Origin of the sequence: Anaerofustis stercorihominis DSM 17244, from assembly GCF_000154825.1 — a bacterium.
In the GTDB taxonomy this organism is placed as follows: domain Bacteria; phylum Bacillota; class Clostridia; order Eubacteriales; family Anaerofustaceae; genus Anaerofustis; species Anaerofustis stercorihominis.
In genome coordinates this window covers 864,473-970,000 of sequence record NZ_DS560019.1, presented here as the reverse complement: position 1 = coordinate 970,000, position 105,528 = coordinate 864,473, and the positions used below count along the sequence as shown (strand labels likewise).

Below are 105,528 nucleotides of genomic sequence, written 5' to 3'. Positions count from 1 at the left end.
TCATAAAAACTTGCAGTTTTTTTCAAAAAAATTATTTTATATTTTTTTATATTTTATCGTGTATTTAATAGTTCACTAATAATCATTACCCTTAATTTAGTTTTTTATACATAGTTTCAATATAAAAAAATAAAAAAAGGATCTATTAAAGATCCTTTTATAATTAAATTTATTCTACCGGTTTCATTGTCGGGAATAAAATCACGTCCCTTATAGAACTTTGATTGGTAAGAAGCATAACCAACCTGTCTACCCCAAAACCAACTCCTCCCGTAGGCGGAAGTCCAACTTCAAGTGCATTAATAAAATCGGTATCGTAAGGATGAGCTTCATCATCCCCTGTTGCTTTCTTTTCCATTTGAGCCGCAAATCTTTCTCTTTGATCAAATGGGTCGTTAAGCTCACTAAATCCGTTACAGTATTCGTGACCTGCTATAAAAAGTTCAAACCTTTGAGTGTATCTGTCGTCATCCATACACTTCTTAGCAAGCGGAGAAATTTCCACAGGATGATGTGTAACAAAAGTAGGCTGTATCAACTTTGCTTCACAATGCTCTTCAAACACTTCTTCTATTATTTTACCAATACCCCATTCTTCTTCAGGTACTACATTTAATTTTTTAGCTTCTTCTCTTGCTACTTCTATATCTGTTATTTTATCAAAATCCACACCGGTTTCTTCGGTGATAAGGTCAACCATTTTTACTCTTCTGAACGGTGCTTTAAGTGATATTTCGTTATCACCAAACTCAACACTGGTTGTACCCAAAGTTTTACTTGCAATATATTCATACATTTTTTCGCTCATATTCATTACATCATTAAAATCCGCATATGCCTGGTATGACTCCATTGTTGTAAACTCAGGATTATGTGTTGCATCCATTCCTTCATTTCTGAATATCCTGCCGATTTCATATACTTTATCAAAACCACCTACTACCAATCTCTTTAAAGGCAGTTCGGTAGCTATTCTCATATACATAGGGATATCCAATGTGTTGTGATGTGTAATAAAAGGTCTAGCATTAGCCCCTCCCGCCAAAGTGCCTAAAACAGGAGTTTCAACTTCAACAAATCCTTCTCCGTCCATAAAATCTCTCATACATTTAACGATTTTTGAACGCATTAAAAATACATCTTTTACTTCAGGGTTCATTATCAAATCAACATATCTTTGCCTGTATCGGAGTTCAGGATCTTTTAATCCATGAAATTTTTCAGGTAAAACTTGTATTGATTTGCTAAGTAATATGACTTTTTCTACTCTAACGGAGATCTGACCTCTTTGAGTCTTGAATACTTCACCGTCAACGCCCAGAATATCTCCAATATCATATGCTTTTATCAAAGCATATTCATCTTCGCCTACCACATCTTTCTTTATGAACAGCTGAATTCTGCCGCTTGAATCCATAAGGTCATAAAAACCTACTTTTCCCTGACCTCTTTTGGACATAAGTCTTCCGGCAAGCTTTACTTTCTTACCTTCATATTCTTCAAACTTTTCATTAATATCTTTACAGTAAGCATTATATTCAAATCTGCTTTCTTTATATGGATATTTGCCGTCATTGGTTAATTCATTAAATTTATCAATTCTTACTTTAACTACTTCAGGTGCGTTATCATAGAAATCACTCATACTTTTCCCCTACCTTATTATTTAACTTCCAATATTTTTAAATCCACTATACCGTCAGGAACTTGAACTTTTGCAATTTCACCGACTTTTTTACCGAGAAGAGCACTTCCGATAGGTGATTCATTGGATATTTTGTTATTGTCCAAATCAACTTCTTCACTGCCTACAATAGTATAAACAACTTCCTCATCAAAGTCAGTATCATATACTTTAACATCGCTTCCGAGAGAAACTACACCGCTTGCTTTATTGGCATCATCAAATATAACCGCATTTTTAAGTTTATATTCGATTTCTCTTATTTCCCCTTCTATAAAACCTTGTTCCTGTTTTGCTTCATCGTATTCGGCATTTTCACTTAAATCCCCGAATTCTCTGGCAGCTTTTATCTTAGATGCTACTTCGTGTCTTTTTACATCTTTTAGATAATTCAGTTTTTCTTCTAATTCTTTATATCCTTTTTTTGATAAAATTACTTCTTTATCAGCCATTTTGATACCTCTTAATTTTTATTTCTAATTCTCAATCAATCTGTATATTATAAATACTAAGGACATTCCTGTCAAGTATTACTCTTCATTAAAAAAAATCATTTTAAAACATTTTTCATATAAATATTTATCCATATCTACATTTATTATGTCATTCTTACTTTTTACTACTTTATCCTCATACATAAGAGCTTCCACGAAAGATAATTCTAAATTTTTAACATTGCTTCTTTCAATAATAATATTTGGGCATCTAACTTTTACATTATTGATTTTTCGTTTTGCCTCTACTATCTCTTTATTTTTATACAGTGAAATATAATTATCAGTTTTTATAATGTTTATTTTATCACTGAATGTTTCACTGCTTAAATCAAATATCAACTCGCAGCTTTTAGAAGAATTTATATCTTTACTTACATATATACTGCTTCCAATATCATTTAAAATATTACCTGAGATATTATCTCCTAAATAAGGATTATTAACAAAGAAAATAACAAGTGGAAAATATTCACAAATCATTTTGATGTATTCATAATTTGACTTGCCGTCTATCATTAAACCAATTTGAGTTTTATCGGGATACTCAATGATCTTTTTTGCCTTTTCAAATAAGACTTTAAAACGAAGTTCCATTCCGTTTAATATCATCAAACTGATATCTTTAAATATTTCCGAGTCAACATCACTTTCCAAACAAAGGAATTTTATATCTTCTTCTTCGATTAATTTATTAATTCTATCCAGATTACGTCCTTTTATTATTTCGTCATTACTGACGAACAAACTCTTTCCAATCAATTTAAAGCTATTATCTTTAATATCCGAAGGATCTATCATTTTAGAATATCCAAAAAATAGTTTATATAACTTGTTTATAAATAACTCTTTTTTAGTCAAAACAAAATCCTTTTTATATATATCATAATTAAAAACATAAAAAAATTTCATATTCACTCCCTGTAACTACTATAAATCATATTATTTATATCTGTTTTAATGTTATGTTTTTTGTGATAGAATAATCACTGAGAATATTTAAAAATTTTACATAAAGAGGTCATATTTTAATGAATAAAAATCAACCTATAGGTATACTGGACAGCGGAGTGGGTGGACTTACAGTCTTCAAACAAACCGAAAGACTTTTGCCTAATGAAAATATAATATATTTGGGCGATACAAAAAGAATGCCATACGGAAACAAAAGCGAAGAAGAAATAATAATACTTGCAAATAAAATGATAAGTTATTTGGAAGAACAAGATGTAAAGGCGGTCCTGCTCGCCTGCAACACGATTTCTTCTCATATCGAAAAACTTACTTCAAAAGTCCCTATATTTAGTATAGTAAAAGCGGGAAGTGAATTAGCAACAAAAAAATCAAGTGAAACAAATGTTGATTTAATAGGACTTATAGCAACAAAAGCAACGGTAAACAGCGGCTCATACAATAAAGAGATACATAAATTAAATAAAGATATAAATATAATATCAAATGATTCTACGAGACTGCCAAAAGTAATAGATAGTCAAATAGAAAACAAACCTCTTTTAAATCAGCTTATCAAAGAATGTATAGAACCTATTATTGATAAAGAGAAAAATGTCAAAAATTTGATATTGGGCTGTTCCCATTTTCCTATAATAGAAAAGGAAATAAATGATATATATAATGATTTGACCTTACTTGACCCTGCAGAGCAAATGGTGGAAAACGTAAGGAAATATTTAAAAGATAAAGATTTACTAAAAGATAACGGAACAAGTCATAAGACCCTTTATACTACAGCTGATATACTGGAATTTGTCTCTTATATTAAAAGACTTAAAATCAACATCGACAAACTTGAAAAAATAAAACTCTTTGAAAATGATTAAGGATAACGATAATGATAAAAATCATACTAAGTTATATTGAAGAAAAAGCTTTTTTTAAAGCAAGCAAAGATATCAGAAATGAACTTGAAAATCAAAATGTGAATAAAATATTTTTCTTAGTCCCCGAACAATTTACCGTAGAAGCAGAAAGAATGCTTACGGATAAACTAAGTGCAAAGGGACTTATTGATATTGAAGTACTTAGTATAAAAAGGCTTACAAACAGAATACTGTCAAAGACAAGAAGCGAAATGCCTCCCGTGCTTGATGACAGCGGGAAAAGTATGATAATCAAAGTTATCTTAAATAAATTAAAAAACGAACTCACATGCTTTAAATCTTTAACAAACAAAGCATCTTTCAACGAAAACTTAAGTGAATTATTCAGCGAGCTAAAAAAGAGTAATGTGGCAAGCGAAGATTTAAACCCGGATAATTTTAATAATAAAAACGAAGAAGATTACTTTTATAAAAAGTCTTTGGATATACATAAAATATATAAAGCTTATAATGATTTCCTATCTGATGATTTTATTGATTTTGACGATATAACTTTATATGCAAGTTCCGTACTTGATAATGTAAGATTTTTAGATAATACCGGTATTTATTATTTTGGATTTGAAGGGTTTGACAGAAACGTGTATAGCCTTATTGAGGCTATTTCAAAGAAGAACATAAATCAAACTTTTCTTTTTACAACCAACACGAAAGAAGATACCAATAATGAATCATATAGAATAATTGATGATACATTATACAAATTAAAAAAACTTGCAGAAAATAACGATGAAGAAGTTGTCACCGAAATAGATAAAGAAGACGAGAAAGAAAAAGATATTAAATTCCTAGCAGACAATATATTTTCATACGACACAAAAACCTTTGATGACGAAATCAATAATATAGAAATTTTTAAAGCTTCCACGATATATGAAGAAGTTGAGATGACAGCTCTTAATATACTTAAATTGATAAAAGAAGAAAATGCGGACTTTAAAGACATTCAAGTACTGCCTTCTGATTATGATACTTATAAAGAAATAATAAGCGAGACATTCAAGAAGCATAATATCAGCTTTTTTCTGGATAATACGACCAGTATAATGGATACCAATATACTTAGAGGCATTTTAAAAATATTAAATATAGTAGAAGGAAACTTCAAAACACACGACATTATATCCTTTTTAAAGACAGGCTTGACAGACTTATCCAAAACCGATATAGAAACTTTTGAAAATTACGCTCTCGAATTCGGTATCAAAGGAACTATGTGGACAGCTGATTTTAAAAGAAATAATCCGGATAATGAATATGACTTGGCTTATTTGAATGAAAAAAAAGATGAATTGATGTTGCCTTTAATTACTCTGAGAAATGATTTAAAAGATAAAACATCGGTCAAAGAAATAACAAATATCTTTTATGATTTCCTGGAAGAATTCGGGTTATATGAAAAAATCATTACTCTCGTAAACAAATTTAAATATAAAGAGGACTTTGAAAATGCGAATAAATATGCTCAAATTCACAACAGTATAATTACCGCACTGGAACAAATTTATGATTTCCTGGGAAATGAAGAACTCTCATTAAGCGAGTACACCAAAGTATTGGAAAGCGGATTTAACGCACTTAAAATAGGTATCATCCCCTCGACCATCGACAGCGTAAATATAGCAAGCCTATCGAGGAGCAGGAGCAGTGAAATCAAATATTTATTTATTTTGGGAGTAAATGATGGAGTGCTTCCAAGCAACTTCTCAAATTCAGGAGGTATCTTCTCAAACAAAGAAAAACTTAAGGCTATCAATGAAGGTATTAATTTAAGGACTACGGAACAGTACAAAATAGATGAGGAAAGATATTTTTTGACAAGCGTAATATTAAAAACCGAAAAGAAGATTTTTCTTTCATATCCTATTACCGGTTCTAACGGAGACGAACTCCTTCCAAGTTCCATTATCTTTAAAATTCAGGATACAATGCCTAAACTTAAAGTTAAAACTCTCGATAAAAACAACTTTGAAGATAACTTAAGTTTAATATCCAATTATGAAGCAACATTTAAATATTTACTAAACAATAAACTGCATAAAAACAGCAGTTATAAAGTAAATACTCTATGGGATACATTGTATGACTTATATAAAGAAGATGATAAAGGCAAGTACTTGATAGATATTATGAACAGTGCATTATCCTTTAACAACAAAGCCGTAATAAAAAATAAAAAATTAATAGATGAAATATATAAAGGTGAAATAGTAACAAGTATAAGCAGACTGGAAACCTATGCAAAATGTCCTTTCAGTTACTTTGTTTCTTATGCACTTAAACCTAAAGAAAGAAAGAAAAATGAAATAAATAAACCGGATATAGGAAATATCCTCCATGAAATCATATCGGAATTTTCGAGAAAGATAATAGATAAAGAAATAAAGCCGGAAAATATAGAAAAAGCAGAAGTTGAAAAAATCTCTTTTGATATAACAAGTGAGATAATAGATAAGTATTCTTCCGGAAAGTTTAAAAATATAATTAACAGTGCTTACTTTAAAAATAAGCTTCTTCGTAATGCTTCTTACTCTTTAAATACTATTATATCGGAGCTTAATAGGAGTAACTTTAAAATAACATCTACGGAAAGCAAATTCAGCGAAGAAAATGAAGGAGCAATAAAAATCGTTACAAATAAAAATCACCTAATGACTATTCACGGAATAATAGACAGAGTAGATACTTACGAAGACGATAAGGGAAGATATGTTAAGGTAATAGACTATAAAACAGGAAATGCCACTTTTGATTTTATAAAAAGTTACTATGGCATAAGTATGCAGCTGCCCATATATTTGACTGCCTCAACAAATAATGATGACAAAAAACCTGCAGGGGCTTTCTATTTTAAAATCACACCTCCTATAGAAAATATAAAAAACTCATCTTCATTTGAAGAAATAAAAGAAGCGGTAAAAGAGAATAAACTTGACGGAGTAGTTTTGGATGATAAAGAATTAATGGATAAAATCGATAATAATAAGAACTCCATCAAGGTCAACAGAGATAAAACAAACATGCTTTCAAGCGAGGACTTTTCAAATTTAATCATTCATACAAAGAACAAAGCAAAGGGAATAATAGACGACATAGCAGAGGGTAAAATAGAAATTCATCCTTATATGGATAAAAACAACTCTACACCTTGTGAATGGTGCAAGTATAATAATATTTGCAAATTTGATACATGCTTTAAAGATAATAACTATAATAAACTTAGCAATTTATCTAATAAAGAAATAAAGGAATTATTATCAAAGGAGGCAGAAAATGAACTGGACTAAAAGCCAAAGTGATGCTATCAACACAGATAATAAAAACCTCCTTATAAGTGCAGGAGCGGGATGCGGAAAAACAGCGATCCTTACTAACAGGATAATAAGGTTGATGTTAGAAGAAAAAACAGATATAGATAAATTTCTTGTAGTTACCTTTACAAATGCAGCGGCAAGCGGAATGAAAGAAAAAATAAGAAAACTTCTTTATTCCAAAATAAAAGAAAAAAACAATGATAAAAGATATCTGTTTGACCAAATTTCAAATCTTGAAAAAGCCAATATATCTACTCTCCACTCATTTTGCATAAGCGTAATAAGGGAGTATTATCACCTTGTGGATGTAGATCCGGCATTCAAAATAATAGATTCAACCAATGCAAATATACTCATGGATGAAGCATTTGACATGCTTTTTGAAGATAGATACAAAAAAGAAGATAAGGATTTTATAAATACTTCCATATCTTATTCCTTTAATGCCGATGAAGAAGAATTTAAAAACATTTTAAAAGAAATATATTTCTTTATATACAACAGACCAAATCCATTTAAATGGCTGAGAGAAAAAGTGGATTTATTTAACGATGATTTCAATGATATAGAAAATAGTATGTTTATAGACATAATCAAAGATAAGATAAACGGATATTTATCTTTGGCACTCAATTATTCATCTAAGGCTAAAGATAAAGCAATTAGATATGAAGCAAATGACGATTTACTGGAAATTTTAAATATGGATCTGGACGGGCTTAAAAACACACAAAATCTTTTGATAAATAATTTAGAAAAATTTATCACCTTAAAACCCGCCGATATATTTAAAAGGTTTAAAGCGGGAGGATTAAAAGGAGAAGAAAAGGCAGAAGTTCAAAATCTTAGAAACGAAAGTAAGGATATACTAAAAAAAGCATTAAATATTTTAACTTTTAATTATAAAGATATTATAGATGTAGTTCATGAGCTTTATCCTCATATGAAAACCATTGAGCAGGCAATCATTGATTTTGATGCATATTACTCCCATTTAAAATCCGAAAAAGGAGTCCTTGAATTCAAAGATACCGAGCATTTATGTCTTAAAATACTTGAAGACGAAAAAGCCAGAGAAGAAATATTATCAAAGTTTGACTATGTTTTCGTCGATGAATATCAGGATACAAACCTCGTTCAGGAAGCTATAATCAATAAGGTAATAAAAGAAAACAATCTATTTACCGTCGGAGACGTGAAACAAAGTATATATCGTTTCAGGCAGGCAGAACCGGAAATATTTTTAGATAGAATAAAAAATTATAAGAAAGATGAAAAAATAAACAAAACCGTTTATATGAATACCAACTTCAGGACAAATAAAAATATAATAACCGGTATAAATACTTTATTTGAAAAGATAATGTCTAAAAAAACAGGAAAAATAAACTATGATGAAAATGAACGGTTAATAGCCGGCAGAGATGAAGAAATAGAAAGTAAAATCGAAGTTCATCTTATCAATAAGGATACAGCCGGTGTTGACTCCTTTGACTCAGAGTTAAGTGAACTCAGCACAGAAGAAAACGAAATAACCTATATCGCATTGATGATAAATAACCTTATCGGTACCGATATCTACGATCCCGAATTAAAAGAATACAGAAAAGTTAAGTTCAGCGATATATGTATTCTTCACAGAAGTGCAAACACACGAATTAAAAACGTTAAAGAAATATTCAATAAATACTCCATTCCGGTAACGAGCGAAAAAGAAATAGAATATTTTAAGACCCTTGAAATTGAAACTATCAAAGACTTCCTGAGCATAATAAACAACTTTAAAGATGACATTACCCTTCTTTCAGTAATGAGAAGTCCGATATTTAATTTCACAGTAGACGAATTGTTGGAAATAAAAATTTCCACTAGAGAAAGTCATTACTACAAAAGCATAATGTCTTTTATAAATAAAGAAAATGTAAATATAACTTTAAAAGATAAAGTAAAAAATATGCTTAAAGTAATAAATGATTACAGTGATAGAAGTCTATATACATCAGTCCCGGATTTAATATCAAACATCTATGAAGAAACAAATATAATGGATTATATGAGCGCTCTTCCCTTCGGAAATATAAGAGTCAATAATATGAAGACACTGCTCATAAAAGCTAATGAATATGAAAGTTTTTCAAATGAAGGATTATATGGATTTATCAACTTCATGGACTACGCCAAAATTCAAAGCGAAAGCGGATATGCTTTCAGCGAAGACAGCGAGAACAGCGTAAACTTTATGTCCATACACAAAAGCAAAGGTCTTGAGTTCCCGATAGTCATTTTAATGGGATGTCACAAAATGTTTAATATGCTTGACACAAAAAAACCTATAATGTTAAACAAGGATTTGGGAATATGCCCTTCGTTAATTGATTTGGATAACAAGTATAAAGTAGACAGTATATTTAAGATTTGTGCAAAAATAGTTGAAAACAATGAAATATTAAGCGAAGAAATGAGACTTTTATATGTTGCTTTAACAAGAGCTAAAGAAAAACTGATACTTACCGCATATTCAAAAGACACAAAGAAACTCATTGATAACCTGCCGAGCAATATAACACCATACTCCGTAGAATTTTCCAATTCGTATTTAGAATGGATAATGCAGGGGATCTTACCAAATAAAATATACGAAGAAGAGAATAATATCATTTACGAAGATAATAATTTCATAGTATATAATAACAAAATAGAAGACTTATTAACAGAGTTATCAACAAGCTATATTAATCAAAAAGATGATGATTTTTATTTAGATGATAAAATTATAAATAAAATCAAAGATGATTTAAACTTCAAGTATAAAAATATAGTAAATACCACTATCCCAAGAAAAGCAGGAGTGAGCAGTCTTAAAAACGTAGATTTGCTGGAAGTGGGAAACAATGTGATAAACTTAAGTGAAGCACCGAAATTTAAACAAGAAAAATCGGTCCTTTCAAGTGCAGAAAAAGGAAACATCATCCATTTTATATTCGAAATAATTGACATAGATAAACTAAAAAAAACTGAAAATATAAAAGCAGAAATAGATACTCAAATCAGAGAATTTATAAATAAAAAAATGATTAAACAAGAAGAAGTCGATAATATAGACATCAATTATATTTATAATTTCTTTGATAGCAATATAGGAAAAGAATTGATACACTCTAAAAAAATATACAGGGAACTTCCGTTTAACTTAGCCTTAAAAGCAAAGGATATATCTGAAAAGTGGAAGGATAGCGAAGAAGAAATTCTTGTTCAGGGAATTATAGATTTAACGTTTGAAACAAAAGACGGAGCTATGATACTCGTAGACTATAAAACAAATCATTACAATAATGAAAGTGAGAAGAAAGAACTTCTAAAAGGATTTGAAATACAGCTAAACTATTATAAAAGAGCTATATCTACTTTGATGAATAAAAATGTAAAGCACAGCTACATATACTTTTTAAGTAAAAATGAAATAGAAGAGGTTTAACATGAAGACTGTCGGAATAGTCAGTGAATATAACCCTTTTCATAACGGTCATAAATATCAGATTGAAAAGGTAAAAAAAGAACTGAATGCGGATAATGTAGTTTGCATAATGAGCGGCAACTATACTCAAAGAGGAGAGTTATCGATAATCGATAAATATAAAAAATCGGAAATCACCGTTAATAACGGCGCCGATTTAGTTATTGAGCTCCCTTTTGTTTATGCATGCTCCACAGCAGAAATCTTTTCTTCTTCCGCAGTCAGGATTTTAAATAGTTTAGGTATAATAGACCATTTATGCTTTGGAATGGAAGACAGTGAAAAATTAAAAGAAATAATATCGGTCTGCAATTTTCTTTTAAAAGAAAGTGAAGAATATAAAGTTAAACTTAAAGAGTATTTAAACAAAGGATATTCTTATATATTATCCAGAGAAAATGCGGTTAAAGATATATTGGATATTGACACTTCTTTTATGAGTTCTCCCAACAATATTTTGGCAATGGAGTATATTAAAGAACTTATAAAGCTAAAATCAAATATAAAACCTTATCCAATAAAAAGAACTGCTTCATACAAGAGTACAGACAGTAATAATCAGTTTCTGAGCGCATTTGGGATCAGAGAAAAAATACTATCGGGAGAGGATATAAATAGTTATGTTCCCGGTAACTCTATCAAATATTATTTAAATCTGAATAAATCTAATTCTAAAATCATAGATGATTGTTTTATCACTATAAAAAACATTATTTTATCAATGGACAGTGAAGACCTATATAAATACGCGGATATGGAAATAGGTCTTAATAACAGAATTTATAAGAATATTTTTGATAGTAAAAATGTAAAAGACTTACTCGACAAAGTATCTACCAAAAGATATACAAAGAACAGGATAAGAAGGATTTTAATCCATATACTTACAAACTACACCAAGGATGAACTTAATAAATATAAAACCCATACTCCTAAGTTTATTAAAGTATTGGGGTTTAATGATAACGGAAGAGAATTATTAAAACAGATAAAGAATAATGATATAAAAATATTTAATAATTATAATAAAGATATAAACAAATTAAATGATGTGGATATTGAAATAATCAAGAAAAATATTAAAGCGGATAATATATATAATGTAAACCACGATAAATTTAATCTTGACTTTTATAAAATGGCATTTTATAAGGACAAGTAACATATATTTAAAATATGAAAAAGAAAAATTTTTTATATTTTATAATTTTAATGACGATTTTAATATATTTATTTATAGAAACAAAAACAGCTATGGCTGCGGTCAAAGAAGGCGGTCTGCTGTTTTTTAACAGTGTACTCCCCTCTTTATTTCCCTTTCTTGTACTTTCCAATATGTTTTTCAAATTAGACTACGCAAAATATATGGCAACGATATTCTCTCCGTTCATGTCTAAATATTTTAAATTAAGCGGTAAAGGTGCATATCCTCTTATTACAAGCATGATTTCGGGTTATCCTATAGGGAGCAAAACAGTTAGTGAAATGTACTTAAATAATCAGCTTTCATATAACGAAGCAAATAAACTTATTTCAATTTGCTCGACACCGGGACCTATATTTGTCATTGGAACGGTAGCAACCGCATTTTTAAATCTTCCAAAAGCCGGTCTCATAATACTTCCAAGCATTTATATGGCACTGTTTATATATGCTCGATTATTTTTTAAAAGAGAAAATCATACCCTTTTAAGTTCAAATAAACAAACATATAAAAAGCATTATAACATCGGAAAGATATTTGCAGAAAGCGTAAGCAACAGCATGGATACCCTAATAAACGTACTGGGATACATAATGTTTTTTTCTCTTGTTATAAATCTAATGGATACTACTCTACTTACTAATCTGGATATCCTTCCTTTTAAACTCAATATGTTTTTATCTAATTTTATTAAAGGCATTATGGAAATGACAATAGGTATCAAAGGACTGAGCGAACTTAATTTTATCTCTGCTCCTATTATGATAGGTGTAATAACTTTCCTTTTGTCATTTGGAGGCTTATGTGCGAATATGCAGTGTATTTCATTCATTTCAAACACTGATTTAAGCATAGGCAAATATCTATTATCAAAGCTATCCCTTGGTTTGATATCGGGAGGAATATCATATTTATTGAGCTTTATTTTCATTAGAGATACAACACTTACATTTAATATAGGAATGAAAATACCATTTATGTTTAACTTAACATCTTCGTTGATATTTGTAACGGTATATACTTTTACTTTAATAACCCTTATAACTTTAATAAAAAAAGAGATATGATTTCATATCTCTTTTAAAGTCTAATTATTTTTCTTCTCTTACTTCCGGCGGTCTCGAATTTGTAGCAGATTTTCTAAGTTCTTTAAGCTCTACTTTATTATCTTCCACTACATTGATCATATCCCTTAATTTATCTTGAAGATCCTTAAGCATTGCGGCAGAATACTCTATGGAACCTATCCTCATGTTAAGCGATTCCGTATTAGCCTTTTTAAGCATATCTTCTGCTTTATTGTATGCACTTCTGGTAATTTCATCAGAATCGATAAGCTCTTTAACTTTTCTTTCTGCGGCATTCATGATTTTGTTTGCTTCTCTTTCCGCATTGCCTATAATCATTTTTTCTTGTTCATTTATTCTTATTGCGTCTTTTAAATCTCCCGGCATTTCAGCTCTGATTTCATCCAATAAATCAAGGACCTCATCTGGATCCACAATAATCTTTGTAGAAAAAGGAACAGTAGCACCATTTTCAACTAAATCTTGAAGTTTATCCAATAATTCCAATACTTTCATATTTACTCTCCCTTATATTTTTCTATAAGTGCTTTATTAACACATTCAGGAACCATAGTAGAAACATCTCCTCCAAATTCCGCAATCTGTTTAATATTACTTGAAGAAACATATGTATATTCATTACTTGCAACAAAAAATACACTTTCTACTTCCTTGTTGAGTTTCCTGTTTATGGTCGCCATTTGAAACTCATATTCAAAATCCGTTAAAGCCCTAAGACCTCTTATTAAAATATAAGTATCTTTTATATTGCAGTAATCAGCAATAAGACCGGTATAAACATCGACCTCAACTCTATCTCCCAAGTCTTTTATACTCTCTTTAAGAAATCTGACTCTTTCGTCAAGCGAAAACAAATGAGATTTTGTGGTATTTTCCATAAGTACCACATATATTTTATCAAAAACTTTTGCCCCTCTTTTTATTATATCAACGTGACCGCTGGTAATAGGGTCAAAGCTTCCTGCATATATTGCTTTCTTCATTTAATCCTCCGTAACAAAAAAGTCAATACTTGTAAGAGAATAAGACTTTGTTTTTATATTAACCAATTTTTCAACCGGCTCAAGAGGTATATTTTTATCATGTTCGACAATCAATATCCCATCTTTACATAGTATATCACATTTAACGATATTTTCTATCAAATTTTTTAGTTTTTCATAATTATATGGCGGATCCAAAAATATGACATCAAACTTATCCTTTGTGGTATTTACAAAGCTTATGGCATCTTTTTTTATTACGGTGCTCTGATCTATGCACTTAGTCTTTTTTATATTTTTCTTAATCAGACGAAAGCTGTCCATATTATTATCTACAAAAATACTTTTTTTACACCCTCTGCTTATAGCTTCTATTCCTATTGCTCCGCTTCCGGCAAATAAATCCAAAAATAAGCTATCAGGTATATAAGGCATGATTATATTGAATAAATCTTCTTTTATCCTGTCTGTGGTTGGTCTTACTCTTCTGTCCTTGGGATTTTCTAAATTGGTCCCTCTCATTTTTCCTGCTATTACTCTCATATTTACCTCTAATTCCACGTAATATCTTTTGTAACATTATTATACTTATTTTTTATATATTTCAAATAATTTCGGTTCACTTCATTATCATCATTCAATATTTTATCCATTGCCATTTTGGATTTATTGAATAATTCGCTGTTTTCGATTAATTTATATATATTATATCCGCCCTTACCGCTTTGTCGGTAACCGAGGATATCTCCGCTTCCTCTCGTTTTTAAATCAAACAAGGCGATTTCAAACCCGTCATTATTTTTTGATAGGAAATTAAGACGTTCAATACTTTTTTTACTTGGATTTTCGCTTAAAAGTATGCAGTAAGAATCTTTATCATTTCTTCCCACTCTCCCTCTCAGCTGATGAAGTGACGCAAGCCCGAACCTGTCAGCACCTTCTATTATTATAAGTGTTGCGTCTTTACTGTCGATCCCTACTTCTATTACGCTTGTAGCGATAAGAGCACTTATTTCACCTTTATAGAAATCTTCCATTATTTTTTCTTTTTCTTCTTCATCCATTTTCCCATGTATCAAAGCAGCATTTACATTTTTAAAGTATGTTTTTTTTAATTTTTTATAAGTTTTTTCCGCTGCCTCCAAATCATCACTGTCTATTGAAGGGCATACAACATATACTTGATTTTTTTTAGCTATTTCCTTAAGTGCAAATCTATATATCCTGTCATAATATGAATAATCTTTAAAATACGTTTTTATTTCTTTTCTGTTTCCCGGTTTTTTATCAATGATACTTACATCCAAATCCTTATATATACTTAGCGTAAGAGTTCTAGGGATTGGAGTTGCACTCATAACAAGAGTATGCACACTCTCTCCTTTTTTATCTAAAAATCCTCTCTGTGCCACACCGAACCTATGCTGTTCGTCTATGACCGCCAACCCCAGATTATTATATTTTACTTTAGTTGAGAATACCGCATGAGTCCCCACTATTATTTTACTTTCTCCACTCTCTATTCTCTCATAAGCTTCCCGCTTTTCCTTAGCCGTCATTTTGGAATGTAATAATTCAACATTAACATCAAGTTTATCAAATATCTCTTTTATACTTTCAAAATGCTGCATTGCAAGTATTTTGGTTGGAGCACAAAAAGCTGCCTGATAACCATTTGTGATAGCCAAGTATATTGAATATAGAGCAACTATTGTCTTTCCGCTCCCAACATCCCCTTGAACCAGCCTATTCATTTTAACTCCTGACATTAAATCCTCTTCGATTTCGGAAATTACTTTATTTTGCGAAGGAGTCAGTTTAAAAGGAAGCAAATTCATAAATTTATCTTTATTTATTACCTCAAATATTTCTCCCTTTTTACCAAGGTTTAAATTTTTATTTAAAATAATAGATAAATTAAATCCGCAGAATTCATCGAAAGTCATTCTCTCATTGGCTTTTAAAGTATCTTCCAGTGTTTTGGGTTCATGAATATTTTTATATGCTTCATCAAGCGAAATAAGACCATATTCCTTTTTTATATCATAAGGAATATAATCTATGATATCTATTTTAGTCAGGGCGGATAATATGAACTTTTTAAAATCTTTATTCGTAAGTTTATTTTTTGCAGATAGTGGGTAAATCGGATTAAGTCCGTTTTTGATCGAAACATTATCTTCTAATTTCGAATACTTTGGAGATACTATTTCAAGGTAATTTCCGTTCCTCTCTACTTTTCCATATAGTTTATACTCAACATCTTTTTTAAAATAAGAATATATATATGGATTATTAAAGAAGGTAGCATAAAAAATACTACCTTCGCTTAAGAATTTAATCTTTGTTATTTTTAAATTTTTTCTAACTATCCTGGTTTTAAGAGCTTCCAAAAAAGTACATTTTACCAAAGCTTTTGTTCCGGGTCTTACTTTACTTATAGAAGTTATATCACCTACAACTTCATAAGTCCTGGGATAATAGTCGAGTAAATCTTCTAAGGTATAAATCCCCATACTATTTAAAGCTTGTTCTTTTTTCTCTCCAACACCCTTTAAATCGCTTAATTTATAACTCATTTTTATTCTACGCTAACAATATAATAATATAAAGGCTGTCCTCCGTATGTTATTTCAACATCTAAGTCGGAATATTTTTCTTCAACCAATTTACCTATTTTTTCGGCATCTGCCTCTTTTACATCTTCTCCGTAATAAATACTTATAAGTTCGCTGTCATCATCTACCATTTCATCGATCAAACTTAATGTCGCTTCACTTATATCTTTTGTATCGGCAACTATATCTGAACCTAATATACCTAAAATATCACCTTCGGATATTTTCTTTTCGCCTATGCTCGTATCTCTTACAGCAAAAGTTACTTGTCCCGTTTTTACTTCTTCCATAGCCTCACTCATATTTTCTGCATTATCTTCAATACTTGAGTCAGGTTCAAATACCATGAGAGCTGCTATACACTCCGGAATGGTCCTTGTTTTAACAACTTCGATATTCTTTTCGCTTATTTCTTTTGCCTGAGTTGCCGCCATAATGATATTCTTATTATTAGGCATTAAGATATAATTTTTACCGTTGGTGTTATCTATTATATCAAGGAAATCCTGAGTTGAAGGGTTCATTGTCTGACCTCCTTCGATAACATAATCCATACCAAGGTCTTTCAAAATTTTACTCATACCGCTTCCCGCAGCGACACCTATAAAGATATAGTCTTTTTCTTCCGATGAATATTTTTCTTCTTCTTTTTTATTCTCTTCTTCGCTCTTAACGATTATTTCATTATGCTGTTCACGCATATTTTCTATCTTTATCTTGGAAAGGTCTCCGCATGTTGCTGCCATTTTCATCGCATTCCAAGGAACATTTGTATGAACATGGATTTTTATGATACCATTATCGTGAACTGCAACCAGCGAATCGCCGATAGGAGTCAATTTATCTTTTAAAGCTGCTGTCAAAGCACTTTCATATTTTAAGTTTTCTTTATGAACTTTAATTAAAAATTCAGTGCAGTATCCGTATTTTATATCGGAAGAATCGATTTCAAAACCCTTTACTCCGCTTTCTTCCTTTTCTACTTCTTCAACGTCAATGAATATAACTTCCTCGCCTCTAAGTACCTTTAATGCACCTTCAAATAAACAAAGAAGCCCTCTTCCTCCGGCATCCACAACTCCCGCTTCTTTTAAAACAGGTAGTAAGTTTGGAGTATTTTGAAGAGATTTTTCTCCCGCATCGAGTACATGAGAAACAAATTCTTCCACATTGGAATAACTCTTTCCATGTTCTTTTGCAAATTCATTCATTTCTCTTGCAACGGTAAGTATCGTTCCTTCGGTAGGCTTCATAACAGCTCTGTAAGCCATTTTAGTAGAAAGTTCAAATGCACCTATCAAAGAATCGATATCTATCTCTTTAACGTCTTTTAAACCTTTGGCAAAACCTCTGAAAAGCTGAGATAAAATAACTCCCGAGTTTCCTCTGGCACCCATAAGAGCACCGCTTGACATACTTGCGGCAACATCTCCTATTTTATCGCTCGTTACTTTACTCATCTCTTCTACCGCTGTCTTAACGGTAAGAGACATATTCGTTCCGGTATCTCCGTCCGGAACAGGGAAAACATTTAGGTTATTGACCATTTGTTTATTGTTTTCCAAATTGGCATAAGCGCCTTTTAACACTTTTTTAAACATACTTGCATCTATCATATCCTAAAACCTCGTAGTTATTTTATTGATTAGCTCTTACGCTTTGAACGTGAACATTGATTTTCTTGATTTTTAGTCCCGTTTGTTTTTCTATATTATATTTTACAGTATCTATCAAATTTTCAGCAACAGTAACAATTTTCACGCCAAATTCAACAATAACATAAATATCAACAACAAGTCTTCCGTCTTCATCTACTACCTTGACACCTTTTCTAAGGTTTTCCTTTTTTAACAGTTCTATGATCCCGTTGGTAACGCTTCTGCTTGCCATCCCGACAATACCGAAACATTCCATGGCACAAAGCCCAACCATTTGTTCAATGATTTCTGTAGAGATATTTACATCTCCTATATTATCCGTCATTTTAGCGTACATTAAAATTATCTCCTTAATTAACTATATTTACCTTTATTATATCATAATAAGATTTTAAAAAAATTAAACTTTTGTTATTTTTTTATTTATTTCAAAGGTAATATATCATAACATAGACAATTAAACAATAAAAAAGAAGAGGAAATCTCTTCTTTTGATAAAATATACTTTATTTTGCAAAATTCAATAAAGATAATAGATATGTTATTAAAACGATGGTAGATATAACCGAAGGTACATGCTGAATAAACATCATTAGAAATTCTGATACTTTAAGTTTAACCAGCTTAACGCTTCTTCGTCTGCTCGGAAGATCCGATTCGGATACCTTCCCACCTATTATGGCATATATGAAACATAAAATATAAATAAACAAACCGAGCACCGTAAAGCTTAAATTACTCTCACCCGTTAAAACACCTATAAACCCTACGCCCATAATACTGCATAACTTAGGAACTTCAAATATACATCCTATAGCTAAAATCAAGAAGCCCAATAACATTACCACATTTACTATATTATTTATTCTTGTAAATCTGTTATCGGCAATGCTTTTAATAGAACCATATTTAACTTTGGAATGAAGATAACTCATAATTATCAAACTTACAAGAAGCAATGCGGAAGATACCGCAAAGTATCCGTAAATACCTCCGATTGAATCTAATTGCTGTGCAGTAAGAGTACCAAAGGTTGAAGGTCTTGAAAATAATATCAAAGATAATAATGCCACTACTCCGTAAAATAAACTTGATTCTTTAAGAAATTTCTTCATAAATTCGACTCCGTTTTCGTAAATTATCTTAACTATTATATAATAAAATATAATTTAATCAAATATTATATTTAAAATAAGTGATTTATTTTTTGTTGATTATAAGATATTTGAGATTAAATTAAAAACATCATAGAAAATAATAAAATTATCTAATTAAAATATGATTTTGAAAATCCTTGTTTCAGTTTTTATTATCTATTTTTATAAATATTTCGACTCTTTTTCACAGGCTTTTTAAGAAAAAAAATACATATACCCAAATGTCCTTCTTGAAACTATTAAAAAAGTTTAAAATACGGGCTTTTATGAGCTAAAATACTAGCAAAAAAAAGCAATATATGCTATAATATTTTTATAAAACCTAAAGGGGTTTTTTTATATGTATATAGAAAATATTGAGATCACGAATTTTAGGAATATAGAAAAAATAAATACTTCCTTCAATAAAAAGTATAATATTTTTTATGGGAAAAACGCACAGGGCAAAACTAATTTTTTAGAAGCCCTTTCTTTAACTTTAAACGGAATGTCTCACAGAGAGAAAAACACCTCCAATTTTATAAAAAACGGAGAAGACTTTTCCCTTATTTCTGCTAAAGTCATAAAAGAAGACGATATAGATACTTTTATCAAATGTGTAATAAAAGATAAAAGAAAATATGAAATAAATTCTTCGCCCATAAAAAGCAGGACAGAACTTTTACGAGAATACAACCTGGTAATGTTTACTCCCGAGGATCTTAAGATCATAAAAGGGTATCCTGCGGACAGAAGAAAGTTTTTAAATGAAAGCATAAGCCATATATTCCCAAGTTATCACAGTGCTTTAAGAAAATACAATAAAGCACTCAAACAGAGGAATGCCATCCTTAGGGATTATTCAAAAAGGAACATAGCGTCCAGCTTACTTGAAGTTTATGATGAGACTTTATATACAATCGGAAGCGATATAATAAAAATCAGAATAAACGTATTAAAAAAAATAGAAAAAATCACCAATGAATTAAATAAGGAAGTAAGCAAAGATGAAGAAGTAAGATTTTTTTATTCTTCAAATGTACTTGAAAATGCAAAGGATTTAAAGGATATAAAAAGCTTATATAAAAAAGCATTAAAGAATTCCAGAAATGATGACTTGATGAAAGGCTCAACAACCATCGGCGTTCATCATGATGATATAAATATATTTCTAAACGACCTTGATACAAAAAAATTTGCTTCTCAAGGTCAGCAGCGAAGTATTTCACTCTGCATGAAATTATCTTTAATCAAATTATTACATGATAAATTTGATGACTATCCTATCGTCTTACTGGACGATGTGATGAGTGATTTAGACAAATTCAGACAAAAACAAATCTTAAACTTAATTAAGGACACACAATCATTTATAACTTGTGTCAATTACTCTTTTTTAGAAGATATAGATGATTATAAAATATATAAAATAGAAAAAGGGAATTTAATGGGAGGTAAATAGTGGCTAAACAAAACAGCAATTATGATGCTAGTAAAATCAAAGTATTAGAAGGCTTGGAAGCCGTTAGAAAAAGACCCGGAATGTATATCGGCAGCACCGGGGAAAAAGGACTTCATCACTTAGTTTACGAAATAGTAGATAACAGTGTAGACGAAGCTTTAGCCGGATTTTGTAAAAATATAGTTGTTACCATCGGAGAAGGTGACACGATAACAGTAGAGGATGACGGTAGAGGTATCCCTACGGGAATGAATGAAAAGTATAAAAAATCTGCCGTGGAAATAGCGCTTACGATGCTTCATGCCGGAGGTAAATTCGACTCGGGTACATATAAAGTATCAGGCGGTCTTCATGGTGTTGGGGTATCTGTAGTTAATGCTCTTTCAGAACATTTAACCGTAAATGTTTATCAAAACGGACAAGTTTACGAGCAGAAATACGAAAGAGGAAAGCCTATTACAGGACTTGAAGTGGTAGGGAAAACAAAAAGAACAGGTACGACTGTATTCTTCAAGCCGGACGGAGAAATATTCAGCGAACTTGTTTTCAATTATGACACTTTAAAACATAGGATAAGAGAACTTGCATTCTTGAATAAAGGTCTTAATATTACCTTAAAAGATACAAGAGAAGGTAAAGATCAGGAAGAATCTTTCCACTACGAAGGCGGTATCATCGAATTTGTAGATTATGCAAACAGAGGCAAAGAAAAATTAACCCCTGAAGTGATTTACTTCGAAAAAGAAAGCGATGTATGTATGCTGGAAGTTGCCATGCAGTTTTCCACAAGCTACTCCGAAAGTATTTATTCATTTGCAAACAATATAAATACTGTTGAAGGCGGTATGCATGTAAACGGATTTAAAACAGCTTTGACGAGAAGTATAAACGCTTATGCAAGAAAATATAACATCCTTAAAGACAATGAGGAAAACCTATCCGGAGATGATATCAGAGAGGGGCTTTGCGTAGTAATAAGCGTAAAACTTGCTGACCCTGAATTCGAAGGACAAACAAAAACAAAACTCGGTAATCCGGAAGTAAGAGGATATGTTGATACTACAGTAGGAGATAATATTTCATCTTATCTCGAAGAACATCCACCGGTAGCAAAGATTATCGTTGAAAAAGCGTTGACGGCTCAAAGAGCAAGAAAAGCAGCAAGAAAAGCAAAAGACTTGGTAAGAAGAAAAAGTGTACTTGAAAGTACCGCTCTTCCGGGTAAACTAGCAGACTGCAGAGAAAAAGACCCTTCCAAATGTGAAATCTATATAGTCGAAGGGGATTCAGCGGGAGGTAGTGCAAAGCTTGGCAGGAACTCAAAAACTCAAGCTATCTTACCTCTTAGAGGTAAGATCCTTAACGTTGAAAAAGCAAGACTGGATAGGATTTTAAATACAGACACGATTCGTTCCATGATCACTGCTTTCGGTACTGGAATATCCGAAGAATTTAATATCGAAAAAGCAAGATATCATAAAATCGTAATAATGACCGATGCCGATGTCGACGGTGCTCATATCAGAACATTATTACTTACTTTCTTCTATCGTTATATGAGAGGACTTATCGATGCGGGATATGTATACATCGCTCAGCCGCCTCTATATAAACTTGAAAAACAAAAGAAAGTATGGTACTTATACTCCGATGAACAGCTTGAAGAAAAGCTTCAGGAAATCGGAAGAGATAAGATAGGTCTTCAAAGGTACAAAGGTCTTGGAGAAATGAACGGCGAACAGCTTTGGGATACAACTATGAACCCTGAAAACAGGACTCTTCTTCAAGTAAGTATCGATGACGCCGCATATGCGGATGAAATATTCTCTATTTTAATGGGAGACCAAGTACAGCCAAGAAAAGACTTCATAACCGAAAATGCAAGAAAGGTTCAAAACCTAGATATATAGGAGGTATAAATAATGGCAAAAAAAGAAGAAATTCAAGATATACATGGAAGAATAGAAGACCGTGACATAGTCGAAGAAATGCAAACCTCCTATATAGATTATGCCATGAGCGTAATCGTAGGAAGAGCCCTTCCCGATGTCAGAGACGGTTTAAAGCCGGTACATAGAAGAATATTATATTCTATGTCCGAACTTAATCTATCATATGATAAACCTTACAGAAAAAGCGCCAGAATCGTTGGGGACACAATGGGTAAGTATCACCCTCACGGCGACAGTTCGATATATGATGCAATGGTTAGACTTGCACAGGATTTCTCAACGCGATATCCACTTGTAGACGGACACGGTAACTTCGGTTCCATTGACGGTGACAGCCAGGCTGCCATGCGTTACACCGAAGCTAAAATGACCAAAATGACAGGTGAAATGCTTAGAGATATAAGCAAAGAAACCGTAGATTATGCTCCTAACTTCGATGAAACATTAAAAGAACCGGTTGTTCTGCCAAGCAGATTTCCTAACTTACTGGTTAACGGTTCAAACGGTATCGCAGTAGGTATGGCAACAAACATACCTCCTCATAACTTACGAGAAGTTGTCGATGCGATAATTGCTTTAATAGAAAATCCAAATATTGAGATAAATGATTTGATTAAATATGTCAAAGGTCCGGACTTCCCCACAGGCGGTATCATAATGGGTAAAACAGGCATATATAATGCCTACACTACGGGAAGAGGAAGAATTAAACTTAGAAGTAAAACTCATATAGAGGAAATAAGCAAAAAAAGACAAAGAATAGTAGTAACAGAAATACCTTATATGGTAAATAAAGCCAAAATGGTTGAAAAAATCGCTGATTTGGTAAGAGATAAGAAAGTAGTCGGTATTTCAGATATCAGAGACGAATCCGACAGAAACGGTATAAGAGTTGCTATAGACTTAAGAAAAGATGTAAATGCTTCTATTATCTTAAATCAGCTATATAAGTATACTCAGCTTCAAGATACGTTCAGCGTAATAAACCTTGCACTGGTAGACAACCAACCTAAAGTACTAAACTTAAAAGAAATATTAGTACATTATTTAAATCATCAAAAAGATATAATCGTAAGAAGAACAGAATATGATTTAAAGAAGGCAAAAGCCAGAGCACATATAGTTGAAGGTCTTCTCATCGCTCTTGATAACATTGATGAAATAATCAAAATTATAAGAGCAAGTTATAACGACGCAGAAGAAAAATTAATGGAAAGATTTGATCTTTCCGAAGTACAGGCAAAAGCTATCGTCGACATGAGACTTAGAAGACTGCAGGGCTTAGAGAGAGAAAAACTTGAAAATGAATATGCAGAACTTCTTAAAACAATCGAATACTTGGAAAGCGTTCTTGCAAGTGACGAACTTGTAATGAGCATCATCAAAGAAGAACTTAGCGAAATAAAAGATAAGTACGGAGATGAAAGAAGAACGGCATTTGAAGTAGACGATGAAGACTTCGATATGGAAGATTTGATAGAAGAAGAAGACATAGTAGTTACAATAACTCATGTCGGATATGTAAAAAGACTTCCTGCAAGCACTTATAAGACTCAAAAGAGAGGCGGAAAAGGTGTTACGGCACTCTCTACTAGAGAAAACGACTTCGTTAAACATCTATTCTTTACAACTACACATCACTATATAATGTTCTTTACGAACAAAGGTAAAGTATACAGGCTCAAAGGTTATGAAATACCTGACGCATCAAGGATAGCAAAAGGTACGGCAATAGTAAATCTGCTTGCGTTGGATCCGGGAGAAAAGATAACCGCAGTTATACCTATTAAAGAATTCAAAGATGACGAATACCTTGTAATGGCAACCAGAAACGGGGTATTTAAAAAGACAAGCTTAACAGAATATGATTCTTCAAGGAAAAACGGTATCGTAGCAATAAACCTTGCAGAGGACGATGAGCTTATTGGAGTATCTTTAACAGACGGCAATCAAAACATAATCCTCGGAACACATAAAGGTCTTGCCATCAAGTTCAATGAAGCAGATGTAAGAGCTATCGGAAGAGTATCCAAAGGAGTTAAAGGTATAAGTTTAAAAGACGATGATTATTTAATAGGAATGGATATAGCCACCGATAATGCTTATGTACTGTCTGTTACAGAAAAAGGTTACGGAAAAATAACAAAAACCAACTTATATCCTACACAAGGAAGAGCGGGAAAAGGTGTTCTTAATTATAAACTCACAAAGAAAACCGGAGCACTTTCAGGAATGTGTGTAATAGAAAAAGAAAAAGACGATATAATGGTTATAAGTATAGACGGAACTGTAATAAGAATAGATACAAGCGGGATTTCCCAAATGGGTCGAAGTACATCCGGAGTAAAAGTTATGACTCTTGATGAAGACGTAAATATTTCAACTATTGCTAAAGTTCCTTCTCAGGATGAAGAAATAGATGATCCTGATGAAGAATAATTAGGAGATGAATAAAATGGATTATAATGAAAGTATTAAAAAAATAAATAAACAAAAAATACTTACGACTATTGACGCTCTTAAAAGAAACAACATGGACGCAAGATACTTTGAAAGTAAAGAAGAATTATTGAATGCAGTAAAAGAAATGGTTCCCGAAGGTTCCACTACTGCCCTCGGCGGTAGTTACACGATCAAACAGATCGATGGATTGACAGAACTGATCAAAAGCTACGACTTTAAAGACAGAAAAAAAGAAGGCTCTACCAAAGAAGAAAAAAGACAGATAGCAATGGAAGCAAACTTTGTTGATTACTATTTCATGAGCTCTAACGCCATAACAGTAAAAGGAGAGCTGTATAATGTTGACGGTACGGGAAACAGAGTATCAGCACTTATATATGGTCCCGACAATGTGGTGGTTATAGCGAGCCCAAACAAAATAGTATCGGATGTCGACGCAGCTATAGACAGAGTTAAAGAACAAACCGCTCCGATGAACTGTGAAAGACTGAATATGGATACACCATGCAGGAAATTAGGCAGATGTGCTAACTGCAGGAGTATGGATAAGATTTGTATATTCTATACACTTACAGGTTTCCAAAGAAACAAAGACAGAATAAAAGTATTCTTCGTAAACGATGATAGTTTGGGACTATAAAAATAAAAAGACCTTTTAAAAGGTCTTTTTTATTTATAATTTATTTTGGACTCCCACTGCATTAATATATTGTCATTATTTTGTATCAAATTAAAAAATCGTTTATAATTAATATAAAACTTTTTAATCTTAAATATTATATTGTTACCTATATACATTTTCATTTCATCCTTACAAACCACTACTTTGGTAAAATCAGATATTTTATATATTTCATCCTTTAGAGCTGAAGAGTAATATATAGTATATTTTTTTTCATTTATTTCCCATTTTTTACTTATATACATAAGTCCGAAAATGAATGAAGCAAGTGCTAAATTAAAAGATAACATCATAATCAAAGTTTTATTAAGCACTACAAAAACAAGACCTATAAGGATACATGTAAATGATATCGCATAAAATAATTGCATTTCGGTTTTTGGAACTTGAACATAGAAAATATCTTTGGATATTATATTTTTACTTTTCTTTTTTATTTTCGATTTCTTGACTTTAACTTTCAACAATATCTCCTTAATTTAAGAAAGTGCCTACAATTGTAAACACTTCTCATAATATAACTGATATTTTTTATTCTTCTTCATTAGTACTTTCATCTTCATAGGATTCATCTGCAATAAACTGCTCCAAATCCGTAAATTCCTCTTCCATTTCAAATAAATCAGAACTTAAAATTGCATCCCTAATGATTTCTATTTTACCCTTTATCATTGCCCCTTTATCGATTTTAATATTGGAAGCTTTTAGATTACCGAGTAAAATTGCATTGCTTTCAAGATTTATAGAGTCTTCTGCTTCTATATCTCCCTTTATAACCCCGCCGACTTCTACATTTTTAGTAGAATTGATGGAGCCTTTTACGCCTCCCAAGACGGTTATATCATCTTTAGTATTTATCGATCCTTGAACGATTGTATTTTTTGTAATCAAGTTTCCCTTAATAAGACCTAAAAAACTCTTAGCCTTGCCGCTGTCATTATTACTGAGTTCTTCTTGATTTTTCCCTGAGAAAATACCCATAGTTTACTCCCCTTATGTTATTTATTATTACCTAAAAGTTTACTTTTTGTGACAATCATGATATGATGATTTCATAATCAAAAAGTGTATAAAATGACATTAAAATACTTAAATATATAGATTTATACTTAATTTTTTACCTGTTACCAAAAAGTAAACAATTTTTACCAAAATATTTATAAATTTTTATTTGCATATTTTATTAATAAAAAAATACATGGATCTAAAATTTATAAAACAAATAAAAAAAGACCCTTAGGTCTTTAATTTATATTAAAACTATTTTTTACATCATTCCAGCTTTTCCCGGCATATGATAAATCAATATTCTTATAATCCAAAAAACGTTGAAGTCTTAAATCATTACCGGTTCTATATAATTTCATTTCAGCAAATTCATAATCCGGCTTTTCTCCGTTTTGCCAATCCGAAGTATCATAACTTACAAGTAATGTAATTTCATTACCCTTTTTTTGCATACTGCTTACATGCCCGCTGTAATTTAGACTATCTCCGGTCTCACCAAAAGAATAGCTTGCTCTTCCGTAGTTGTCATAAAAACTCAATACCAGATTTTTACTCTTGTTGATATACTTTCCTTCAAGTCCTTTTATTTTTTCAATTGCAATATAAGGCCTTATTACCTTTATTTCCATATCCTTTATTGCTTTATTCCCGCTGGAATCTTCGGCAGTAACTTTAATATTATACTTACCTATTTTAGTCGTATCAACATTTCCCTCTACTTTTATTTTATCCTCGGATAACTTCCCGTCTATATTATCTTCAGCTTCGATGAATTTAGTGATATTAAATTTGCTTTTAAAAGGAATACTGAGTATATCTAATTCTTTTATTACGGGAGGAGTCGTGTCGACTACATTAAAATCAACTTTTACCTCTTCTTTGTCTGTACTTCCTTTTTCTCTTAATATATAACTTATCGTTTTTTTACCGACTTCCAAACAGTTTACTTTTTTATTCAAAGGTTCTATTACATATGTATCTTTGTATTTATCTTTTAATTTTACAAACTCGGAGACATCTATGTTTTTTCCTGCTTCAATATCCTTACTTACAATTGATATTTTTTCTTTTCCATCTTTTTTAAAGCCGATGAATATTAATAAGACAAAACAAATTATAACTATACCTATAATAAGTTTTTTATTATTATTCATAAAATCTTTTATGTCCATATTCTATTTTCACCTATTATTAAATATTAAATTTCTAATTCCGTCTATTAATTATATAAAATTACAGAACTCAAAATTTATTTTAATTATAATCAATAAATATATCATATATTGTCAAATTACTAAATACAAACCGTAAAATTGAATTTTTACTCACCTAATTCTTTTAAAACATTTTTCAAGTCCTTTGGTAGGTCACTATAAAAAGTTTTATCTTCCGTAACGATCTCTTTATATTTTTCACTATATTTTAATGTCAGTTTGTAACAATGAAGAAATTGTCTGTTTATTTTAAAATCATCTTTATTCCCGCATTGTTTGGATTTATTATATTTCCTATCCCCTACTACCGGAAAACCCATTTTATCCAGCTGGGAACGTATTTGATGCGTCTTTCCGGTAATAAGCCTTACCTCAAGCAAAGTATGATATTTATATCTCTTTTTTATTATAAATTCTGCACTTACTTCAAAAGAACCATCAACCTTTTTATTTCCAAGGATCAATTTATTTTCTTTATTATCCTTAATCCCATAATGCGTAACTTTACCTTCTCTGTCAAAGTCACCCCGTACTAAGGTTAAATATCTTTTATCGATCAATTTATTTTTAGACATCTCATTTAAAAGCATTAAAGCTCTTCTATTCTTTCCCGCCAGTACTATACCGCTTGTATTTAAATCAAGCCTTGTAACAATACCCGTAGATTTTGAGTTTAAATAGCTAATAAGATTACTCACAATATCTTCTTTACTGCTTCCGTCTGCTTGTGAAAGTATACCTGATGGTTTATCGATAAGTATAATGTTTTTATCTTCATATATGATATTTAAATTATTAGTATTTAATTTACTATGTAAATTATCTTGTTTAAATACTTCATCAGATAAAAAGAACTGGACTTTATCCAGTTTCTCGGTTCTATAGCTGCCTTCTTGCTTTTTACCATTAACTTTAATATATTTTTTTCTTAACAGTTTTTGAATCTCGCCCTTTGAAAGGGTCGTTACTTTGGATATAAACCTATCTAATCTCATATCCATAAATTCTTCGGTTATGATTATTTCTCTCATTTTATTCTTCCGTTACACCTTTAAACCCTTCTCCAAGAACCTCACTGACTTCAGCCAATATTACGAAGGCATCAGGGTCAATATCGGAAATAAGCTCTCTTAAGACCGCAACTTCCATCCTGCTTACAACACATAATAATATATCTTTATCTTCATTACTGTATCCACCTTTTGCTTTAATAAAGGTAACCCCTCTGTCAAGGGTTTCAAATATGGCATTTCTTATGCCTTTAGGGTCTGAAGTAAAAATATAGAAAGCCTTTGTATAACTTGTACCTTCTTGAATAAAGTCGATAACTTTCGTTGCAATAAATATATTTATTCCCGAATATACCATTATCTCGAAATTCCTAAAAGCAATCCCGGCAATTAAGACAACCATTCCATCTAATATTAAAATCAAATTACCCATAGTAAAATGCGGAAATCGCTTTTGAATCAAAAGAGCTAATAATTCTGTCCCACCGGTCGTACCTTTAAACTTAAATAGAAGTCCGACACCGACGCCGAAAACTATACCTCCAAAAACTGAAGCTAAAAATAAATCATTTGTAATATCGAACTTACCTGTCATTATATCTATGAAAAATGAAAATGCGAAAGTCCCGTAGAGAGTTTTAAGAAAATTAATTGCACCCATATCTTTGTAAAGTATTACAAAAAGAGGAATACACATAATAAAAGAAACGGCTCCTACCGGAGCCCCTGTAAATGAATAAATGACAGTGGCAAGCCCTGAAAATCCGCCGGGAGCAATATCAAGTGGAATACAGAATGCAGCAAATGCAAATGCCATTATCATACATGCAAGTGTCACAAAAAACATATCCACTAAAAATTTCAATATATTGCCCTTCTTCAAACCTTTTTCCATATCAAGCCTCTGTCATTTCTGTTATATTTTAATATTTTATATTAGTTGATTTTATACAAAATACCTCTTGAAGCATCTAAAGTAACTTTTTCTTTATCTTCATATCCTTCAAAAGACTCAACACCAACCAATGTAGGGATATCAAGTCCCTTTAATTTCATTTCAACTTCATTAGGGAAAGCCTTTTCGCTGTAAACTACACCGCCGGCTTTTTCTATTAAATCCATAGCTTTTGAATCAAAAGAAGTTAATGCTAATATCTCTCCTTCTTTGAAGTCAGATAATCCTTTATTATAAATCCTTAAGCCGCTTCTTACTCTGCCTCTGATCAGTCCTGCACCTTTAAGTACATGTTCGCCGACAGTTTCGATCCTTATAGAGTTTGTTGTTCCTTTTACCCCCAAAGGAATACCCGCAGTAATAACTACCATATCTCCGTTTTGAACGTGGAAATGATCTTTTGCACTCTTGATAATAGTTTTATAAAGTAATTCCACATCCGAGAACACATCTATCTTATAAGCTTCAACACCCCAAACAAGAGATAATCTTCTTTGTACATATTCTTTATCCGTATAAGCCACTATATCACAGTTAGGTCTGTATTTTGAGATCCTTCTTGCAGTATAACCTGAGCTTGTAGGTGTAAGTATTGCTTTTGCATTTAGAGAATCAGCGATTTGTACTGTTGATAGACTTACTGCACTGGTCATACTTTGGTCATTTATATATTTACTTCTGGTTCTGAAATCACTAGCTAACTTACCTTCTGCCGATTCAGCTATTATACCCATAGTCTGAACAGCTTCAATAGGATATTTACCTGCCGCGGTTTCTCCCGATAACATAATTGCATCCGTACCGTCAAAAATAGCATTGAAAACATCCGTTACTTCAGCTCTTGTTGCTCTAGGGTTGTTTATCATACTGTCAAGCATTTGAGTAGCGGTAATAACAGGTTTGCCTACGTAGTTACATTTCTTGATAATATCCTTTTGAACTATAGGCACTTCTTCAGCAGGGATTTCAACGCCAAGGTCACCTCTAGCAACCATTATTCCGTCACTGGCTTCAATGATCTCATCTATATTGTCTACACCTTGCCTGTTTTCGATCTTAGAAATTATATGGATATCTTCTCCGCCGTTATTATTAAGGACCTCTCTTATAGCGAAAACATCTTCTTTACTTCTAATGAAAGAAGCAGCTACAAAATCAACATCATTTTTTATACCAAATAATAAGTCATTCGTATCTTTTTCGGTAAGAGCGGGAAGCTTGATATTAACTCCCGGAATGTTGATACTCTTATGATTTTTAACGGGACCGCCGTTATCTACTCTAAGGATTACGTCTTTACCTTTTATTTCTCTAACAGTTAGTTTAATTAAACCATCATCAATAAGTACTACATCGCCTTTTTTAAGCTCTTCAGCTAAATGATCATAAGTCGTGGAACATTTATTTTCATCTCCGAGTTCATCTCCGACTGTAAGAGTAAACATGCTGCCTTCTTTTAAAAATACTCCGCCGTCTTTAAATTTTTTAGTCCTGATTTCAGGACCTTTTGTATCAAGCAAAATAGCTATAGGCTGATTTAATTTTTGTCTGATTTCTTTGATAGTATCAATTCTTCCTTGATGTTCTTCATAATCTCCGTGAGAGAAATTAAGTCTTGCAACATTCATTCCCGAAGCGATCAAATGTGTCAATACCTTTTTATCTTCGCTTGCGGGACCGATTGTACAAACAATTTTTGTTTTTTTCATAATTTATGATTATCTCCTATTTCAAATCTATATTATATTGCAATCATTTCTGCAATTCTTTTAGCTTCTTCGTCAATACTGTATGGCATAGATAAGGCTTCTTCGATTTCCATATCTAAAAATCTTCCGTGCTGATAACACATACATCTATTCGTCTTACCGTCTTTCAAGCACTCAACCGCCATAGCTCCCATTTTGCTGGCAAGCATTCTGTCAAATGCAGAAGGAGAACCACCTCTTTGTATATATCCAAGGTTTGTTCCTCTTGTTGTTACACCAGAGTATTTTTCTATAACATCACAAAATTCTTCATAATGTCCCACACCTTCAGCCAATATTACCAATCCGTAATATTTACCGAGAGCAAAACCTTTTTTGATCCTGTCACAAACAACATCTAAATTAAGTTCTTTTTCTGGGATCAAAATAGCTTCGGCACCCGCAGCAATACCAGCATATAATGCAATAAACCCACTGTTACGGCCCATAACTTCCACAACATTTACTCTGTTATGAGAAGAGGATGTGTCTCTGATTTTATTTATCGCGTCTACTGCCGTATTAACTGCAGTATCAAAACCTATAGAATACTCCGTGCAGGATATATCGTTATCAATCGTTCCGGGAATACCTATAACATTAATCCCGGCTCTGCTCAACTTTTGTGCCCCTCTGTAAGAACCGTCTCCTCCGATAACTACCAAGCCTTCAATACCGTGTTTATGTAATGTATTGACTGCTTTATTTAAACCTTCATCTGTTTTCATCTCCAAACATCTTGCTGAACGAAGGAATGTACCGCCTCTTTGGATTTTATCCGATACAGAATATTCGTCTAATTTTTCTAAGTCATCTTCAATTAATCCTTTATACCCTTGGTAAACTCCATAAACTTCAAAACCATAGTATATCCCGGCACGAACAACGGCCCTTATAGCCGCATTCATTCCGGGAGCATCGCCGCCGCTAGTTAAAACTGCTATTTTTTTCACTTCTATAATCTCCTTTTATATAAATTATTTAAAATATTATTCTAAGTTTTCACTAAACTTCATTATACTATATTCTGAAAAAAAACATTATAGTTTTTTAGTAAAAATATGAAAAAATTTTCATATTTTTCATTACATTTGTAATATTAATGTACCTGCTGTTACTTTAAGTACATCCCCTTTTATCTTCTTTATTTCACCGTCTTCTAAAAATTCATAATTCAATATTTGCACTTCGTCATTTTCTTTTAAATTCAGCACCTTTTTCTCTGATAAATTAAGTTCGCCTCTGGACATGATGACACCTTCTATATTGATCTTACCAGTTGCAAGTTCTTGTTCAAAACGCAAACTTGCTTCTTTACCATTATATATTATAGGAGCAGTATAGACATTTAATTTTCCTTTTGAATATATTTTTTTTACGCTTAATATATCTTTATTTAAATAAAAAGGTTTATTTTTCTTTTCATTATTTAATTTTATTTCATATATGATATTCTTGCCATTTACAGCTTTTATATCATATAAATGACTTACTTTTTTTATATTTTCGTTATCAATATAATTTTTTAAAAATTTATAATATTCATTATCTAAACTTAAATAATGATACAACTTAAGCTCATAAATAGCTTTATTATTATAATTGAGCGGAAAATATACTGACAGCCCGCAGGCATCTTTATTTATATATCCATTTTTATTATATAAAACCACATCATTTATATTTTCAGCTAATTCTTTATTATCACTTTTATTAAAAATATTTTCAGCCAAGGAACTTAAATCGACCATATTACTAAACCCTTCTTCTTTTGTTCTTCCCCCAAAAGCAATTGAATTCAGCATTTTATTATTTAAATTTGAAGTATTTTTATAAATATCATTTTCTTTTAATTTTTCATTAAAGTTATTATATAATTTCCTAACCTTACCTAAATCTAAAAAAGACATAGTTACGATATTATCTTTTTTCTTATTTTTACTTTCATTATAATAAGTATCAACAAATACTTTACCTATATTTTCCATATTACTATTATTAAAATTCCCAACTATTTTTTTATAGTCAAATCCGTATCCCAAAACAAGCTCTTCACTTGCAACCATATACTTGGAATAGTCTTTAATAGAATTTGCGGTTTCCAAGGAAGACATCAAACAAGCATCAAAAACTACAAGGTCCAGTTTCTTTTTTGTCTTTTCGTATGCAGTTTTAAATCCCTTTTTTAGTTCATCCAAAAGCAGTGTATCGCTTTTAAAGTTCTCATCTTTGCCAAATCCGACGATTGCCCCTCCTCCATGGTTCCATAAAACCAAAATATTTTCTTTGCTGTTTTTATAATTTAAAGAAAAATCAATAAAACTGCTTAAAGTTCTGCTGTCTCCCATACTTTGTTTTGGCATTGTTTTTAGAAGATTTAACTTCCCATTTTTTATTTCAAAAATTTGATTGTGATTTTCGCTTATATTTTTATTATGCCATTTTTTTGTCCCTCCGGTTTCTACCAATATTGTCATCCCCTTCGGTATCTTTGCTGACATTAATTCTTGTAAATCCTCACTTGCTATTTTATTCTCGCTTTCCAAGTCGGAGCCATTCATATAAATCATCAATGTTCTTGTTGTTATTTCGGATTTATAATTACAACTGAATAAACTAATAAATAAAATAAAAATAATACTAAATAAAATTCCTTTTTTCATACTATTATTATTAGGATAATTTTGACTTTTATGTAAATATAAAATATGATAAAATAAAATACTTGCTTATATATTTATTATTTAATATAAAATCGGTTTAAGCTAGGAGTAAATCATATGAAAAAGAAATTTAAAATCATTTTATCATTTATAATAACATCAATATTTATCATATTTTTAGGTATGTCGTATTATATAGGAAATCAAGTATTCTTACAATCTACACAATTGACTACTTGTGAAAGCACAAAGGAAATAATAAATAATTCCAGAAGACATGCTAAATATTATAACAAAATTTCATCAAAATATATTATCGAACCTATAAATATCATTTCATCATTAGATAAACATAAAATTCCGGCTGATTATATTTATGCAACAAAATTAAAAAATAAAAATAATAAAACGATTATATTAGTTCATGGACTAGGCGGCAATAGATACTCAATGTACTCGATAGCAGAATATTTTCTGCAAAAAGGATATAATGTTATAAGTTATGATCAAAGAAGTTCTAATGAAAATATAGCTAAATACACTACTTTTGGATATTTAGAAAAGTTTGATTTAATTGATTATATAGACTATGTAAAAAAAGAAGCACCTAATAAAACTCTTGGAGTTTTTGGAACATCATGTGGTGGTGCAACCTCAGGATTGGCTATAGGTTACAAAGACACAGATGATAAAGTAGATTTTTTAATTTTAGATTGTCCAGTCAGCAGTATGGAATGGATGATAGAAAACGAAATAAAAAAAATGAACATTGGAATTCCAACATCGTACATTATGTCTTGCGGAAATGTTGTAAATAAAATCAAGTTAGGATTTTATTATAAAGATGCAGAAGTTCCAAAGTCAATTTCAAATATAAAAACGTCTACTTTAATAATAAACAGTAAAAAAGACACTACAACACCTTATTTTATGGGAAAAAATATTTATGATTCAATTAAATCTAAAAACAAGAAAATTTGGACAGTAGACAACAGTGAACATACTAAAATATGGTTTGAACATAATAAAGAATATAAAAATAAAATTAATAAATTTTTAAAATAAAAATAAAGAAAAAGCCTCTGATTACGTATATCAGAGGCTTTTCAGGCTTTTTTACTAATTTTTCAAACTCATATCTTTAATTTCACTTGCAGCTTCTTTTGCAGCTTTCTCAACCGCATTTTTCATTTTCTTAACAGGTTTTCTCATTTTCTTATTTGTAGCCATATATGAAGTCATACCAACTCCTGCGATCAAGCCTGCTGTAATACCAGTTAACATAGACATAGTTGTTCTTCTCATTTTTTTACTTCCTTTCTAAATTTTATTCTTAATTATTGTTCCAATTTTGCTTAGCTATGATACAATAATTAATAAATAAATCAAGGTAAAAAAAGTTAAGGTAAAAATTATGAAAACAAAAAAAGAAACATTGGAAATAATAGATATTTTAAGTAAATATTACGGGGAATATAAATGCGGTCTTCATTTTAAAAGTCCGTTTGAGTTACTGATTGCAACTATCCTTTCTGCACAATGTACCGATGAAAGAGTTAATATTGTTACCGAAAAATTATTTAAAGAAGCAAATACTCCTTCGGAAATATTGGAAATGGGTGAAAAAGAACTTTTAAAATACATAAAAAGCTGCGGACTTTCCAATACTAAATCAAAGAATATCATAAAAACTTGTTTTACACTATGTAATGAATATAATGAGGAAGTTCCCAAAACTATGGAAGAGCTTATTAAATTAAACGGAGTGGGAAGGAAAACAGCAAACGTTGTATTATCAAATGCTTTCGGAGTTCCCGCTATAGCAGTTGATACACATGTCCAAAGAGTATCAAACAGGATAGGACTTGCAAACAGTGATGATGTTTTAAAAACCGAACAATCTTTAATGAAAAAAATCCCTAAAGAATATTGGTCCAATGCACATCACTGGATTATATGGCATGGAAGAAAAATCTGTACGGCAAGAAACCCTAAATGCGAAGAATGTCCTCTTAATAGTCTTTGTAATTTTTATAAAAAAAATTCAAAAAAGAATAAAAAGAAAGAAGCTGTTATTTAACAGCTTCTTTTAAAAATTTTTATATTTTACACTTCCGTCAGAATAAGTTATCACATAATACCCATGCCCAGAACCATCACAATCATATACTTTTTGCCTGGAAACTTCTCTCGGCCCGGTGGTATTATTTCCGGTATTACCTTTATTTTTGGGAGGATTATATTTTTTCTTCGTACCTATTATAACTATTTCACTTTTAGGATTTTTTAAAACTTTTTACCTATAACTTTTTTTTCTTTTAAATATTCCGTTTATGTACTTATAATAATATGTTATTACATATTTACCGTTTTGTACCTTTTTGCTCTGTTTTACTTTCTCCTTCATAAAGTTCTGATGAATATTTAGTTTTCTTTTTTGAATTTTTATTTTTTTCGTTCTTTTGATGTTTCTTGTCTTTATTCTGGTTATAACAATCTTATCTCCGTCACTTATAGGACTATCAAGAGATAAGGATACTTCATCATCTTTACCTATTTCTATATCATTATCTTCAAAGAAATCTCTTACTGTCATTTTATTTGTAGTATAATCCGTTATCTTACCATTATCCTTTAATTTTATATTTATTTTTGTACATGAAGTTAAAAATAAACAAATAAATATAATAAATAAACAATTGATTAATATTTTAATTTTTTTTCCCATATCTACCTCTAAAATTTATCAAATCCTATAGCATCTTCATATAAAATGTTTAAATATTTTTTTTGTTTACCCATTACTTCTATAAAAGCATTTTCATAATTTACCTTTGATTTATCTAAATAAAGTGTAAAACCGTAATCATTATTATTTACAGTAGACAGAAAAGTTTTATATACATTTAATTTTTGATTATCTTCATTGGTTATTCTGATATATATTTCGGAATTACTGTCTATCCAGTCTTTATCGATAATTCCGCTAATTTTAATATAATTTCTGTTTTCTTCGGATAATGAACATTCTAAAGTTGTATTGGTATAGACTTCTCTTTCTTTTCCTCTTATATTAAACTTTAGACCCTCTATAATCGGAGGCATATTGCTAAATTCATCAATATTTCTTTCTACTTTTTCGATAATAACAACATCCGCTTTACTCGATTTTAAATCTTCCGTTATATTATAAGGAACCAGCTTTGAGTAAGTAGCATTTTTAAAAGCACCTGACATAAAAGGAATTAAAGTATTCCCAAAAGAATCCCTGTACATAAGCAAATTATTTTTTCCATAAGATGACTTTGTTTTAATAATTGGTTCCTCAACACTTTTTGTATCGGTCACATATTTATATTGCTTATAATCATAATAATAATTTTCTTCCGGAACACTAAATTTAGGATATACCATTAAATTTAAATCCCCGATGTAATCATTTTGTTTATTAGGTTCGTTTCCGTCATAATAATAATGCTTTATATTTTTTTTATTTAAAATGCTATTGTATGCCAATAATGCACCCTTGTTATTCCAATGTGAATCCCGTTTTAAATATAAAATATTTTTATTTTTTTCAAATATCGATTTTAAATCAACATAATTTATATTTTGACGTTTTATTTCTTTATTTAAGTTTGATAAGTTATTATCATTACTTACTTTTTTATAATAGTATGGCATATTTTCATAATATAAAGAATTTTTATTTGGCACAATAGTAAATATAAATTCTTTATTTTTATTCTGAACATATTGCTGCATAATGGCTATATTATTAATAACATTGAATATAGCTCGGTCTGACATTATGTCTTTACCAATATAATCATTTAATGAATCTTTATAATAAAGCCAATTATTCCTGCCTGCAATAACATTGTCTGTATTTGAAACGTTGAACAGATTTGTATATAAACTGGAATTTAAAGATACCAATTCCTGTCTGTATGCAAAATGCTCAGTAAAATAATCTCCCAGTTCAGGCAAATATCGTATGTTAATACTTTCTTCTTTTTTAATTGAAGGGAATTTAGATAGTTCTTTCTTTTCAGTCGTAACATCCGTCTTATTATTTATCATTCCAATTAATGGTATGCTGCATATAAAAAAAGCAGATAATTATATAAACTAATGATTTATTTTTATTCATTTCTTTCTCCATTCCATTAATATCTAAAATCTAAAATAAATAAAAGGATTATATGTACTTCCTGATAGATTAATAATACAAATTAATAATAAAACAATACTTAAAATATAATAAACCGTCTCGATTTGTTTATATTTATTTAAGTCAACTTTATTTTTAATATACTTCTTAACAGGCAAAGAACCTATAATTGCAATAATAAGTACTATTATAAACAATGGATTCAACTGTTCATAAGCTAGACTAATTGATAGTGGAGAAAAAGAATATCCGGTAAACATTTGCTTTATAAAATATATACCTTGATAAAGCGTATTCGCTCTAAACATTACAAAACCGACTGCTACAACAATTATCACATATATATGTCTTATTACTTTTGGCATCTTTTTTATAAAATTCAAATATTCTTCCAACAGTAAAAACAAACCATGATATAGTCCCCAAACAACAAACGTCCAATTGGCGCCATGCCACAATCCGGTAAAGAAAAATACTATTATTTTATTTATACAAGTACGCACCTTTCCTTTTCGATTTCCACCTAGTGGAATATATAAATAGTCTCTAAACCATGAAGATAAAGAAATATGCCATCTTCTCCAAAAATCTTTTATGCTATCAGCATAATAAGGATAATTAAAGTTCTCTTTTATATTAAATCCAAACATTTTACCTAGCCCTATAGCCATATCGCTGTATCCGCTGAAATCAAAATATATTTGAAGCATATAAGAAATGGCACCGATCCAAGAAAGAACTATATTGATATCAGTTAGGTTATATGAATAAATATTATCCGCAGCTAAAGCCATAACATTTGAAATAAGTACTTTTTTGGACAGTCCAACTATAAATCGTCTTATCCCTTTTGCCACTTCTTCCGGGATTTGTTTTCTATTATCTATTTGTTCATTGATATCATGATATTTAACAATAGGTCCCGCTATTAACTGAGGGAAAAAAGATATATATAAAAGTAACTTAAAATAATTATTTTGAACTTTTACCCTATTATAATATACGTCTATTACATATGATAAAATTTGAAAAGTATAAAATGATATACCTATCGGAAGAAGTATATTAGGTACAGTAAAGTTTAAATTTAGAATATTATTTAAGCTGATAACGACCATTGAAGAATATTTAAATATCCCTAGCATTCCTAAGTTAATAATAACATCTAAAATTAAAAACACTTTTTTTATACGAACTTTATTGCAGCCGATTATTTTAGCAAAAATAAAATTAACCAGTGAACTAAACAGCATTAACAAAATATAAATAGGTTCCCCATATGCATAAAAAATCAAACTCGCAACGATTAATAAACCATTCTTAAATTTTAAGGACGGAATAATTGTATATAAGATAAATGTGATAGGTAAAAACGCACATAAAAACACAATAGAACTAAAAACCATAAAACTCCCTTTTCTCTTTGTATATAAAAACTATAGTATAAATTTAATACTACTCTAAATAATATCCTATAAATTTATAGGATATACTTTTTGTTTTTTTATGCCAAAAGGAGGCTTTTTATATGTTCTCTGATAAGAATTTATGTTTTTATAATTTTTTTGCATATTTGGATCGTACAAATATAATTTACCATTGGAATGTTTTATTTCAACCCATCCATGAGGAGTCATTCCGCCGCCCAATGCTACTATTTTACCGGTTACAACTCTTGCATCATATCCTAATACTTTTGCACAATATGCGAATGAACTTGCATAATTATAACAATTCCCTTTTTTCTTTTTATACATTTGGTAAGCATAATAACTTGTCCAGTTTTTCCCTTTTGAAGTAGGTTTTGCGTAACTTCTTTTATATTTATAAGTTTTATAAATATAATTATAGCAAGCTTTTAATTTTTTTGCTTTTGTATTATTCTTTTTATTTTTTGATATTTTATTTACTAACTTAACGGCTTCCATAGATGTTTTTGTTGTAATTCTCTTACCGCTTTTATTTACATAATATTTACCAACAATCGTATTAACGTTTAATATGCCTGTTGATGAAAAATAATAATAATATTTACCTATTTTTGCCCAACCTATTTTTGCACCGCTGGTAGTAAAATAGTGATTTTTGTTATTTATTTTTTTCCATCCACCGACAAAAACCGTACCATTGGAATAAATATAATAATATTTATTCCCAATTTTTTTCTTACCGGAAGTACTGCTCTTATAGATAGAATTATTACTATAAATATAATAATATTTATTATCAATTTTATATATTCCGCTTTTTGATACTTCTTTAACTATACCATCAGCCGAAAAATAATAAAACTTACCAGCTTTTAAATATATCCCGCTTTTTGAAGGAATAAATTTTAATCCTTCAATATCATTTTCATCTTTTAAATTAGGATCAAAATAATACATCTTTCCATCAATTTTTATAAATCCGGTCTGCAATATATCGTCCTTATAGTAATGACCATCTTTTTCACCTGTAAAAGGCTCTTCGGGTACAGATGGATTCTCGTTGTCTTCTGTTTCATTGTTAAATCCTGTTTCATCTATATTTTTCTTACTATCTTCAATATTCTTAACTTTACTGTCTAATATATAGATATTATTTTCTTTTTCATTTTTATTCCCCCCCTATTTTTAATTTTAGTAATTTATAGTAGCATAATATGATATATAATATTATATCATATTTCTATCATATTGTATTAATAATATTTTCATTATTTATCACATATTATTCAAATAACTACGTCATTATTACCATAAATTTATGTTTATTGACATTTTTTTATTTAAATATAAATGGTTATATTAAAGGGGTTTTACATAATGAAAAAAAGAAATTTGTCACTAAATATAATATTTATATTAACTTTTATTTTTACATGCAGCTTTAGCTTGAAAACCATAAATGCACAAAGCTACAGATATCCGCTGGAGGATACGAAAGCCCATGTAACAAGTCCTTACGGCTGGAGGATACATCCCATATACGGAACTAAAAAATTTCATGCAGGAGTTGACCTGGTATGTGACAGCAAATATATACTCGCTGCAAAAACAGGAACTGTCATAGAAACAGGATATGACAGCGGAAGAGGAAATTATGTTATTTTGCAGCACAGTGACAATAAAGACAGGTCGACATATATGCACATGAGTTCTATATATGTAAAAAAGAATCAAAGCATTAAACAAGGACAAATAATAGGATATATGGGTGCGACTGGTGCGGCTACAGGAGTTCACCTTCATTTCCAAGTAAATAAAGCACCGAACTACTCTTCAACTGCAGAAGTAAATCCGAATAAGTTAAAATATACTTATAACAAAAATCATACTCATGTTTATAATAAATACGGAGTACAAGACACTAAAAAACATCCCCATGTTTTGATAGGAAAATGTATCTGCGGAAAACTAGCAAAAACTACTGCAAGCACAGAAAAAAAATACGGACTTGCAAAAGGATGTAAAAAATGCCTTCCTGTAATAACAAGCAAATACAAAGCCAAAACAACATCAAAATCAATGAAAGTAAAATGGAGCAAAGTAAAAAATGCAAACAGCTATAAATATTATTTATACTCTGTACCAAAAGAATATGCAACTTTTTTCCCAACATTAAGCGGAAGCACAACAAAAAATGAAGTTACGTTTACCAATTTATTACCCGGGGAATATAAAGTATTTATACAAGCGATAGACAGCAAATACGGGACAAAGAGCAGTGCAAGTGCACAAACAGTATTTTATGTAGATTTACCTAAATATACACCAAAGAAATCAATCATTGCAGATAATAAAATTTATTCTTTATTTGAGGTATCTTCATCTTGGAAATATTCAGAAAACATATGTAAGAGGCTTGGAGGTCATCTGGCAATATTGAGTAACAGCACCAGAAACAAATCAGTAATAAACATGATAAAAAAATACGGCAAAAAGGATTATTATTTCATAGGTGCAACCGATGAAAAGAAACAAGGGACATTTAAATGGGTAGACGGAACTAAATTCTCTTACAAGGCATTTGCAAAGGGACAGCCTTCAGATGAATATAAAGACAGACCATATATAAGAGAAGATTATTTAGCGATAGATACCAATAAAAATTACGGTTGGAACGACTTATCAAATTTCAGCACAGCAGAAAAAAAAGCCTCGACGGCAAATAAAGGGTTTATATTACAAACAGATATACCCAAAGCTCCGGCTGCACCTAATATACGATTAGAGCAGCAAGGTGCCGATAATATAATAATCAGCTGGAATAAAGTAAATGCTAATAAATATCTGGTTTATTATTCAGCTTCTGAAAATGGGAAATATACTAAACTCGGAGAAACGACTTCAACAAATATGACTGCAAAAAAATTAAAATTTGGTCAAACGTACTACTTTAAAGTTATCGGATATGCGACCAAGTTTGAATTCTCTGCAAAGGGCAAATACTCTGGGGTAAAAAACATACAAATAAAACCAAGTAATATTACAGCTCTAAGCATAAAAGATTCACCCGGAAGCAACGTTAATATTAAATACAATAAATCATACAATGCTACGGCATACGAAGTATACAGATCTACGGTTAAAGATAGAAATTATAAGAAAATAGGAGTAACGAACAAAGACAATTTTACGGATAAAGTAAAAAAGGATAAATTTTATTATTATAAAATAAGACCTTATTATAAGAACCAAAATACTATTATATATGGTAACTACAGCTATGCAGTATGTATTAAATACATAAAAAAACCTTCTACCGTAAAAGGTATAAAAATCACTAAGGGTAAAAATTATGCTGTGAAAATAAAATACTCAAAATCATCTTATGCTAAAGGATACCAAATTTATCGTTCCAATTATAAAGATAAAAAATTTAAAAGAATTGCAACCACAAGCAAATTGTCCTACATAGATAAATCGAAAAAGAAGAAAAATAAACCTTATTATTATAAAGTAAGAGCCTATAATAAAATAGAAAATGTAACTTCATATGGTAATTACAGTAAAGTTAAAGGAGCTAAATTTAAATAAGAGGTGAACAATGAGAAGAAAAAATATAATATTAATCACATCAATAATCATTAGTATATTTATACTTGGAGGATGTTCTAAAGGTCCTAAAATATCACTGAAAAATGAAAGCATAGAAGCCAATAAAAACGCAAAATTGATGGATTTGATAAGTATAGAAAACGGAGAAGGCTATACGGTAGAAGCTTTAGAAAATGATATTGACCTTGGGAAATGCGGAGAATATACGATTCACTACATAATAAAAAAAGATAATAAACAAACAGATGAACAGGAATTGACTTTTAAAGTTATTGATACTACAAATCCCGGCATAAACTGTGATGAAACCATAAAAGTTGCAGCAAGTAATAAAACATTCGACATAAATAAATATGCTACCATTACAGACAACTCAAGTGACAAATTAACAATTACTTTAGACGGAAATTATGATACAACAAAAACAGGCTCATATGACGTTACAATTACAGCAAAGGACTCCTCAGATAATCAGGCAATGAAAAGTATCACTTTAGAAGTAATAGGCGAAGATGAAGAAGAAATTTATCACACAAGTTATTTGGAAAAAGAAAAAGCGGTAATGGGATACTGGGTAAACAAAAAGGATAATAAATTAATAGTTGTAAAGGATGACGGAAATGGCTCAAGTGTTCAGCTAAAACTGGTTGTATCTTTATTAAATAGCGGACCATCCGGTTCTGATGCAGGTGGGAATATCACATCCATATCAGAAATCGGAGAAAATAAATATAAAGTAACATATAAGGATTATGAAACCAATAATAAAGAAACTTTAACATTTACTATAAATAATGATAATAAAATGACACTAAGCAGTAAGTATAAAACTATAAACGGAACTTATGAAAAGTGGAGCGAACAAAGAATAAATGAATATTGGAATAAATAAAAAAGAAGATATTAATCTTCTTTTTTATTTTTGTATAACATCGAAAGTTATCATAAAAGTCGTTCCGGCATTATAAACCGATTTGACGTCTATGGTTCCTTTATACTTGTATATTATTCTTTTAACTATCGAAAGTCCAAGTCCGGAACCCTCTACTTTTCTGTTCCTGCTCTTATCAACTCTATAAAATCTTTCAAAGATATGTGGAAGATTTTCTTCCTTTATACCTATACCGGTATCTTTTATCGTTATATGGACTTTTCTTTTTATTTGTTTTATATCGATATAAATCTTACCGTTATCTTTATTATATTTTATTCCATTTTCTATCAGATTTATAAATACCCTTAAAATATCTTCATGCCTCGCCATTATATATCCGTCTTTTAAATCTAAATCTACGGTTATGTTTCGTTCATATATCTTATAGTCAAGTACTTCTACTGCCTCTTTTACAACGTCACTTACATTAACTTCTTCCAATGGCATATCTTCTTCATCCACATCTTCCAAACTTGATAATTTAAGTATACCTTCAACCAAAGTATCCATCCTGATTGCTTCCCTTTTAATAGTGGTACTATACTCTATTATTTTATCTTTATCATCTATAAGTCCCGAAGAAATAAGTTCCGCAAAACCTCTTATGGACGTAATAGGTGTTTTTAATTCATGAGAAGCATTGGCAAAAAATTCTCTTTTGTATACATCAACGGCACTGCCGAAAGGTATGACAGAATCTTTTGCAAACTTTCTTGCAAATAGCCATGATATCAAAAATGAAATTACTATGGCAAGCAGGAATATACTTATCTTTGTAAGCAGATTTTCATATATAGTTCCCATAGGTACCATTACCCTTAAAATATTTTTATTTTTAAGAACCATAGCACCATACATTACTTTTTCTTTTAAAGTGGAAGAATTCCTTATTATATATCCTTCGCCTTTTTTCTTGGCATCTTTTATTTCTTCTCTGTCGGAATGATTTTCGGTTATCCCTTCGTGAGCGGAATCCGCTAAAACCACACCCTTCGGAGAAATCAATGTCACTCTGTATTTGTCGGTAGAAATGTCCTGAAGATAGTCTACATCCTTTTGATAATTATCACTAAACGCATATGTTTCGTTTACGGTATGAAGGAATCCTTCAATAGTAGTATGATAACCATTATCCTGAGTTTTCGATAAAACTATAAAAAAGGAAAAGCTTAATATTAAAGTACATACAAGTCCTACAATAAAACTACGAATAAAGACAAATCTTCTCATTTTATTAACCTAATTTGTATCCTATTCCTCTGATAGTCTTTATATACTTATATTTATCGTCTTCACTTCCTATTTTATTTCTAAGTGTCTTCATATGCATATCAAGAGTTCTGCTTTCTCCTTCAAAATCATAACCCCAAACTTCGTTTAAAAGTTCTTCTCTGGTTACGACTCTTCCTTTATTTTCAAGCATATATAACAGAATTTTATATTCTTTCTTCGTAAGGATAACTTCTTCACCGTCATGTGAAACAAGATAATTTTCCTTATCTATGGTAATATCTTTATAATTTAAGATATTATCCTCTACCTTATAACTTCTCCTAAGAACACTCTTTATTCTCGAAGAAAGTTCAAGGACCGAAAACGGCTTTGTAACATAATCATCTGCTCCGAGTTCAAGAGCATTTACTTTATCTATCTCACTGCTTTTAGCACTTAAAATAATTATAGGAATACTTTTATATTTATTACTGTTTTTTAGTAGCTTAAGAGCATCGATACCGCTCATTCCCGGAAGCATTATATCAAGTAACATCAGTTTAGGCTTTTCTTCTTTTAATGCAATCATCATATCTTCACAGTTTTCGAATACTTTGACGTAATAATTAAATGCTTCCAGTGAACATTTTAACAGTTCACTTATATTATTGTCATCTTCAACTACATAAATATAATTACCCATAATTTTTCCTTTTCTTTATAATAATTTCTTATTCTTATGTTCTCCGGTCAAATAGAATATAACCCATTCACATATATTTGTTGCATGGTCTCCGATACGTTCCAAATACTTAATAAGCATAAGCGTATCCATCGCAAGACTCGGAGAAATTTTATCCGATTTAAGTCCTTTTATTATATCATCTCTAACTTCATAAAACAACTCATCAACCTCACTATCAGTCTTTATGGTCGTCTTTGCAAGTTCTAAATTATCATTTATAAAAGCAGAAATACTGGATGCAACCATTTCCAAATCTATATCCGCCATTTTCAGTATTTTATCGTCTACTATTCTGAACGGTTCCGGATTTTTTTCTTTTTCATCATCCAAACATATAGAAGCAATGTCTGCGGCATGGTCTCCGATACGCTCCATATCGGTAATCATCTTCATTGCCGTAGATATAAGTCTTAAATCGGTAGCTACAGGCTGCTGTCTTAAAATAAGTTTTAAACATCTTGCTTCAATCTTTCTTTCCATTTCATTTATGGCTTTATCCGATTCTATTATATCTTTAGCGGCTTCCTCATCATCGCTTTCTATTGCCTTAAATGAAGTCTTTATTGCTTTTTCGATCATTGAACCCATTTCTACAAGTTCATGATGTAATAAACCCAATTCTTCATCAAATCTTCTTCTTGCACTCATTTATATTCTCCTTTTCATAGTATCAACCAAATCTTCCGGTTATATATTCTTCAGTTTTAGGATGCTCTGGATTTGCAAACAGCGCCGATGTTTTATTGAATTCGATAAGCTCTCCGAGAAGGAAAAATGCAGTCTTATCGGAAATCCTTGCCGCTTGCTGCATATTGTGAGTAACAATAACAACGGTGTACTTTTTCTTTAAATCAAACACCAATTCTTCTATCTTCATGGTAGAAATAGGATCAAGCGCACTTGTAGGTTCATCCATTAAAAGGATTTCAGGTTCGACCGCTAATGCTCTTGCTATACAAAGCCTCTGTTGTTGTCCTCCGGATAATCCAAAAGCCGACTTTTTAAGTCTGTCTTTTACTTCCTCAAATAAAGCGGCTCCCTTCAGACTTCTCTCTACGATTTCATCGAGTTCACTCTTATTTTTTATTCCATGAACCCTTGGACCGTAAGCAATATTATCATAAATACTCATTGGAAACGGATTGGGTTTTTGGAATACCATTCCTACTTTTTTTCTAAGAAGTGTTACATCTATATCTTCATCATAAATATTTTCATTATCTATTAAAATCTCTCCTGTGATTTTAACACCTTCAACGAGATCATTCATTCTGTTTATGCTCTTTAAATATGTGGATTTTCCGCATCCGCTCGGACCTATCAATGAAACCACTTCATTTTCTAAAATATCCATATTTATATTTTTTAAAGCATGGTTTTTGGAATAATAAAGGTCCATATTTTTGGTTATAATCTTTTTTCTTTTTTCCATCTTTCCTCCTACTTAGCCTCTAACTTCTTAGATAGAAGCCTTGCCGATAAATTTATAATAAGTACTATCACGATCAATATACTTGCAAGTGCAAAACAAACCGAAAGGTTTTCACCCCTTGAAGCATATAAGTATAGCTGAACCGTAAGGGTAGCACCGCTTTTAAACATATGATTTATTAATCCTCCGGTCAGCATATACCCCATTCCTGCGGTAAATATCAAAGCCGCACTTTCGCCGACTACTTTACCTACACTCAATATCACTGCGGTTACGATACCGGGCATTGAACAAGGAAGTAAAATCGTTCTTATCAAATATATTTTTTTCGCCCCCATTCCGAGAGCACCTTCTCTGTACATGTTCGGAACACTGCTTAAAGCTTCCTGCGTAGTCCTGATTAATGTCGGTAATACCATAATAGAAAGAGTAAGTGTACCTGATATGATCGACACTCTAAGACCTAGGAATATACTAAAGAACATATATCCGAATAAACCATATATTATTGAAGGAATACCCGCCAAAGTTTGAGTTGTGAATTCCACTGCCTTAACTAATTTGCTTTCTTTCCTAGCATATTCATTAAGATATATTGCACTTCCTATACCTATTGGGACTGCAATAACAAGAGTCAAAACTATCATATATAAAGTATTGATTATCATTGGGAATACTCCGACGGAACCCGTAAGTTCACTAGGCGAAGTTGTTAACATTTTTAAATCAATACTCCCAACCCCTTTAACCATTACATATAGAACAAGTGATAAAGCAAGAAGTGCCGTAAATCCCGCACTGATAATAACAAGAAACTTTAGTATATTATCTGCCAATCTAAATTTTTTCTTTTTCATCATTTCCTCCTGCTTAATCATATTTCTGGTCTGCTTTGGCTAAGAAGACATTTAATATTAAGTTTATTATCATAATAAAGATAAATAATACCAGTCCTATTGCAAATAATGCGTCTTTATGTAATCCGACTGCATATGACATTTCCGATACTATCCCGCTTGTCATAAGTCTTACAGACTGGAAAATGTCCGGCATATTAACACTGTTACCGGTAACCATAATAACTGCCATAGTCTCCCCTATGGCTCTGCCTATACCAAGTACTATACTCGTTGTTATACCGCTTCTTGCAGCAGGGATCAATATTTTAAATATAGTCTGCATTTTTGTAGCCCCTAGTCCCAACGAAGCTTCTTTATATTCGCTTGGAAGAGATCTTATACTGTTTTCGCTTATAGTTACTATTGTAGGAAGTATCATTATCGATAATACGAGCATACCTGTAAAAAGGTTTGCTCCGTAAGATAGATCAAATACTTTGGCAATAAACGGAACCAATAATATCAGACCTACAAATCCATATATAACAGAAGGAATTCCGGATAGTATTTCTATAAAGGGTCTAATAAAATTAGCAACTTTTTTATTTGCTATTTCACTCAAAAATACTGCAGTCAATACTCCGATAGGAACTCCTATAATAATAGCACCGAATGTAGCACAGATACTTGAAAGTATCATAGGAAGAATTCCGTAGCTGGGATTTGCCCCTGTCGGATTCCAAACAGTACCGAACAAAAAGTTAAAAAGACCTATCTCTTTAACAGCAGGAAATCCTGATATAATCATATATAAGCTTATAACAACAACACTTATAATAGAAATAACAGCGCAAAATAAAAAAATCTTTTCAAATATTCCGGATACTCTATCCTGCTTAGTTTTATTTTTTAATTTCATCCGCTTACCTCTTAAAATGTAACATTAATGCACCATAAGGTGCATTAATGTATGTAAATTTATTTATTATTAAATCTTATTTTACTTTTACAAAGTGACTGCTTTCAACGATACCTTGTCCGTCAGCACTTAACATATATTCAACAAAAGCTTTTACTTCACTTGAAGCATCCCCGCTTGTTACAACGATAAATGGTCTTTGTACTTTATAGCTGCCGTCTGAAACCGTACTTTCACTTGGTGCTACTCCATCAACTTTTACAGCCTTTAATTCATCATCTACATAACCAAGTGACATATAACCTATAGCGCCTTTTGTTGAAGCTACTGTTGATTTTACTTGACCTGTTTCATTAAGTTCTGCTTTATATTTGCATTTTTCTTCAACATCAAGGATACTTTCAAAACCGTCTCTTGTACCGCTGCCTGCTTCTCTGCCTACAACCACGATTTCTTCGTCAGCTCCGCCTACATCTTTCCAGTTTGTGATTTTACCTGTGTAGATGTCAGCAATTTGTTTGCTTGTCAACTCTTCAACTTTGTTGTCTTTATTTACTACTATTGCTATACCGTCAATAGCTACTTGATATTCTGTTAAGCCTTCTTGTTTTTCTTCATCTTTAAGTTCTCTGCTTAACATACCAACTTGAGCACTTTCGTCTTTTACGCTTGTAACACCCGCTGATGAACCTCCGCCCTGAACATCGATAGTCACATCATTATTTAATTGATAAGCTTCACCCCAAGCTTTTGCAACGCTTTCCATAGAAGTTGAACCTGCCATTGTTATTGTTCCGGAACCTGAAGCTCCGCAGCCGGCAAATCCGATTAGGCATAATGCTGCTAAACATACAGCTAATAATTTCTTTTTCATTTTTTCTTTTCCTCTCTTTGAAATGATATTTATTATGTGGTAATAATATATCAATATCATTTTTTCAGAAATCATACTTTGGTAAATATAAAGTAAAAAAAACGTAAAGTGGTAAAAAAATAAACATGAAGAAATTTACTTAATCCATGTTTATTTTTCTTACAAATATTGAATTTTAAATTGTTATAATTATTTTTACCTAAATAAATTTATATTTTTAAAAGTAAAATCAATTTATTTTTTTATTAAATTATCTTCGCATTTTTTCATAAGACCATCGCTGTATCTTTTAATTTTATAATCCAAACGTTCCAATGTGCTTTGCATTTCGGAAATCTTTTTACTAAGCTTTTCTCGTTCTTCAAGCAAAATTTCTTTTCTTCCTTCAATAGTCTCATCACCTTGCTGAAATAAACTTACATATTCAACCAAGGATTCGATAGACAGTCCGGAACCTCTCATACACCTTATAAATTCGATCCAGTTTAAATCTTCATCTCTGAATTCTCTTATTCCTCCGCTATTTCTCGGAACATGAGGAATTAAACCTATTCGCTCATAATAACGTATAGTATCCTGGGACACATTTAATTTTTTACTTACTTCAGCTATTTTCATGATCAAATCCCTCCGTTAATCGTATAATTATACTTCATTAATAAAATGCTTTTATATCTTTATATATATTATATAACTTGGAGTGAACTCCAAGTCAAGTATTTAAGAAAATAAAAATAATAATAACTTATGTACCCAAGATATCATGAAAATACACACTTGATTTATTATATTAAACATTACTTTATACCTCACTCACTATTAAACGATTTATATAAAAATTAATAAAATATGAATTTTACTTCTTTAAATATTAAATCCCATTCGATAAGCTTCTTCAATAGTCTGATTTTCATTTATGTCTCCCATGTTCCAAGCACTGTTTGCATAAATTATACCTTTTTCCACAGGATTTATAAGGCATGAAGTAAAACCTCTGAAACATTCTATACTTCTTATCAAAGACTCCGGCCTGCTGTCTGCGGCAGTTAAAATGAAATAAAATTCTTTATTTTTTATTTGTCTATGTTTGGCACAAGTCCTGTCAATCAGTGTTTTCATTTGTGCGGATATAGTATAAAAATATACGGGACTTGCCATTACGATTACGTCCGCATTTATCATATTATTCACGATTTCATCAGCATCATCTTTCTGGGTACAATTTCCCGTTTGATTACAAACTCCGCACCCCACACAATAATTTATGTTTTTATCTTTCAAAAATAATTTTTTAACTTTATTACCAGCCTCTTCGGCTCCTCGTTTGAATTCATCACAAAGTGTATCGGAATTACCCCCTTTACGCGGGCTGCTTGATATAATCAATACTTTTTTACTCATATTACCTCCAGTAAATAATTTTTTTGTTTAAATATGTTTCTTTATAAATTTCATAATAAAATAACATAGGAAAGAAATGAAAAATACTATACAGAAATAATCCCCAAAAGCGACTAGTAAACTATCATTTGAAGAAGCGATATCAAAGGAATAATATGCAATTACTTTAGAAAGTATATTCCTATAAATAAATGACCTTATACCCCATATAAAAGTTAAAGCAAAAATAATGCAGAAAACGATTTTTGTCAATCCACGGATATTTATTTTATTTTTGACTTTATTTATTATCATTTCCATATGAAAACCCAGATGGAGAGATATAAAAATCAATCCTATATATGAAGATGCAGTATGAAGCTTTCTAATATTTAATCCGCCTTCTATATCGAGGAATTTAAATATACTCCTCGATATGGGGACAGCACTTATCATAAGCACACTAAAAGATATTAAAAGACCTGCATTGATAATAAAAATCAAAGTACGGTATAGGTTATATCTCCCTTTAAAAATAGATTTATACCAATTTCTATTTTTTATATTATGTAAAATGAATAACATTATAAGCCCTATACCCAAAAGTTCATGATAAAACGAACTTACAAGTCTTCCCGATATCTCGATAAGCATGAGAATAAGCATTGAAATATCCAATACAACATTAAATCCTTTTTTATTTTTCAATCAACTCTCCCGACATTTATTATAAATTTAAATTTTCTATCCACTTATTTATTTCACTATCCGTATCATCTGCATTTACATCACTTCCTCTTATGGCAAGCCCCTCTTTGATCGTTGATTTTGAACATAAACTCTTTATATCATCTTCACTTCTTCCGAGAGCACTTCCTTCATGAGTACAAAAAGGAACTATGGTCTTGCCATCTAAGTTATTTTCTTCCAAAAAAGTAAATAAAGCCATTGGCATTGTACCCCACCAATTCGGATAACCTAAAAATATAACATCATAATCATCTAAATTTTCTATTTTGCTTTTAAGTTCCGGTCTTGCATTCTCATCCTGTTCTTGCTGTGCTTTATCTACTACAGCATCATAGTCGCTGGGATAATCCTCTTTTGTTTCTATTCTAAAAATTTCAGCATTAGTATTCTTTTGAATTTTCTCGGCAACGGTTTTTGTATTTCCCGAATAAGAGAAATATGCAACTAATATTTTGTTTGTATTTCCGCTGTTTTGAGTCGCAGTACCGCTCTTTGAGCTTTGATTATCAGTATTGGAGGTCCCATTGCTGCCGCATGAGCTTATTCCTGCTAACATTATTAAAGTAAGAAATAATACAAATATTTTTTTCATTATAGTCTCCTCTTTTATATTAAATAAAGTTATAACATTATTTTAACTTGTTATAATCATCATCCGAAACAGCTTCCAGCCATTCATTGGAAGCGCCATCAGCCGGAACTTCAACAGCCAGATGTGAAAACCAACTGTCTTTAGATGCACCATGCCAGTGTTTGACTTCAGGCGGGATGTTTACTACATCTCCGGGAAAAAGTTCTCTTGCTTCCTTACCCCATTCCTGATAATAGCCTCTTCCTCCGGTTACCAAAAGGATTTGCCCACCTTTATGATGTATATGCCAGTTATTTCTGCATTTTGGTTCAAAAGTTACATTACCTATTCCTACTCTCTCGGTTGTAAGCATGTTTAAATAACTCTGTCCTACAAAATAATCCTTAAAAGCATTATTTTTGTCTCCTATAGGAAAAATCATTTCTTTTACTATTTCATTTTTATTACTCATTTAAAATACCTCTTTATTTTAGTTTTTAATTATGTTTTATTACTTTATTAAGTAAAATATCTTTTATCTTAAACATAAAAATATCATTGCTATCTGCCAGTATTAACATAAACACATTGAATTTATTTGAATATTTTATATCTAAAACCACTCATTATACTGACAATCAACCAAACACGAATGATTTATTTACCTTTTGCTTTTAAATGATTTTAATCATATTTCCTGTTTACCGACAGACCATACATGTTTGGAATTCGAAAGTTCCGGACGATTTTGAGCCATAACGCCGACCAAATCATGTGAAGAATATTTTTCTTCCAAATAGTCTATTTCTTCTGTTGTTAAAACGACATCGACAGCACTTGCAGCGTCTTCGATATGTTTCAACTTTGTAGCACCTACAACGGGAGAAGCAACTTTTGTAAGTAACCATGCCAAAGATACTTCCGTCATTGATATTTCTCTTTCTTTAGCTATCTCAGCTACCCTTTCGATTATGACGTTATCCTGCATTTTAGTAGCGCCATATTTTAATTCAGCATAACTGTCTTCTCGCTGTCTTTTTGTCCTTTCGTTAAGATTTCTCGAAAGCCTGCCCCCGGCAAGAGAGCTATACGGTGTAAGTGCTATGTTTTCTTCTTTGCAATAAGGGATCATTTCCCTTTCTTCTTCTCTGAAAATCAAATTATAATGTCCCTGAACCGATATAAACTTTTCAAAATTCTCTTTTTCAGCCAAAGAATTTGCCTTCGCGAGCTGCCAAGCAAAACAATTGGAAACCCCGATATAGCGAGCCTTACCTTCTTTTACAACATTATTAAGACCCTCCATAATATCGTGTATTGGAGTATTATAATCCCACATATGATAAATATATAAATCAACATAATCCGTCCCCAAATTTTTAAGACTTTGATTTAACATTTTTTCTATATGTATCTGTCCGCTAATCCCATTTTTAATTTCATCATCGCTTCTTGGCAGAAATTTAGTAGCAATTACGATATTTTCTCTATTTGTATAATCCTTGATTGCTCTTCCAAGATATTCTTCACTCGTTCCGCCTTGATACGCAATGGCGGTATCAAAGAAATTAACACCCAAGTCAAGTCCTTTTTTAATGATTTCTCCCGAATGATTTTCATCCAAAGTCCATGTATGCTGACCGCTCAATGGATTGCCAAAGCCCATACACCCCATACATATTCTTGATACATTCAAATCCGAATTGCCCAATTTAATGTATTTCATCAATCTTTCCTATATATTTTCTATTTAATATTTTTATAAGCCTCATTAACACAGTTAAGCGCATTTAAAGAACGGGGGTAACCTATATAAGGAAGACACTGAGAGATGATATTTATCAAAAACTCTTTATCATTTCCTATTCTCATATTTGCGACAGCATGACTTATAAGCTGAGGCTCACAGCCACCCTGAGCTGACAGAAAACAAAATGTGATCATTTCTCTTTGTTTATTATCAAGCCCCGTCCTAGTATAATAATCTCCGAAACAATTCGTCGCCAACCAATAATTTATATGTTTACTTTCTTCGGGCCCGGATTTCCAAAAATCTTTCATATGTTCCCCGAAAATATCCATTTGAACTTGACTGCCTTTTTCTCTTCTGTTTTCTTTAGTAGTTGTTGACTGACTTTGAAGAGGAAGTTCTATCCCATCCTCTTCAAAAACCTCATTAGTTGCTTTTAAAAAAGGCAGAACTCTGCCAATACCCAGATAAGCTGTAGATTGGTATACTATCTCTTTGATTTCTGTCGGAGTGACGCCTAACTCAAGAGAAACAGATAACATTATTTTATATTCATCTATACCCTGGCAACCTATCAATGCAGATAATATAGCCATAAATCTCGTCTTGTCGTCCAAATCATCTTGACTTAAAACTTCATCAAATGCAAAATTATTAAATATATCCATAAACTCAGGATCATTTTTTAATAAATCAGAGTCATATAATAAAGACATTTTTTTATAATATTCTTTTACTTTATTGCTATTTGACATATTATTTTACCTCTATCCAATTTTTTATCATTTCATCACAGCTATTTACACTATTTCCGCTTATAGGAAGTCCTTTACCTATAACTGCATTAGGACATAAATCTTTAATATCCTTTTCGCTTCTTCCCATTCTGCTTCCACCATGTGTACAAAACGGATATATTTTTTTGCCTATGAAATCATATCCTTCCAAAAAAGTAAATACAACCATAGGCATGGTACTCCACCAATTCGGATAACCGAGATAAATCACATCATACGAGTCCATATCTTTTACACTATCTGAAATCTTAGGTCTTGCGTTCCCATTTATTTCTTTTTTTGCAATTGCAACCGTCTCGTTATAATTTTTCGGATACCTTTTAATTGGTTTTATTTCAAATAAATCACTGTTTGTTAAACCCGCTATTTTTTCTGCTGCGGTTCTTGTATTTCCGCTGTGTGAAAAATAAGCTACTAAAGTTTTTTTACTGTTCATTTCTTATCTCCTTATTGATTTTCATATTTTTTATAATTTGTCTATCCAAGCATTTATTTCACTCATTGAAGTTTCCATATCACTACCGTTAAACTTTATATTTATAGCATTTTTTACTTGTGAATTATTAGCTAAACTTTTAATATCATCAACAGTACTTCCTATCCACCCTCCGTTAGTAATAAAAGGAACAATTTTTTTCCCGCTTAAATCATATTTAGATAAAAAAGTCCTTACGGCAGGTGCAAATGTGTACCACCAAACGGGACTTCCCAAAAGAATTTCATCATAATCTTTTAAATCTATTCCTATCTCTTTTATCTCAGGCATGTATCTACTGTCGGTTTCTTTTTTCCCCTGTTCGACCACATCATCATAACTTCCGCTGTATGGCTTTATTGTTTCTAACCTTACGATATCAACATCAAGGTTATCTTTTAAAATATCCACGATCATCTTTGTATTACCAGTGTATGAATAATATACAATCAATTTCTTTTTCATTTTAACTCCTTCATGAAATATATTTTTATAATTATTTCTTCACAATAAAACCCTATCACTTGGAGTTGACTCCAAGTCAAGTACTTTTTAAAACTTTTTAAATAAAAAAAGAGCATATGTAAAACATATGCTCTTTTGCATTTTAATTATTGTTCGGTACTGTATAAATATTTATGAACAAAAGCTGCAATTGCACCTCCAACCAAAGGAGCAAGTATAAACAACCATACTTGTGATAAAGCAGCTCCTCCCGTAAATATTGCAGGAGCTAAACTCCTTGCAGGATTAACGGAGGTCCCAGTCAAAGGAATACCTATTATATGTACAAAAGTAAGGGTCAATCCGATTATAAGACCCGCCATATGACTTGTTTTTTCATTATCGGTTACTCTTAAAATTGTCATTATAAATACAAAAGTAAGAATTACTTCTACTGCCAATGCTCCAATCATATTTAAGCCTACTCCGCTTAACTCTCCGTATCCATTCGCACCAAAGCCTCTAAGTCCCTGGCTTGCCGATGTTATAAAGTAAAGCACTCCGCTTCCTGCCAATGCTCCCAAAACTTGTGCTATAACATATCCTATAAAATCATTTAAGTTCATTCTTCCCGTTATAAGCATAGAAAGAGAAACTGCGGGATTGACATGACATCCGGAGATATCTCCTATTGCATAGGCGGCAGCAACGATTGCAAGCCCGAATGCCAAAGCAATAGCTACAACTCCCAAAAATCCGCTTCCCATTCCTCCTGTGAAGCCGCCTAAGACTACAGCGTTACCGCATCCAAAGAATACTAATACAAATGTTCCTATAAATTCTGCTAAATATTTTTTCAAAACTATTTCCTCTCTTTAATTATATTTATTGTGTTTTTACTCAATTGATATATTATAACACATTTAAACAAATAAAAAAAGAGAAGATTATTCTTCTCTTTAGCAATTTATTTTCATTATTTATTTAATACAGATTTATAAATTTTAACTTTATTATCTTTTTTAAGTTCAGCCAAAAGCATATTATAAGGTTCATCAATATCCTCTATCTCGACTTTTCCGTTATGTTTATCCTTGATATCTTCATCTAATTTATTTACGGCTTCAAGTTTATTTTGACTGTCCAGTTTAGATAATATAGTATCTTTGCTGTCTTCAAATTTTGGCTCTACAGTATTTTTATCATAAACATATATCACATGATAACCATATTCGGTTTTAACAGGACCCACGACACTTCCTTTTTCCGCATCAAATGCAGCTTTGGAAAAATCCTCTACCATAGAAGGATAGGTAAAAGCCCCTAAATCCGAAGCTTCCTGTACCGCTGAATTTTTTTGATACTTACTCATTATTTGATCAAAATCGGCACCTTTTTGAGTAGCTTGCTCGTATATTTCTTTTGCTAAAGATTTATCGGAAGTAAGTATATGTTTTGCACTGACAGTTGATTTATCATAAGCCTTAGTATTTTTGTTAAATTCTTTTTCTGCATCTTTTTCTGTCGGTTTATCATAAGTAACTTTTTCTTCTAACGCTTCTTTATATAAATCAGCCGTAGCGATCCATTTTCCCGCTTCGTCATATTGTTTTTTTGTGAGCCCGTAAGCATTGTAAACGGAAGTTAATGTATCACTCCCAAACATTGATGATAAAGACTCGTTTTCAGCCTTCTTAGAATTGACTTTCTTAGTATCTATTTTCGTTTTGGCTTCTTTTCCTGCAGCATAGAATGCAGCTTTTTCTTTTACCATAGCCACTGTAGATTCTTTTAATTCTTGCTGCTTCTGTTCATCGGTCTTTTGTTCAGATTCGGAGCTATCCGCTGAACCGCTGTATTGTTTTTGATATTCATTATACTCCTGTTCCATTGCCTTTTGGATATAACAGTAATAATAAATAGAAGCAGTTACTTTTATATCATCAACAGTCATATAATTTGCAGTTGCATATTTACCGCCTTGAACTTTATTTCTGAATTTTTCTGCAAACCCGGAAGTATAAGTTGAAAATTCTGCATATAGATTAACTGCATTTTCAAAGCTCTTTTCATCTTCGAAGCCGTATTGTTTCAAAACACTTTTATACTTATCTCCTTTTAAATAAGAGCTTGATTTAATAGATTTAAGAGTTTCTTTTGCCGCCTCTTTTACTTCTTTATCATTTTTTGTATATCCGTAGTCTTTAGCTGCTTTTTTAACAAGTTCATATTCAACGAGATTGTTCGCAACTTCTTCTTTCAAACTGGAAACCGAAGAATCTTCCATAGAAATTTCTGTACCAGAGTTGGCATAGTAAGATACAAGAGTAAAACCAACAACAGCATCTAAATTCATTTTGGGTATTTCGGTATCTCCCACTTTAGCGACAGCCTTATTAGCGAGCTTTTCTTCATTTACACTACAGCCGAATGCCGAGAATAATAGAGTGACTGCCATTGCAATCCCGATTATTTTTTTAATATTTTTCATAAATAAATCCTTTCTGTATTAAATGATTATAAACTATCATAATGTTATAAATTATACACAATTTAAGCTATATTATCAATTATTTTATCTATTAGTTTCATAATACTTTGATGTACGTTTCTTGTCTTTTTATATGGGAAACAAATCCTTATAAATTTACTATTTTTAATAAATTTACCTTTAAAGATTTCATATAACTTGTTTATTTTATCCATATGGATTTCTTTTTCTTTGTCAAAGTCAAAATATATTTCCCTGTTTTCTTCATTTACATTTATACTTAATATATCTTTTTTACTTGCTTTATTCCTAAGAAGAGATATATCCATTAAATTGAGTGTTTCTTTTCTTATATCTCCGTATATATCAATAAGATTTTCAACCATTTCATCTTTATCAGCTTCTGTTTCTATGCTGGCTATTTCTTTATAAGTGATTATCCTTTGCTTTTCATCTTCTATATATTTTTTATCTATATAAGCATTTATTTTAATGTTAATGGTAGTTTCAACAGGTTCTTTTTGTGCTTCTCCTTTACTTTCCTTAAGAGCTTCCTGAAGCATTTTTGTATAAAGCTCATAACCTACATTCGTAAAGTGACCGCTTTGATTTGCACCGAGAAGATTTCCCGAGCCTCTTATTTGAAGATCCCTTATTGCGATTTGAAAACCGGAACCAAACTTTGTAAATTCATTTATAGCCTTCAATCTTTTCATTGCAACTTCATTCAAAGCTTTATCTTTTTCATAAGTTACATAACAATAAGCATTTTTATTGCTTCTTCCTACTCTTCCTCTAAGCTGATACAATTGTGAAAGACCTAGATTATTACCTTCTTTTATTATCATCGTATTTGCATTTAAGATATTGAGTCCGTTTTCCACTATAGCTGTACAAACAAGCACATCAAATTCCTTATTCAAAAATCTGAACATCGTCTTTTCGAGTTCCCTTTCCGGCATTTGTCCGTTTGCAAACTCTACTTTTAATCCCGGTATCAATTTCCTTAGTTTAAGGCATGTCTTTTCCGCATTCTTTACTGAATTATAAACAAAGAATACCTGCCCCCCTCTGGATAACTCTCTGTTTATCGCGTCTTTTATAATATAATCGTCATATTCGATTACATATGTTTCGGTTTCTTCTCTTTCCTTGGGAGGCTTTTCAATCGTCGATAAATCTCTTATACCGATAAGAGACATATTAAGTGTCCTTGGGATTGGAGTTGCGGAAAGAGTAAGGGTATCTACATTTTCCTTTAACAGTTTAAGCTTATCTTTATGAGCTACTCCAAATCTTTGTTCTTCGTCAACTACAAGTAAACCCAAATCCTTAAAATTTACATTATCCGAAAGAAGTTTATGTGTCCCGATTACTATATCCACTTTCCCTCTTTCAAGCTTATCTATTATCCTGTTTTCTTCTTTCTTCGTTTTAAACCTTGAAAGCATTTCTATTTTCACAGGAAAATCTTTAAATCTCTCCACAAACGTATTGTAATGCTGCATTGCAAGAATAGTCGTCGGGACTAAAACTGCACATTGCTTACCGTCCATTACAGCTTTAAAAATTGCTCTTGCGGCAACCTCGGTCTTGCCAAAACCTACATCTCCGCATATAAGTCTATCCATAGGATAAGGCTTTTCCATATCTTCTTTTACTTCTCTTACACATCTTTCCTGATCTTCGGTAAGTTCATAACCGAAATTATCTTCAAACTCTTTTTGCCACGGAGTATCGGCTGAAAAGGCAAAACCTTTTATTTCCCTTCTCTTTGCATATAATGTAATATATTCTTTTGCAAGCTCTTTTACAGCTTTTCTCGTTTTGTTCTTGGTGTTTTCCCAAACCTGAGAACCCAATTTATTAAGCTTTGGAGGTGCGTCCGATGAACCTATATATTTACTTACCAAGTTCATCTTATTTGCAATTACGTATAATTTGTCATTTCCGGCAAATTCGATTTCAAGGTAATCATTATATAGCCCGCCGGCTTCCATATTTACCATTCCCAGATATCTTCCGATACCGTAAGTTTCGTGAACTACATAATCACCCTTAGTTATCTCACTGAAGAAAGCTTTTTCATTATGTTTATCTTTTTTAGTTCTTTTTTTCTTAGCTTCTTTTTTTATAAGTACATCGTTATAAGACAGAATAAATAATTTTTCACTTAAAATATTTACTCCGTTTCTGATATTTGATTTTACAAGTGCGACATGCCCTTCTTTAACAGTGTGAGTATAGTCTATATTATAATTACTTAAAAATTCCGAAAGATTCTTCTTTTCCTTTTCGTTTTTATAAGTAATAATAACCTTATAATCTTCTTTTAAATAAGTAACGATATTGTCAATTAAATAATTGATATTCTTTACATAATTGATATTATCACTTGATTTTACTTCAACTATATCTTTGCAAAACAAATTATTTGAAGCCATTGATAAATCAAAATAAATCAAAGAATCTAAATTTATAAACCTTTCTTCCGCTTCGGCGAATTTAAAATGATTGTTTACTTGTATATCGAGCATCTTTCCATGCTCAGCCAAATCTTTCAGTTCTTCTTTGTTTTCTTTAAAAAATCTATTGTAAGTCTTTTTTATTATGCTGTAATCGTCAAAAATAATAAGAGGGTCTTTATATAAATCAATCAATGACTTTGTTTGTTTTGAAGCATAGAATATATACTTTGTCGTATCATTTGTATCATCTGCTATCTTTTCGTAAAGTTCTCTGTAGTTTTTGTCTATTTCTTCATCTTCATTTTGAGTTATCGCTTTTTCGAGCTTAGCTCTTACTTTTTTATTGAGTTTATTTATTTCATCATAATCAAGTAAGCTTGTCTTTGCGGGAACAAGAGTAAATTTATTTATCTTTTCAATGCTTTTTCCGGTATTTTTATCGAACGTTCTTATCGAATCTATTTCATCGTCGAAAAACTCTATCCTAACGGGTACTTCATCCCCCATAATGAACACATCTACAATCCCGCCCTTTACGGAGTATGCTCCCTGACCCGTAACTTCATATTCTCTTGCATATCCGAACTTATTCAATATTTCTATAAATTCGTCTATATCTAATATGTCTTCAGTCTTCTTTGTTATTATACTGTCTTTACCCCAAAACAGACCTTTCTCGATAGCGGCATTGATAGAAGTAACTATTATTTTTTTACTTCCCATTACAGCATTTTTTATGACATTGACTCTTTTATTGGTAAGTTCCATTGAATGACTGTCGATAAACTCATGAGTTATGGGCTTTGCAGGGTAATATAAAATATCTTTTTCAGACAATATATCACTTAAATTCAAATAAGTTTCTTTTGCCGAAACATCATCCTTTAAAATATAAATGACAGGTCTTTTTTCTTTATATAATTCATGAACAGTGATCATATCTTTTAAATTAGAGCTGACTCCATGAAGAAAAATACTCCCTTTTTTATCGGCAGTATAATTTATTTTATTCAAAAACGTTGCGGCACTCAATATACTCTCAATCATTTAAAGTCCCCTTATCAATGTATTTTTATATTATAACACATTTTAAAATGTACATAGCTTTTTATGATATAATAACAAATATAATTAAAGTATAAAATGATACTCAGCTAAAAGATTTTACTCTAAAATACACAAATATTCAAATATAAATATTTATTTTAATTTTAAATTAATCTTCTTTTCACAAAATTGGATTATTATAAATAAATATAGTATTTAATATACATATTTAGAGTATATAAAATAAGGATGGTAAAAAATGAGAAAATTTAGCACAAAGGAGATATATGACAATAAAGATTATCTGACTTTATTCTCAAAGCAGTATACAAATGTATGTGAAACAAGAGCAAGGATAATAGAGCTTAACGCAAACTTAAACTTACCGAAAGGAACAGAACATTTTATAACTGATATTCACGGAGAAAACGAAGCCTTTGAACACGTACTTAGGAACTGTTCGGGAAGCATAAGAAGAAAAGTAACGGAAACTATAGGAGACAAAGTAAATGAGGAAGAATTGAACACCATAATTACCCTCATATATTATCCGGTAAAGAAACTCAAACTTCTCTCTATTGAGGATAAATTAAATAAGGAATGGTACAAGGATACGCTAAAATACCTTATTGAAATATTGGCTAATGTATCCAGTAAATCTACAAGAGAACAAGTCAGAAGAAATATAGATAAAAATTACGTAAACATAATCGAAGAATTATTATTTAAAAATGATGAAGACGAAAAAAGAGCATTATATTTTGAAAATATATTTGATACAATAATCGATACTAATGCAAGCGAAGATTTCATTGTTAAAATATGCCGTTCCATAAGGACTTTAAACTTAGATCATCTTCATATCATAGGCGATATTTACGACAGAGGCAGGGGTGCCCATAAAGCAATGGATATAATATCAAATCATTATAGCGTTGATATCCAGTGGGGAAACCACGATGTGGTATGGATGGGCGCAAACTACGGAAATGAAGCATGTATAGCAAATGTAATAAGGATTTGTCTCAGATACGGAAATATAGAAACACTTAGAGACGGATACGGAATAGGTATACTTCCTCTATCATTATTTGCTTCTGCGACATACAAAAACTCTTCAAAGGAAGATTTAAAGGAGTTCTTTCCGAGACTTAGTGATGAAGATCCGGATATTGATGAAACATTGATGGCTAAAATGCATAAAGCCATGACAATCATTCAATTTAAACTCGAAACACAAATAATAAAGAAACATCCGGAGTATTTAATGGATAACAGAGATATGTTATCCAAATGTGACTTTGATAAAGGAACAATAATAATTGATGATATAGAGTATGAATTAAACACAAAGGATTTTCCTACTATCGATAAAGATGATGTGAGTAAACTTACAGAAGAGGAAGAAAAAATAATAAAAACATTAAAGCACAGCTTTATATCCAGTGAAAAACTGAGTGAACATATAGATACACTTCTAACAAAAGGAAGTATGTATCTAACTTACAATAAAAATTTACTCTTCCATGGATGTATACCTCTTAACGAAGACGGAAGCTTTAAAGAAGTAAGGGTCGGAGAAGAATATTATAAAGGAAAAGAACTGATGGATAAAATGGAATATCATTTAAGAAGTTCCATTACCTCTGATAATAAAGACACCTCCTACTTTTGGTATTTATGGTGCTCTCCCAATTCTCCTCTATTCGGGAAAAGTAAAATGGCTACTTTTGAAAGATATTTTATAAATGATAAAGAAACACACAAAGAAACATATTTATCTTATTTTACAAAATCCAACGAAGAAGAAGTTGCCATAGATATACTTGGAGAATTCGGACTCCATGACAGCTATTCGAGAATAATAAACGGTCATGTGCCTATAAAATTAAAAGCGGGGCAAACTCCTATAAAAGCTAACGGCAGACTGTTATTGATAGACGGTGGCTATTCAAAAGCTTACAGAGATGTTACCGGGATTGCGGGATTTACACTTACTTATAACTCTTACGGGATGAACTTGATAACACATCATCCATTCAACAATGTGGATTATGCAATCAAGCATGAAATTGATATCAGGAGCGAACATAGATTTTTGTATGATAATGACAAGAGGATACTTGTTAAAGATACCGATAAAGCAAAGGATATAAAAAAGGAAATATATTATCTTGAAATGCTTCTTACTGCATATCAAAAGGGTATCATAAAGAGGACTTAAAAAAGACCCATAAGGGTCTTTTTTATTTTTAACCTAGAACACTCCCTCTTTATTCATCTCTTCAAATTCTTCACTTGAATAACCCATGGAAGTTATTATTTCTTTAGTATGATATCCGAGAGGATATCCCGACTTTTCATAATTATAAGGACATTTCGAAAGTTTTATTGGATTTCCCATTTGTTTTATATTAATATCTTCATTTTGAGAGCTTTTTACATCTACGACCATTTCTCTTTTCTTGACATGCTCATCTTCAATCAATGCTTCTTTTAATGATAATACAGGTTCCACACAAACGTCTCTGCCGCTGAATATTTCCATCCACTCATCTTTTGTTTTATTCTTTATAACATTTCTTATATCTTCTTTGACATTATCGATTTCTTCCGGACATACCGAACCTTCAATGTATTCTTCCCTGTCAATAAGTATACAAAATTCCCTCCAAAACTGAGGCTCCAGACAACCTACACTGAGGTATTCACCGTCTTTTGTTTGGTAAAAATCATATATACATCCGCCGTTAAGCCTTTGTTTTTCCCTTTTAGGCTCTTCTCCCGAAACCAAGAAACCCGCACCGTCCATTGCATTGAAAGGTATCAACCCGTCGTACATGGAAATATCTATATACTGACCTTCTCCTGTCATATTCCTGTAATTTACAGCCGCCAATATACCAACTACGGAATTCATCGAGCCCGCACAAACATCCGCAATCTGCATATTCGTAAGAACAGGTCCGATATCAGCCTTTCCCGCATGCGCCATATTTCCGCTTCTTGCAAGGTAATTTATATCATGTCCCGCATTTTGGCTCAAAGGTCCCGTCTGTCCGTATCCAGTAAGAGAACAATATATGAGATTGGGATTGATTTTCTTAAGCTTTTCATAACCCAGCCCAAGTTTATCCATTACTCCTGGACGAAACTGCTCCAAAATAATATCATATTCCATTATAAGTTCTTTTACGATATCTATTGCCTTAGGATTTTTTAAATTTAGAAATAAATTCTTTTTATTTCTGCCAAGCCAAGCTTGATTAGCTGATAAATCAGTACCGTCTACAAAAGGAGGATAATCCGCAACGATATCCGGTCTTGATGAGGAGCTTATTTTTATTACCTGCGCACCCATATCGGCAAAGACCAAAGAAGCATAAGGTCCGGGAAGAAGAGTAGAAAAATCGAGTATTTTTAAATTGCTCAATGCTCCGTTCATTCTTACTTTTTTATAATCCTTAGATTGATTATTTTCTTTTATCATATTTATAACCTCCGATATTTATTAAAGTATATCATCTTAGTAATCAAAGGAAAAGTTAAAAAATTCGTATCGTAATTAAATATTGAAATAATAAATTATTTAGATACTTAAATTTTCACACTTTACTAAATATTCTTTCAAATTATACAATTTTAATATTTCAAGATTTTCAAATAATAATTCTTTTTCTGTAATTGAACAGAATTCCAATAATTTTTTTATTTCCTTTATCGTTACATATAATGATTCATTTTCAAATTCAAGACCTAATAGATTATCCAAACTTACATTTAATATTTTGGCAATAGAATAAATAGTTGGTAATGATACTTTTGCAAGTCCATTTTCCACATGACTTAAATGACTGGCTGATAAGTCTAATATTTCGGCTAAAGTTTCCTGGGTTAAATTTTCTTTTTGTCTTGCCTTTTTAATTTTTCCACCTAACTTTTTATAATCTATTTTCATTATAAACACCATCTTTATTTAATAAATTATTTTTATAAGTTAATTATTACATAAAATAAAAAATTATCTTGAAAAATATAACGTTTGATGTATAAACTTTTTATAAAAAAAGAGCGGTAGCATTACCGCTCTTTTAAATATTTGATTTATTTCTTTTTAGCTTCTGCTTTCGCTTCGAATTTTGCTTGGTCTATTATAAATCTTTCGTGAGTACCTTCTCCCACTTTTTCTTGTTCGTCATAAACATCGACTTTAAATAAAAGTCTTCTTCTGTCTACTTCGATAAGTTCACATTCACATCTGACTTTCATCCCGAGAGGAGTTGCCGCCAAATGTTTAAAGTTTGCCGCCGTTCCCACGGTAGATTCTCCTTCGTCCAAGTATTCTTCTGCTAATTTAAAACAAGTTCCTTCCATCAATAAAAGCATATCCGGAGTGGAAAATACTTCCGCGGCTCCACTGCCTTTGCTTGAAGCAAGATGTTTTTCTTCAACTGTTAATTCTCTTTCGTTCTTAAGCCCAACTGTCAATTTACTGTTCATCTTTATTTTCTTCCTTATCCTTTGCTTCTTCCGCTTCGCCCGGATATTTGCCTGTTTCATAAAGACTTGCAAATTCTTCTCCGGTCAAAGTTTCTTTCTTTATAAGTTCGTTTGTTACAAGTTCAAGTTTATCTTTGTGTTCTTTTAAGATATTTATAGCTTTTTCATGACATTCGTTGATAATATCTCTTACTTCTTTATCTATAGCACTGGCAACTTCTTCTCCGTAGTTTTTACTTCTGAGGAAATCTCTTCCGATGAATACATCGTCCTGTCCGCTTCCTAGTCCGAGAGGTCCTAAAAGTTCAGACATACCCCATTCGGTTACCATGCTTCTTGCTATTTTTGAAGCTCTTTCGATATCGTTTGAAGCTCCTGTACATATATCGTCAAGCAAAACTTCTTCCGCAGCTCTTCCTCCAAGAAGACCGCATATCAAATCGAGAAGTTTACCTTTTGGCATATGAGAATTGTCATTATCCGGCAGAGAAATAGTATATCCAGCAGCCATTCCCCTAGGAATGATAGAAATTTCTCTGACTTCATCGCACTGAGGAAGACTCTTCATTACAACTGCATGACCAGCTTCATGAGCAGCAGTGATTTTCTTATCTTCATCGGTGATTACTTTACTTTTCTTTTCCGGACCTGCAATTACTCTCTTAATTGCTTCTTCGATATCCTTCATAGAAACTTTCTTTTCTCTTTTTCTCGCTGCAAGCAAACTTGCTTCATTCATCACATTTTCAAGGTCCGCACCCGTAAAGCCGGCTGTACTCTTTGCGATAATACTTAGGTCGATATCATCTGCCAAAGGTTTGCCTTTAGAATGAACTTTTAATATATCTTCTCTTCCCTTTACATCCGGAGGAGCAACCATTACTTGTCTGTCAAATCTGCCCGGTCTTAAAATAGCAGGGTCTAATATATCGGCTCTGTTGGTAGCCGCAATGATGATTATACCTTCCTGATTTGAAAAACCGTCCATTTCAACCAATAATTGATTTAATGTCTGTTCTCTTTCATCGTTTCCGCCGCCGAGACCTGCACCTCTGTGACGTCCCACAGCGTCGATTTCATCTATGAATACGATACAAGGTGAGTTTTTCTTTGCAGTTTCGAATAAATCTCTGACTCTGCTGGCACCTACACCCACGAACATTTCAACAAAATCGGAACCGCTTATACTGAAGAAAGGAACCTTTGCTTCTCCTGCGGTCGCTTTTGCAAGGAGTGTTTTACCTGTTCCCGGAGGTCCCACCAAAAGTACCCCTTTAGGTATCCTCGCTCCAAGGTCAATATATCTTCTAGGAGATTTTAAGAAGTCTACGACTTCCGCAAGCTCTTCTTTTTCTTCATCAGCTCCTGCTACGTCAGCAAAAGTATACTGCTTATCGGATTTTGTATAAAGCTTGGCTTTGCTCTTTCCGAAAGTCATCACTTTATTTCCTCCGCCTCCCTGCTGAGAGAAGAACACAAAAACCAAAAATCCCAGTAGACCTATGGATATAAGTGCCATTAAAGCACTGGTCCACCCCGATGGATTTGACACATCATATGTTACGTCCAATTCTCCCGGTTTTTCTGTGATATAACTTGTAATAAGTTTATCTAGCTCCGTTACGGATACATTGGATACAAGCATTGTATCCCCGCTTTTCAGTGTCGATTTGGCAGTGGATTTATTTCTATTTATAATTATACTTTTTACATTGTCCGATTCTATATTTTGTACCAATTTACTGTAAGATGCTTTTTCTGTCTTGGCAGAACTCGACAGTGGATTTAGTGATCCCGTAAGCATGCTGACAAGTAAATAAGTACCTAAGATCAGAACAATATATATAGTCACTGTTTTAAATCTTTTATTCAAAATATTTACCTATTTCCTTTCCTTTATTAATTAGTTATTTTATCATACTTATTAATTATTAACAATAATTAGCAAAGTATATAAAAAATTTTAACATTATCTTTATTTTATGAATAAACTTCTTCTTTTAGTATACCTATATACTTAAGATTTCTGTATTTATCATCATAGTCAAGTCCATATCCCACCACGAATTCGTTAGGGATATAAAATCCGTAATAATCCACAGGAACTTTTATTTCTTCTCTTCCCTTTTTAATAAGTAATGAACATATTTTCATGCTCTTAGGGTGTCTTTGATTTAAGATCCTCATCAAATAATCCAAAGTCCTTCCCGTATCAAGGATATCCTCTACTATAAGTACGTCTCTTCCTTCTATATTAGTTGTAAGGTCTTTTACGATATTTACTACTCCCGAAGAATTAGTACCTTCATAGCTCGATACAGCCATAAAGTCCATATCCACAAAGGTATCGATTTCTCTTAGTAAATCGCTTAAGAACATTACCGCTCCTCTTAAAACACATATAACAAGCGGATTTTTATCCTTATAATCCTTTGTTAATATTTTACCAAGCTCCTGAACTTTTTCTTTAAGCTCTTCTTCGGTGATCAAAATTTCTTTAATGTCTTCTTTCATGTTTACCTCTCATAGTTTTATAATTTATGCTTAATATATTTTTTGTATTTTCATCTATCCTGTATTTATTGTTTATGTCATAGCCTATAACCGCAACGATATTTTCTTCATCTACTAAAAGCGGGATAAAGTCCCTGTCTTCCTTTGGTATTTTTTTATCTATAAAATATTTTTTTAACTTTTTACTTCCGTTTAAACCAAAAGGAGAAAATTTATCTCCATCTTTTCTCGTCCTTAAAAAAAGTTTACCCCTTATTTTATCATAATCCACGTATTTATCTTCACTGTTTTTGTCTAAAACATCTTTTTTTTCTAATTTGATGATAATATCATTGTATTTGATTTCAAATTTATTTTTATTATCTACTTCCCAATTTATACTTTCTCTTTTATCTTTACTTAAATACTCAAAGTATAGTTTATCATATCTTCGTTTTGCTACAATATTATTTATTAAATTTATTTCAAAAGATGTATTATTTTTTTCTATCAAATCAACTATATTATTTATCGCCCTTGAATTTATATCTTTTTTTATACCGAGCTGATTTAACATATTGAATAATATCTGCTTTTTAACCGCAATATGAAGAGAATAATAATCTTTCAGACTTATATAAACTTTGCTATCTTCTTTGATAATATTTACTTCGGAAGCAAGCTCATTTAATAAATCGTCTACTTCTCCGGCAACACTCGAGAGCTCAAAAAAATGATTATAAACATTATCATTTATTTCCTCCAAATGAGGAAGTATGTTATGCCTAATATTATTCCTGCTGTAATCGGTATCGAAATTCGTCACATCGGTTACGTATTCGAGTTCATTTTCTTCTATATAGCATAAAATTTCTTCTTTGGTAAGATTTAAAATAGGTCTGATTATATTATCATTTTTTACGGAAATACCTCTAAGTCCTCTTATTCCGCTTCCTCTTACCATATTTAAAATCATGCTTTCGCTATGGTCAAGAAGATGATGAGCTGTTGCAGCTTTATCAATATGATTTTCTTTCATTATTTTATTTATGAGTTCATATCTTTTCTTTCTGCCTATTTCTTCCAATCCAAGACTGCTGTCTTCATGAAGCGCCGGCATATCTTCGCTTTCAAGAAATAAAGGGACGTCATAAGTTTTACATAGATCTAAAACAAACTTTTCATCTCTCTTTGCTTCTTCTCTGATATTATGATTTAAATGAAAAGCATATAAAGAAAATCCCATATCATTTTTTAATGTATTCAAGATATGAAGCAAACAAACAGAGTCACTGCCTCCGGATAAAGCAATCATCACTTTATCTTTGTTTTTTATTAAATTGTTCTTTAAAATAAAATCTTTTACTTTTTTAACAATCTTCGCTGAATTTTTTCTCATATGTCCATTTTAATAAAGTAAAAAGCAATTATCAAGGTAAATACCATAAATATTACACTTTAAAGTAAAATTATGGTATACTATCTAAAAATATAAACGGAGATAATCATGTCAAAAGTTGCATTAGTTTATTTGGATAACTATGAAATAGAAAATGTATATAATGCCCTAAAAAAGGGGATAGATTTGGTCGGAGGGATTGAAAAGTTCGTAAATAAAGACGAAAAAATCCTAATAAAACCAAACCTTCTAAAACCGAGAAGTCCGGAATATGCAGTTACAACTCACCCAAGCGTCTTTGAGGCAATGGTAAAAATACTAAAAGAAAATGATTATAAAAATATATCCTACGGAGATTCTCCGGGAAAAGGCTCGACCATATCCGTAGCAAAAGAAAGCGGACTATATGATATAGGAGAAAAATACAACATAGAATTAAAAGATTTTTCTCAGGGAAACACTGTCCATAATCCCGAAAATGATTTCGCAAAGCAATTTGAGATAGCAAATGCAGTAACCGAGAGCGACAGTATTATTAGTATTTCAAAAATGAAAACTCATCAGCTTACAAGGATAACCGGTGCGATAAAAAATATTTTCGGCTGCGTAAACGGATTTAATAAAGGAGCAAGCCACGTTAAATTCTCCGACGGAGAAAGTTTTTCAAAAATGCTTATCGACCTGGTCAAGACCATAAAGCCTAAGCTCAACATAATGGACGGAGTGGTTGCAATGGAAGGAAACGGACCGGGAAGCGGAACACCGACAAAGATGAATGTTTTGTTAATTTCCGAAGACCCTATTGCAATTGACATAATTTTTGCTAAAATGGTAAATCTGGACAGAAATTATCTTCCTTTTATAGAATATGCCAGAAAAATCAATTATGGGACTAAAGAAGAAGACATTGAAATCGTCGGAGATGATTTTGAAAAGTTTATTAACAATGACTTTGACGTAGTAAGAGAACCCGTTGGGATAGGAAAATTTGATAAATATAAAAAGTTCAGAAGATTTATTTTAAAGAAGCCTTATATTGTACAGAAGAAATGCATCAGATGTAAAATTTGTGTTAATGCATGTCCCCTTCCCGACAAAGCCATAAGTTTTAATGAAAAAGAAAACAGGATAAGCTATGACTATTCAAAATGCATAAGGTGCTATTGCTGTCAGGAAATGTGTCAAAGTAAGGCAATAGAGGTAAAAACTCCTATTCTTAATAAAATTTTAATAAGGTAATAATACTTTCATAATATAAATGTTATATTATAAATAAAATGGATAAAATAAACCAAATTTCGATTAATACGATTAAGTATTTAATTTTATACTAATATATTTAAAATGAGGTTATTATAGTATGGGTAAAATTGTAGTCAGAAGAGCTGACGGAGAAGTAATCAAAATAGATGAAAACGAAGCTCTTGGTGAACTTAGAAAAATAAGAGACAAAGAAAAAAGAAACAGAAAAAAACCAAGCAAAAGACCAAAAGGGAAAAGACCTTCTAATAATAACGGACCTAAAAGACCTAATAACAATAAAGACCCAAGGGACCATAGAAGAGAAGAGCCTGCTAAAATGACTAAAAGACCTAAGGGAAAGAGGAAAAAGCCTCAAAAACCTTGGAAGAAGAGAATCAAAAAAATTGCTGTATTCATTCTTGTTTTCTTGATTGCCGCATCGGCGTTTGCTTATTATCAAGTAAATCAAATATTCGCAAAAATGAACACCGTTGACTTTCCAAAGGGAGACAGCGAACTTGGGATATCTTCTTATGTAAATGATTATTACAGAAAAGAAAATAAATATATTAAAAATTATGCCTTATTCGGAGTAGATTCAAGAGGGAAAGAAAACGGAAGAACCGACTCACTAATGGTTTGTTCTGTAAACAGTAAGACCGGAGAAATAACTCTTACTTCAATACTCAGAGACTCCTATATAAAAATTGCACAAGTCGGAGATGAGGATTACGGTTTTGACAAAATAAACGCTGCGCATTCCTTCGGCGGTCCTATAATGACAGTAAAGACCTTGAATGAAAACTTCGACTTAAATATTCACGATTACGCAGAAGTAAACTTTAAAGCAGTAGCCGATATAGTGGATGCACTGGGCGGAATTACTGTAAATGTAAAAGAAGATGAAATCGACAATCTGAATAAATATATAAGAGAAAATAACAGACTTTTAAAAGGTGCAAAATCAAAAGAACTCACAAAAGCCGGAAATCAAAATTTAGATGGGAAACAAGCATTATCTTACTGTAGGATAAGATATGCGGGAAACGGAGATTACCAAAGGACGGCAAGACAAAGAATAGTTCTAGGAAAAATTTATTCCAAACTAAAAAGCAGCAGTCTTTTAACACAGAAGAAAGCCCTTGAATCGGTACTTCCTTATATCACAACATCTATGTCATCAAACGATATGTGGCCTATTATAATGGCATACTTAAAAGGAGACGGTGGTCCGAAATCAAAATCGCTTACTAAAAACGACCTTATGAAATCTGGGACCATCAACGGAGGATGGTGCTTGATATTTGATACATTAAAAGAAAATGTACAGTATCTTCATAAAATAATCTACGGAACGGACTATACGGTTTCTCCGACAGTGGAACAACGAAATACAGAATACGAAAATAAAACTCTGTATACAACGAAATATGCAATAGATTCAAAAGTATATACAAAATAAAAAAAGCCCAAAAGGGCTTTTTTTAATGTAAGTCACAAGATTTATTATTTACAAAATACTCGATAAAAAATCAATAGTATATAATCAAAAAGCTTAAATCACATTACTAAAAGAACAAATAAGAAATAAAATAAAAAATATCCTTTTAAATCATTAAAAGGATAATAAAATCAAATATGGCGGAGGACACGGGACTCGAACCCGCGGGGCTGTTACACCTTACTCACTTTCCAGGCGAGCTCCTTAGCCACTCGGTCAATCCTCCGTTTTTTACTTACGAATATTAAATTAACATAATATAACTTTTTTCTCAAGATATTTTTATAAAATTTAATATTTTTTATAAAAAAGTTGATAAATAAAATATAAAATATAACACTTATTAAAAAGTTAATATATATTTAAAACACTTTTTTATCAACAAAAAGTTATAAAAAGCCTTTACAAAAAGGATTTTAAAGGATATAATAATTTAACTGTGACAATTCGTCACATCCTTGGGAAAATTTAAAGTTTTCCCCATGAGTCCATAAGGAGGTGAAAGATATGCAAAAATATGAAACATTATTCGCTGTTAGACCTGACATGACTGAAGAAGAAGTTAAGGCAATGGTTGAAAAAATTCAAAACGTAATCACAAGTAATGGTGGTAAGGTTGAAGAAGTTGATGAATGGGGCATGAAAAAATTAGCATACAAAATTAACAACAAGTATCGTGACGCATACTATACATTAATTAATTTTGAAGCTGAAAAACCTTGTTTAGACGCACTAAACCATACATTCAGAATTACAGAAGATATCATAAGAGACATTATCGTAAAAAGATATTAATCTTATATTTAGGAGATAAAAATGCTAAACAAAGTAGTATTGATAGGACGTCTAACAAGAGATCCTGAAACAAGAGTTTTAACTTCAGGTTCAAGTGTTAGTACATTTACACTAGCAGTTGACAGAACATTTAAGTCAAGAGACGGAGAAAGAGGAACAGACTTTATCCCAATAGTTGCTTGGGGAAAAACTGCGGAGCTTTGCGGCCAATATCTTTCAAAAGGAAGACAAACGGCTGTAGCAGGCAGGATACAAACAAGAAGCTATGACGCAAATGACGGAAGCAAAAGATATGTGACCGAAGTCGTTGCCGAAGAAGTCACTTTCCTTGGTTCCAAAAATGATGGTATGAGAAATAATAATTCATACAAGTCTCAGGATAACGAATTCGGCGTACCAATGGACGGCTTTAGTGAAATGGACGACGATGATATGCCATTTTAATTAATTAAGTAAAGGAGAAAAGCTATGGCTATGCAAAGACAAGGTTCTAACGGCGGATTTAGAAGAAGAAAAAAAGTTTGCTATTTCTGCGAAAATAAAATAGAACACATTGATTATAAAGATACAAAATTACTTAAAAAATATGTATCTGAAAGATACAAAATTTTACCTAGAAGAGTAACCGGTACATGTGCCAAACATCAAAGAGGTGTTACACAAGCTGTAAACATCGCAAGAAACGCAGCATTATTACCATATACTACTGAATAATTAAGTAAATTATAAGGACATACATAAATGTATGTCTTTTTTTATTAATAACGTTACAATTACTAAACTTTAAATAATTTATAAATAAAAATATAAAAATAACTAATAGTTTCATTTTATTATTATTGAATGAAAACGAAAGTAAATCAAATAAAAATTATATGTATTTTTTACCTGAAATGTGATAATATATAAATAGATGTATTAAGGAGGACAGAAATTATGTCAAACGGAAAATTTTTAGCAGGATTAACAATAGGTGTAATTGCAGGTATTGCAGCAAAATATGCCTATGACAACAAGGAAGAGCTTATGGATATAGCATTGGATAATTACTACATTGCTAAAGATGAACTAGCTACTTTTGCACAACATTCTTTGGAAAAGGCAGAAAATTTATCAAAACAAGCTAAAGAAGGAGCTGACTTTGTATTTGACGCAGCAAAAGGAAAAATCGAAGAAGCAAAAAACTATGCCGATGAACAAATAGATGATTTAAAAGGTATGGTCAAATCAGCAAGCAGCGAATTAAGCGAAGATAAAAAAGAAAACGAAGATATAGACGATTTTGAACTTAAGTTTGATGAAGAGCTTATGTAGGAGAAGTAAATGAATATAAATATCAGTCCCTTAGATATGGCGTTGATTGCTCTTTGCATTGCTTTAGTAATATTGATTATATATTTGATTATAACGGTAAATAAATTATCAAAAACAATGAACGAAGTAAACACATTACTAAAAGATGTACAAACAATAACAGAAGACAATACAAAAAATATAAACTCCATTATAGAAAATGTAGAACATATCACAAGCGACGCAGTTGAGCTGACAAACAAAGTAAACAGCTCTGTAAAAGGTATAGAAACAGCTCTTAAAACTCCCTTAGATGATCCCTCCGGAATCATGGAAGGAACCATGAAAGTAAAAAAAGTATATTCTACCGCAAAAAACGTCATGTTTGCAGCGATGGTAGTAAAAGACTTTTTTAACAGAAGGAAAGAGAAAAAACTAAGAAAAAAATTATATAAACAATAATATTATGGACATCGAGGTTGTGGCTGAAAACTAAGTGTATAGCTGCGGCCTTTTATAATATTATCAAAAATAAAAGCGAAAGGAAAAAACAAAAATGAAAACTTATAAAACCAAGGATATAAGAAACATTGCATTACTTGGACATGGAGGCTCAGGTAAGACCTTGCTTGCAGAAGCTATGGCTTTGAAAGCGGGTCTTATAGAAAGACTTGGAAAGACAGAAGACGGTACTACGATTTCGGATTATGATACGTGCGAACAAGCTAAAAGTAGTTCAATTTCTACATCTTTAATTCCTATCGAACACGGCGGAGTTAAAATAAATGTACTTGATATTCCGGGTTATTTTGATTACATAGGAGAACAATGCTCTGCACTTAGAGTAGCAGATACAGCGGTAATAGTGGTAGATGCAATAAGCGGAGTTCAGGTAGGAACTGAAAAAGCTTATGAAATGGCTGTAGAAAGAGGCATTCCGGTTGCATTTGTAATAAACAAACTTGACAGAGAAAATGTAGATACTCATAAAGTCATGGAAGAACTTAGGGCTCTGACCGGACCTAAAATCGTACCTTTCCAAATCCCGATCAATGAAGGAGTAGGTTTTAACAGCGTAGCTGATATTTTTGATAACAAAGCTTATACATACGAACATGGTAAAGTAACGATTACTGACGTACCAGATTCAACAATTGAAAAATCATCTAAATATAAAGATATCATATTTGAAATTGCAGCAACTACAGATGAAGAATTAATGGAAAAATACTTTGAAGATGAAGACGGTACTCTTACGGAAGCAGAACTTCATTCCGGAGTTAAGACCGCAATAGCAAATGAAGAACTTATCCCGGTATTCTGTGTAAGTGCATTAAATGATATCGCTGTAGATAAATTCCTAGATGCCATAGTATATAATTTCCCTACACCTATCGAAGCCAAAGCGGCTAAAGTAGACCAAGACGGAAAACAGGCACAGAGACATTATGCGGATGATGAACTGCTTAGTTTATTTGTATTTAAAACAATAGCAGACCCATTTGTCGGTAAATTATCATTATTTAAAATCAAGAGCGGTATATTAAAACCGGGAATGGAACTTAATAATACCAATCAAGATAAAAAAGAAAAAATCGCTAAGATTTATACTTTGATAGGTAAAAAGCAAGAAGAAGTCATGCAAATGCATCCGGGCGATATAGGAGCACTTGCTAAACTTGCTTATACAAAAACATCGGATACACTTTGTGATCCTAAAGATAATATTAAATTTAATCCGATTGAATTCCCTCAATCAATCATATTTACGGGAATAGAACCGAAATCAAGAGGAGATGAAGATAAATTATCTACGGGGCTAGCTAAATTAAAAGAAGAAGATCCGACAATTGTAGTTGAAAGAGATGAAGAAACTCATCAAAATGTTTTATATGGAATGGGTGAAACTCATCTTGAAGTAGTAAAAGATAAACTTAAAAATAAATATGGTATAGAAGTTGTACTTACACCTCCTATTATCCCATATAGAGAAACGATTAAGAAAAAAGCAACAGCCGAAGGTAAACATAAAAAACAATCAGGCGGAAGAGGTCAGTTCGGTGTTGTAAATATAGATTTCGAACCTACATATAATTTGGAAGACGATCTTGTATTTGTGGATGCAGTAGTAGGCGGAGCAGTTCCTAGAAACTTTATCCCTGCGGTAGAAAAGGGACTTAGAGAATGTATCAAACACGGCGTACTTGCGGGATATCCCGTAGTTGGTCTTAAAGCAACTCTATTTGACGGAAAATTCCACCCTGTAGATTCAGACGAAATGAGCTTTAAAATGGCTGCAAACCTTGCATATAAACAAGGTATGGCTGAAGCTAACCCTATTTTACTCGAACCTATATATAAAGTTGAAATTACAATACCTGATGATAACACAGGGGATGTAATGGGAGACTTAAACAAGAAGAGAGGCAGAGTTCTTGGAATGGATCCTGTTGGTAACGGAAAAACGATGGTTACAGCAGAAGTACCTTTGGGAGAAATGTTTAAATATGCTACGGAACTCAGATCTATGACTCAGGCAAGAGGTTCTTTCACAATGGAATTTGAAAGATATGACGAAGTTCCTCAAATGGCAAGCCAGAAAATTATTGATGAAGCAAATGCCAGAAAAGAAGCTAAAAAATAAATATTTTAAAAGCACCTATTAAGGTGCTTTTATTTTTCTTTATATTTGTTTTCGACAATATAACAGCAAACAATAAGTCCTATTACCCATGGCATAGCAAGCAGCACACTTACTATAGAACCTAATGAATGCTTAGGTGCAAAAATCAAGGGTGACATAATAGGCAAAAGTAATAATCCAAAATAAATAAAAACTTTTCCCAGTGCTTTATTATATCCCGCTACATCATTAACGTCCGGTAATTTACTTACATTCGACATATACTGTACAGGTTTCTTGCTCTTTGAAATACTGCGTCCGATCAAGATAAAAATAATTACTACTATTATAATAACGCCTAAAGCTATAAATCTTCCCATAACCGCTCTGCTTTCTACATATTGCATTTATATGTTTTTAACTATATAATATATATTATTATACTATGAGGAGGATAATTTTGAAAGTACTACTTCATACATGCTGTGCTCCCTGCTCGATTATGTGCATAGAAACACTTAGAAAAGAAAATATCGAACCAACATGTTTTTGGTATAATCCGAATATTCATCCTTTTCAGGAATATAAAAAAAGGAAAAAGACACTGATAGATTATACCAATGAAATAGATGTTAAGTTAATAATTGAAAATGAATACGGACTTAGAGAATTTATAGATAATATATATCCAAACTTTGATAACAGATGTGGTGTATGCTATAATATGCGTCTTTTTGAAACTGCAAAATACGCGAAAGAAAAGGGATTTGACGCATTTACGACCACTCTTTTAATAAGCCCGTATCAAGACCACGATTTAATATGTATGATAGCAAAAGCTGCCGGCAAAAAATATGATATTGAATTTTTATATAGAGATTTCAGACCATACTTTAATGAAGGACAGGAAAAAGCTATAGAATTAAATCTTTACAGACAAAACTACTGTGGTTGTATTTTCAGCGAGGAAGAAAGATTTTCAAAGAAAAGAAGGAAAGAACTAATAAATAAACAAAAAGAAAAGGAACTTCTGTAGAGAAGCTCCTTATTTATTTTCTATCCTAAGCATTCTATATCCAACACCAATATGTGTTTGTATATAAATAGGATGTTCACTGTCATTTTCTATCTTTTTTCTAAGAGTTGCCATATATACTCTTAGGGAAGCAACGTCACTGTCAAAAGCCGTACCCCATATTTCATTTAAAATATATTTGTGAGTAAGTACCTTACCAACATTTTTACTTAATAGACAAATCAACTTATATTCATTAGGAGTTAAATGCACTTCTTTATCATCTACAAAAACACATCCGCTTTCATAATCTATTTTAAGTCCTCCATTAATAAATATAGGACTTTCATTCTTATTATAATTACTATTTTGATAATCAAGTCTTCTAAATGCAACCCTTAATCTTGCTAATAGTTCATCCACGCTGAAAGGTTTAGTTAGATAATCATCCGCACCCGCATCCAAAGCATCTATTTTATCTTTATCCTCACTCCTTGCACTAACTACAATTATGGGCATATTAGACCAACCTCTGATTTTTTTTATTATATCAACTCCATCCATATCAGGAAGTCCCAAATCTAATAGTATAACATCAGGCTTTCTGCTGATTGCCTCATCCAGCGCCTGTTTGCCGTTTTTGGCAGTATGAAATTTATATTCTTTACTTTCTAAAGTAGTAGATATTAAGTTTTTTACTGCATTATCATCTTCCACAACTAATATTAATCTATTCATGTAATGTGACCTCCTGTGCTTTTAATGAAAATGTAAATATAGTACCCTTCGGAGTATTATCTTTAACCATCAGTTCTCCGCCGTGTGCATTTACTATTGTTTTACAAAGATATAATCCAAGTCCCAAACCTCTTCTGCTGTCTGCTATATTTCCACCTGTATAAAACATTTTAAATAAATTTTTCTTTCCTTCATCACTTATTCCCTTCCCATTATCAATTATACTGGTATAAACGTAACCATTTTTTTTATTAACCTTTATTGTAATATCCGAACCTTCAGGAGTATATTTTATTGCATTGTCTACGATATTTATTATAACCTGCATGATAAGTCTGGAATCCATTTTTGCCATTATTAATTCATCATTATTTTCTACTTTTATATTATGCTCAACACTTTTCCTATTGATATGTTTAAGTGCTTCACCTATGACTTCACTCAAAAGTTCAGGCTCTATATTCAAATTCATGCTTCCATCTTCAATCCTAGTAACCGAAAGAAGGTTTTCTACAAGGTTTATAAGCCACATGGAATCATCATACATATCTTCGTATAGTTCATGCTTCTTATTATTATCGAGACTGTCAAAATCTTTTAATAATACCGAGGCATTTCCTGATATGCTTGTAAGCGGTGTCCTTAAATCATGTGATATTGAGCGTAACAAGTTAGCTCTAAGTTTTTCCTGCTTTGCTTCCAATAATGCTTTTTCATTCTTTTCTTCCAGATAATTGTTTTCAAGTATAGCACCGCATTCATTCACCATTGAAATTAGAAGGCTTCTGTCAAACATACTAAATTCCTCATTTTTATCTATTTTAACACCTACGACACCATAAATCCCTTCTTTACCTCTTATGGACAAATAATAACATTTTGCTCCGTTCAGAGTATTGGTGGAAGCTCCGGCATGTTTGTTATTTTTATATACCCAGAGAGCAACAGCTTGTTCATTGGCATTTATATATTCCCTTATATCTTCATTTTTATCCGCCATAAATATTTGAGGTTCCAATAATCTATCATATAATGATAAATATATAATAGTAGTTTTATCAAACAACTTAAGTATCTGTTTTCCCGTTTCCTCAATTATTTCTTCTTTACTCTTTACTTGCTGTAATTTTTGGTTTGTTTCAAGAAGAACTGTTGTCCTATATGCAACTCTTACCGACTGCTTTGCTTGCTCTTTTATTCTGGAAGTAAGTGTTCCCGTAACAAATGCTGCTATGAACATTATTAAAAAGGTTACCGGATATCCTTTGTCGTATGCATCCAAAGTAAATCTCGGTACAGTAAAAAAGAAATTAAATATCAAAACACTAAAAAAAGAAGAAACGATTGGATATATTTTCTTAGGAGTTATTACTGCAGTTCCAAGTACACCCAAAATATATACCGTTATTATATTTGCTTCACTAAAACCAAGTGTATAGAAAATAAAACCAAGTAAAGTACATAATAGCAGAATAATAATAGACTTAAATGAATCAATGAAACTAATATTTACTTGATTTTTATCAATGATATTTTTTACATTTCTTTTGCTCTTTATATCACTGTCGGGAATAATATAAATATCCAAATTAGGATATATGGAAGATAACCTATTTGCAAAAGAAGTATTAGAAGAAAAAAATCCTTTTTTATTCCCGCTTCTTCCAATAATTATTTTAGAAACATTTGACAGCCTTGCAAACTCTGCAATCTGAAAAACTATATCATCTCCATATACTGTTGTTATATTTGCACCAAGCTGTTCTGCCAACTTAAAATTTTCGTTTAATCTTTTTTCATCTTCCTTATTTATTTCTTTTGCTTCGGAAGTCTCTACATATAGTGCGGTAAATGTTCCTTTAAAAGCATCTGCCATACGAGCGGCAGTTCTGATTACTTTTTTATTGCTTGGAGACGAAGATAAACAGATTAGAATATGTTCATTGACAGGAGAAGCCTTTTTTAAAGGATTTTTTATCTTTTCCGATATTTTATTTACCCTATCCGCACATCTCCTTAAAGCAATTTCTCTAAGTGCGGTAAGGTTATCTACGGTAAAGAAATTATCCAGTGCGGTAACAGCTCTGTCCTCTCTGTAAATCTTGCCTTTATTGAGCCTGTCTATTAGGTCCGCAGGCTCAATATCAACAAGCTCCACCTGATAAGCAAGGTCAAATATTCTGTCCGGTATCCTTTCCCTTACTTCTACTCCTGTAATCGAAGCAACTATATCATTTAGACTTTCGATATGCTGAACATTTACAGTGGTATATACATTTATTCCTGCTTTCAGTAATTCTTCAATATCCTGATATCTCTTTACATGTCTGGAACCTTCAGCATTGGTATGGGCAAGCTCATCTACAAGTATTATCTCAGGATTTCTTTTAAGAGCAGCATCCAAATCAAACTCTTTAAGAACAATGCCATTATACTTTGTTTCTTTATTATCTAAATGTTCTATACCATTTGTAAGAGCCATGGTTTCGGGACGAGCATGATGCTCAATATATCCAATAATGACATCTTTCCCATTATCGATTGCTTTATGAGCAGCCTCAAGCATTGAATATGTTTTACCAACTCCAGCAGCATAGCCAAAAAATATCTTTAGTTTACCGTAATTGTTATTTATATTTTCTGTCTTGATTTTCTCTAAAATTTTATTCGGATCAGGTCTCATAATTTCTCCTAACAAAGTAAACAGTGTTAATATATTCAAATATTAACACTATTTAATATTACTTAAAAGTATTTACCGGAAATAATATTTTTAAAAATAATTTCTCTGCATTATTTTCGGATGAATAATCAAAATATAGCCTTTTATTATTTTTATCAATTACTTTAAAATTATTATCATCATATTTTATACTTATATCCATATCACTGAGTGCAAGCCTAAGAGCAAGCTCCCATTCAAATAAAGAATACATAGTATCATCTTTATATCTCTCGAAAGCATAATCAAAATCAATGGGCGATAATTTATCTTTCAAAAAGAATATCCACAACTCTTTTCTTTGTTCTATACTAAGAGAATCAATAAAGGATTCATGTTCATATGGATCATCTAATTTTATATACTTATAAAAAGTATTTTTATCTTCTTCATCCATATTATTAAACATATATTCCGAGAACTTTGCTCTATCGACTGCAATATAACTTTTCCTATAATCAAGGTTATTTAGCAACTCATAAAAACTATCCAGTAAAAATAAATCATTTATTTCTACTTTTACACAAATATCAGTCATTTCATCAAAATCTTTACCGGATACATTTTTTTCATAAGTACAACTTTACTGTCACTTAAATCATAATAAGATACAAGCGAAGCTGACTCATTATCATTTATGATCCCATAAACCGATAAAGGATATTTATTTGATATTAACCCCGCACTTATACCAAATTCATCAAAGAAACTTTCAACTGCATAACAAGCCTTTTCATAATATACCCATAAAGAATGTTCTTTTTCGATTTTATATACCTTTGGATTCATGCTAAGTTCACATCCAAGCATATAGATATAAACCATTAACAATGATTCTTCAAAATTTGGTTTAATATCTTTTAAAACATTTACTTGTTCCTTATATGCGATGACTTTGTTATGCATATCTAATCTCCTTTTACTTTAATATTCCATCTAACATTAAGTTAACTTTTAATACGTTTACTCTTTTTTCTCCAAATATACCTAAGAAACGTCCTTTGGTACATTTATCGATTATTGCTTTGACCTGCGTTTCATTCATACCATTATTTTTAGCAAGTCGCTTCACTTGATATTCTGCTGCTTCCGGAGATATTTCAGGGTCTAGACCACTTCCCGAATTTGTTACTAAATCAGGCGGAATAGGGGTATTTCCCATTTCTTTATGATTTGCTTTTATTTTTTCTACTCTTTCTTCTATAGTTTTTTCAAAATCTCCACTTGCGGGAGTTACATTTGAAGGTCCGGAATAAAGAAGAGTATTTCCGTCTTTATCTTTATATGTGGTCATATTTAAGTTCATAACACGACCCCACATATGATCTTCATCTTCATACTGCTGTGCCATAAATTCACTTCCATATTTCACTCCGTTTACTTCAATTATACTTCCGTTAGCTTTATCATGAAATAAAACCTGGCAGATACCAGTCATAACAAAAGTATATATAAGTCCGCAAAGTACAGTAGTGATTATTACAAACATTAAAGATCTTTTTATTGTACCTTTCATTTATCCTTTTCCTCCTATACCAAACCTAACGAAACGATGACCATATCTATTATCTTGATAAAGATAAATGGAGTAATAATACCACCGAGTCCGTAAACAAGTAAATTCCTGCTGAGAAGTTTTCCGGAAGATACTTCCCTGTATTTAACACCCTTTAATGCAAGAGGTATCAAAGCTACAATAACAAGTGCATTATATATAATAGCTGAGAACACAGCTGCATTTGCACTGTGAAGTCCCATTATATTAAGAGCCTGCAATCCCGGATATAATCCTATGAATAAAGCAGGTATTATAGCAAAGTATTTTGCAATATCATTTGCTATACTAAATGTTGTAAGACTTCCTCTTGTCATTAATAACTGTTTACCTATCCTTACTACATCAATTAATTTTGTAGGTGAGGAATCCAAATCCACCATATTACCTGCTTCTTTTGCAGCCTGAGTACCTGAATTCATTGCTACCGCAACATCTGCCTGTGCAAGTGCGGGAGCATCATTTGTACCGTCCCCTGTCATAGCAACAAGATGACCTTTCTTTTGAAAGTCTCTTATCATATCAAGTTTACCTTCAGGGGTAGCTTCTGCAAGGAAATCATCCACACCTGCTTCCGCAGCAATAGCAGCAGCAGTAAGAGGATTATCGCCGGTAATCATTATCGTCTTAATGCCCATTTTTCTAAGGTCGGCGAATTTTTCTTTTACGCCTTTTTTTATAATATCTTTTAAGTGGATAACACCCAATACTTTATCATTTTTAGCTACAACAAGCGGCGTTCCGCCTTGGTTAGCTATTTTATTTACAGCTTCTTCAATCTCGGTATTAAAGTTGCCGCCTTGTTCTTCCACATATTGTTTGATGGTATCAGCAGCACCTTTTCTGATTTCTACTCCATCCATATTTACACCGCTCATACGAGTTTTAGCTGTAAAAGGAACGAATTCCATATTTAATTCTTCAAGATTTCTGCCTCTTAATCCAAACTTTTCTTTTGCCAATATTACAATACTTCTGCCTTCCGGTGTTTCATCTGCTAAAGACGAAAGCTGTGCAGCATCTGCAAGTTCTTTTATATCTATTCCCCTGGCAGGTATAAAAGCATCTGCTTTCCTGTTTCCTAAAGTAATAGTTCCTGTCTTATCAAGCATCAATATATCCACATCACCTGCCGCTTCAATTGCTCTTCCGCTCATTGCAAGCACATTTGCACTATTAAGTCTGCTCATTCCCGCAATACCTATTGCAGAAAGAAGTGCACCAATAGTAGTTGGAGCCAAACAAACCAATAACGCAATAAGTGATGTTATTGATGTTGGGTTTTCAACACCTTGCTGATTTGCTGAGAATAAAGAATAGCCATATAAAGCAAGTGTTACCAATATAAATATGATTGATAAGGCTACCAAAAATATTTCAAGAGCAATTTCATTTGGTGTCTTCTTTCTTGAAGCACCCTCAACCATTGCTATCATTTTATCCAGGAAACTTTCACCTTTTTCACTTGTTACTTTCATTACTATCCAGTCAGATATAACAGTTGTACCGCCTGTAACGGCACTTCTATCTCCGCCGCTTTCTCTTATAACCGGTGCAGATTCACCTGTTATGGCACTTTCATCTACAGAAGCAGCACCATCTATGACTTCTCCGTCAGCTGGAATTTGTTCACCTGCTTTTACGATTACAATATCGTCTTTTTGAAGTTGTGCAGAAGAAATCTCTGTTATTTCTTCTTTTTTATCTATTGACGGAATTTTATATGCTTTTACATCCTGCTTTGCGGCTCTGAGGGAATCGGCTTGGGCCTTCCCTCTGCCTTCCGCAATAGCTTCCGCAAAGTTAGCAAATAAAACCGTGAACCAAAGGATAAGTGCTATTCCAAGGATATATCCCTTTGGTGCATCTTGAATGCCAAACAGAGCAGCTACAAACAAAATACTTGTAAGTATAGCCGATATGTATACAAGAAGCATTACCGGATTTTTAGCTTGTATTTTCGGAGAAAGTTTTATAAAAGAATCTTTTATGGCACGTAGCACCATATCTTTATCTTTTAAAGCGCTTGTATATTCATTATTTTTCATAATACTACTATAATCTCCTTTACTATATAATCATTTCAAAGAATTCTGCTATCGGTCCGAGAGCCAATGCAGGGAAGAAACTCAATGCCCCTACTATTAGTACCATTAGTACAAGTAAGAATACAAACATAGCATTTGATGTTGATAGAGTTCCTGCGGTTACAGCAATTTTCTTTTTCTTTGCAAGACTTCCCGCTATGGCAAGACACGCTGTCATTTGAACGAAACGAGCAAATAACATTACGAAACCTAAATTAACATTTAGGAATGGTGTATTTGCATTAAATCCTGCAAATGCCGAACCATTATTACCGCCCGCAGAAGAGAAAGCATAAATCACTTCACTGAGCCCATGAGCTCCCGCATTATTCAAACTATCAGCCGTTGACGGAAGTATAGTAGCCAGGAAGCTTCCTATAAGTATAGCTATAGGAGTAGCCAGACATACCAATACTGCCATCCTCATTTCAAAAGGCTCTATCTTCTTTCCCAAGAATTCGGGGGTTCTTCCAACCATAAGACCTGCCACGAATACCGCTAAAATCGCAAAACCTAGCATTCCGTATAATCCACATCCTACACCGCCAAATACTACTTCACCTAGCTGCATTTGAAGCATTGGTATCATTCCTCCTATAGGAGTATAGCTGTCATGCATAGAGTTTACGGAACCATTTGATGCCGCTGTTGTCCAGCTAGCCCATGTAACAGATGAGGCAATACCGAACCTCGTTTCCTTACCTTCCATGTTACCGATTTGCCCATCAACTGATGTGCTTACCGCAGGATTTGAAGTAAATGCAGGCGTAGAAGCATGTTCGCTATAGGCAGTTATACCCATAAAACCAACTAATAATATAAACATTGCCATAAATATAGCAATCCCTTGTTTTTTGTTTTTAATATCTCTGCCAAAGGCAAAACACAATGCAACAGGAATCAATAATAAGGAAAGCATTTCCAACATATTAGAGAAAGGCGTTGGGTTTTCGAGTGGGTGTGCAGAGTTAACTCCATAATATCCACCGCCGTTTGTTCCGAGCTGCTTTATTGCAACCTGACTCGCTGCCATACCTAAAGGAACGATTTGTTTTGTTACCACTTCAGCATCTTTTATCTGTTCACCATTAACATAAACTTTATTATCTTGAATTTTTGCATTCTCTATGATTTCACCTTCGGTAGTTACGGCTACAGGTTCAAGTAGGCTAACTTCTTCATGTCCTTTAAATGTTTGTACAACACCTTGTGAAGCAATACCTATCGTTACTACTAATGAAAGTGGGATCAATACATATAAAATACTTCTTGTAACATCCACAAAAAAGTTACCTAGCCCTTTACTTTTAACCTTCATTAGTCCCCTTACCAAAGCGTATAGAACAGCCATACCTGTTGCAGCAGATGTAAAGTTTTGTACCGTTAATCCTAAAGCCTGTGACAAATAACTTAATTGAGATTCGCCGCTATAAGCTTGCCAGTTTGTATTTGTAACGAAACTTGCTGCTGTATTAAATGATAGATCCCAGCTCATACCGCTGATACCTTCAGGATTTAAAGGTAAGAATTTTTGTGCACATTGAATTACAAATAGAAAAATCAATCCAAATGCACTGAATGCCAATGCACTTATTGCATATTTTTTAAATCCCATTTCTTCATCTTTTTTGATTTTTAAAACTTTATAAATAAAATTTTCAACGGGAAGCATTATTTTTGATAAAAATACCTTTTCGCCATTCATTACTTTGCTTATGTATTTTCCTAAAGGAATGGCTAAAGCAACTAAAATTACCAAATAAAACACATATTGCAAAATTGAATTACTCATTATTCTCTACCTCCCAGAAGTATAACAGCGTAGTATATAAGCATACCCACAGCTGCCAAACCGCTTATTACTATAAGAAATGTCATCTTTATATCCTCCTTTTAACAAATTAAAGTCTATCACTTAAAGAATTAAAATAGTGTTAAGGGACAAGTAATGAGTATTAAGATTGCATAAAGATTTACTATTAAAGAAAAGCAGTACAAAACTGCTTTTTGAAGTTTAAAATATAAGTAATAAATTATTTATAAGTAATAAAAAAGAGAAGTATATATACTTCTCTTTTTAAATCTATTTTACATATTTAATAGAATATTTACCGCTGCATTTTGCACCTTGCTGAACTTTAACATAATAAGTACCTTTATCTGCCTTGCCATAACTGCGACCATACGTTATAGTTCCGGTGAATGAATTTGCATAATATGGTACTTTCTTTGTAGAACCTATTTTCTTTTTGCCTTTATACACTGTTACATAAAGATTACCGGATTTAATACCTGAAGTATAAAGTTTAATTTGAGTTTTTCTCTTTTTAGTTACTTTAAATTTATACCAATCTACACTTTTCCCGGTTGAAGCAACAAAAACCGTAGATACCGATTTTTTACGTTTAATTGTTTTCGCTTTACTTTTTTTAGATAAGTTTCTATCCGTAACTTTGGTATTGGTATATTTTACGCCATATTTATACTGAGAAGAATAAGAGCCTCTTGCATCGGTTATTTTTATATAATATGTTGTTCCTGCTTTTACTCCGAAATACGCTCTGCTTGAGCTTGACTTGCTATAATACCATAGTTTAGAAGATATAGCTTTTTTCTTTGAATTATATAATGTTACATATCCCGCAGAACTAGACATACCATATTCAGTTAAAGATACACTAATTGTACCGGTTTTACTTGGTTTAATTTTATATAATAGTGAAGGCGTTGCATTTGAGCTACCTTTTACACCTGAAGATAACATGATTTTATTTACAGGAAGAGTTCTGCCTGAAGTATAAGTATATACATATCCTCGGAGATTAACCAACGCATTTTCTTTGGAATTAGCAAGTCCTATATAATACGTTCTTCCTGCTACTACATCCAAACCACCGATTCCTATATCAGTCTTACCCGCAGTTACGTATCCATAGTCATTTACAGGTGTAAACGTACTTCCAGAGAGAGTACCAACATATACTTGAACACTGCAAGGGCTTCCGATTGGAACAACTGCATCTATCCATAACTTACCCGTTGCATTAGCTTTTATAGGAAGACATAAAACTTGTGTATTTGTAGAATATACTCCGGGAATAACTCCTTTTGCATATGCAGGTTTAGCTGTTGTACTGTAAGTCATTGTCGTAGCAGAAAGACTATTAATATTAGAAAGAGCTGACTTTTTAACAATTGCCTTTAAGTTGCTTGATTTTTCTATAGGCTTTGCTGCCGTTTGTTTACTTACCTTTATATTTTCGCCTTTTTCTAACGTTGCTTGTACGTTGGCATTCTCTGCTGCAAATACGCCCGTACTGCCCAGTGCAAACATTGATACTAAAGTAAGCACCAAAAGTCTTTTTAAAACTTTTTTCATAATTAATTTCTCCTTTATATATTTATTTTTAGTAACTCTTTGTTACTATATTAAACTAATTAAGAACAAAATATTGTCTAATACACTTTTTCCCTCATAAAAAAGTAGTATCCAATAATTTTATATAATAATATTATAAAATACTTATGAGCAAAAGTCCATTATTTTAAACTTACTTTCCCTTTATTTTACGGTGTTTTATACCAAACTTTTCTTACGGTAATAAAAAAGAAGATAGCAAGACACTATCTTCTTAAATTATAACTAATAGTTTGCAACATCGGTTACATCAAAATCACTGAAATTTAAATCTTCACTGAATAACGTAGCCAGTGCAATGGCACTGTCGATTGAAGTCACTACACTTACTCCGCATTCAACGGCACATCTTCTTATCTTAAATCCGTCTGTTTCCGAATCCGAGGAACTTCCCGGAGTATTTATAATCAAATCGATCTTATGATTTTTAATAACATCTAAGATACCTAAATCCTTATGTTCTCCTTCATGTCCTATTTTATATACTTCGGTAACATTTTTAATTCCATGTCCTTCCATATAGTTCTTTGTATTTTCTGTGGCAAAGAATTCATATCCGATATCAGACATCTTTTTAAGAGAAGGAAGGAATTCCTCTTTGCTGTCATCATTTAATGAAATAAGAAGTTTTCTCTTTCTCTTACTCAAGTCAAATCCGGCAGCTAAGAACCCTTTATATAAAGCTTCCAAATAATTTTTGCTTACACCGAGGACTTCTCCCGTAGAACGCATTTCAGGTCCGAGGCTTACTTCAACGTTAGGAAGTTTTTCCGTAGAGAATACCGGAACTTTTACGCCATAATTTTCGCTGTCCGGCTGAATGTAACTTCCGTATCCCATTTCTTTAATACAAGGTCCGAACATTGACCTAACAGCCATTTCCAAAATAGGAACATTAGTGATTTTTGTAATATAAGGTACGGTCCTGCTTGAACGAGGGTTAACTTCGATCACATAAAGTTCATCTTTAAATACGATAAATTGAATATTTATCATTCCCTTTACATTAAGTTCAAGAGCTATTTTTCTCGTATAATCATATAATGTTTCTTTGATTTTATCACTTACGTGTCTTGTAGGATATAGTGTCGCACTGTCTCCCGAATGGACACCTGCTCTGTCAAGATGTTCCATTATACCCGGAACAAATACATCTACACCGTCACAAACCGCATCTACTTCAACTTCAAGTCCGAATAAGTATTTATCAATTAGGACAGGATTTTTACCGTCTTCTTTTATCGCATTAGTAAGGTATTTGATAAGACTTTCTTCATCATGACAAATCATCATACCTCTGCCGCCTAGAACATATGAAGGTCTTACAAGTACGGGATATCCTATTTTTTGAGCTATTTCTTTACCTTCTTCAACTGTGAATACACCTTTTCCTTTAGGCTGTTTTACACCTAACTTTGAAAGCATAGCTTCAAATCTTTCCCTGTCTTCCGCTTTATCGATACTATCCGGAGATGTACCTAAAATAGGAATATTTTCTCTTACACACATTTCCGCAAGCTTTATCGCAGTCTGTCCGCCGAACTGAAGAATTACACCGTCAGGTTTTTCTTTATTGTAAATATTAAGTACGTCTTCATCTGTTAAAGGTTCAAAATAAAGTTTATCGGAAGTATCAAAATCGGTACTTACGGTTTCGGGGTTATTATTAACAACGATAGTTTCTATACCCATTTGCTTTAGTGCATAAACGCAGTGAACGGAACTGTAGTCGAATTCTATACCCTGACCTATCCTAATAGGTCCGGAACCGATAACCATTACTTTCTTCTTATCACTTACCACTACCTCATCTTCGGTATCATATGTTGAATAATAATATGGAGTATAAGCTTCAAATTCGCCCGCACATGTATCAACCATCTTATAAACAGGGTTGATATTCCACATTTGTCTCATTTCATATATATCTTTTTCTCTGACGCCCATTAAGAAACTGATACCTTTATCGGAAAATCCTTTTTTCTTAAGGTCAAGCAATTCTGCTTTTGTTAAAGTTTCCAAAGTTAAAGTCTTTAAGTGTTCTTCTCTTTTTACTATTTCATTTATTTTATTTACAAAGAATAAGTCAATACCCGTTATCTTACTTACTTGAGTAACCGAATATTTAAGTCTGAGCATTTGAGCCAATACAAATATTCTTTCATCATCTGCTTTAAATACTTTATGTCTTAATTCTTTTATCGGAATATCATTTACTTTATTATGAACTAAAGTATGCTTTTTGATTTCAAGAGATCTGATAGCCTTTAAAAACGCTTCTTCAAAAGTCCTGCCTATTGACATTACTTCTCCGGTAGCCATCATCTTCGTTCCAAGGTCTCTTTTTGCACTTAGGAATTTATCGAATGGCCATTTTGGAACTTTGATAACTACATAATCAATTGCAGGTTCGAAGCATGCAAAGGTTTCTTTTGTAACTGCATTTCTGATTTCTTCCAAATGATAGCCGAGTGCGATCTTTGCAGATACTTTAGCTATAGGATAACCTACGGCTTTTGAGGCTAGCGCAGAAGAACGTGATACTCTCGGATTTATTTCTATAATCGCATATTCCATACTGTCAGGATGAAGTGCAAACTGAACATTACATCCGCCTTCGATACCTACCGCTTCGATTATATCAAGAGAAGCGGAACGGAGCATTTGACATTCTTTATCCGAAAGAGTTTGAGTAGGAGCGACAACTATACTATCCCCGGTATGGATACCGACAGGGTCTATATTTTCCATATTACAGATAGTAATACAGGTACCGTTAGAGTCTCTCATTACTTCGTATTCTATTTCTTTCCAGTTTTTAATACTCTTTTCAATAAGGATTTGAGTAGTCATAGAAAGAGAAAGTCCGCTTTCCGCAATCTTCAATAACTCATCTTCGTTATTTACGATACCGCCTCCGGTACCTCCGAGTGTATACGCAGGTCTTACAACAACGGGATATCCGATATCAAGAGCGGCTTTTTTAGCATCTTCAAGAGTATTTACAATCCTGCTTTCGATGATAGGCTGACCGATTTCCTGCATAAGTTTTCTAAACTCATCTCTGTCTTCACCTTTCATGATACCTTCAACACTTGTTCCGATAACTTTTATTCCGTATTTATCAAGGATACCTTTATTATGAAGCTCCATAGTCATGTTAAGAGCTGTCTGTCCGCCCATACCGCCGATAATTGCATCTGGACGTTCTTTTTCAATAATTTTTACAACCGATTCCAAAGTAATAGGTTCTATGTATACTTTATCCGCAGTTTGTTTGTCTGTCATAATAGTAGCAGGGTTGGAATTTATAAGAACAACTTCGAATCCTTCTTCTCTTATGGCTTCACAGGCTTGTGTTCCCGAATAATCAAACTCGGCAGCTTGTCCGATGATGATCGGACCTGAACCTATAACCAATACTTTACTTATATCGTCTCTTTTTGGCATGATAATCCTCCTACTCTATTACCTTTAAAATTTCGTCTAATACATTCCCGTTGTCAGTTGGTCCCGGACAAGCTTCGGGATGGAACTGAACAGTATATATTTTTTTATCTCTTACTCTCATTCCTTCGATACTTCCGTCATTTACATGTGTATATGTCACTTCAACATCTTTGGGAAGTTTATCAACCACATATCCATGATTTTGACTTGTAATGAATACTCTTTCATTAGCTAAATTTTTAACAGAGTGATTTCCGCCTCTGTGACCGAATTTAAGTTTCTTTGTTGTTCCGCCTAAAGCCAAAGAAGCAAGCTGATGTCCCAGGCAAATACCGAGAATAGGAAGTTTACCTATTAGTTTTTTGATTTCTTCAACACACATAGGAAGATCCATAGGGTCTCCGGGGCCGTTAGATAAAAATACCGCATCAGGGTTTATTTTCAAAACGTCTTCGGCTTTAGTGTCAAAAGGAACGATAGTTAAATTAAGTCCTTTTTCCTTAAACATATTTATAATATTGGTTTTTATACCATAATCATATATAACGATATGTTTTGCGTCTTTTTTTCCTTTGATTTCATATGTATTTGAAGTAGAAACCGTGAAAACACTTTTTGAATTATCGTGTTCATCCAGTATTTCGATAAGCTTGGTCTTAGGCATCATATGAGTGGTTATCATTCCTCTCATAACACCCTCGTTTCTGAGAACTTTTGTAAGCATTCTCGTATCTATCCCGCTTAATGCTGTTATGTCTTCGCTTTCCAAATAGTCCGGAAGTGTCATTTCATTGTTGAAGTTATTAGGTTTGTAACATACTTCTTTAACTATAAAACCTCTTGCCTTGCAGCTATCCGATTGTTCATAATCAAAATTAACTCCATAGTTACCTATAAGCGGGTAAGTCATCGTAACAATTTGACCGTAATAAGACGGGTCTGTTAAAATCTCTTGGTATCCGGTCATCGAAGTATTAAATACAACTTCTCCGATTACTTTCTCTTGGATCTTACCAAAAAGCTCACCTTCAAAGGTCATTCCATTTTCTAACTGTAAATATCCTTTCATTATATAACCTCTTTATTTAGATTTTTTAAAATCTCTGCTGCCCGGTTTTACAAGTTCGATTTTTCCTTCTTTACATAAAGGACAATCTTCACCGTCATAAGAAACTATGTTTAGTCTTATAGCAGAGTATATAGGAAGTGGGAAATTCAAATCATCACTTGTTCTGTTTACTATAGAACAAACACCAACAACTTCCGCGCCCATATCTTCAAGTACTTTAACGGTTTCCAAAGTGCTTTTCCCGGTAGTGATAACATCTTCGCTTATGAGTACCTTATCACCTTTACCTACACTAAAACCTCTTCTAAGTTCCATTTTACCGTCTTTTCTTTCGGTAAATATACTTTCTATACCAAGCTGTCTGCCAAGCTCATAAGAGACGATAACGCCTCCCATAGCCGGCCCGCATATCTTTGTTATACCGAGATCTTTTACTTGTTCAGTTACTTCTTTTAAAACTTCCGCTGCCTTATCAGGAAATCTTAATAATTTAGCACATTGTACATACTGATTTGAATGTCTTCCCGATGAAAGAAGGAAATGACCTTCTAGAAATGCTTCCGTTTCTTTTAAAATCTCTTTTACTCTTTGTTCACTCATTTATATATACCTTACCTTTCTTATACTATCCCAATCAATTCACTTATATTATCTATATTATTTCTTATTAAATATTCTTCCAAGTCTTTTTTTATATCTATCATTACTGTAGGATCTGCAAATATTGCACTTCCCACTCCGACAAGAGTCGAACCCGCCATTATGAATTCTAGTGCGTCCATATAATTGCTTACACCGCCGTAAGACAAAATAGGTATTTCTATTTCTTTAGCCACTTGATGAACCATTCTGAGTGCAATGGGTTTTATTGCAGATCCGGAAAGACCGGCATATACATTATCAAAGACAGGTTTTTTCTTATTTATATCTATTGCCATAGCCAAAAAAGTATTTGTAAGACTTACAGCGTCAGCCCCTGCAGATTCAACGGCTTTAGCAACTTCAACAATACTCGGAGCGTTTGGAGAAAGCTTCACTATGATTGGATGTACGGATTTTTCTTTTACCGCTTTTGTTATATCATAAGCACTCTTATTATCCATACAAAAAGCCATACCGCCTTCTTTAACATTTGGACATGATATATTCAGTTCAATAAAATCAAGTTCTTCTTTATTTAAAAGTTCGATACCTTCCAAGAAGTCCTCTGTGCTGTGGGCTCCGTAATTTACAATCACCCTTGTTCCAAGCTTATTCATATAAGGTAAATCCTTTATTAAAAAGCTTCTTACTCCGGGATTTTCCAGTCCTATACTGTTTATCACCCCGCTTGGAGATTCCCAAATCCTGTTTCCGGAATTTCCCGGCTGAGGTTTCAAAGTAAGTCCTTTAGAACACACTCCTCCTATTTCACTTACATCAAAGAACTCTGAATATTCTCTCCCGAAACCAAAAGTTCCGCTTGCCGCTACCAATGGATTAGAAAATTCTTTACCTAAAAAGTTTACTTTCAGTCTATCCATTTTAGTATACCTCGCTTCCCGCAAAGACAGGACCGTCTTTACAAACTTTTCTGTTTCCGCCCGAAGTTCTTACATTACACCCGAGGCAAGCGCCGACAGCACAAGCCATTCTGTTTTCGAGAGACACGATAACATCATGTCCTTCTTTACTGGCCAAATCATAAGCACTTTTCATCATGATATCCGGACCGCATGAAAAATATTTATCGTCTTTTGTAAAGTCCACTTGATGTGTAATTATCCCGCCAACATCTACGATTACTTCATCTGCTATCTTCTTAAACTCATCAACCAAATAATCTTCCTTTGTAAATCCCAAATAAACTCTAATGTATTTATTTGGATATTTATTCTTTATTTGTTTAATCAAATAATATAAAGGTGCAGTTCCTATTCCTCCGCCGATAACAGTAACGTCCTTATCAATATTTTCTATATCGAAACCGTTGCCTCTCGGACCGAACAAGTCAACTTCCATACCTTCTTTTAAAGTAGAAAAATATTTAGTCCCTTCTCCTTTTACCTGATATAGGAATGATATACCTTCCTTATCAATATCATGAATACTTATTGGTTTTGAAAGAAAAGTATTCTTGGGTTTTAACATATAAAACTGTCCTTCTTTTCCTTCAAATTTTCCTTTAAGCTTCAACATATAAATGTCATCTTTAATTTTCTTATTAAATAATACTATAGCCATTTTCCAATATCCTCTTGCATATCTTTTACTGCCTTTACGGTAAGAGTTGTAAAGGTCTCATCCTCTACTTTTCCCTTATGAGCAGAAATAATACCTCTCGATGAATTCACTACACCGCAGATATCATCTTTAAAGATTTCCGCTATATCTTTGCCCGTTCCGCCCTGCGCTCCGTATCCCGGAATCAAGAAAAATGCTTTTGGCATATATTTTTTTACATCCAAGAATTCTTTGGGATAAGTAAGTCCGACAACGGAACCTACGGCACTGTATCCGCATTCTCCGACGAAATCTTCGCCCCATTTATCAACGTACTCCGCCATTATTTCATATACTTTCTTATCTTCTTTGGTTTCCAAATCCTGAATTTGATGTCCGTTGGGATTTGATGTTTTAACTAATACAAATAGCCCTTTATCTCCATTTTTCAAATAATCGAAATACGGACTGATTGCATCAGAGCCCATATATGTGTTTATGGTAATAAAGTCTGCTTCAAAATCTCCTTTAAAGTGTCCATCGGCATACATTGCGGCAGTGGAAGAAATATCTCCTCTTTTTATATCGGCAATTACGATACCGTCATTTTCCCTTATATATTTCAAAGTCTTTTGATATGCATTTAGTCCGTCCATCCCCAAAGCTTCGTAACATGCGATTTGTACTTTATAACAAGCCACGATATCTTTTGTGGCATCGATTATAGCTTTGTTGAACAAAAAATATTTTTCTCCCAAAGAAATATCCATATCGCTTATATATTCGGGAAGGAATGCTTCCTTTGTATCAAGACCGAGACAAACCGCCATATTTTTTTTACTTCTCTCGTAAAGCTTATCTATTAATTTCATACTTCTTTTCTCCCTCCACAAAAGTCATCAACACTTTTCCGTTTATATCATATCCGTCAAAAGGTGTGTTATTGGATTTTGATATAAACTCTTCTTTTTTTATCTTACCTTTATAATCTAAATCTACCACGGCAAAGTCGGCATCGTATCCCTCTTTGATCAAGCCTTTATTGAGTCCGATTTTCTTAGCCGGCGTAAAACTTATCATTTCACTTAATTTGTTGATACTGATACAATGTTCTTTAAATATCTTATAATACATTGAAAAGGCAACTTCGATATTGTCTATTCCCGGAGCACCTTTTTCTTTATCTTCAATTGAATGAGGAGCATGGTCGGTTGCAAGTACATCTATTTTATTATCTTTGATACCTTGTATTACTGCCATTCTATCCTCATATGTCGCAAATGAAGGATTTACTCTGTAATCGAGACTATCGGCAAAAAGATGATGAGGACCTACTTCACAAGTCACTCCAAGTCCTTTGGCTTTTGCTTCTTTTATAAGCTCCAAAGATTTCTTGGTACTTATATGGCAAACATGAAGATTTCCTCCGACCTTTTCAAGAAGCTTCATATCTCTTTCTATTATTTCTTCTTCTGGCTGACAGTGTGTCAATAAATGAAAATCATATTCTTTGGATTTCTTCAAAGCTTCTTCCATAAAATCATAACTGAATATAGTCCTTCCGTCATTGGAAAATAAATTGGTATATTTTTTGTTTTCCTCTATATTTACAAATTCTTTATCTTCAAGGTTCTTACCTATGGCACTGATTTGAATTACTTTATTTAAACCTACTTTATCGGACTTTTCCTTTACATAAGATAATACCTCTTTATTATCGCAAATAGGATTAGTGTTTGCCATGGTACATACAACGCTGTAGCCGCCTTTTACACTTGCTTTCATTCCGGTTTCTATATCTTCTTTATAAGTATACCCCGGATCTCTGAAATGTGAGTGCATATCTATGAATGCAGGCATCAAAGCTTGTCCTTTTAAATCAATGATTTCTGCATCATCATATTTTAAATCTTTCCCTATTTGCTCTATTTTTCCGTTGACAACCAATACATCTTCTTTTGATGTTTTGGTCTTATCGACTATTACTCCGTTTTTAAACAGTTTTTTCATATTCCACCTTATTTATTTTCTACCAAAGTAGTCTTTGAGTCGCAGTAAGAACATCTATATTCTTTCTTTTCCGGATTAGCCAAGTAAAACTTGATATTTTCAACTTTTTCGTACTGAGTTATACATCTCGGATTTTTACATTTTAAAATCCCCTCAACTACTTCGGGAAGTCTTGGCTGTATCTTCTTTACTCTTTCTCCGTTTTCGATATAACTTACCGTTATATTAGGGTCTATAAGCCCAAGTATAGTTAAATCAAGCTTTAAGTCCGTTTCGATTTTAATAATATCTTTTTTACCCATTTTATGACTGGGTATATTTCTCATAAGAACTATTACATCGTCTACTTCATCAAGTTTAAGTTGTTTAAAGACTTCATATCCATGATTTACCTTAATATGGTCTATAACTATACCTTGTTTTAATTTAGAAACATTAATCATCTACTTCTACCCCCAATAACTTCATAATCAAAGCCATCCTTACATACATTCCAAGCCTGCCCTGCATAAAGTAAACCGCTCTTTTGTCATCGTCTACATCAGTAGATATTTCATTTACCCTAGGAAGAGGATGCATAACTATCATATCCTCTTTGGCTTTTTCAAGCTTTTCCTTTGTAAGAATAAAATAATCTTTCAATCTCAAATATTCTTCTTCATTTACAAATCTCTCTCTTTGAACCCTTGACATATAAAGAACGTCCAAATCTCCAATGACTTCATCAAGTGAATTTGTTTCGGAGTATTTAGCTTTTCCTTCGATTTCTTCCTTTATATATTCCGGCATTGAAAGTTCTTTCGGTGAAATAAAGACAAACTCTATATTTTCATATCTTGACATTGCTTTTACGAGAGAATGAATAGTCCTTCCGAACATCAAGTCTCCGCATACACCTATCTTTAGATTATTGAAATCGTGTTTGTAATACTGAATTGTAAGTAGATCCGTAAGCGTTTGAGTTGGATGCTGATGTCCGCCGTCTCCCGCATTTATAACGGGAACTCTTGAATGTTCACTCATCAATTTTGCTGTACCTTCTCTGGGATGTCTTGCAACGATTATATCTACATAATTTGAAACGACCACTGTAGTATCTGCAAGAGATTCTCCTTTCGAAGTACTCGATGTATTCGGGTCGGAAAATCCTAAGACATTACCGCCAAGCCTGTACATCGCAGCGTCGAAAGAAAATTTCGTTCTTGTTGAAGGTTCATAAAAAAGGCTTGCCAATAATTTCCCATGACATACATCCACATATTTTTTTTCGTCATTTAGAATATCATTAGCAAGCGCAAATATTTCATCTAATTCTTCTACTGTAAAATTTGTTGGTTCGATCAAATCTCGACCTTTTAACATAAGTATATACCTCCGATATTTATAAAAAAATACCTGCACTTAGGCTAGGTATCTACAAAAAATGCATAGCTTCGGTATAAGCTATTTATTTATCGAAGTATAACCTTTTTAGCCTCTCGTGCTAAGTTAAAAGTATTTTTAAATATTATATAAAATAATGACCTTAAAGTCAACGAAATATACTTTTTATTTATTTCATAAAATAATAAATTTTTCCAATTTATATTTTACATAACTTATCATTAAAAATACTTTAAATCTTTATTAAAAAAAAATTATTAAATAAAAAAACTCCGCAAAAGCAGAGTTTTATCTTGTTTTTACAGCTTCAAAAAGAACTATTCCCGCAGCAACGGAAGCATTCAATGAATCGAAATCATTTTTTAAAGGAATAGAGCTTATAAAATCACATTTTTCTTTAATAAGTCTACCAAGTCCCTTACCTTCAGCACCGACAACCAAAGCTAAAGGCATATCATAATCCATATCGTAGTAGTTTTCTCCGTTCATATCAAGTCCCACTACAAATAAGCCTTCTTTTTTAAGTGTATCTATGGTTTGAGCTATATTCGATACTTCGCATAAATCAATATGTTCAATGGCTCCGGCAGAAGATTTATACATACCCTCTCCGATAGAAGCGCTTCTTCTTGTCTGCATTATAACACCGTCCGCACCTGCACAGTATGCGCTTCTGATTATGGCTCCGGCATTATGGGGGTCTGTTATATTATCTAGGATAACTACTAAAGGTTTAGTGACCTTTTCATTCATTTTTTCTATAAGCTCTCTGAGCGAAATTGTTTCTACGGGAGAACAAAGAGCAAGAACGCCTTGATGGTGTGTGCTACCCGACATACTATCAAGCTTATGGTTATTGGTCTTTTGAATGGATATCCCCTTTGACTTTGCCATTTTTATTATACTTACCAAACCGGAATCATGATTTTCGCTTATATAAAGTTTATTTACATTTCTTCCCGCCTTTAAAGTTTCTCTGACCGCATTTCTTCCTATTACTTTTTCATAATTACTCATTAAATTAATTTACCTCTATAAATTCAAAAATTTTTCTTTTATTTCTTTTGCTTTTCCGCAGCTCATTTTACCTTCGGGACATGCACCTCTTACACAGCCCGGACCAGCACTATCGAATATAACGGGACATACTTCCTTTACAAGCTTCAACATTTCCGTGGCAAGCCCTCTTATTTCCCACTGTGCTCTGGTACAAGTTCTTTCTTCGAAAAAATGAAGCAGCTGTCTTGCATTCATTGTAGTAATGATCTTCGTTTCGCAGGCTCCCGGAAGAACAAATCTCGCGTCCTCATTAGCAAGCTTAACAGCCTTGCTTCTGGCTGATTTTTCTTCCATTTTTTCTTTCTCAACCAGTTCTTTTGTTTTATTCTCGGTTAGAATGTCTCTGATTTTTTCATAAGATGATTGTATCATTTCCATACTTTCATTAAAAGCTTTTAAAGCTTGTTCGTCTTTTTCTATTGCCGGAGGTACGATAAAATCAAATTCGGTCTCACTGACATATCTTTGTGACTGCTGAGAATAACTTGCAAGTCTGTGTCTTACAAGCTGATGAGTAAGTGTTCTGCTTACTCCTTCTATAGCAAAAGAAAAACTTATATGTTCGAGAGGAGACATGTGACTGAAACCCATTAACATTTTTACAAACTTTTCAGCCTGTTCATCACTCATTTTTTCGCTTATTTCTTCTATACCAACAGGAGAATAACATAACTTAGCGGCCATTGCCACAGTCTTAACAGGTTCCGGAGTATACCTTACCAAACTTACTTTTAAATCACTCTTCATATTTTCCTCCTTTAAATTCAAATACTTATAATATTATACATTATTTTTAAATTAAAAGAAACATATTTAAATAAATGGTAATCTTATATATCCAAACAAACACTAAAAAAGACCCATCGGGGAGGGTCTTTTTTAGTTTGGCGTTTAAATTAATTTACCCTTTTTATTTTAAAGATAGTTCCGCCTAATCCTGCAACAGCAATCAAGGCTATCAAGCCATATATCACTGCATTTGAATTATCGGACGTATCCGGGGTATCTATATTATTTTTATTTTCATTCTTTCTATCTTTAGATGTTCCTTTTGAAGAAGAATTATCTTTTTTACCACTATTATTTTTATTGTTTTCTTTTTCCAGAGCGGCAGCTTCTTCATCACTCATCAACACTACTTGAACTTTATGATTTTTGGATAAATCTTTAAATGTTATTGAATTACTGTTTAACAAGTCTTTTCTTTCTTTTCCGTCAACTATTATGGTCTTTACTTGATATCCTTTTTCAACAGTCCATTTAACCGTGTGATCATCACCCTTTTTAAGAGTGGCAGTTCCGGTAATAGTACCTTTACCGCCGATTATAGATGTTTCAACCTTTATGTCATTTTCGGAAGGCTGATATATTTCATCTTTTTCCGATTCTTTAACGAATATTACTTTTACATGATGATTTGATGCCAAATCTTTGAATTCTATTTTATCCTCTGAAAGATTAACTTTTAAACCATCAACATACACTTCTTTAACAACATAACCGCTTGCAGGTTTCCATGTAACCACATGATCATTGCCTTTTTTCTTAACTGCTGTAGGAGTTATGCTGCCTTTACCGACAGTCTCTGTAGATACGGTTAAATTGTTAGCCGGTTTGTTATTTGAAGAATTATCTTTAGTTTCCACATATACATATACCGAATGGTTCGCTTTAATAGAATTAAAGTCTTGACTTCCCTGTACATTTTTTAAATCTTCTCTGTATACACCGTCTACTATTACGCTTTTTACGACATACCCCTCATCAATATTCCACTCTACATTATAATCATCATCTTTTTGTAAAGTCGCACTTGGAGATATACTTCCTTTTCCACCGACTATTCCGGTTGAAATTTGATATTTTTCTCCCGGGATATAATCAAGATGTGCTTCATCATCTTTAACAAATACTACTTTTACGCTATGATTTACTAAAATATTGTTAAAGTCAACGAAGTTAACAGGTAGATTACTCTTATTTCCATCAATGTAAACTTCTTTTAGTACATATCCGTCTGCAGGTGCCCACTCAACTTTATAGTTACCGCCTTTTTCAACGATTTTACTTGGAGTGATACTGCCTTTACCAACGATTTCCGTTGTTACAGTCAAAAGTCCGTCAGGATTTACAACTTCTCCATCGTTTGCTCCGTCATTCTTATTTTCTTTAGATAAGAATACATAAACCGAATGACTCGCTTCAACACTGTTGATATTATATTCACTGTTTTCGTTTCTGAGTTCATCTCTCGCTACACCGTCAACTATTACACTTTGAACGGTATAATCAGCTTCAACGGACCATTCTACTTTATGACTCGTACCCTTTTCAACATCTAATGCAGAAGGTGTTATAGTACCTTCACCGCCTTTGATACCTGTAATAATATCAAAAGATTCTTTATTATTATCAGGATCGGCAGAAGTATCAACAGGTTTTAAAGTAACGATGATATCATAGTCATCTGTGATATTTGTAAGTATTACCTTATTCCCGTTTACCAAATTAGGCTTTAATACATTACCCATTTTTACTTCAACACTATCTATTTCATAGCCCGTTTCGATATGCCAAGAAACAGTATAATCTTCGCCTTTGTTTACAGTTACGGAAGGAGAAATATCACCGACACCGTTTTTTATCTGTGTATTTACCCTGTACGTTTGAGTTACATCAGTAGTAGGATTATCATCAGGGTTGTCAATATCCGGATTATCAGGTGTATCTATATCTGGATTATCTACATCCGGATTATCAGGATCAGGGTTTCCGCCGGTAGGAGTATCCTTAGCAAAAATTACTTTTATAGTATGATCCGCAGTTATATTTTCAAATTCACCTTTTCTTAAACCTTCTTTTTCAACACCGTCTATTATAACTTTATCGACATACCATCCGCCTGCAGGTTTCCAGCTGATCGTGCATGCGGAACCTTTTTTAACAGTCTTACTTGGATCAATAGAACCCTCACCTTCATAAGACGTTGTTATAGTATAAAAATCTTCTTTTGGTGCAGGAGCACTTTTCTTTTCAAATACGACTTGTACGTCATGATTAGAACTTATTGAATTAAATGTAATGCTTCCGCCGTTTTCATCAGGGTTGTTTTGGACAACACCGTCTATAGTAACTTTACTTACTTTATATTCACCGCCAGCATTCCAGCTGATCGTTTTGTTGTCACCTTTTTTAACCGTACATCCACTTGTTATGCTGCAGTTACCATCTCCGCCCTTTTTAACGGTATCGATGGAATAATACTGATTTACAGGAGGAAGTTCTTCTCTGGTAAATTCAACAAATACGGTATGGTCTTCTCTTATACCCGCAAAAGTTATTTGACCTGCATGAAGCAAATCATCTCTTACTTCACCATCAACTATAACTCTCTTTACTCTGTAATTATCTTTAGGTTCCCAAGTTATTATTGCGGTAGAATCTTCATCATAAGCTTTAGTAGCCGTAATCACTCCGTCACCTGCTTTAGATGTAGTAACGGTATGTTTATCTCTTACTCTGAATGCTACTTCTTCCAAAGTTATATTATAATTTGAACTTTGATTATTTATTGATGTGATTTTTAATACAAAGTCACCTATTTCACCGCCTGTTGAAGGTGAAACACCAGCGTCATTTTTACATTCAAATACAGGAGTACCCAAGTCGGCAATCGTATCGCCTTTTCCGAGACTTCCGTTTGTTATTTTCACTCCGAATGCAGGAACAGCGTCATTTCTGTCCATAGAATCGGGAGTAGGTTTTATGGTTATATCTCTCTTTGTAATCACACCATTATTTCCTGCTATATAAGGAGCTATCGTATAATTTGCAGCTTTATCACCGCTTAAAGAGAATTTAGTGATCGTATAATTTTTA

At 32.1% G+C, this 105,528-nt stretch carries 92 protein-coding genes and 1 tRNA gene (1 of these 93 running past the window's edge); 23 read left to right on the top strand and 70 right to left on the bottom strand.

The genetic code is table 11. From position 1 onward, the window contains the following. Positions 1-169: 169 nt before the first annotated feature. The 3 genes from lysS to ANASTE_RS09340 all read right to left on the bottom strand — a co-directional run bounded on the left by lysS (position 170) and on the right by ANASTE_RS09340 (position 3,090). On the bottom strand, positions 170-1,645 hold the full coding sequence (gene lysS, locus ANASTE_RS09350; RefSeq protein ID WP_007050775.1) for a lysine--tRNA ligase: 1,476 nt from the start codon (positions 1,643-1,645) through the stop codon (positions 170-172). A 17-nt stretch (positions 1,646-1,662) separates the two neighbouring features. Next, positions 1,663-2,136, bottom strand: a complete 474-nt coding sequence (greA, locus tag ANASTE_RS09345; RefSeq protein WP_007050774.1) for a transcription elongation factor GreA — start codon at positions 2,134-2,136, stop codon at positions 1,663-1,665. Between the two features lie 78 nt (positions 2,137-2,214). After that, complete coding sequence (locus tag ANASTE_RS09340; protein WP_007050773.1) at positions 2,215-3,090, bottom strand: hypothetical protein; 876 nt, start codon at positions 3,088-3,090, stop codon at positions 2,215-2,217. Positions 3,091-3,209: 119 nt separating this feature from the next. On the opposite strand from ANASTE_RS09340, the gene murI reads away from it, so the two are divergent. Genes murI through ANASTE_RS09315 form a run of 5 tightly spaced genes read left to right on the top strand, consistent with a single transcriptional unit; the run spans position 3,210 to position 13,178 of the window. After that, complete coding sequence (gene murI / locus ANASTE_RS09335) at positions 3,210-4,019, top strand: glutamate racemase (protein ID WP_007050772.1); 810 nt, start codon at positions 3,210-3,212, stop codon at positions 4,017-4,019. Between the two features lie 11 nt (positions 4,020-4,030). Continuing rightward, entirely contained in the window at positions 4,031-7,366 is a 3,336-nt protein-coding gene (locus tag ANASTE_RS09330; protein WP_007050771.1) for a PD-(D/E)XK nuclease family protein, read from the top strand. Then, positions 7,353-10,868 carry a helicase-exonuclease AddAB subunit AddA gene (addA, locus tag ANASTE_RS09325; RefSeq protein WP_007050770.1) on the top strand — a complete coding sequence of 1,172 codons (3,516 nt, stop codon included), beginning with the start codon at positions 7,353-7,355 and terminating at the stop codon, positions 10,866-10,868. Before ANASTE_RS09330 ends, addA begins: the two co-directional genes overlap by 14 nt. A 1-nt stretch (position 10,869) precedes the next feature. Continuing rightward, positions 10,870-12,069 carry a nucleotidyltransferase gene (locus ANASTE_RS09320; protein WP_007050769.1) on the top strand — a complete coding sequence of 400 codons (1,200 nt, stop codon included), beginning with the start codon at positions 10,870-10,872 and terminating at the stop codon, positions 12,067-12,069. 14 nt (positions 12,070-12,083) lie between these two features. Then, complete coding sequence (locus tag ANASTE_RS09315; protein ID WP_007050768.1) at positions 12,084-13,178, top strand: nucleoside recognition domain-containing protein; 1,095 nt, start codon at positions 12,084-12,086, stop codon at positions 13,176-13,178. Between the two features lie 24 nt (positions 13,179-13,202). Here the strand turns inward: ANASTE_RS09315 and ANASTE_RS09310 are convergent, their stop codons facing one another. From ANASTE_RS09310 to ANASTE_RS09280, 7 genes are all read right to left on the bottom strand, one after another. After that, on the bottom strand, positions 13,203-13,694 hold the full coding sequence (locus ANASTE_RS09310; protein WP_007050767.1) for a BAR domain-containing protein: 492 nt from the start codon (positions 13,692-13,694) through the stop codon (positions 13,203-13,205). A 2-nt stretch (positions 13,695-13,696) separates the two neighbouring features. Next, entirely contained in the window at positions 13,697-14,182 is a 486-nt protein-coding gene (coaD, locus tag ANASTE_RS09305) for a pantetheine-phosphate adenylyltransferase (protein ID WP_007050766.1), read from the bottom strand. Next, entirely contained in the window at positions 14,183-14,725 is a 543-nt protein-coding gene (rsmD, locus tag ANASTE_RS09300) for a 16S rRNA (guanine(966)-N(2))-methyltransferase RsmD (RefSeq protein WP_039945521.1), read from the bottom strand. It lies immediately after the preceding gene. Positions 14,726-14,733: 8 nt separating this feature from the next. After that, positions 14,734-16,761, bottom strand: coding sequence for an ATP-dependent DNA helicase RecG (gene recG, locus ANASTE_RS09295; RefSeq protein ID WP_007050764.1), 2,028 nt, complete (start codon positions 16,759-16,761; stop codon positions 14,734-14,736). A 2-nt stretch (positions 16,762-16,763) separates the two neighbouring features. Further along, complete coding sequence (locus ANASTE_RS09290) at positions 16,764-18,416, bottom strand: DAK2 domain-containing protein (RefSeq protein WP_007050763.1); 1,653 nt, start codon at positions 18,414-18,416, stop codon at positions 16,764-16,766. Between the two features lie 22 nt (positions 18,417-18,438). After that, a complete protein-coding gene (locus tag ANASTE_RS09285) occupies positions 18,439-18,795 on the bottom strand; it encodes an Asp23/Gls24 family envelope stress response protein (protein WP_007050762.1) in 357 nt (118 codons plus the stop codon). Positions 18,796-18,964: 169 nt separating this feature from the next. Then, a complete protein-coding gene (locus ANASTE_RS09280; RefSeq protein ID WP_007050761.1) occupies positions 18,965-19,573 on the bottom strand; it encodes a hypothetical protein in 609 nt (202 codons plus the stop codon). A gap of 382 nt (positions 19,574-19,955) precedes the next feature. On the opposite strand from ANASTE_RS09280, the gene recF reads away from it, so the two are divergent. From recF to ANASTE_RS09260, 4 genes are read left to right on the top strand one after another with little or no spacing between them, the layout of a single operon-like run. Then, positions 19,956-21,056 carry a DNA replication/repair protein RecF gene (gene recF, locus ANASTE_RS09275; RefSeq protein ID WP_007050760.1) on the top strand — a complete coding sequence of 367 codons (1,101 nt, stop codon included), beginning with the start codon at positions 19,956-19,958 and terminating at the stop codon, positions 21,054-21,056. After that, the gene (gene gyrB / locus ANASTE_RS09270; RefSeq protein ID WP_007050759.1) at positions 21,056-22,966 is read left to right on the top strand and encodes a DNA topoisomerase (ATP-hydrolyzing) subunit B; all 1,911 of its coding nucleotides are present in this window, start codon (positions 21,056-21,058) and stop codon (positions 22,964-22,966) included. Before recF ends, gyrB begins: the two co-directional genes overlap by 1 nt. A gap of 12 nt (positions 22,967-22,978) precedes the next feature. Beyond that, the gene (gyrA, locus tag ANASTE_RS09265; protein ID WP_007050758.1) at positions 22,979-25,447 is read left to right on the top strand and encodes a DNA gyrase subunit A; all 2,469 of its coding nucleotides are present in this window, start codon (positions 22,979-22,981) and stop codon (positions 25,445-25,447) included. A gap of 16 nt (positions 25,448-25,463) precedes the next feature. Further along, positions 25,464-26,111 carry a lactate utilization protein gene (locus tag ANASTE_RS09260; RefSeq protein WP_039945517.1) on the top strand — a complete coding sequence of 216 codons (648 nt, stop codon included), beginning with the start codon at positions 25,464-25,466 and terminating at the stop codon, positions 26,109-26,111. A gap of 29 nt (positions 26,112-26,140) precedes the next feature. On the opposite strand, the gene ANASTE_RS09255 is transcribed toward ANASTE_RS09260, so the two are convergent. The 8 genes from ANASTE_RS09255 to ANASTE_RS09220 form a co-directional block, all read right to left on the bottom strand. Next, positions 26,141-26,617 (bottom strand): hypothetical protein, encoded by a 477-nt coding sequence (locus ANASTE_RS09255; protein WP_007050756.1) that lies wholly within the window; start codon positions 26,615-26,617, stop codon positions 26,141-26,143. A gap of 67 nt (positions 26,618-26,684) precedes the next feature. Further along, positions 26,685-27,134, bottom strand: coding sequence for a bactofilin family protein (locus tag ANASTE_RS09250; RefSeq protein ID WP_007050755.1), 450 nt, complete (start codon positions 27,132-27,134; stop codon positions 26,685-26,687). Positions 27,135-27,397: 263 nt separating this feature from the next. Then, positions 27,398-28,315 carry an immunoglobulin-like domain-containing protein gene (locus ANASTE_RS11520; protein ID WP_198004109.1) on the bottom strand — a complete coding sequence of 306 codons (918 nt, stop codon included), beginning with the start codon at positions 28,313-28,315 and terminating at the stop codon, positions 27,398-27,400. A gap of 167 nt (positions 28,316-28,482) precedes the next feature. Beyond that, entirely contained in the window at positions 28,483-29,406 is a 924-nt protein-coding gene (locus tag ANASTE_RS09240) for an RluA family pseudouridine synthase (protein WP_007050753.1), read from the bottom strand. Between the two features lies 1 nt (position 29,407). After that, positions 29,408-30,280 (bottom strand): YitT family protein, encoded by an 873-nt coding sequence (locus ANASTE_RS09235; RefSeq protein WP_007050752.1) that lies wholly within the window; start codon positions 30,278-30,280, stop codon positions 29,408-29,410. Positions 30,281-30,321: 41 nt separating this feature from the next. Continuing rightward, on the bottom strand, positions 30,322-32,049 hold the full coding sequence (gene pyk / locus ANASTE_RS09230; RefSeq protein WP_007050751.1) for a pyruvate kinase: 1,728 nt from the start codon (positions 32,047-32,049) through the stop codon (positions 30,322-30,324). A 32-nt stretch (positions 32,050-32,081) separates the two neighbouring features. Next, positions 32,082-33,041, bottom strand: coding sequence for a 6-phosphofructokinase (gene pfkA, locus ANASTE_RS09225; protein WP_007050750.1), 960 nt, complete (start codon positions 33,039-33,041; stop codon positions 32,082-32,084). A 132-nt stretch (positions 33,042-33,173) separates the two neighbouring features. Then, positions 33,174-34,658, bottom strand: a complete 1,485-nt coding sequence (locus ANASTE_RS09220) for a clostripain-related cysteine peptidase (RefSeq protein ID WP_181965908.1) — start codon at positions 34,656-34,658, stop codon at positions 33,174-33,176. Positions 34,659-34,868: 210 nt separating this feature from the next. Between ANASTE_RS09220 and ANASTE_RS09215 the strand changes: the two genes are divergently transcribed. After that, positions 34,869-35,816: an alpha/beta hydrolase gene (locus ANASTE_RS09215; RefSeq protein WP_007050748.1), complete on the top strand. Its 948-nt coding sequence runs from the start codon at positions 34,869-34,871 to the stop codon at positions 35,814-35,816. Positions 35,817-35,870: 54 nt separating this feature from the next. On the opposite strand, the gene ANASTE_RS09210 is transcribed toward ANASTE_RS09215, so the two are convergent. Next, positions 35,871-36,056 carry a hypothetical protein gene (locus ANASTE_RS09210; RefSeq protein ID WP_007050747.1) on the bottom strand — a complete coding sequence of 62 codons (186 nt, stop codon included), beginning with the start codon at positions 36,054-36,056 and terminating at the stop codon, positions 35,871-35,873. A gap of 109 nt (positions 36,057-36,165) precedes the next feature. Between ANASTE_RS09210 and nth the strand changes: the two genes are divergently transcribed. Continuing rightward, entirely contained in the window at positions 36,166-36,831 is a 666-nt protein-coding gene (gene nth, locus ANASTE_RS09205) for an endonuclease III (RefSeq protein WP_007050746.1), read from the top strand. Positions 36,832-37,047: 216 nt separating this feature from the next. On the opposite strand, the gene ANASTE_RS09200 is transcribed toward nth, so the two are convergent. From ANASTE_RS09200 to ANASTE_RS09185, 4 genes are all read right to left on the bottom strand, one after another. After that, positions 37,048-37,479 (bottom strand): ubiquitin-like domain-containing protein, encoded by a 432-nt coding sequence (locus tag ANASTE_RS09200; protein WP_007050745.1) that lies wholly within the window; start codon positions 37,477-37,479, stop codon positions 37,048-37,050. Positions 37,480-37,487: 8 nt separating this feature from the next. Continuing rightward, positions 37,488-38,834, bottom strand: a complete 1,347-nt coding sequence (locus tag ANASTE_RS09195; protein WP_007050744.1) for an alginate O-acetyltransferase AlgX-related protein — start codon at positions 38,832-38,834, stop codon at positions 37,488-37,490. A gap of 93 nt (positions 38,835-38,927) precedes the next feature. Further along, positions 38,928-40,178 carry an MBOAT family O-acyltransferase gene (locus tag ANASTE_RS09190; protein ID WP_341271232.1) on the bottom strand — a complete coding sequence of 417 codons (1,251 nt, stop codon included), beginning with the start codon at positions 40,176-40,178 and terminating at the stop codon, positions 38,928-38,930. A gap of 219 nt (positions 40,179-40,397) precedes the next feature. Further along, positions 40,398-41,345 carry a transglutaminase-like domain-containing protein gene (locus ANASTE_RS09185; protein WP_007050742.1) on the bottom strand — a complete coding sequence of 316 codons (948 nt, stop codon included), beginning with the start codon at positions 41,343-41,345 and terminating at the stop codon, positions 40,398-40,400. Positions 41,346-41,732: 387 nt separating this feature from the next. On the opposite strand from ANASTE_RS09185, the gene ANASTE_RS09180 reads away from it, so the two are divergent. After that, positions 41,733-43,946: a peptidoglycan DD-metalloendopeptidase family protein gene (locus ANASTE_RS09180; protein ID WP_039945510.1), complete on the top strand. Its 2,214-nt coding sequence runs from the start codon at positions 41,733-41,735 to the stop codon at positions 43,944-43,946. Between the two features lie 10 nt (positions 43,947-43,956). Beyond that, a complete protein-coding gene (locus ANASTE_RS09175) occupies positions 43,957-44,859 on the top strand; it encodes a hypothetical protein (protein ID WP_007050740.1) in 903 nt (300 codons plus the stop codon). Positions 44,860-44,883: 24 nt separating this feature from the next. Here the strand turns inward: ANASTE_RS09175 and ANASTE_RS11515 are convergent, their stop codons facing one another. From ANASTE_RS11515 to mfd, 19 genes are all read right to left on the bottom strand, one after another. Further along, positions 44,884-46,131 (bottom strand): sensor histidine kinase, encoded by a 1,248-nt coding sequence (locus tag ANASTE_RS11515; RefSeq protein WP_007050739.1) that lies wholly within the window; start codon positions 46,129-46,131, stop codon positions 44,884-44,886. Positions 46,132-46,135: 4 nt separating this feature from the next. Further along, positions 46,136-46,816, bottom strand: coding sequence for a winged helix-turn-helix domain-containing protein (locus ANASTE_RS09165; RefSeq protein WP_007050738.1), 681 nt, complete (start codon positions 46,814-46,816; stop codon positions 46,136-46,138). Between the two features lie 15 nt (positions 46,817-46,831). Continuing rightward, positions 46,832-47,506, bottom strand: a complete 675-nt coding sequence (gene phoU, locus ANASTE_RS09160; RefSeq protein WP_007050737.1) for a phosphate signaling complex protein PhoU — start codon at positions 47,504-47,506, stop codon at positions 46,832-46,834. 22 nt (positions 47,507-47,528) lie between these two features. Continuing rightward, complete coding sequence (gene pstB / locus ANASTE_RS09155; RefSeq protein WP_007050736.1) at positions 47,529-48,290, bottom strand: phosphate ABC transporter ATP-binding protein PstB; 762 nt, start codon at positions 48,288-48,290, stop codon at positions 47,529-47,531. Positions 48,291-48,298: 8 nt separating this feature from the next. Next, entirely contained in the window at positions 48,299-49,147 is an 849-nt protein-coding gene (gene pstA / locus ANASTE_RS09150; protein ID WP_148344977.1) for a phosphate ABC transporter permease PstA, read from the bottom strand. Positions 49,148-49,160: 13 nt separating this feature from the next. Then, complete coding sequence (pstC, locus tag ANASTE_RS09145) at positions 49,161-50,048, bottom strand: phosphate ABC transporter permease subunit PstC (protein WP_007050734.1); 888 nt, start codon at positions 50,046-50,048, stop codon at positions 49,161-49,163. A 76-nt stretch (positions 50,049-50,124) separates the two neighbouring features. Then, a complete protein-coding gene (locus tag ANASTE_RS09140) occupies positions 50,125-50,922 on the bottom strand; it encodes a phosphate ABC transporter substrate-binding protein (RefSeq protein ID WP_039945506.1) in 798 nt (265 codons plus the stop codon). Between the two features lie 234 nt (positions 50,923-51,156). Continuing rightward, on the bottom strand, positions 51,157-51,540 hold the full coding sequence (locus ANASTE_RS09135) for a MerR family transcriptional regulator (protein ID WP_007050732.1): 384 nt from the start codon (positions 51,538-51,540) through the stop codon (positions 51,157-51,159). A gap of 246 nt (positions 51,541-51,786) precedes the next feature. After that, positions 51,787-52,323 (bottom strand): flavodoxin family protein, encoded by a 537-nt coding sequence (locus ANASTE_RS09130; RefSeq protein ID WP_007050731.1) that lies wholly within the window; start codon positions 52,321-52,323, stop codon positions 51,787-51,789. Positions 52,324-52,350: 27 nt separating this feature from the next. Continuing rightward, on the bottom strand, positions 52,351-53,010 hold the full coding sequence (locus tag ANASTE_RS09125; protein WP_007050730.1) for a DUF4405 domain-containing protein: 660 nt from the start codon (positions 53,008-53,010) through the stop codon (positions 52,351-52,353). A gap of 19 nt (positions 53,011-53,029) precedes the next feature. Further along, entirely contained in the window at positions 53,030-53,644 is a 615-nt protein-coding gene (locus ANASTE_RS09120) for a flavodoxin (protein ID WP_007050729.1), read from the bottom strand. A gap of 37 nt (positions 53,645-53,681) precedes the next feature. After that, on the bottom strand, positions 53,682-54,095 hold the full coding sequence (locus ANASTE_RS09115) for a cupin domain-containing protein (protein ID WP_007050728.1): 414 nt from the start codon (positions 54,093-54,095) through the stop codon (positions 53,682-53,684). A gap of 216 nt (positions 54,096-54,311) precedes the next feature. Next, complete coding sequence (locus tag ANASTE_RS09110) at positions 54,312-55,349, bottom strand: aldo/keto reductase (RefSeq protein ID WP_039945502.1); 1,038 nt, start codon at positions 55,347-55,349, stop codon at positions 54,312-54,314. A 20-nt stretch (positions 55,350-55,369) separates the two neighbouring features. Further along, the gene (locus tag ANASTE_RS09105) at positions 55,370-56,128 is read right to left on the bottom strand and encodes a carboxymuconolactone decarboxylase family protein (protein ID WP_007050725.1); all 759 of its coding nucleotides are present in this window, start codon (positions 56,126-56,128) and stop codon (positions 55,370-55,372) included. A gap of 1 nt (position 56,129) precedes the next feature. Continuing rightward, the gene (locus ANASTE_RS09100; RefSeq protein WP_007050724.1) at positions 56,130-56,606 is read right to left on the bottom strand and encodes a flavodoxin; all 477 of its coding nucleotides are present in this window, start codon (positions 56,604-56,606) and stop codon (positions 56,130-56,132) included. Between the two features lie 30 nt (positions 56,607-56,636). Next, positions 56,637-57,110 (bottom strand): flavodoxin, encoded by a 474-nt coding sequence (locus tag ANASTE_RS09095; protein ID WP_007050723.1) that lies wholly within the window; start codon positions 57,108-57,110, stop codon positions 56,637-56,639. Positions 57,111-57,256: 146 nt separating this feature from the next. Continuing rightward, positions 57,257-57,949 carry an MIP family channel protein gene (locus ANASTE_RS09090; protein WP_007050722.1) on the bottom strand — a complete coding sequence of 231 codons (693 nt, stop codon included), beginning with the start codon at positions 57,947-57,949 and terminating at the stop codon, positions 57,257-57,259. A 116-nt stretch (positions 57,950-58,065) separates the two neighbouring features. Continuing rightward, positions 58,066-59,580 carry a peptidylprolyl isomerase gene (locus ANASTE_RS09085; protein ID WP_007050721.1) on the bottom strand — a complete coding sequence of 505 codons (1,515 nt, stop codon included), beginning with the start codon at positions 59,578-59,580 and terminating at the stop codon, positions 58,066-58,068. Positions 59,581-59,642: 62 nt separating this feature from the next. Further along, positions 59,643-63,095: a transcription-repair coupling factor gene (mfd, locus tag ANASTE_RS09080; protein WP_007050720.1), complete on the bottom strand. Its 3,453-nt coding sequence runs from the start codon at positions 63,093-63,095 to the stop codon at positions 59,643-59,645. 259 nt (positions 63,096-63,354) lie between these two features. Between mfd and ANASTE_RS09075 the strand changes: the two genes are divergently transcribed. Further along, on the top strand, positions 63,355-65,319 hold the full coding sequence (locus ANASTE_RS09075; RefSeq protein ID WP_007050719.1) for a fructose-1,6-bisphosphatase: 1,965 nt from the start codon (positions 63,355-63,357) through the stop codon (positions 65,317-65,319). A gap of 33 nt (positions 65,320-65,352) precedes the next feature. Here ANASTE_RS09075 and ANASTE_RS09070 read toward each other — a convergent pair whose 3' ends face one another. The 6 genes from ANASTE_RS09070 to tilS form a co-directional block, all read right to left on the bottom strand. Then, on the bottom strand, positions 65,353-66,585 hold the full coding sequence (locus ANASTE_RS09070) for a CaiB/BaiF CoA transferase family protein (RefSeq protein WP_007050718.1): 1,233 nt from the start codon (positions 66,583-66,585) through the stop codon (positions 65,353-65,355). Positions 66,586-66,684: 99 nt separating this feature from the next. After that, positions 66,685-67,053: a helix-turn-helix domain-containing protein gene (locus tag ANASTE_RS09065; RefSeq protein WP_052294610.1), complete on the bottom strand. Its 369-nt coding sequence runs from the start codon at positions 67,051-67,053 to the stop codon at positions 66,685-66,687. Positions 67,054-67,199: 146 nt separating this feature from the next. Beyond that, positions 67,200-67,595, bottom strand: a complete 396-nt coding sequence (locus tag ANASTE_RS09060) for a thioesterase family protein (RefSeq protein ID WP_007050716.1) — start codon at positions 67,593-67,595, stop codon at positions 67,200-67,202. Then, entirely contained in the window at positions 67,585-69,468 is a 1,884-nt protein-coding gene (gene ftsH, locus ANASTE_RS09055) for an ATP-dependent zinc metalloprotease FtsH (RefSeq protein ID WP_039945498.1), read from the bottom strand. The genes ANASTE_RS09060 and ftsH overlap by 11 nt, the downstream gene beginning before the upstream one ends. Before the next feature lie 107 nt (positions 69,469-69,575). Beyond that, entirely contained in the window at positions 69,576-70,109 is a 534-nt protein-coding gene (gene hpt / locus ANASTE_RS09050; RefSeq protein WP_007050714.1) for a hypoxanthine phosphoribosyltransferase, read from the bottom strand. After that, a complete protein-coding gene (tilS, locus tag ANASTE_RS09045; protein ID WP_007050713.1) occupies positions 70,093-71,487 on the bottom strand; it encodes a tRNA lysidine(34) synthetase TilS in 1,395 nt (464 codons plus the stop codon). The genes hpt and tilS overlap by 17 nt, the downstream gene beginning before the upstream one ends. A 108-nt stretch (positions 71,488-71,595) precedes the next feature. Between tilS and ANASTE_RS09040 the strand changes: the two genes are divergently transcribed. Beyond that, positions 71,596-72,726 (top strand): DUF362 domain-containing protein, encoded by a 1,131-nt coding sequence (locus tag ANASTE_RS09040; RefSeq protein ID WP_007050712.1) that lies wholly within the window; start codon positions 71,596-71,598, stop codon positions 72,724-72,726. A gap of 121 nt (positions 72,727-72,847) precedes the next feature. Then, positions 72,848-74,191, top strand: a complete 1,344-nt coding sequence (locus tag ANASTE_RS11510) for an LCP family protein (RefSeq protein WP_007050711.1) — start codon at positions 72,848-72,850, stop codon at positions 74,189-74,191. Between the two features lie 177 nt (positions 74,192-74,368). On the opposite strand, the gene ANASTE_RS09030 is transcribed toward ANASTE_RS11510, so the two are convergent. Then, positions 74,369-74,456, bottom strand: a tRNA-Ser gene (locus ANASTE_RS09030). Between the two features lie 281 nt (positions 74,457-74,737). Between ANASTE_RS09030 and rpsF the strand changes: the two genes are divergently transcribed. From rpsF to fusA, 6 genes are all read left to right on the top strand, one after another. Continuing rightward, the gene (gene rpsF / locus ANASTE_RS09025) at positions 74,738-75,025 is read left to right on the top strand and encodes a 30S ribosomal protein S6 (RefSeq protein WP_039945495.1); all 288 of its coding nucleotides are present in this window, start codon (positions 74,738-74,740) and stop codon (positions 75,023-75,025) included. A 21-nt stretch (positions 75,026-75,046) separates the two neighbouring features. Then, positions 75,047-75,469, top strand: coding sequence for a single-stranded DNA-binding protein (locus tag ANASTE_RS09020; RefSeq protein ID WP_007050709.1), 423 nt, complete (start codon positions 75,047-75,049; stop codon positions 75,467-75,469). A gap of 24 nt (positions 75,470-75,493) precedes the next feature. Next, positions 75,494-75,739, top strand: a complete 246-nt coding sequence (rpsR, locus tag ANASTE_RS09015) for a 30S ribosomal protein S18 (RefSeq protein ID WP_007050708.1) — start codon at positions 75,494-75,496, stop codon at positions 75,737-75,739. Between the two features lie 222 nt (positions 75,740-75,961). Beyond that, positions 75,962-76,339 (top strand): hypothetical protein, encoded by a 378-nt coding sequence (locus ANASTE_RS09010; RefSeq protein ID WP_007050707.1) that lies wholly within the window; start codon positions 75,962-75,964, stop codon positions 76,337-76,339. Positions 76,340-76,348: 9 nt separating this feature from the next. After that, a complete protein-coding gene (locus tag ANASTE_RS09005) occupies positions 76,349-76,780 on the top strand; it encodes a DUF948 domain-containing protein (protein ID WP_007050706.1) in 432 nt (143 codons plus the stop codon). A 94-nt stretch (positions 76,781-76,874) separates the two neighbouring features. Continuing rightward, positions 76,875-78,962 (top strand): elongation factor G, encoded by a 2,088-nt coding sequence (gene fusA / locus ANASTE_RS09000; RefSeq protein ID WP_007050705.1) that lies wholly within the window; start codon positions 76,875-76,877, stop codon positions 78,960-78,962. A 29-nt stretch (positions 78,963-78,991) separates the two neighbouring features. Here fusA and ANASTE_RS08995 read toward each other — a convergent pair whose 3' ends face one another. After that, on the bottom strand, positions 78,992-79,348 hold the full coding sequence (locus tag ANASTE_RS08995; protein ID WP_007050704.1) for a hypothetical protein: 357 nt from the start codon (positions 79,346-79,348) through the stop codon (positions 78,992-78,994). 53 nt (positions 79,349-79,401) lie between these two features. On the opposite strand from ANASTE_RS08995, the gene ANASTE_RS08990 reads away from it, so the two are divergent. Further along, positions 79,402-79,977: an epoxyqueuosine reductase QueH gene (locus ANASTE_RS08990; RefSeq protein WP_039945489.1), complete on the top strand. Its 576-nt coding sequence runs from the start codon at positions 79,402-79,404 to the stop codon at positions 79,975-79,977. Positions 79,978-79,986: 9 nt separating this feature from the next. On the opposite strand, the gene ANASTE_RS08985 is transcribed toward ANASTE_RS08990, so the two are convergent. The 20 genes from ANASTE_RS08985 to ANASTE_RS08890 all read right to left on the bottom strand — a co-directional run. Next, a complete protein-coding gene (locus ANASTE_RS08985; RefSeq protein ID WP_007050702.1) occupies positions 79,987-80,694 on the bottom strand; it encodes a response regulator in 708 nt (235 codons plus the stop codon). Next, entirely contained in the window at positions 80,687-83,377 is a 2,691-nt protein-coding gene (locus tag ANASTE_RS08980) for a sensor histidine kinase (protein WP_007050701.1), read from the bottom strand. Before ANASTE_RS08980 ends, ANASTE_RS08985 begins: the two co-directional genes overlap by 8 nt. 58 nt (positions 83,378-83,435) lie before the next feature. Continuing rightward, complete coding sequence (locus ANASTE_RS08975; protein WP_007050700.1) at positions 83,436-83,954, bottom strand: hypothetical protein; 519 nt, start codon at positions 83,952-83,954, stop codon at positions 83,436-83,438. Then, positions 83,951-84,322 (bottom strand): hypothetical protein, encoded by a 372-nt coding sequence (locus ANASTE_RS08970; RefSeq protein ID WP_007050699.1) that lies wholly within the window; start codon positions 84,320-84,322, stop codon positions 83,951-83,953. Before ANASTE_RS08970 ends, ANASTE_RS08975 begins: the two co-directional genes overlap by 4 nt. A 13-nt stretch (positions 84,323-84,335) precedes the next feature. Further along, positions 84,336-84,932 (bottom strand): potassium-transporting ATPase subunit C, encoded by a 597-nt coding sequence (locus ANASTE_RS08965; protein WP_007050698.1) that lies wholly within the window; start codon positions 84,930-84,932, stop codon positions 84,336-84,338. A gap of 14 nt (positions 84,933-84,946) precedes the next feature. Further along, on the bottom strand, positions 84,947-87,019 hold the full coding sequence (kdpB, locus tag ANASTE_RS08960; RefSeq protein WP_007050697.1) for a potassium-transporting ATPase subunit KdpB: 2,073 nt from the start codon (positions 87,017-87,019) through the stop codon (positions 84,947-84,949). A gap of 22 nt (positions 87,020-87,041) precedes the next feature. After that, complete coding sequence (gene kdpA, locus ANASTE_RS08955; protein WP_007050696.1) at positions 87,042-88,850, bottom strand: potassium-transporting ATPase subunit KdpA; 1,809 nt, start codon at positions 88,848-88,850, stop codon at positions 87,042-87,044. 291 nt (positions 88,851-89,141) lie between these two features. Further along, the gene (locus tag ANASTE_RS08950) at positions 89,142-90,437 is read right to left on the bottom strand and encodes a hypothetical protein (protein ID WP_007050695.1); all 1,296 of its coding nucleotides are present in this window, start codon (positions 90,435-90,437) and stop codon (positions 89,142-89,144) included. A gap of 264 nt (positions 90,438-90,701) precedes the next feature. Further along, a complete protein-coding gene (carB, locus tag ANASTE_RS08945) occupies positions 90,702-93,926 on the bottom strand; it encodes a carbamoyl-phosphate synthase large subunit (RefSeq protein ID WP_007050694.1) in 3,225 nt (1,074 codons plus the stop codon). A 10-nt stretch (positions 93,927-93,936) separates the two neighbouring features. After that, positions 93,937-94,995: a glutamine-hydrolyzing carbamoyl-phosphate synthase small subunit gene (carA, locus tag ANASTE_RS08940; RefSeq protein WP_007050693.1), complete on the bottom strand. Its 1,059-nt coding sequence runs from the start codon at positions 94,993-94,995 to the stop codon at positions 93,937-93,939. Positions 94,996-95,007: 12 nt separating this feature from the next. After that, entirely contained in the window at positions 95,008-95,595 is a 588-nt protein-coding gene (pyrE, locus tag ANASTE_RS08935) for an orotate phosphoribosyltransferase (protein ID WP_007050692.1), read from the bottom strand. A 20-nt stretch (positions 95,596-95,615) separates the two neighbouring features. Further along, positions 95,616-96,518 (bottom strand): dihydroorotate dehydrogenase, encoded by a 903-nt coding sequence (locus tag ANASTE_RS08930; RefSeq protein WP_007050691.1) that lies wholly within the window; start codon positions 96,516-96,518, stop codon positions 95,616-95,618. Position 96,519: 1 nt separating this feature from the next. Continuing rightward, entirely contained in the window at positions 96,520-97,218 is a 699-nt protein-coding gene (locus ANASTE_RS08925; protein ID WP_007050690.1) for a dihydroorotate dehydrogenase electron transfer subunit, read from the bottom strand. Further along, entirely contained in the window at positions 97,209-98,069 is an 861-nt protein-coding gene (gene pyrF / locus ANASTE_RS08920) for an orotidine-5'-phosphate decarboxylase (RefSeq protein WP_007050689.1), read from the bottom strand. The genes ANASTE_RS08925 and pyrF overlap by 10 nt, the downstream gene beginning before the upstream one ends. Next, complete coding sequence (locus ANASTE_RS08915; protein WP_007050688.1) at positions 98,053-99,207, bottom strand: dihydroorotase; 1,155 nt, start codon at positions 99,205-99,207, stop codon at positions 98,053-98,055. Before ANASTE_RS08915 ends, pyrF begins: the two co-directional genes overlap by 17 nt. 8 nt (positions 99,208-99,215) lie before the next feature. Then, positions 99,216-99,650 (bottom strand): aspartate carbamoyltransferase regulatory subunit, encoded by a 435-nt coding sequence (locus ANASTE_RS08910; protein ID WP_007050687.1) that lies wholly within the window; start codon positions 99,648-99,650, stop codon positions 99,216-99,218. Continuing rightward, positions 99,643-100,569, bottom strand: a complete 927-nt coding sequence (pyrB, locus tag ANASTE_RS08905; RefSeq protein ID WP_007050686.1) for an aspartate carbamoyltransferase — start codon at positions 100,567-100,569, stop codon at positions 99,643-99,645. Before pyrB ends, ANASTE_RS08910 begins: the two co-directional genes overlap by 8 nt. Before the next feature lie 309 nt (positions 100,570-100,878). Then, entirely contained in the window at positions 100,879-101,607 is a 729-nt protein-coding gene (gene rlmB / locus ANASTE_RS08900; protein WP_007050685.1) for a 23S rRNA (guanosine(2251)-2'-O)-methyltransferase RlmB, read from the bottom strand. A gap of 15 nt (positions 101,608-101,622) precedes the next feature. After that, positions 101,623-102,396 carry an FAD-dependent thymidylate synthase gene (gene thyX, locus ANASTE_RS08895; RefSeq protein WP_007050684.1) on the bottom strand — a complete coding sequence of 258 codons (774 nt, stop codon included), beginning with the start codon at positions 102,394-102,396 and terminating at the stop codon, positions 101,623-101,625. A 149-nt stretch (positions 102,397-102,545) separates the two neighbouring features. Further along, positions 102,546-105,528, bottom strand: partial view of a YDG domain-containing protein gene (locus tag ANASTE_RS08890; protein WP_007050683.1) — the 3' portion only. The gene runs 2,270 nt beyond the window's last position; the window shows 2,983 of its 5,253 coding nt (coding positions 2,271-5,253); its start codon lies off the right edge, out of view — the gene reads right to left on this strand; its stop codon occupies positions 102,546-102,548.

Coding starts and splice junctions, on each gene's coding strand:
- lysS (WP_007050775.1), bottom strand. CDS start 1,645: ATGAGTGATTTCTATGATAACGCACCTGAAGTAGTTAAAGTAAGAATT.
- greA (WP_007050774.1), bottom strand. CDS start 2,136: ATGGCTGATAAAGAAGTAATTTTATCAAAAAAAGGATATAAAGAATTA.
- ANASTE_RS09340 (WP_007050773.1), bottom strand. CDS start 3,090: ATGAAATTTTTTTATGTTTTTAATTATGATATATATAAAAAGGATTTT.
- murI (WP_007050772.1), top strand. CDS start 3,210: ATGAATAAAAATCAACCTATAGGTATACTGGACAGCGGAGTGGGTGGA.
- ANASTE_RS09330 (WP_007050771.1), top strand. CDS start 4,031: ATGATAAAAATCATACTAAGTTATATTGAAGAAAAAGCTTTTTTTAAA.
- addA (WP_007050770.1), top strand. CDS start 7,353: ATGAACTGGACTAAAAGCCAAAGTGATGCTATCAACACAGATAATAAA.
- ANASTE_RS09320 (WP_007050769.1), top strand. CDS start 10,870: ATGAAGACTGTCGGAATAGTCAGTGAATATAACCCTTTTCATAACGGT.
- ANASTE_RS09315 (WP_007050768.1), top strand. CDS start 12,084: ATGAAAAAGAAAAATTTTTTATATTTTATAATTTTAATGACGATTTTA.
- ANASTE_RS09310 (WP_007050767.1), bottom strand. CDS start 13,694: ATGAAAGTATTGGAATTATTGGATAAACTTCAAGATTTAGTTGAAAAT.
- coaD (WP_007050766.1), bottom strand. CDS start 14,182: ATGAAGAAAGCAATATATGCAGGAAGCTTTGACCCTATTACCAGCGGT.
- rsmD (WP_039945521.1), bottom strand. CDS start 14,725: ATGAGAGTAATAGCAGGAAAAATGAGAGGGACCAATTTAGAAAATCCC.
- recG (WP_007050764.1), bottom strand. CDS start 16,761: ATGAGTTATAAATTAAGCGATTTAAAGGGTGTTGGAGAGAAAAAAGAA.
- ANASTE_RS09290 (WP_007050763.1), bottom strand. CDS start 18,416: ATGATAGATGCAAGTATGTTTAAAAAAGTGTTAAAAGGCGCTTATGCC.
- ANASTE_RS09285 (WP_007050762.1), bottom strand. CDS start 18,795: ATGTACGCTAAAATGACGGATAATATAGGAGATGTAAATATCTCTACA.
- ANASTE_RS09280 (WP_007050761.1), bottom strand. CDS start 19,573: ATGAAGAAATTTCTTAAAGAATCAAGTTTATTTTACGGAGTAGTGGCA.
- recF (WP_007050760.1), top strand. CDS start 19,956: ATGTATATAGAAAATATTGAGATCACGAATTTTAGGAATATAGAAAAA.
- gyrA (WP_007050758.1), top strand. CDS start 22,979: ATGGCAAAAAAAGAAGAAATTCAAGATATACATGGAAGAATAGAAGAC.
- ANASTE_RS09260 (WP_039945517.1), top strand. CDS start 25,464: ATGGATTATAATGAAAGTATTAAAAAAATAAATAAACAAAAAATACTT.
- ANASTE_RS09250 (WP_007050755.1), bottom strand. CDS start 27,134: ATGGGTATTTTCTCAGGGAAAAATCAAGAAGAACTCAGTAATAATGAC.
- ANASTE_RS11520 (WP_198004109.1), bottom strand. CDS start 28,315: ATGAATAATAATAAAAAACTTATTATAGGTATAGTTATAATTTGTTTT.
- ANASTE_RS09240 (WP_007050753.1), bottom strand. CDS start 29,406: ATGAGAGAAATAATCATAACCGAAGAATTTATGGATATGAGATTAGAT.
- ANASTE_RS09235 (WP_007050752.1), bottom strand. CDS start 30,280: ATGGAAAAAGGTTTGAAGAAGGGCAATATATTGAAATTTTTAGTGGAT.
- pyk (WP_007050751.1), bottom strand. CDS start 32,049: ATGAAAAAAACAAAAATTGTTTGTACAATCGGTCCCGCAAGCGAAGAT.
- ANASTE_RS09220 (WP_181965908.1), bottom strand. CDS start 34,658: ATGATTTATATGAATGGCTCCGACTTGGAAAGCGAGAATAAAATAGCA.
- ANASTE_RS09215 (WP_007050748.1), top strand. CDS start 34,869: ATGAAAAAGAAATTTAAAATCATTTTATCATTTATAATAACATCAATA.
- ANASTE_RS09210 (WP_007050747.1), bottom strand. CDS start 36,056: ATGAGAAGAACAACTATGTCTATGTTAACTGGTATTACAGCAGGCTTG.
- nth (WP_007050746.1), top strand. CDS start 36,166: ATGAAAACAAAAAAAGAAACATTGGAAATAATAGATATTTTAAGTAAA.
- ANASTE_RS09200 (WP_007050745.1), bottom strand. CDS start 37,479: ATGGGAAAAAAAATTAAAATATTAATCAATTGTTTATTTATTATATTT.
- ANASTE_RS09195 (WP_007050744.1), bottom strand. CDS start 38,834: ATGATAAATAATAAGACGGATGTTACGACTGAAAAGAAAGAACTATCT.
- ANASTE_RS09190 (WP_341271232.1), bottom strand. CDS start 40,178: ATGCTGTTTAGTTCACTGGTTAATTTTATTTTTGCTAAAATAATCGGC.
- ANASTE_RS09180 (WP_039945510.1), top strand. CDS start 41,733: ATGAAAAAAAGAAATTTGTCACTAAATATAATATTTATATTAACTTTT.
- ANASTE_RS09175 (WP_007050740.1), top strand. CDS start 43,957: ATGAGAAGAAAAAATATAATATTAATCACATCAATAATCATTAGTATA.
- ANASTE_RS11515 (WP_007050739.1), bottom strand. CDS start 46,131: ATGAGAAGATTTGTCTTTATTCGTAGTTTTATTGTAGGACTTGTATGT.
- ANASTE_RS09165 (WP_007050738.1), bottom strand. CDS start 46,816: ATGGGTAATTATATTTATGTAGTTGAAGATGACAATAATATAAGTGAA.
- phoU (WP_007050737.1), bottom strand. CDS start 47,506: ATGAGTGCAAGAAGAAGATTTGATGAAGAATTGGGTTTATTACATCAT.
- pstB (WP_007050736.1), bottom strand. CDS start 48,290: ATGGAAAAAAGAAAAAAGATTATAACCAAAAATATGGACCTTTATTAT.
- pstA (WP_148344977.1), bottom strand. CDS start 49,147: ATGAAAAAGAAAAAATTTAGATTGGCAGATAATATACTAAAGTTTCTT.
- pstC (WP_007050734.1), bottom strand. CDS start 50,048: ATGAAATTAAAAAATAAAACTAAGCAGGATAGAGTATCCGGAATATTT.
- ANASTE_RS09140 (WP_039945506.1), bottom strand. CDS start 50,922: ATGAAAAAGAAATTATTAGCTGTATGTTTAGCAGCATTATGCCTAATC.
- ANASTE_RS09135 (WP_007050732.1), bottom strand. CDS start 51,540: ATGAAAATAGCTGAAGTAAGTAAAAAATTAAATGTGTCCCAGGATACT.
- ANASTE_RS09130 (WP_007050731.1), bottom strand. CDS start 52,323: ATGAGTAAAAAAGTATTGATTATATCAAGCAGCCCGCGTAAAGGGGGT.
- ANASTE_RS09120 (WP_007050729.1), bottom strand. CDS start 53,644: ATGAAAAAAATATTTGTATTATTTCTTACTTTAATAATGTTAGCAGGA.
- ANASTE_RS09115 (WP_007050728.1), bottom strand. CDS start 54,095: ATGAGTAATAAAAATGAAATAGTAAAAGAAATGATTTTTCCTATAGGA.
- ANASTE_RS09110 (WP_039945502.1), bottom strand. CDS start 55,349: ATGAAATACATTAAATTGGGCAATTCGGATTTGAATGTATCAAGAATA.
- ANASTE_RS09105 (WP_007050725.1), bottom strand. CDS start 56,128: ATGTCAAATAGCAATAAAGTAAAAGAATATTATAAAAAAATGTCTTTA.
- ANASTE_RS09100 (WP_007050724.1), bottom strand. CDS start 56,606: ATGAACAGTAAAAAAACTTTAGTAGCTTATTTTTCACACAGCGGAAAT.
- ANASTE_RS09095 (WP_007050723.1), bottom strand. CDS start 57,110: ATGAAAAAGAAATTGATTGTATATTATTCATACACTGGTAATACAAAG.
- ANASTE_RS09085 (WP_007050721.1), bottom strand. CDS start 59,580: ATGAAAAATATTAAAAAAATAATCGGGATTGCAATGGCAGTCACTCTA.
- mfd (WP_007050720.1), bottom strand. CDS start 63,095: ATGATTGAGAGTATATTGAGTGCCGCAACGTTTTTGAATAAAATAAAT.
- ANASTE_RS09075 (WP_007050719.1), top strand. CDS start 63,355: ATGAGAAAATTTAGCACAAAGGAGATATATGACAATAAAGATTATCTG.
- ANASTE_RS09070 (WP_007050718.1), bottom strand. CDS start 66,585: ATGATAAAAGAAAATAATCAATCTAAGGATTATAAAAAAGTAAGAATG.
- ANASTE_RS09065 (WP_052294610.1), bottom strand. CDS start 67,053: ATGAAAATAGATTATAAAAAGTTAGGTGGAAAAATTAAAAAGGCAAGA.
- ANASTE_RS09060 (WP_007050716.1), bottom strand. CDS start 67,595: ATGAACAGTAAATTGACAGTTGGGCTTAAGAACGAAAGAGAATTAACA.
- hpt (WP_007050714.1), bottom strand. CDS start 70,109: ATGAAAGAAGACATTAAAGAAATTTTGATCACCGAAGAAGAGCTTAAA.
- tilS (WP_007050713.1), bottom strand. CDS start 71,487: ATGAGAAAAAATTCAGCGAAGATTGTTAAAAAAGTAAAAGATTTTATT.
- ANASTE_RS09040 (WP_007050712.1), top strand. CDS start 71,596: ATGTCAAAAGTTGCATTAGTTTATTTGGATAACTATGAAATAGAAAAT.
- ANASTE_RS11510 (WP_007050711.1), top strand. CDS start 72,848: ATGGGTAAAATTGTAGTCAGAAGAGCTGACGGAGAAGTAATCAAAATA.
- rpsF (WP_039945495.1), top strand. CDS start 74,738: ATGCAAAAATATGAAACATTATTCGCTGTTAGACCTGACATGACTGAA.
- ANASTE_RS09020 (WP_007050709.1), top strand. CDS start 75,047: ATGCTAAACAAAGTAGTATTGATAGGACGTCTAACAAGAGATCCTGAA.
- rpsR (WP_007050708.1), top strand. CDS start 75,494: ATGGCTATGCAAAGACAAGGTTCTAACGGCGGATTTAGAAGAAGAAAA.
- ANASTE_RS09010 (WP_007050707.1), top strand. CDS start 75,962: ATGTCAAACGGAAAATTTTTAGCAGGATTAACAATAGGTGTAATTGCA.
- ANASTE_RS09005 (WP_007050706.1), top strand. CDS start 76,349: ATGAATATAAATATCAGTCCCTTAGATATGGCGTTGATTGCTCTTTGC.
- fusA (WP_007050705.1), top strand. CDS start 76,875: ATGAAAACTTATAAAACCAAGGATATAAGAAACATTGCATTACTTGGA.
- ANASTE_RS08995 (WP_007050704.1), bottom strand. CDS start 79,348: ATGCAATATGTAGAAAGCAGAGCGGTTATGGGAAGATTTATAGCTTTA.
- ANASTE_RS08985 (WP_007050702.1), bottom strand. CDS start 80,694: ATGAATAGATTAATATTAGTTGTGGAAGATGATAATGCAGTAAAAAAC.
- ANASTE_RS08980 (WP_007050701.1), bottom strand. CDS start 83,377: ATGAGACCTGATCCGAATAAAATTTTAGAGAAAATCAAGACAGAAAAT.
- ANASTE_RS08975 (WP_007050700.1), bottom strand. CDS start 83,954: ATGACTGATATTTGTGTAAAAGTAGAAATAAATGATTTATTTTTACTG.
- ANASTE_RS08970 (WP_007050699.1), bottom strand. CDS start 84,322: ATGCATAACAAAGTCATCGCATATAAGGAACAAGTAAATGTTTTAAAA.
- ANASTE_RS08965 (WP_007050698.1), bottom strand. CDS start 84,932: ATGAAAGGTACAATAAAAAGATCTTTAATGTTTGTAATAATCACTACT.
- kdpB (WP_007050697.1), bottom strand. CDS start 87,019: ATGAAAAATAATGAATATACAAGCGCTTTAAAAGATAAAGATATGGTG.
- kdpA (WP_007050696.1), bottom strand. CDS start 88,850: ATGAGTAATTCAATTTTGCAATATGTGTTTTATTTGGTAATTTTAGTT.
- ANASTE_RS08950 (WP_007050695.1), bottom strand. CDS start 90,437: ATGAAAAAAGTTTTAAAAAGACTTTTGGTGCTTACTTTAGTATCAATG.
- carB (WP_007050694.1), bottom strand. CDS start 93,926: ATGCCAAAAAGAGACGATATAAGTAAAGTATTGGTTATAGGTTCAGGT.
- carA (WP_007050693.1), bottom strand. CDS start 94,995: ATGAAAGGATATTTACAGTTAGAAAATGGAATGACCTTTGAAGGTGAG.
- pyrE (WP_007050692.1), bottom strand. CDS start 95,595: ATGAGTGAACAAAGAGTAAAAGAGATTTTAAAAGAAACGGAAGCATTT.
- ANASTE_RS08930 (WP_007050691.1), bottom strand. CDS start 96,518: ATGGATAGACTGAAAGTAAACTTTTTAGGTAAAGAATTTTCTAATCCA.
- ANASTE_RS08925 (WP_007050690.1), bottom strand. CDS start 97,218: ATGGCTATAGTATTATTTAATAAGAAAATTAAAGATGACATTTATATG.
- pyrF (WP_007050689.1), bottom strand. CDS start 98,069: ATGAAATTAATAGATAAGCTTTACGAGAGAAGTAAAAAAAATATGGCG.
- ANASTE_RS08915 (WP_007050688.1), bottom strand. CDS start 99,207: ATGAAAAAACTGTTTAAAAACGGAGTAATAGTCGATAAGACCAAAACA.
- ANASTE_RS08910 (WP_007050687.1), bottom strand. CDS start 99,650: ATGATTAATGTTTCTAAATTAAAACAAGGTATAGTTATAGACCATATT.
- pyrB (WP_007050686.1), bottom strand. CDS start 100,569: ATGTTAAAAGGTCGAGATTTGATCGAACCAACAAATTTTACAGTAGAA.
- rlmB (WP_007050685.1), bottom strand. CDS start 101,607: ATGAGTAATTATGAAAAAGTAATAGGAAGAAATGCGGTCAGAGAAACT.
- thyX (WP_007050684.1), bottom strand. CDS start 102,396: ATGAAGAGTGATTTAAAAGTAAGTTTGGTAAGGTATACTCCGGAACCT.